103 protein-coding genes and 2 pseudogenes (1 of these 105 only partly in view) are annotated in these 113,781 nt (G+C 65.2%); 41 read left to right on the forward strand and 64 right to left on the reverse strand.

Going from position 1 to position 113,781, the window contains the following annotated elements:
* Positions 1-746: 746 nt before the first annotated feature.
* From RT614_RS29080 to RT614_RS12845, 3 genes are all read right to left on the reverse strand, one after another.
* On the reverse strand, positions 747-911 hold the full coding sequence (locus tag RT614_RS29080) for a DUF6990 domain-containing protein (RefSeq protein ID WP_409558461.1): 165 nt from the start codon (positions 909-911) through the stop codon (positions 747-749).
* Between the two features lie 280 nt (positions 912-1,191).
* Complete coding sequence (locus tag RT614_RS12840) at positions 1,192-12,519, reverse strand: hemagglutinin repeat-containing protein (protein WP_313622486.1); 11,328 nt, start codon at positions 12,517-12,519, stop codon at positions 1,192-1,194.
* A gap of 25 nt (positions 12,520-12,544) precedes the next feature.
* Positions 12,545-14,206 carry a ShlB/FhaC/HecB family hemolysin secretion/activation protein gene (locus tag RT614_RS12845; RefSeq protein ID WP_409558473.1) on the reverse strand — a complete coding sequence of 554 codons (1,662 nt, stop codon included), beginning with the start codon at positions 14,204-14,206 and terminating at the stop codon, positions 12,545-12,547.
* Positions 14,207-14,587: 381 nt separating this feature from the next.
* Here RT614_RS12845 and RT614_RS12850 point away from each other — a divergent pair, with 381 nt between their 5' ends.
* The 7 genes from RT614_RS12850 (at position 14,588) to RT614_RS12880 (ending at position 22,792) form a co-directional block, all read left to right on the forward strand.
* The gene (locus RT614_RS12850) at positions 14,588-15,100 is read left to right on the forward strand and encodes a winged helix DNA-binding protein (RefSeq protein WP_054415947.1); all 513 of its coding nucleotides are present in this window, start codon (positions 14,588-14,590) and stop codon (positions 15,098-15,100) included.
* 9 nt (positions 15,101-15,109) lie between these two features.
* Positions 15,110-16,963 (forward strand): dipeptide ABC transporter ATP-binding protein, encoded by a 1,854-nt coding sequence (locus tag RT614_RS12855; RefSeq protein WP_313622488.1) that lies wholly within the window; start codon positions 15,110-15,112, stop codon positions 16,961-16,963.
* A gap of 51 nt (positions 16,964-17,014) precedes the next feature.
* Complete coding sequence (locus RT614_RS12860; protein ID WP_313622489.1) at positions 17,015-18,547, forward strand: ABC transporter substrate-binding protein; 1,533 nt, start codon at positions 17,015-17,017, stop codon at positions 18,545-18,547.
* Positions 18,548-18,730: 183 nt separating this feature from the next.
* Positions 18,731-19,654 carry an ABC transporter permease gene (locus tag RT614_RS12865; protein WP_313622490.1) on the forward strand — a complete coding sequence of 308 codons (924 nt, stop codon included), beginning with the start codon at positions 18,731-18,733 and terminating at the stop codon, positions 19,652-19,654.
* Positions 19,655-19,659: 5 nt separating this feature from the next.
* Positions 19,660-20,526: an ABC transporter permease gene (locus tag RT614_RS12870; RefSeq protein ID WP_313622491.1), complete on the forward strand. Its 867-nt coding sequence runs from the start codon at positions 19,660-19,662 to the stop codon at positions 20,524-20,526.
* A 42-nt stretch (positions 20,527-20,568) separates the two neighbouring features.
* Positions 20,569-22,308, forward strand: a complete 1,740-nt coding sequence (locus RT614_RS12875; RefSeq protein ID WP_313622492.1) for a peptidase M14 — start codon at positions 20,569-20,571, stop codon at positions 22,306-22,308.
* Positions 22,309-22,354: 46 nt separating this feature from the next.
* Positions 22,355-22,792 carry an acetyltransferase gene (locus RT614_RS12880; RefSeq protein ID WP_313622493.1) on the forward strand — a complete coding sequence of 146 codons (438 nt, stop codon included), beginning with the start codon at positions 22,355-22,357 and terminating at the stop codon, positions 22,790-22,792.
* Positions 22,793-22,807: 15 nt separating this feature from the next.
* Here the strand turns inward: RT614_RS12880 and RT614_RS12885 are convergent, their stop codons facing one another.
* The 6 genes from RT614_RS12885 to RT614_RS12910 all read right to left on the reverse strand — a co-directional run bounded on the left by RT614_RS12885 (position 22,808) and on the right by RT614_RS12910 (position 27,959).
* Positions 22,808-23,017 carry an oxidoreductase-like domain-containing protein gene (locus RT614_RS12885; RefSeq protein ID WP_313622494.1) on the reverse strand — a complete coding sequence of 70 codons (210 nt, stop codon included), beginning with the start codon at positions 23,015-23,017 and terminating at the stop codon, positions 22,808-22,810.
* A gap of 47 nt (positions 23,018-23,064) precedes the next feature.
* Entirely contained in the window at positions 23,065-23,610 is a 546-nt protein-coding gene (locus RT614_RS12890) for a GNAT family N-acetyltransferase (RefSeq protein WP_313622495.1), read from the reverse strand.
* 148 nt (positions 23,611-23,758) lie between these two features.
* Positions 23,759-25,360 carry a lytic murein transglycosylase gene (locus RT614_RS12895; RefSeq protein ID WP_313622496.1) on the reverse strand — a complete coding sequence of 534 codons (1,602 nt, stop codon included), beginning with the start codon at positions 25,358-25,360 and terminating at the stop codon, positions 23,759-23,761.
* Between the two features lie 113 nt (positions 25,361-25,473).
* Positions 25,474-26,832, reverse strand: coding sequence for an MATE family efflux transporter (locus tag RT614_RS12900; protein ID WP_313622497.1), 1,359 nt, complete (start codon positions 26,830-26,832; stop codon positions 25,474-25,476).
* A 9-nt stretch (positions 26,833-26,841) separates the two neighbouring features.
* Positions 26,842-27,207 (reverse strand): sel1 repeat family protein, encoded by a 366-nt coding sequence (locus tag RT614_RS12905; RefSeq protein ID WP_313622498.1) that lies wholly within the window; start codon positions 27,205-27,207, stop codon positions 26,842-26,844.
* 38 nt (positions 27,208-27,245) lie between these two features.
* Positions 27,246-27,959: a hypothetical protein gene (locus RT614_RS12910; protein ID WP_313622499.1), complete on the reverse strand. Its 714-nt coding sequence runs from the start codon at positions 27,957-27,959 to the stop codon at positions 27,246-27,248.
* Between the two features lie 183 nt (positions 27,960-28,142).
* Between RT614_RS12910 and RT614_RS12915 the strand changes: the two genes are divergently transcribed.
* The 7 genes from RT614_RS12915 to RT614_RS12945 all read left to right on the forward strand — a co-directional run bounded on the left by RT614_RS12915 (position 28,143) and on the right by RT614_RS12945 (position 36,098).
* Positions 28,143-29,078: a LysR family transcriptional regulator gene (locus tag RT614_RS12915; protein ID WP_313622500.1), complete on the forward strand. Its 936-nt coding sequence runs from the start codon at positions 28,143-28,145 to the stop codon at positions 29,076-29,078.
* A gap of 47 nt (positions 29,079-29,125) precedes the next feature.
* On the forward strand, positions 29,126-30,076 hold the full coding sequence (locus tag RT614_RS12920; protein ID WP_313622502.1) for an adenosine deaminase: 951 nt from the start codon (positions 29,126-29,128) through the stop codon (positions 30,074-30,076).
* Between the two features lie 149 nt (positions 30,077-30,225).
* The gene (locus RT614_RS12925) at positions 30,226-31,494 is read left to right on the forward strand and encodes a carboxylesterase family protein (protein WP_313622503.1); all 1,269 of its coding nucleotides are present in this window, start codon (positions 30,226-30,228) and stop codon (positions 31,492-31,494) included.
* An 82-nt stretch (positions 31,495-31,576) separates the two neighbouring features.
* The gene (locus RT614_RS12930; protein WP_313622504.1) at positions 31,577-32,524 is read left to right on the forward strand and encodes a tripartite tricarboxylate transporter substrate binding protein; all 948 of its coding nucleotides are present in this window, start codon (positions 31,577-31,579) and stop codon (positions 32,522-32,524) included.
* Between the two features lie 124 nt (positions 32,525-32,648).
* Positions 32,649-34,037 (forward strand): amidohydrolase, encoded by a 1,389-nt coding sequence (locus RT614_RS12935; protein WP_313622505.1) that lies wholly within the window; start codon positions 32,649-32,651, stop codon positions 34,035-34,037.
* Between the two features lie 169 nt (positions 34,038-34,206).
* A complete protein-coding gene (locus RT614_RS12940; protein ID WP_313622506.1) occupies positions 34,207-35,187 on the forward strand; it encodes a tripartite tricarboxylate transporter substrate binding protein in 981 nt (326 codons plus the stop codon).
* Positions 35,184-36,098, forward strand: coding sequence for a BMP family ABC transporter substrate-binding protein (locus RT614_RS12945; protein ID WP_313622507.1), 915 nt, complete (start codon positions 35,184-35,186; stop codon positions 36,096-36,098). Before RT614_RS12940 ends, RT614_RS12945 begins: the two co-directional genes overlap by 4 nt.
* Here the strand turns inward: RT614_RS12945 and RT614_RS12950 are convergent.
* Positions 36,068-36,580 (reverse strand): N-acetyltransferase, encoded by a 513-nt coding sequence (locus RT614_RS12950; RefSeq protein WP_313622508.1) that lies wholly within the window; start codon positions 36,578-36,580, stop codon positions 36,068-36,070. The two genes, RT614_RS12945 and RT614_RS12950, sit on opposite strands and share 31 nt — an antisense overlap.
* A 177-nt stretch (positions 36,581-36,757) precedes the next feature.
* Between RT614_RS12950 and RT614_RS12955 the strand changes: the two genes are divergently transcribed.
* Entirely contained in the window at positions 36,758-37,561 is an 804-nt protein-coding gene (locus RT614_RS12955; protein WP_313622509.1) for an aspartate dehydrogenase, read from the forward strand.
* Positions 37,562-37,711: 150 nt separating this feature from the next.
* Here the strand turns inward: RT614_RS12955 and RT614_RS12960 are convergent, their stop codons facing one another.
* Both RT614_RS12960 and RT614_RS12965 read right to left on the reverse strand, forming a co-directional pair.
* Positions 37,712-39,547 carry an ABC transporter ATP-binding protein/permease gene (locus tag RT614_RS12960; RefSeq protein WP_313622510.1) on the reverse strand — a complete coding sequence of 612 codons (1,836 nt, stop codon included), beginning with the start codon at positions 39,545-39,547 and terminating at the stop codon, positions 37,712-37,714.
* Positions 39,548-39,680: 133 nt separating this feature from the next.
* Positions 39,681-40,568 (reverse strand): LysR family transcriptional regulator, encoded by an 888-nt coding sequence (locus RT614_RS12965; protein WP_313622511.1) that lies wholly within the window; start codon positions 40,566-40,568, stop codon positions 39,681-39,683.
* A gap of 110 nt (positions 40,569-40,678) precedes the next feature.
* Here RT614_RS12965 and RT614_RS12970 point away from each other — a divergent pair, with 110 nt between their 5' ends.
* From RT614_RS12970 to RT614_RS12990, 5 genes are all read left to right on the forward strand, one after another.
* The gene (locus RT614_RS12970; RefSeq protein ID WP_313622512.1) at positions 40,679-41,536 is read left to right on the forward strand and encodes an amidohydrolase family protein; all 858 of its coding nucleotides are present in this window, start codon (positions 40,679-40,681) and stop codon (positions 41,534-41,536) included.
* Positions 41,533-42,522: a tripartite tricarboxylate transporter substrate binding protein gene (locus tag RT614_RS12975; RefSeq protein WP_313622513.1), complete on the forward strand. Its 990-nt coding sequence runs from the start codon at positions 41,533-41,535 to the stop codon at positions 42,520-42,522. Before RT614_RS12970 ends, RT614_RS12975 begins: the two co-directional genes overlap by 4 nt.
* 206 nt (positions 42,523-42,728) lie before the next feature.
* On the forward strand, positions 42,729-43,112 hold the full coding sequence (locus RT614_RS12980) for an RNA-binding S4 domain-containing protein (RefSeq protein ID WP_313622514.1): 384 nt from the start codon (positions 42,729-42,731) through the stop codon (positions 43,110-43,112).
* Positions 43,112-43,474 carry a translation initiation factor Sui1 gene (locus RT614_RS12985; RefSeq protein WP_313622515.1) on the forward strand — a complete coding sequence of 121 codons (363 nt, stop codon included), beginning with the start codon at positions 43,112-43,114 and terminating at the stop codon, positions 43,472-43,474. The genes RT614_RS12980 and RT614_RS12985 overlap by 1 nt, the downstream gene beginning before the upstream one ends.
* A 16-nt stretch (positions 43,475-43,490) precedes the next feature.
* Entirely contained in the window at positions 43,491-43,844 is a 354-nt protein-coding gene (locus tag RT614_RS12990) for a DOPA 4,5-dioxygenase family protein (protein ID WP_313622516.1), read from the forward strand.
* Positions 43,845-43,848: 4 nt separating this feature from the next.
* On the opposite strand, the gene ppk2 is transcribed toward RT614_RS12990, so the two are convergent.
* Positions 43,849-45,042, reverse strand: coding sequence for a polyphosphate kinase 2 (gene ppk2, locus RT614_RS12995; protein WP_313622517.1), 1,194 nt, complete (start codon positions 45,040-45,042; stop codon positions 43,849-43,851).
* Between the two features lie 107 nt (positions 45,043-45,149).
* Here ppk2 and RT614_RS13000 point away from each other — a divergent pair, with 107 nt between their 5' ends.
* Complete coding sequence (locus tag RT614_RS13000; protein WP_313622518.1) at positions 45,150-45,758, forward strand: hypothetical protein; 609 nt, start codon at positions 45,150-45,152, stop codon at positions 45,756-45,758.
* Here RT614_RS13000 and RT614_RS13005 read toward each other — a convergent pair.
* Entirely contained in the window at positions 45,733-46,923 is a 1,191-nt protein-coding gene (locus RT614_RS13005) for an aminotransferase class I/II-fold pyridoxal phosphate-dependent enzyme (RefSeq protein ID WP_313622519.1), read from the reverse strand. The genes RT614_RS13000 and RT614_RS13005 overlap by 26 nt on opposite strands.
* Positions 46,924-47,062: 139 nt before the next feature.
* Between RT614_RS13005 and RT614_RS13010 the strand changes: the two genes are divergently transcribed.
* Positions 47,063-48,118: a hypothetical protein gene (locus RT614_RS13010; protein ID WP_313622520.1), complete on the forward strand. Its 1,056-nt coding sequence runs from the start codon at positions 47,063-47,065 to the stop codon at positions 48,116-48,118.
* A gap of 19 nt (positions 48,119-48,137) precedes the next feature.
* Here the strand turns inward: RT614_RS13010 and RT614_RS13015 are convergent, their stop codons facing one another.
* The 4 genes from RT614_RS13015 to RT614_RS13030 form a co-directional block, all read right to left on the reverse strand.
* On the reverse strand, positions 48,138-48,794 hold the full coding sequence (locus tag RT614_RS13015) for a methionine ABC transporter permease (RefSeq protein WP_313622521.1): 657 nt from the start codon (positions 48,792-48,794) through the stop codon (positions 48,138-48,140).
* On the reverse strand, positions 48,775-49,881 hold the full coding sequence (locus RT614_RS13020) for a methionine ABC transporter ATP-binding protein (protein ID WP_313622522.1): 1,107 nt from the start codon (positions 49,879-49,881) through the stop codon (positions 48,775-48,777). Before RT614_RS13020 ends, RT614_RS13015 begins: the two co-directional genes overlap by 20 nt.
* Before the next feature lie 6 nt (positions 49,882-49,887).
* Positions 49,888-50,775: a MetQ/NlpA family ABC transporter substrate-binding protein gene (locus RT614_RS13025; RefSeq protein WP_409558462.1), complete on the reverse strand. Its 888-nt coding sequence runs from the start codon at positions 50,773-50,775 to the stop codon at positions 49,888-49,890.
* Between the two features lie 155 nt (positions 50,776-50,930).
* Positions 50,931-51,356: a CopD family protein gene (locus tag RT614_RS13030; RefSeq protein ID WP_313622523.1), complete on the reverse strand. Its 426-nt coding sequence runs from the start codon at positions 51,354-51,356 to the stop codon at positions 50,931-50,933.
* On the opposite strand from RT614_RS13030, the gene RT614_RS29085 reads away from it, so the two are divergent.
* A complete protein-coding gene (locus tag RT614_RS29085) occupies positions 51,355-51,993 on the forward strand; it encodes a pentapeptide repeat-containing protein (protein WP_409558474.1) in 639 nt (212 codons plus the stop codon). The genes RT614_RS13030 and RT614_RS29085 overlap by 2 nt on opposite strands.
* Here RT614_RS29085 and RT614_RS29090 read toward each other — a convergent pair.
* The 5 genes and pseudogenes from RT614_RS29090 to RT614_RS13055 form a co-directional block, all read right to left on the reverse strand.
* A pseudogene (locus RT614_RS29090) lies at positions 51,932-52,438 on the reverse strand (DUF2242 domain-containing protein); the annotation flags it as partial. The gene RT614_RS29085 and the pseudogene RT614_RS29090 sit on opposite strands and share 62 nt — an antisense overlap.
* A gap of 208 nt (positions 52,439-52,646) precedes the next feature.
* Positions 52,647-53,810 carry a class C beta-lactamase gene (ampC, locus tag RT614_RS13040; RefSeq protein ID WP_313622525.1) on the reverse strand — a complete coding sequence of 388 codons (1,164 nt, stop codon included), beginning with the start codon at positions 53,808-53,810 and terminating at the stop codon, positions 52,647-52,649.
* A gap of 201 nt (positions 53,811-54,011) precedes the next feature.
* Positions 54,012-54,683: an SMI1/KNR4 family protein gene (locus RT614_RS13045; protein WP_313622527.1), complete on the reverse strand. Its 672-nt coding sequence runs from the start codon at positions 54,681-54,683 to the stop codon at positions 54,012-54,014.
* Between the two features lie 20 nt (positions 54,684-54,703).
* A complete protein-coding gene (locus RT614_RS13050) occupies positions 54,704-55,291 on the reverse strand; it encodes a hypothetical protein (RefSeq protein ID WP_313622528.1) in 588 nt (195 codons plus the stop codon).
* Between the two features lie 36 nt (positions 55,292-55,327).
* Positions 55,328-56,116: a PhzF family phenazine biosynthesis protein gene (locus RT614_RS13055; protein WP_313622529.1), complete on the reverse strand. Its 789-nt coding sequence runs from the start codon at positions 56,114-56,116 to the stop codon at positions 55,328-55,330.
* Positions 56,117-56,260: 144 nt separating this feature from the next.
* Here RT614_RS13055 and RT614_RS13060 point away from each other — a divergent pair, with 144 nt between their 5' ends.
* Positions 56,261-56,737, forward strand: a complete 477-nt coding sequence (locus RT614_RS13060; protein WP_313622530.1) for a hypothetical protein — start codon at positions 56,261-56,263, stop codon at positions 56,735-56,737.
* An 11-nt stretch (positions 56,738-56,748) separates the two neighbouring features.
* Here the strand turns inward: RT614_RS13060 and RT614_RS13065 are convergent, their stop codons facing one another.
* A complete protein-coding gene (locus RT614_RS13065) occupies positions 56,749-58,374 on the reverse strand; it encodes a methyl-accepting chemotaxis protein (protein ID WP_313622531.1) in 1,626 nt (541 codons plus the stop codon).
* 243 nt (positions 58,375-58,617) lie between these two features.
* On the opposite strand from RT614_RS13065, the gene RT614_RS13070 reads away from it, so the two are divergent.
* Entirely contained in the window at positions 58,618-59,070 is a 453-nt protein-coding gene (locus tag RT614_RS13070) for a GNAT family N-acetyltransferase (protein WP_313622532.1), read from the forward strand.
* A 15-nt stretch (positions 59,071-59,085) separates the two neighbouring features.
* Here RT614_RS13070 and RT614_RS13075 read toward each other — a convergent pair whose 3' ends face one another.
* Positions 59,086-60,060 (reverse strand): helix-turn-helix domain-containing protein, encoded by a 975-nt coding sequence (locus RT614_RS13075; RefSeq protein ID WP_313622533.1) that lies wholly within the window; start codon positions 60,058-60,060, stop codon positions 59,086-59,088.
* 170 nt (positions 60,061-60,230) lie between these two features.
* On the opposite strand from RT614_RS13075, the gene RT614_RS13080 reads away from it, so the two are divergent.
* Both RT614_RS13080 and RT614_RS13085 read left to right on the forward strand, forming a co-directional pair.
* Positions 60,231-60,587 carry a DUF1428 domain-containing protein gene (locus RT614_RS13080; protein ID WP_313622534.1) on the forward strand — a complete coding sequence of 119 codons (357 nt, stop codon included), beginning with the start codon at positions 60,231-60,233 and terminating at the stop codon, positions 60,585-60,587.
* Between the two features lie 62 nt (positions 60,588-60,649).
* Positions 60,650-61,147: a VOC family protein gene (locus tag RT614_RS13085; RefSeq protein ID WP_313622535.1), complete on the forward strand. Its 498-nt coding sequence runs from the start codon at positions 60,650-60,652 to the stop codon at positions 61,145-61,147.
* 48 nt (positions 61,148-61,195) lie between these two features.
* Here RT614_RS13085 and RT614_RS13090 read toward each other — a convergent pair whose 3' ends face one another.
* The 3 genes from RT614_RS13090 to RT614_RS13100 form a co-directional block, all read right to left on the reverse strand.
* Positions 61,196-61,708 (reverse strand): DUF1993 domain-containing protein, encoded by a 513-nt coding sequence (locus RT614_RS13090; protein ID WP_313622536.1) that lies wholly within the window; start codon positions 61,706-61,708, stop codon positions 61,196-61,198.
* Positions 61,709-61,871: 163 nt separating this feature from the next.
* Positions 61,872-62,990, reverse strand: a complete 1,119-nt coding sequence (locus RT614_RS13095; protein ID WP_313622537.1) for a PHB depolymerase family esterase — start codon at positions 62,988-62,990, stop codon at positions 61,872-61,874.
* 111 nt (positions 62,991-63,101) lie between these two features.
* Positions 63,102-63,263, reverse strand: coding sequence for a hypothetical protein (locus RT614_RS13100; protein WP_313622538.1), 162 nt, complete (start codon positions 63,261-63,263; stop codon positions 63,102-63,104).
* 303 nt (positions 63,264-63,566) lie between these two features.
* On the opposite strand from RT614_RS13100, the gene trhA reads away from it, so the two are divergent.
* A complete protein-coding gene (gene trhA / locus RT614_RS13105; RefSeq protein WP_313622539.1) occupies positions 63,567-64,211 on the forward strand; it encodes a PAQR family membrane homeostasis protein TrhA in 645 nt (214 codons plus the stop codon).
* Positions 64,212-64,235: 24 nt separating this feature from the next.
* Here trhA and RT614_RS13110 read toward each other — a convergent pair whose 3' ends face one another.
* Positions 64,236-65,009: a helix-turn-helix transcriptional regulator gene (locus RT614_RS13110; protein ID WP_313622540.1), complete on the reverse strand. Its 774-nt coding sequence runs from the start codon at positions 65,007-65,009 to the stop codon at positions 64,236-64,238.
* A 120-nt stretch (positions 65,010-65,129) separates the two neighbouring features.
* Between RT614_RS13110 and RT614_RS13115 the strand changes: the two genes are divergently transcribed.
* Both RT614_RS13115 and RT614_RS13120 read left to right on the forward strand, forming a co-directional pair.
* Positions 65,130-65,945, forward strand: a complete 816-nt coding sequence (locus RT614_RS13115; RefSeq protein WP_313622542.1) for a sulfite exporter TauE/SafE family protein — start codon at positions 65,130-65,132, stop codon at positions 65,943-65,945.
* Between the two features lie 211 nt (positions 65,946-66,156).
* The gene (locus RT614_RS13120) at positions 66,157-66,567 is read left to right on the forward strand and encodes a DUF4168 domain-containing protein (protein ID WP_313622544.1); all 411 of its coding nucleotides are present in this window, start codon (positions 66,157-66,159) and stop codon (positions 66,565-66,567) included.
* A 116-nt stretch (positions 66,568-66,683) separates the two neighbouring features.
* Here RT614_RS13120 and RT614_RS13125 read toward each other — a convergent pair whose 3' ends face one another.
* From RT614_RS13125 to RT614_RS13150, 6 genes are all read right to left on the reverse strand, one after another.
* Positions 66,684-67,445 carry an ABC transporter permease gene (locus RT614_RS13125; RefSeq protein WP_313622545.1) on the reverse strand — a complete coding sequence of 254 codons (762 nt, stop codon included), beginning with the start codon at positions 67,443-67,445 and terminating at the stop codon, positions 66,684-66,686.
* A complete protein-coding gene (locus tag RT614_RS13130; protein WP_313622546.1) occupies positions 67,442-68,365 on the reverse strand; it encodes an ABC transporter ATP-binding protein in 924 nt (307 codons plus the stop codon). Before RT614_RS13130 ends, RT614_RS13125 begins: the two co-directional genes overlap by 4 nt.
* Positions 68,366-68,460: 95 nt before the next feature.
* On the reverse strand, positions 68,461-69,390 hold the full coding sequence (locus RT614_RS13135) for a dihydrodipicolinate synthase family protein (RefSeq protein ID WP_313622547.1): 930 nt from the start codon (positions 69,388-69,390) through the stop codon (positions 68,461-68,463).
* A 7-nt stretch (positions 69,391-69,397) separates the two neighbouring features.
* The gene (locus RT614_RS13140; RefSeq protein WP_313622548.1) at positions 69,398-70,570 is read right to left on the reverse strand and encodes an L-rhamnonate dehydratase; all 1,173 of its coding nucleotides are present in this window, start codon (positions 70,568-70,570) and stop codon (positions 69,398-69,400) included.
* Positions 70,567-71,595, reverse strand: a complete 1,029-nt coding sequence (locus RT614_RS13145) for a 4-hydroxythreonine-4-phosphate dehydrogenase PdxA (protein ID WP_313622549.1) — start codon at positions 71,593-71,595, stop codon at positions 70,567-70,569. Before RT614_RS13145 ends, RT614_RS13140 begins: the two co-directional genes overlap by 4 nt.
* A 7-nt stretch (positions 71,596-71,602) precedes the next feature.
* Positions 71,603-72,586 (reverse strand): tripartite tricarboxylate transporter substrate binding protein, encoded by a 984-nt coding sequence (locus RT614_RS13150; RefSeq protein ID WP_313622550.1) that lies wholly within the window; start codon positions 72,584-72,586, stop codon positions 71,603-71,605.
* Between the two features lie 130 nt (positions 72,587-72,716).
* Here RT614_RS13150 and RT614_RS13155 point away from each other — a divergent pair, with 130 nt between their 5' ends.
* Together RT614_RS13155 and RT614_RS13160 are read left to right on the forward strand one after the other, a co-directional pair.
* On the forward strand, positions 72,717-73,646 hold the full coding sequence (locus tag RT614_RS13155; RefSeq protein ID WP_313622551.1) for a LysR family transcriptional regulator: 930 nt from the start codon (positions 72,717-72,719) through the stop codon (positions 73,644-73,646).
* Positions 73,647-73,770: 124 nt separating this feature from the next.
* Positions 73,771-74,112, forward strand: coding sequence for a zinc ribbon domain-containing protein YjdM (locus RT614_RS13160; RefSeq protein ID WP_313622552.1), 342 nt, complete (start codon positions 73,771-73,773; stop codon positions 74,110-74,112).
* A 43-nt stretch (positions 74,113-74,155) separates the two neighbouring features.
* Here the strand turns inward: RT614_RS13160 and RT614_RS13165 are convergent, their stop codons facing one another.
* The 10 genes from RT614_RS13165 to RT614_RS13210 all read right to left on the reverse strand — a co-directional run bounded on the left by RT614_RS13165 (position 74,156) and on the right by RT614_RS13210 (position 81,966).
* Complete coding sequence (locus RT614_RS13165) at positions 74,156-74,395, reverse strand: hypothetical protein (RefSeq protein ID WP_313622553.1); 240 nt, start codon at positions 74,393-74,395, stop codon at positions 74,156-74,158.
* A gap of 16 nt (positions 74,396-74,411) precedes the next feature.
* A complete protein-coding gene (locus RT614_RS13170) occupies positions 74,412-74,684 on the reverse strand; it encodes a nitrogen fixation protein FixH (protein ID WP_313622554.1) in 273 nt (90 codons plus the stop codon).
* Between the two features lie 37 nt (positions 74,685-74,721).
* The gene (ccoG, locus tag RT614_RS13175; RefSeq protein ID WP_313622555.1) at positions 74,722-76,212 is read right to left on the reverse strand and encodes a cytochrome c oxidase accessory protein CcoG; all 1,491 of its coding nucleotides are present in this window, start codon (positions 76,210-76,212) and stop codon (positions 74,722-74,724) included.
* Positions 76,213-76,287: 75 nt separating this feature from the next.
* Positions 76,288-77,250, reverse strand: a complete 963-nt coding sequence (gene ccoP / locus RT614_RS13180; protein ID WP_313622556.1) for a cytochrome-c oxidase, cbb3-type subunit III — start codon at positions 77,248-77,250, stop codon at positions 76,288-76,290.
* Positions 77,247-77,423, reverse strand: coding sequence for a CcoQ/FixQ family Cbb3-type cytochrome c oxidase assembly chaperone (locus tag RT614_RS13185; protein ID WP_313622557.1), 177 nt, complete (start codon positions 77,421-77,423; stop codon positions 77,247-77,249). The genes ccoP and RT614_RS13185 overlap by 4 nt, the downstream gene beginning before the upstream one ends.
* Positions 77,424-77,425: 2 nt before the next feature.
* Positions 77,426-78,154, reverse strand: coding sequence for a cytochrome-c oxidase, cbb3-type subunit II (gene ccoO / locus RT614_RS13190; RefSeq protein ID WP_313622558.1), 729 nt, complete (start codon positions 78,152-78,154; stop codon positions 77,426-77,428).
* 10 nt (positions 78,155-78,164) lie between these two features.
* Entirely contained in the window at positions 78,165-79,652 is a 1,488-nt protein-coding gene (gene ccoN, locus RT614_RS13195) for a cytochrome-c oxidase, cbb3-type subunit I (RefSeq protein ID WP_313622559.1), read from the reverse strand.
* 170 nt (positions 79,653-79,822) lie between these two features.
* Positions 79,823-79,984, reverse strand: a complete 162-nt coding sequence (ccoS, locus tag RT614_RS13200; protein ID WP_313622560.1) for a cbb3-type cytochrome oxidase assembly protein CcoS — start codon at positions 79,982-79,984, stop codon at positions 79,823-79,825.
* On the reverse strand, positions 79,981-80,955 hold the full coding sequence (locus RT614_RS13205) for a hypothetical protein (protein WP_313622892.1): 975 nt from the start codon (positions 80,953-80,955) through the stop codon (positions 79,981-79,983). Before RT614_RS13205 ends, ccoS begins: the two co-directional genes overlap by 4 nt.
* Before the next feature lie 126 nt (positions 80,956-81,081).
* Positions 81,082-81,966, reverse strand: coding sequence for a LysR family transcriptional regulator (locus RT614_RS13210; protein WP_313622561.1), 885 nt, complete (start codon positions 81,964-81,966; stop codon positions 81,082-81,084).
* Between the two features lie 106 nt (positions 81,967-82,072).
* On the opposite strand from RT614_RS13210, the gene RT614_RS13215 reads away from it, so the two are divergent.
* Positions 82,073-83,137 (forward strand): NAD(P)-dependent alcohol dehydrogenase, encoded by a 1,065-nt coding sequence (locus RT614_RS13215; protein ID WP_313622563.1) that lies wholly within the window; start codon positions 82,073-82,075, stop codon positions 83,135-83,137.
* Between the two features lie 63 nt (positions 83,138-83,200).
* On the opposite strand, the gene RT614_RS13220 is transcribed toward RT614_RS13215, so the two are convergent.
* Positions 83,201-84,082, reverse strand: coding sequence for a LysR family transcriptional regulator (locus RT614_RS13220; RefSeq protein WP_313622564.1), 882 nt, complete (start codon positions 84,080-84,082; stop codon positions 83,201-83,203).
* Positions 84,083-84,234: 152 nt separating this feature from the next.
* Here RT614_RS13220 and RT614_RS13225 point away from each other — a divergent pair, with 152 nt between their 5' ends.
* The 3 genes and pseudogenes from RT614_RS13225 to RT614_RS13235 all read left to right on the forward strand — a co-directional run bounded on the left by RT614_RS13225 (position 84,235) and on the right by RT614_RS13235 (position 86,984).
* Positions 84,235-84,759 carry an SRPBCC domain-containing protein gene (locus RT614_RS13225; protein ID WP_313622565.1) on the forward strand — a complete coding sequence of 175 codons (525 nt, stop codon included), beginning with the start codon at positions 84,235-84,237 and terminating at the stop codon, positions 84,757-84,759.
* 46 nt (positions 84,760-84,805) lie between these two features.
* A pseudogene (locus tag RT614_RS13230) lies at positions 84,806-85,894 on the forward strand (NADH:flavin oxidoreductase/NADH oxidase); the annotation flags it as partial.
* A 25-nt stretch (positions 85,895-85,919) separates the two neighbouring features.
* Complete coding sequence (locus tag RT614_RS13235) at positions 85,920-86,984, forward strand: YncE family protein (protein ID WP_313622566.1); 1,065 nt, start codon at positions 85,920-85,922, stop codon at positions 86,982-86,984.
* A 70-nt stretch (positions 86,985-87,054) separates the two neighbouring features.
* Here the strand turns inward: RT614_RS13235 and RT614_RS13240 are convergent, their stop codons facing one another.
* Positions 87,055-88,032 (reverse strand): LysR family transcriptional regulator, encoded by a 978-nt coding sequence (locus RT614_RS13240; protein ID WP_313622567.1) that lies wholly within the window; start codon positions 88,030-88,032, stop codon positions 87,055-87,057.
* 109 nt (positions 88,033-88,141) lie between these two features.
* Here RT614_RS13240 and RT614_RS13245 point away from each other — a divergent pair, with 109 nt between their 5' ends.
* Entirely contained in the window at positions 88,142-89,467 is a 1,326-nt protein-coding gene (locus RT614_RS13245; protein WP_313622568.1) for an MFS transporter, read from the forward strand.
* Between the two features lie 26 nt (positions 89,468-89,493).
* Positions 89,494-90,807, forward strand: coding sequence for an ArgE/DapE family deacylase (locus RT614_RS13250; RefSeq protein WP_313622569.1), 1,314 nt, complete (start codon positions 89,494-89,496; stop codon positions 90,805-90,807).
* A 110-nt stretch (positions 90,808-90,917) separates the two neighbouring features.
* Here the strand turns inward: RT614_RS13250 and RT614_RS13255 are convergent, their stop codons facing one another.
* Positions 90,918-91,796: a LysR substrate-binding domain-containing protein gene (locus tag RT614_RS13255; RefSeq protein WP_313622570.1), complete on the reverse strand. Its 879-nt coding sequence runs from the start codon at positions 91,794-91,796 to the stop codon at positions 90,918-90,920.
* A 97-nt stretch (positions 91,797-91,893) separates the two neighbouring features.
* Between RT614_RS13255 and RT614_RS13260 the strand changes: the two genes are divergently transcribed.
* Positions 91,894-92,622 carry a glutathione S-transferase family protein gene (locus RT614_RS13260; protein ID WP_313622571.1) on the forward strand — a complete coding sequence of 243 codons (729 nt, stop codon included), beginning with the start codon at positions 91,894-91,896 and terminating at the stop codon, positions 92,620-92,622.
* A gap of 231 nt (positions 92,623-92,853) precedes the next feature.
* Here RT614_RS13260 and aceA read toward each other — a convergent pair whose 3' ends face one another.
* Positions 92,854-94,173 (reverse strand): isocitrate lyase, encoded by a 1,320-nt coding sequence (gene aceA / locus RT614_RS13265; RefSeq protein ID WP_313622572.1) that lies wholly within the window; start codon positions 94,171-94,173, stop codon positions 92,854-92,856.
* Between the two features lie 321 nt (positions 94,174-94,494).
* Here aceA and queF point away from each other — a divergent pair, with 321 nt between their 5' ends.
* Positions 94,495-95,319 carry an NADPH-dependent 7-cyano-7-deazaguanine reductase QueF gene (queF, locus tag RT614_RS13270; protein WP_313622573.1) on the forward strand — a complete coding sequence of 275 codons (825 nt, stop codon included), beginning with the start codon at positions 94,495-94,497 and terminating at the stop codon, positions 95,317-95,319.
* Positions 95,320-95,353: 34 nt separating this feature from the next.
* On the opposite strand, the gene RT614_RS13275 is transcribed toward queF, so the two are convergent.
* The 13 genes from RT614_RS13275 to RT614_RS13335 all read right to left on the reverse strand — a co-directional run bounded on the left by RT614_RS13275 (position 95,354) and on the right by RT614_RS13335 (position 111,620).
* Positions 95,354-96,355, reverse strand: coding sequence for a cytochrome-c peroxidase (locus RT614_RS13275; RefSeq protein ID WP_313622574.1), 1,002 nt, complete (start codon positions 96,353-96,355; stop codon positions 95,354-95,356).
* A 170-nt stretch (positions 96,356-96,525) separates the two neighbouring features.
* Positions 96,526-97,833, reverse strand: a complete 1,308-nt coding sequence (locus RT614_RS13280) for an MFS transporter (protein WP_313622575.1) — start codon at positions 97,831-97,833, stop codon at positions 96,526-96,528.
* 241 nt (positions 97,834-98,074) lie between these two features.
* On the reverse strand, positions 98,075-98,647 hold the full coding sequence (gene pgsA / locus RT614_RS13285) for a CDP-diacylglycerol--glycerol-3-phosphate 3-phosphatidyltransferase (protein ID WP_313622576.1): 573 nt from the start codon (positions 98,645-98,647) through the stop codon (positions 98,075-98,077).
* Positions 98,648-98,874: 227 nt separating this feature from the next.
* Positions 98,875-100,701, reverse strand: coding sequence for an excinuclease ABC subunit UvrC (uvrC, locus tag RT614_RS13290; RefSeq protein WP_313622577.1), 1,827 nt, complete (start codon positions 100,699-100,701; stop codon positions 98,875-98,877).
* A complete protein-coding gene (gene nagZ / locus RT614_RS13295) occupies positions 100,664-101,722 on the reverse strand; it encodes a beta-N-acetylhexosaminidase (protein ID WP_313622579.1) in 1,059 nt (352 codons plus the stop codon). Before nagZ ends, uvrC begins: the two co-directional genes overlap by 38 nt.
* A gap of 48 nt (positions 101,723-101,770) precedes the next feature.
* On the reverse strand, positions 101,771-102,199 hold the full coding sequence (gene acpS, locus RT614_RS13300) for a holo-ACP synthase (RefSeq protein ID WP_313622580.1): 429 nt from the start codon (positions 102,197-102,199) through the stop codon (positions 101,771-101,773).
* Between the two features lie 46 nt (positions 102,200-102,245).
* Positions 102,246-102,986 (reverse strand): pyridoxine 5'-phosphate synthase, encoded by a 741-nt coding sequence (gene pdxJ, locus RT614_RS13305; protein ID WP_313622581.1) that lies wholly within the window; start codon positions 102,984-102,986, stop codon positions 102,246-102,248.
* Positions 102,983-104,476 (reverse strand): efflux transporter outer membrane subunit, encoded by a 1,494-nt coding sequence (locus RT614_RS13310; RefSeq protein ID WP_313622582.1) that lies wholly within the window; start codon positions 104,474-104,476, stop codon positions 102,983-102,985. Before RT614_RS13310 ends, pdxJ begins: the two co-directional genes overlap by 4 nt.
* A complete protein-coding gene (locus RT614_RS13315) occupies positions 104,473-107,703 on the reverse strand; it encodes an efflux RND transporter permease subunit (protein ID WP_313622583.1) in 3,231 nt (1,076 codons plus the stop codon). Before RT614_RS13315 ends, RT614_RS13310 begins: the two co-directional genes overlap by 4 nt.
* 65 nt (positions 107,704-107,768) lie before the next feature.
* Positions 107,769-109,031: an efflux RND transporter periplasmic adaptor subunit gene (locus RT614_RS13320; protein ID WP_313622584.1), complete on the reverse strand. Its 1,263-nt coding sequence runs from the start codon at positions 109,029-109,031 to the stop codon at positions 107,769-107,771.
* Positions 109,032-109,239: 208 nt separating this feature from the next.
* Positions 109,240-109,653 (reverse strand): helix-turn-helix domain-containing protein, encoded by a 414-nt coding sequence (locus RT614_RS13325; RefSeq protein WP_313622585.1) that lies wholly within the window; start codon positions 109,651-109,653, stop codon positions 109,240-109,242.
* A 164-nt stretch (positions 109,654-109,817) separates the two neighbouring features.
* On the reverse strand, positions 109,818-111,014 hold the full coding sequence (locus RT614_RS13330) for a patatin-like phospholipase family protein (protein ID WP_313622586.1): 1,197 nt from the start codon (positions 111,012-111,014) through the stop codon (positions 109,818-109,820).
* Positions 111,015-111,023: 9 nt separating this feature from the next.
* Positions 111,024-111,620 (reverse strand): DUF4136 domain-containing protein, encoded by a 597-nt coding sequence (locus RT614_RS13335; protein ID WP_313622587.1) that lies wholly within the window; start codon positions 111,618-111,620, stop codon positions 111,024-111,026.
* 206 nt (positions 111,621-111,826) lie between these two features.
* On the opposite strand from RT614_RS13335, the gene RT614_RS13340 reads away from it, so the two are divergent.
* Positions 111,827-112,621, forward strand: a complete 795-nt coding sequence (locus RT614_RS13340) for a TOBE domain-containing protein (protein WP_313622893.1) — start codon at positions 111,827-111,829, stop codon at positions 112,619-112,621.
* A gap of 97 nt (positions 112,622-112,718) precedes the next feature.
* Here RT614_RS13340 and RT614_RS13345 read toward each other — a convergent pair whose 3' ends face one another.
* Entirely contained in the window at positions 112,719-113,405 is a 687-nt protein-coding gene (locus RT614_RS13345; RefSeq protein WP_313622588.1) for an ATP-binding cassette domain-containing protein, read from the reverse strand.
* On the reverse strand, positions 113,402-113,781 hold the 3' portion of the coding sequence (modB, locus tag RT614_RS13350) for a molybdate ABC transporter permease subunit (RefSeq protein ID WP_313622589.1). 307 nt of this gene lie beyond the right edge of the window; the window shows 380 of its 687 coding nt (coding positions 308-687); the start codon falls outside the window, past its right edge; its stop codon occupies positions 113,402-113,404. The genes RT614_RS13345 and modB overlap by 4 nt, the downstream gene beginning before the upstream one ends.

Genomic DNA, 113,781 nt, shown 5'->3' on the forward strand with positions numbered 1-113,781 from the left:
TAACCTTCGCTCCGATCGTCTATCAACCAATGTCTACTTGACAGGGGTGCTTACGAATATATCCATCACCTTCTCATCTATTTTCGGCAAGAGACGACAGGCGAAGCTCATTCGCTGCGCTCTCCTGGGTCGCGCAACCCACGATACGGGAGACGAGCCGCGTTCGGAGAAGCGAGCGACTGACGGTTTAAGTTAATCGCGCCCCACTCCAGACACCTAATTTTCAGGATACTTCGTCAGTAATTCTGCGAATGGTGGTTTCTGAAGGAGCTCGCTATCTCGCTCTCGGTCATCTGGTTTGGACTTCCTGATCAAGGAACGCACCGTGTCGACGTCAACCCGCGCCAGTTCCGGCCGCTCCATCCGGTCGTAGGCCAGACTGCGATAGGCGTATGCCCATACATAGTCCTGTTGGTAATTCTGTATAAGCCATAATCGACACGGGAACCACAACCAAATAAATTATTAAACCACAAACAAAGAATGCCATGAAAAATGCCACAAGGAGAAAAACATATCTCTTTGCAAAAAGCATCAGCACGGCAATCACCCTAGCCTTTATTCGAATCATTTTTTTTAATATTCACTGCCGAGTCTGCGGCTTCAGTTCCAACACCCCTCCCGCGAGGAAGGATAAATATGGCAGATGGAGCGAAACATCCCGGCAGTCACCGACTATTATTCTCAGCCACCAACATTGCTTATCGAGCATTTTCGAATTTATGTGTAAAGCAAAGCCGAGACAATCACCTTGTGCGAAGCTCTGCCGATAAGACTCGCTTTCCCACATGCGGAACAATCTGAACTTCGCCCTGATCAATATCCGCGACACAAAAATAGTCCCCAGCCTCGTCCGTCCCACACACCCAGCCATGTGCTCTCAAAATCAACACCACGTCCTTTTCTTTCATTTCTTTGAACAGGGCAAAAACTCAACTTCGACCGGAATACCACAAGGACACCCCTGGAGTGGGACCCAGCCCCTTTCCAAATTAAGACCCCAGCCCCAACGACCGATAGAAAACTAAGCACCACCTTCTTTTCGAGTTAAACCTGACCAGCTCGCCAAGTTGAAAATCAGGGAAGCGTTTCAAGTCCGCTCACTTATTAATTAACAGGACTACAAAACATAGATAATTACCGCCCGCGAGCACATCAGTTGGCCCGGCTGTTCAACAGCACTTAATCCGGTTATAAAAATCTATACTTCCAGCAATCACTACCCTTCAGCACCCAGTATTTTTCCCCATCCGGAATCAAATGGTTGAAGTTCTCGTACTTTGCATACCAGCCTTCGTATGCCAAATCCTCATGACATCGGCCATAATCCATATGAAGGTAGATATTTCTATCAAAATTTACATAAAACAGAGGCAATCTGGAAGCAGCTGAACTTGCAAGAGAAAAATCGGTTTCGGTTAACTTTCTTCCATATAAATAGTAACTCTCCACCTTCTCATGCAACCCATGGGTCAGAACAATTCCATAGTTGAAAAGGCCCGAAAGATCCTGCTTAAACAGTACCTGGCGTCCTTTAGAGTTTAGATAAATTAAAAAATTTTCAGCTGTCAAATTGACAAGCCCCTCTCGAAAAGAGGCGCAGGCAGAATCATATTGCTCTTGGTTTATATGCCCCTTTGCCAAATACGCCCGAAACTCTTTCTCAGCATCCAAACTAAAATTAAATTTATCGTCAACCACCCAATAATACGCACCATAGTGCACGAAAAAGCAAATAGCCTTATCACCATTCCAAAGATCATCAACCAATGACTGCCAATTTTTCATTTTCCAAACTCCCTCAAGAACTGAGCCTGCGAGTATATACGAGCATTGCTTGAGTTTTTTTTCAAGCAACTCCTCCCATACCTTGGGTAATTCTAGAGCAAGCCCCGGCTGGTTTGGATCCACAATCTTAGGAGCGTCGGGATCTCGCGGAACACCGGGTATCGGCCGTTGTGGAATGGCTCTATCCATTATCTGTTGATGAAGGTCCGCATCTACTTCAAACACTATCACTGAACCATCCGGGCGTTTATTGGTTAAGAAATAGCTAGCGTGATCAGGAGATTTCACACTTACGCAGAGCTGCCCTGCACATCCTGGATTAATACTGATACTACCATCGGCATTAATTGTTATACGATTTTGACTGGTAGCAGATCCCGCCCCTCCCCCTTCGACTCTGAAATATGTTTCAGTCTTCGCACCCGCGCCTGAAGCATCCAGTGCTTTGGTAGTGGCCTCGTATTCGCCTGTAACGGGATTCTGGCGTACGAGAACTGTGACCCCATCATCCGCTAGGACCTCTCCGTTTCTAACTGTGCGAGGATCGTCAGGCGACGCGTTAGATTGAGCCGATGCTCCTCCTCGCACACCAGAAGCGGCCTCCACCCTCGCCTTTGCGATCATCGCACGGACCTGTGCAAGCGATAGCTTGCCTCCCTCCAGTCCCATCTGAAGAGCATTCCCAAGGGCCTCGCGCTGCTCCCAGGTCAAGTCCTGCAGATCGAACATGCCGCCGTTCTGCATGAGCGCGATGTTCGTCAGTTTGTCGTTAATGACACTGACGAGAATGTAGTCATGTGCTGCTTCCGCCTTTGCTTTTTCCGCCTGCAACGCTTGTGCAACCTTAACTACCTCTTCGGGATGGTGTATATAGTTCGCGATGTCCCTGCTGGCGTCAGCAAGAGCGAGATTAGATCCGCTCAGCTGCGAGACGCCCTTAATCGAATCCTGAACCCTCTTCCACGCCAAGTCATACAGTTCCGCTAATTCAGCGTTTTCCTTAATCCCCCCAGCGAACAAAATCTGGTCAAAATAGGAACCGTCTGCGTTGCCATCAAAGTAGATAAACCCAGCACCCTGCGTTCCCGTCATCTCCGCGAGAAATACACGCGCGCTCGGGTTTTCCGAATATCGAGTGGAAGCTTCCGAATCGGCCTGGCGCTCTGCTTGCGCTGTCAGTTCGGCTTGCGCTTGTTCAATGGAAATCCCTTGCTTATCAGCGTAGCGCTGTGCGTTATTCCGTATCCACAGCCCCTCATCCGGATGCAGTTGGCGGTTGTACATATCCGCGACAGACGCCCCTCCCGCCCCGCTAAGCCCGCCCACCGCTCCTCCGGCAGCACTTGCAATGACGTTCAGGATCACTTTAGTGGCTTGATCACGTGCCTCGCCGGATAAGCCCGCGACCGCGAGTTCTACCTGGTCTCGCACCAAGTTAGTGGCTAGGTCACCCGCGATGGTCCCTGCGATTGCGCCCGCGACGTTTCCTCCCCCCAATGCCGCACCAATACCCGCAATAGCGGCGTGCAGGGCAATCGCGCCGGGCTTGCCCTCTCCCCAGAGTTCCTCGTCCTTGCCCTTCAAATCCTTCAGCACATCCCCCGCAATCTGCATCCCCAACTGACCAAACGCCTGCTGGAACTCCAGTTGCTCGCGGACCTTGTCCTTGTCGAAGATTTGCCCGATGCTGCCGTTCGCCCCAGCAGTATCCCGGCTCAGGCCTGCCGTACTGTCGCGGCCAGAGTCCTTGTCCGAGCGCACTTCGATCGTGCCCGGCGCGATCGCGGCATAAGTGGTGCCGGAATCGCTGCCGCTGGTGTGGCCAAAGCTCAATCCCGAAGGGCCGAGTCCATTCGCCCCGCCCTTGTTGGCAACGTCGAACGCCCCCGACATGCCCAGATTCAGGCCAACGGTCGTGGACTTGTAGGCCGCTTTGTTTTCCAGGTCGGTAAAACCAAATGTCTCGGTAGACAGTTTGTTCTTGGCCGCGTCCGCGTCGCTGGCGATCACCGCGCCATCCAATTGCGTGTGCTTGCCAACGTAGATGTCGAAGCCGCCGGTTCCTGCATACAGGCCTGACTGCTCAATGACGCTGTCGTAGTTGGATTTGGTCTTGCCGATGCTGGCGCCGATGTAGGCGCTGCCGGTCATGGATCCAAAGCTGAAGCTGCCGCCTGCGTTGACCTGGCTTTGCTTGGCGTTGTAGCGATCCGTGTCCTGCTGGCTGGCGATAGTCAGGTTACGGCCGATGTCGGCGCGGATGCTATCGGCGCGCGCCTGCGCTCCCATCATCACGGTATCCCGGCCAGAGATCAGCGTCAGGTTGTCGCGGGCGCTGACCTGGGTCTCCTGGTAAGTCGTGCCGTTGCCATTGGCGTTGCCTTTGCCCGCGTAGCCGCTGGCGAAGATGTTGATACCCCCGCCGCTGCCGCTATCGGAGACGCCAATTCCGACACCAACCTTCCATCCGCTGTTTTTGTTGGTCGAGGTTTCGGTGGAGGTCTGCGCCTGGCTCAGAAGATAGAGATCATTGGTTGCCGCCAGCAGCACGTTCTTGCCAGTGACATCGCTCCCCACGATCGACAGGTTGCCGGAGCCGGCAACTCCCTGTTCGCCCAGCGCCACAATGGAGACGTTGCCGCCCGCCATAATGGACGATCCGAACGCAGTTTCTTGCGTACGCTTGGTCTCGCTGACGGATTTGCTGGAACTCAGACTGATCTGAATTTGGGTGCTCGCGGCTTCCTTCTGCGCTGTAGTGGCCTCGGCCCCCTTTGCCGCGTCCATCATGCGATCCGCCTGCACCGCCTGGTAGGCGGCCTGCCCCACCTTGACGGCGGCTAAGCGGCCGCTTTTGGCATCACCCGCTTGTTTCAGCGTCCCGTGGATCTGTTGAGCAGCACCTAGCATGCCCCCGGCGACGCCTATGGTGATGCCGGACTGTTTGAACTCGTGATACTCATGCTGGCGGGCTTCCCCCACGCCGGCAACGATTGCCACGTTGCGACCTGCAATCGAGATATCGCCGTCCTGGGCGAGCACATCGCTCGCAAACACGCCGACATCGCGCCCAGCGTCGATAGTTACGTTGCCACCGACGCTGCCGACCGTACTGCTGGAATAGCCTCCGCTCTCGCCCTTCCTCCAATCGGTCCGCGCCTGCTTGCTGTAGCCCACATTGAAGCCACCGCCACCGCCCAATCCCGATTTCGTGACCTTCTCGTACTGATAGTCCTTATACGATTCCGCCGCCGCCGCGATGGTGATATCCCGATTGGCCATCAGCAGCACGTCGTTGTCGCCGATGACGTTTGATCCTTGCACCGTCAAGTCGCGCCCGGCCATCAGCGCCACCGTATCGCCGGTGAAGTTGGAGCCCTTGGCCAGGGTCCAATCGCTGGCCGTCTTGGTGTGCGTCGTCTTCGACGACATAAACCCGCTGGTCTTGTAATGCACCTCGTCGTAGGCCGAGCCGGTCTGCACGCCCGCAGTGAGGTTGATGTCGCGGCCTGCGCCGACGGCGAGTTGTTCGCCGGCGGTGACGTCGGCGGCGCGGGCGTTGACGTCCTGGCCCGCAATCAGCGTGACGTTGCCGTCCGCGGCGATGGACGAACCGATTTCCGTGCTGGTGCTCAGGTCGTGACGGTTCTTCTTGTTGCGCACCAGCGATTCGCCGTGGCTTTCTTCAAGCGTGGCCAGATTTAGGTCCCGGCCCGCTTGCAGGCGAGCGTCTTCCGTGGCGGTGACTTGCGCGGCCGTCAGGTTGATGTCGCGGCCGGCTTCCATGCTGAGGTTGCCGGCGTCAACGCGCGATACGCCGGAGATGTATGAGCCCCAGGTGGCGCCGTTGTTCTCGGAGGCGGACGTGGAGATCAGCGCGATGTCGCGTCCCGCGGACAGGGCGACGTTGTCGCCCTTGATAAGCGAGACCAGGTTGGTCAGGTCTTCACGCGCGGCAAGGTCGACAATGGAGCCCTGGATCAGGCCGCCGGCCTGGTTGACGATGTTGGCGGCGGTCATGACGGTGGCGTCGCGCGCGCCGATGGTGCCGCTGTTGTTGATGTCGCCGTCGGCGGCAAGCTTGACGTCGCGGCCGGCCATTAGGGTGCCGTCGCCTTTCAGGTCGCCCTCGCGCACCAGCAGGTAGACCTGCGGGACCAACACGGCCTCGGCGGTGCCGTCCGGCAGCGTGACGGTCTGTTCGACGAGCCAGACGAGGTCGGTCGTAAGCTGGCGTTGCTGCGCGTCAGTCAGCGCGGCGCCCAGCTTGATGCCGTTGTCCAGGGCGAACTGGGCGCCGTTGGCGAGCAGTTGCTTGTACTGGCTGTCGTTGTCGCCGAAGCCTTCCAGGAAGCGCTGGCCGGTGGTGGCCAGGATCTGGTCGGCGACGAGCTTCTGTTCGTAGAATCCATCGCCCAGGCGGCGGGGCTGGCCGGATGGCGTCAGGAATTTTGCGCCGGCGGGGATCAGGGCGTTCAGGCCGCCAGGGCTGTTGCCCAGGCCGGTGTTAATGGCGCCGGATGCGCCGGCGTTGCCGACGGGCGCGCCGGGCTGTTGCAAGAGGCCCAGCAGGTAGTCGCTGGACACGGTCGGGCGGTTGCCGACGAAGCGCGGGTCAGTGGCGACGACGTAGGGTGCGTCGGGTGTGCCGTTGACGGCGAAGAGTTGGCTGTCGGGAATGGTGGCCGGGTTGGAGACGGTGCGCACGACGTTGCCGCCGGGCAGGCCCAGGCTGGCGACGAGGACCGGGCCTGTTGCGGTGGCGCCGCTGGCGCCGGGGGCTGCGCCGCTGAGGGAGACCGACACGTTGCCGCCGGACGTGCCGACGGGCAGTTCGATGGATTCGGCGGCGAGGGTGCGGTTGTAGGCTTCGGAGTATTCCTTGCGGTCGCTGTCGCGGGCCTGGGTGACGGTGGCTGTGCCAACGCGCGTGATGACTCGCTGGCCGCCTGCGCCGATGTTGTTGATGGCGGGGCCGCTGACCGACAGCGTGCCCCCAGCCGCAATCTGGCTCTTGTCGTTCGTGACAGTACCGACAAGCGTCATCGCACCGCCGGACAGGATCTTGCCGGGATCGGAGGAGACGGTGCGGGTTTCGGTGATGGTCTCTTCGACTTCGTAGTACGTGAAGGTGCCGACCAGGCGCGTGCGGAAGTCGGCGTTGAACTCGCGGACCCGCTTATCCAATTCGAGGAATGCCGCTTTATAGGCTTCATAGGCATTCTGATATGCGAGGCGCTGAGCAGCCTCCTCTGTACACCTGGGATGATCGCTGAGGCAAGGCGCGCTGGGTTCCTTCCAATCGGGAAGCGGATCAGGAGGCGTCACCCCGAAAACCGCCCAAATCGGCGCGTCGAGGCCGAACACGAATTTTTCCGGTATGTCATAGCACTCCCCGGCGTCTCCGCCGCCGCAGACATAGTTGGCGGGGACATACGGCAGGGTAATCGGCGTGCTGACTCCAGCCTGGCCTCTGCCGCCCAGCGAGTAGTAAAACGGGGGGCCGTAGCGTTCGTAGGGATACTTAGTGGAAGGCAGCAGGAACCTGCGGTTGGGGTTGTCATCCAGCCAGGCAGGCTGCTTGCCGCACAACGCGGTGACCGTGTCGCACAACCAATGCGTGTCCATGTCGTACATGTCGGTCGTGCCGGCCGGCGTCACATACAGCTTGGGGACCTTCTGAACCGGCACCACTTCGCTGGTGTAGTTTGTATTGATGTTCTGCAGCGACGCTGCCGCGATCACCGCATTTTCGGCCGCCTCGATCGTGGCCGAAGCATTGACGAGCGACGCGGCCTGCCCCACCGCCTTGCCCGCCGCATCCAGCGCGCTGCCGATGCGCAGATCCGCGCCGGCATAGATCAGCCCATGCTCACGATTGACGAGCGACCCAACGCCAATATCCAGATCACCACGAGACGCAATGACCGCCCCGCCGCCGGGGCCTGATCCGTTGACCAGTTCTCCCGCGCTGATGGCAATGGTGTTGCCATAGATGCGGCCGAAGTTGTCGACGCGGCCTGCGTTGATGTTGGTCGAGCCGCCATCGATGAGGCCCGAGTTGGTGAGGCCGTTGGCGACGGTGATGGTGTTGTTGCGTCCGGCCAGCAGTTCGCCGCTGGCTTGGTTGTTGAGCGAGTTGGCCGTGATGGACAAGTCGCGGCCGGCGCTGACGGTGGCGCTGTTGTCCATGTTGCCGCCCACCGCCATCGTCAGGTCGCGGCCCGCGGCGATGTCGCCGGTCTGGTTGAGCGAACCGGTGTAGGTGAACGAGAGATCCTGCGCGGATTGCAGCAGACCCAGGCCTTGCACCGCCTGGATCGTGACGGCTAGGCGTTCGCCCGCCAACACCTTGCCCTGGGCGTTCTTCAGCACCGCCGCCTTGACCGTCGCGTAGCGCCCGGCCGCGATTTCGCCGCCGGTGTTGTCCAGTTCGCCGGTGTCGAGGGTCAGATCCTGGGTGGCGCTGATGTCGCCGCCCTGGTTGTTGATGCCGCCGGCCACGATGGTGGCGGTTTTGGCGAGCACGCCTTTGAGCGGCGATCCGGCCGCGGTCAGCGTGGCGCGGTTGTCCAGGCTGGCGGCGTTCAGGGTCAGGGTGTCGTCGGCCTGGATCAGGCCGCCATGATTGTTGACGGCGCCGGTGGCAGCCAGCGTCACGTCCGAACCCGCCAGCGTGCCGCCGGCATTGCCGATGCGCGCGGCGGCGATGCGGGTGTCGTCCGCAGCGGCGATCAGGCCGTTGGTGTTGTCGAGTTCACCGCCCAGTTTCAGCGTGACGTCGTTCGCGGACGTCAGCTTGCCGCCTTGGTTGCGCAAGTTGGCGGCGTCGATGTCGAGACTGCCGCCGTGCAGCACCGCGTCGCGCGTGGTGATGTCTCCCGGCGACATGAGCGCGAGCTTGCCGATGGTCGACAGGTTGCCGTTGGACAGGTCCATGCCGTCTGCCGTCAGCGTCATGTCCTTGCCTGCCGCGCTGACGCCCGGATGGGTGATGAAAGTCGCGGTGAGGTTGACGCTGCCCGGCAGGCCGAGCGTGCCGTCTTCGCCGACGCCGGCGATGAAACGGCCGGAGTTGGTCAGCGTGCCCGTGGCAGTGGCGGTGACGTCGCGGCCCGCGAGCACGGAGCCAGAGTTGTTCAGACCGGTGTCTGACACCAGATTGGCAGCGCCTGCCGCTGACAGGATACCCGCGTTGTGCAGCAGACCGCCGGAATGGAGGTCGATGTTTGCGGCGGATTGGATGCGGCCGTCGGCTGTGGTTGAGAGCGCGCCGTTAGCGTCGATGATGACGTTGCCGGCCTGCGTCGCGGCGATGCCGCCGAGCGTGGCGTCGGTGCCGGCGCGCAGCGTCATGCCTTGGCCAGCTGCTGCGGAACCCATGGCTTTCAATGCGCCGCCTGCGGTGGCGGTCAATGCCGCGCCTGCCTGTTGGGTCGACGCGGAGCCCATCACGAGGTCGCCGCGCAGCGTATTCAGCGTGAGGTCGCCCTGCAATGCGGCAACGGTGCCGTCGAGGGTCATGCCATCACCGGCGGTGAGCGTCTGTGCGACACCGGCCAACATGCTGCCGGCGGCAAGCAACGTGCCTTGCGCGGTGGAGGTGAGCGTGCCGGCGGCTTGTGCCAAGCCTGCTGCGCCAACGGCGACGTTGCGGCCGGTGAGTGTGAGGTTCGCATCGCTGGCTGCCGTGCCGTCCACGCGCGCGTAGCGCGCGGCGGCCAGCATTATGTCGCCGACCGACGCCAGTGCGCCGCCAGCGGCGAGGTCGCGTTGGGCTTGCACCGTGAACGTGCCTGCGGCCTGCACCTGGCCGCCTTGCTTGACGGTCACGTCGCGGCCGGTGAGCAGCAGGTTGCCCGCGCCGGCCTCGCCCAATGCGGCGGCGGTACCGCCCAGGCGGGCATCGCCGATCGCCGCGAGCGTCAGGCCGCCGCCCGCGACAATGGCGCCGTCGGACGCCAGGTCGCCACCGGATGTCGCGGTCAAGTTCTGTGCGGCTTGCATACGGCCGTTGGCGCCGACTCGCAGTTGTCCGCCCGCGTCGGCCGTCAGGTCGCCCGCAAGCGCCGCGACCGTGCCGTCAATGCCGACATTTCGCTTGGCCGACAGGCTGGTGGGTGTACCCGCTGTGAGGAGGCCGGTCACGAAGAGATCGCGGCCCGCTTGGGCCTGCAGCAGACTGGCCGCGTCCGTTGCGGATTGCGCGGTACCGGCCGTGCCGGCGACGCGCAGGTCCTGGCCAGCGCCCAAATGCAGATTCGCGCTGCCTTGCGCCAGTCCGTCCTGGCCCACCGTCAGGTCACCGCCCGCGTCGGCGCGAAGCGTACCGTTGGCGACCGTCTTGCCGTTCAATTGGGCGTCGGTTCCAGCGGAGAGCTGGATGTCGGTTTCACCGGAAACGGTGCCGTTTGCGATCAGTTTGCCGCCAGCCTGGCCAGTGAGTTGCTGCGCGGCCTGCAAAACGCTGTCCTTGCCAAGCGTCATGTCGCCGCCACTGACGGCTTTCAACGTGCCGGCGTCGGCCAGCACGGTGCCGTCCACGCGCAGGTTGCCTTGTGTGTTGATCTGCGCGGATTGCCCCGCGATCAACGTGCCAGCGAACGATGCGTCGTCGGCAGCGATTGTGGCCGAGCCGTCCGCTTGAATGCGCGATGCGGAGGACGCCGTCAGGGTCTCGCCCGCATGCACCTGCAGATTGCCGGTGGCGAGCGCTGCACCGTCGAACTGCATATTGCGGGCCGCCTGCAGCGACAGGTCTTTCAGGGAGGTGACCTTGCCCGTGCTTTGCAGGTCGCCGCCGGCGGTCAGGCCGACGTTACCGGCCGCCGCCACCTGGGCCTCCGAACCGATGGAGACGTCGCCGCCCCCAGAGATTTTCAGTTCGCCGGACACGGCCGAGACCGTGCCGTCGACCGCCAACTTTTCACCCGCCGTGAGCGTGGTGTCGCCGTTCGCGCGAAGCGTGCCGGCCAGCGCCAGGTCGCCGCCTGCCTTCGCGGCGACCGCGCCTTCGGCGTCCCACTGCGCGGGCGCGTCGATGCGCAGGTCGCGCGTGGCATCCATGGCGACGCGGCCGGTGGAGGATCCCTTGCCCGTCACGCGTGCGTCGCGCCCTGCCATCAGGGACACGTCGCCGCGTGCGCCAACGAGTCCGCCGACGCTGAGGTCCGCCCCGGCGCGGATCTGGGTGGGGCCGCCTGATTGCAATTGCGCGGTCGCGCCCGCGGTCAGGTCGCCGGCGGCCTGCGCGTGCAATGCGCCTGCGGCGGTGATCTGGCCGGGCAGGACGGTGTCGCGGCCTGCCTTCAGTTCGATCGCGCCCTTGGCGGTGACCAGCCCGTTGGCGTTTGAGCCGGCCTGCGCTGCGCCGTTGGCGGTGTTCGACGCGCCGCCTTCCCCACCCGCACCGCCGCCACCGTTCGCACCGCCGTCCGCACCTGCATTGGAACCACCGGCATTCGAACCACCCGAGCCAGCCCCACCGGTATTGCCCGCGCCTCCCGTCTCGGATCCTCCACCGGGCGGCGTACCACCCTGCGACGTATCACCGCCAATCCGCACATTGCGCCCGGATTCAATCCGCACATCCTGTCCGCCCATCAACAGCGAACCGCCCAGCGACAAATCCTGCCCCACCGCGACACGCAGCGCACCTTGCGTCTGCAACGCGCCTTGCGCGGCCACCTTCACGTCGCCCGCCGCATTCACATCAACCGAGCCGCCTGCGCCCACCACGCCCGTGATGCCGGCGTCGCGGCCGGCCACCAGCGCCACATCGCCCGCAGCCTGCGCCGCGCCGTCCACCGCCACGTCGCGTCCCGAGGCCAGCCGCAGATCGCGCGCCGCCTGGACGGCGGCGCTGGGCGCGATGCGTACGTCGCCCGATGCGCTGACTTCCAGGTCGCCGGTCAGCGCCACCAGATTGCCGCCCACGTTGACGCCAACGCCCGCTTCGGTGCCGATCAGCCGGATGCTGTTGGCGTACATGCCGCCCAGCGCCGCGGTGTCCAGCGCAACCTCGGGCGCGGGGCCTTCACCGGCCAGGGCGGACACGGCGCCCGTCGCGTAGTCCACGCGCGCCGCGCCTGCGCTGACGTTGAGCCGGTCGGCCCAGACGCCGGCGTTGATTTCCAGGGTCCGGGCGATCAGGTCGACCTGGCTGGCGTCGGTGCCATTCAGGCCCTCGCCTTCGACGCGGATCCTGCCGCCGGCGACTTCCAGTGCAATGTTGCCATCAGGGCCGACCTGGGGCCGGCCGGTGGTCAGGGTGGCGCGGTCGGCGTTGAGAAACCCGCAGCCATTGCAGGTGATGCCCGACGGGTTGGCGACGATGACATTGGCCCGATTGCCTGCGACTTCCAGCGTGCCCATCAGCTGCGACGGGTTGGGCGCGGTGACCTGGTTCAGGATGGTGGTGGCGCGCTTGTTGCCCAGCATGACGTTGCCGGCCACCTGGCCCGCAAGCTGCGTCTGGCTGGCGCCGCCGCTGTTGTTCAGCACCACGCCCGACGGGCCCACGTTGAACTGCGTGTAGCGGTTGTTGGACACTCCGCCAGCGGACGGCGGCGCAATGTTGACGACCGGAACGCCGTTGCTGACGCCCACGACCGGCTTCGACCCGGACACGCTCTTGTCGACCGAAATCGGCAGCGTCTGCGCCAGCACGGGCGTCCAGACCTGCGTAAAGACGATGGACCAGACAATCAACGAACGAAGCTTGGACATCATGTGCACCTGATGAGGAACATCTGATTTAGAACTCGAACATCACAGCCATCGCGAAGACGGTGGATGCGGTTTTGAGCGATTCGGGTTTTTGCAACGGCCAGCCGGCGGAGAGGTCGTAGCTGGCATTGACGCAGGGCAACGAGAAGCGGCCGCGCACGCCCGCGACGGCGCCGACCAGCGTGCGTCCGGACAGGTAGGCGGCGGACGGCCCGCCCACGCGCCCGACGTCCAGGCCGGTGTAAAGCTGTTGCCCGGGCAGACCGGTCAGGCCTTCCAGGTTCAGCGACAAGTCGTTGCGCAGCGTCCAGCCGTCTTCGGCCGCCAGGGTCATCTGCCCGTCAAAGCCGCGCACGGCATAACGGTTGCCGATGGTGAAGTAGTCCGTGGGCACGATCGGCGTCTTGGCGTGCTGGATCTGCCAATTCGCCTGATAGGCGAAGGACTGTTCCGCCACCTTGAAGGGCAGGTACAGGCCGGCGTTGGCGGAAAGAATGGTGCTGCGGCCATTCCAGTCCGGGTCGCCATAGACGTAGCCGGGCTGGTCGGAAAACTGCGGCAACGTGCCCCGCACGCCGCCACCGACATCCAAAACGGCTGGCCCGACGTAGTGCCGGTGCCCGTAGCTGATTTCGTAGCCGGTGACGTCGCGGCGCTGCACGTCGATGGGCACGTCGTTCAGGGTGCTGTCGGTGCGTTTGCGCAGCAGGGATACCGACAGGCTGCCCTTGTAGGCCGTGCCGCGGTACGGCACGACCGACACGCCCGCCTGGATCTGCTTAGTGGTGCCGCCGTAGATGATGGGGTCTTCGAAACCGGCGACGGTTTGCCGGTACGTGGATTTGCTGGCGCCTGTGAAGAAGGTCCAGTAGCCGAAAGGCAGGCTGTAGTTGATGGACGCGGCGCGCGTGTTGGATTCCGAATCGCGCCAGTGCGCGTTGCTGTTCCACGAGACCGACAATTGGTCATACAGGAAAAGCGGCGAATCCAGCGTCAGGCCGGCGTTGATCTGGTATTTGCCGACCGTGTCCATGCCGCCGTTGTCCCCGCCCAGATAACCGTGCCAACGTTTGCCGGTGCCCGGCTTGATGAGGATGTCGGAATCGCCCAGTTCAGGGCCTGGCGCGATATCAATGGCGGCGTCAGACTGGCTGCCCAGGCGGCGGATGTTTTCCAGGGCTTGGTCCAGGTCGCGCTGGTTCAGTTCTCCGCCGGGCCCCGTGGGCAGCGCGGTGCGCCACCGGCCGATCGCCCCGTGGGACTTCACGGCCGAGATGCGTCCGGGCAGATAGCGCAGCGTCAGCGTCCCCGCCGCAAGCGACTGCTCGGGCACGACGACACGCGCCGTGACCTGGCCGTTGTCGATCAGTATGCCGATCAGATATTCCTGCAACGCGCGCAATCCAATGCCGCCCACGCACTTGCCGACGACGGCGGCGGCTGCCTGCGAAAGGGATGCCGGCGGATCGGCGCCATCCCACACCACTTCACGCAGCAGGAAGCATGGCGATTCATCCGGTAAAGCCAGCCCGCGTGGTTCGGCGACGGCGAGAGCAGACAGCACGTCGGGCCGTTCGGCCGCCCGGGCGCGCTGGGCGTCAACCTCTTGTTCCTGGCGACGCTGGATTTCCGTGGCGCGCAACACGGCGTCAGGCACGGACTGCGCCCACAACGGCCCGCCCCCCGCCATCGCCCCTATCAATACGGTCACCCGCAACTGCCGAAATCCGCACATACGACTGGACGCAAACGGATATCCGCGACTGCGCCGCCTCCTGTAGACGTGGTTGTTATCGATTTGTCGCGCGGACGTTGGGCCTTCACGCCCGTAGTCGACGTTGGCGGCGATTGAAGACTGCCTGCGTCGGACGGCGACGGATTTGGCGCTTCTGGCTAGCCGGGCGCCCCTCATCCGATCCGCGTTCCCCCGCTTTGTAGGACGTCTGGCTGCCTGAGGAAATCAGAACTCTCTGAAAATGAGGCCGGGTTATCCCGAATGCCCTCATAACCACAAATCATCAATAATTCGCCAACGTTTTGTCGCCGTTCCGTCCCCTTGCCTGTCTCATCCATGCCTGTATCCGTCCGGGACGCCATCGTTTCCTCTTCCCACCTGGCCTCGTCCGCCCCTGAGCTGTCCGAGGTCGAATTCGGCCTGATCATTGCGTCGCACGCGTTCAATCGCTGGATGGTGCGGTGCATGGCCTGTGCGGGGCTGCCCGAACTGACGTCGCTGGACATCCTGGTGCTCAACCACGTGTTCCACCGCGGCCGGGGCAAGAAACTGGCGGACATCTGCTTCACCCTGAATGTCGAAGACACCCACCTGGTGAACTATTCGCTGAAGAAGCTGGAACGCCTGGGCGTCGTGCAAAGCGCCAAGACCGGCAAGGAAGTGATCTACACCACGACCGACGCCGGCGCCGCCGCGATCCAGCGCTATGCCGAGGTGCGCGAGCAGTGCCTGGTCAAGCCGTTCATCGACTCCCCCGCCGCGGACGACGCCAGCCATCAACTGGCCAACACCCTGCGCGCCCTCTCGGGCCTGTACGACCAGGCCGCCCGCGCCGCCACCTCGCTGTGAGAATCCACGTTGTCTAGCACTACTGTTTCTTCTTCCGCTCCGCTGCTGTCCGTGCGGGGCGTATCGGTCGATTTCTCCACCGACACCGGCGTGTTCCGCGCCGTCGACAACCTCGACTTCGAGGTGCGGCCCGGCAGGACGCTGGCCATCGTCGGGGAGTCCGGCTCCGGCAAGTCGGTCACGTCGATGGCGATCATGCGGCTGACCGACTACAGCGGCGGCCGCATCTCAACCGGGCAGATCCTGTTCCGCGATGACGACAACCGGGAAGTCGACCTGACTGCCGCCAGCGACGAACAAATGCGGGCGATCCGGGGCAACGACATCGCGATGATCTTCCAGGAGCCGATGACGTCGCTGAACCCGGTGTTCACCATCGGCGACCAGATCGTGGAAGCGATCATGCTGCATCAGCAATTGTCGCGTTCCGCGGCGCGCCAGGCCGCGCGCAAGCTGCTGGCGAAAGTGCGCCTGCCGGACGCCGCGGACCTGCTGGACCGGTATCCGCACCAGTTGTCGGGCGGGATGCGCCAGCGCGTGATGATCGCGATGGCGCTGTCGTGCCAGCCGCGGTTGCTGATCGCGGACGAGCCCACCACGGCGCTGGACGTCACGATCCAGGCGCAGATTCTGAACACGATCCGCGAACTGCAGCGCGACCTGGGCACCGCCGTCATCTTCATCACGCACGACATGGGCGTGGTGGCCGAGATGGCCGACGACGTGGTGGTGATGCTGCGCGGCAAGAAGGTTGAACAAGGCACGGTCGAAGACATCTTCAATGCGCCCAAGCATCCGTATACGCGCGCGCTGCTGGCCGCCGTGCCCCGGCTGGGCAGCCTGACGGGCCGCGATCTGCCGCTGCGCACGCCGCAGACCGTGCTGGAAGGCGACATGCTGCGCGAAGTGGGCGAAACCCGCGAGCAGGACACGGCGCGCTACGACGACCCCGTGCTGCGCGTGGACAAGCTGACCACGCGTTTTGACGTCGGCCACAACCTGTTCGGCCGCGTCACGCACCGCGTGCATGCGGTGGAACAAGTCAGCTTCGATGTCTATCCCGGCGAAACGCTAGCGCTGGTGGGCGAATCCGGCAGCGGCAAGTCCACCATCGGCAAGACGCTGCAGCAGTTGGTGGCCCCCACGTCGGGCGCGGTGCGCTACAACGGCCAGGACATCTTCTCGATGGACAGCGCCGGCCGCCAGCGCCTGCGCCAGGAAATCCAGTACATCTTCCAGGACCCGTATGCGTCGCTGGACCCGCGCAAGACCGTGGCCTTCAGCATTGCCGAACCCATCCGCACGCACGGTCTGCTGACCGGCGAGGACGCCATTGCGCGCCGCGTGGGCGAGCTGCTGGAACAGGTGGGCCTGAAGCCGGAACACGCGCGGCGCTATCCGCACGAGTTTTCGGGCGGCCAGCGCCAGCGCGTGTGCATCGCGCGCGCCCTGGCCAGCAATCCCAAGCTGATCATCGCCGACGAATCCGTATCGGCCCTGGACGTGTCGATCCAGGCGCAGATCCTGAATCTGCTGATGGATCTGCAGAAAGACCGCGGCCTGTCCTATCTTTTCATCACGCACGACATGGCGGTGGTGGAAAAGGTCAGCCATCGCGTTGCGGTGCTGTACCTTGGGCAGATCGTCGAACTGGGCACGCGCCGCCAGATCTTCGAATCGCCGCAGCACGCCTACACGCGCAAGCTGCTGGCCGCGGTGCCCGTGGCCGAGCCCGGCCGCCACATCGACACGTCCCTGATCGAAGGCGAAATCCCCAGCCCGGTGCGCCGCGTGGGCGATGAGCCCGCCATCGTGCCCCTCTTCGAATTCGCGCCCGGCCACCAGGTGGCCCGGGCGGCCTGAACCCCTTTTCATCCGTCGGCCTGACCCGATTTCCCGTCCCTGGAGGCGAACATGCAATTCCTACGCACCACCTTCACCGCCACCGCCCTAACCTTGGCGCTTGGCGGCGCGCTGCCCGCGGTCTTCTCGACCGCGCACGCCGCCGGCACGCTCAACGTGGCCATCAACCAGGATCCGGGCAGCTGGGACCCGATCGATACCTTCGTGACCTTCTGGGGCTCGGTGGGCGGCAACCTTTACGACGGCCTCACCATGCGCGGCGCCGACCTGAAGCTGCAGCCCGGCCTGGCCACCAGCTGGGAATACCTGGACGAGAACAAGCGCCTGCGCTTCAAGCTGCGCGAAGGCGTCAAGTTCCATAACGGCGAGCCCTTCAATGCCGAGGCCGTGAAGTTCACGTTCGAGCGCCTGCTGGGCGCGGAAGGCGCCAAGGGCCCGCAAAAGTCCAACTACGACTCGATCGGCGAGGTCAAGGTGGTGGACGAATACACCGTGGACTTCATCCTGAAGCAGCCCGACCCCGTCCTGCTGACCAAGCTGGCCGGCTACGGCGCCATGATCGTGCCGCCCAAGTACATCCAGGAAAAGGGTGAAGACAACTTCAACACCCATCCGGTCGGCACCGGCCCGTTCAAGTTCGAAAGCTACCAGCCCAAGGTCAACGTCACGCTGGCTCGCAATGACGACTACTGGGGCGGCAAGCCCAAGCTGGACAAGGTGGTGTACCGCTTCATCGGCGAACCCGGCACGCAGGTCGCCGAGCTGCAGGCCGGCCGCATCGACATCGCCACGCTGATCCCATTGGGCCTGATCGAGACCGTGAAGAAGTCCGGCAACGCCGACGTCATCTCCACCGGCGGTCCCGTGGCTTTTGCGCTGCGCTACAACACCAAGAACGGCATCACGCAAAGCCGCGACGTGCGCCGCGCCCTGATCATGGCGGTCGATCGCGACGCCATCGTCAAGCAGCTGCTGCTGGGCCAGGCCAAGACCATCGCCAGCTTCCAGGGTCCGCAGTCGTTCGGCTACAACCCCGAGCAGAAGCCCCTGCCCTTCAACCCCGCCGAAGCCAAGAAGCTGCTGGCCGCCGCGGGCGTGAAGCCGGGCGCCACGGTGCAGATCGACGTGCGCGGCAGCGATTCCAACTTCCGTGAAGTGGCCCAGGCCGTGTCCGGCTACCTGCAGGCGGTAGGTGTGCGCGCCACCATCAAGCCCTACGAAACCGGCGTGCTGCTGAACGACATCATCCCCGGCGGCAAGACCGGCGAGATGTGGCAGAACCAGTGGGGCGGCTGGACGTACGACTACGACAACACCGCGTACCTGATGTACCACTCGGGCCAGAAGTGGAACCCGTACGACAACGACGCCAAGCTCAACGCCATGCTGGAAGCGCAGCGCACCGTCTATGACGTGAAGAAGCGCGAAGCCATGCTGCAGGAGATCGCCACGTACGTCGCAGACCAGGCGCTGGAGTTGCCGCTGTACAGCCTGAACACGATCGTGGGCGTGAACAAGCGCGTGAAGAACCTGGAAGTGCCGGGCGACATCCGCTTCCGTTTCGTCGAAACCGCCGTGGAGTGAAGCCCCCCCCCGATGCGCTTCGCGCTTCCCCCCAGGGGGCATGCCAGTGGACCGGCGGAGCCGGATCCACGGCATCCCTTTGGGGTCGTATTTCGCTGGATTCATTGCAGTTGAAGCGTCAACGATGCCAGTTGCAGCATTAACCCCACCGACCCGCGCCGGCGCAAGCCGGTTCGGCGCCTTATGACCGGATTTCTCATCAAACGCGTGTTGCAGGCGATCTTCGTGATCGTGGCTGTGACGCTGCTTGTCTCTTATGCCGTGCGCCTGACCGGCGATCCCGCGCTGATGCTCAGCCAGGGTTCGGGCAGCGTCACCGAACAGGACCTGGCCAACATCCGCCAGGCGCTGGGGTTGAACCGGCCGTTCCACGAGCAGTATCTGTCGTACATGCAGGGACTGCTGCATGGCGATTTCGGCCGCAGCTTCATGGGCGGCACGTCTGTGGCCAAGCTGATCGGCGACGCCCTGCCGGCCACGCTGATGCTGGCGTTCACGTCGCTGATTGCGTCCATTCTGATTTCCCTGCCCCTGGGCATCCAGGCCGCCATCAAGCGCGGCAAGCCCACGGACCAGGCCATCCGCATCCTGTCGCTGGTCGGGCTGTCGTTTCCCAACTTCTGGCTGGCGCTGATGCTGGTGCTGCTGCTGTCGATCACGTTCCCGCTGTTGCCGCCATCCGGCTGGAGCGGTCCGGCCAGCCTGGTGTTGCCGTCGCTGACGATGGCCATCATCCTCAGCGCGACCAACATCCGGCTGGTGCGCACCACGATGCTGGAGACGCTGTCGGCGCAGTACATCATGGTGGCGCGCAGCAAGGGCCTGAAGGAACGCGTCGTGCTGTACAAGCACGCGCTGCGCAATTGCGCCATTCCGCTGATCACCTACCTGGGCCTGCAGTTCGGCGGCCTGATCGGCGGCATCGTCGTGATCGAAATGGTCTTCAACTGGCCCGGGTTGGGCACGCTGGCGTTCGACGCGATTTCCGGCCGCGACTATCCGGTGCTGCAAGGCACGGTCACCGTGCTGGCCACCGTCATCGTCCTGGTCAACCTGATCGTCGACATCGCCTACGGCATCGTCGATCCCCGAATCCGCACGCGCTGAGCATTATGCAGACAACCACTTCCCCCGCGGCCCCGAAGGCAATCAAGCCCCGCAGTCGCTATCGCTCGCTGGAATTCGTGCTGGGCGCGCTGTTAACCGGCGTCATGATCCTGCTGGTGCTGGCCTCGGGCTGGCTATTTCCGGACGGCGGCGAATCCATGGACCTGGCTGCCCGGCTGATGGCGCCGTTCTCGTCGGCCGCCCACCCCTTCGGCACCGACCCGCTGGGCCGCGACGTGCTGGCGCGCGTCATCGTCGGCGGCAAGATCTCGCTGCTGGTGGGCTTTGTGTCCGTCATCGGCGGCGCGCTGCTGGGCATCGTCATGGGCCTCATCGCCGGCTACTACCGCGGCTTCTGGGACATGATCGTGATGCGCTTTGCCGACGTGCAACTGGCGCTGCCCTTCATCCTGGTGGCCATCACCTTCATCGCCATCCTGGGCGGCGGCCTGTTCAACGTCATCTTCTTCATGATCGTGTCGCAATGGGTGCAGTACGCCCGGCTGGTGCGGGCGCAGGTGCTGGCGCTGCGCGAGCGCGAGTTCGTGCTGGCCGCCCGCGCCTTCGGCGTGCGCGACCTGGCCATGATCCGCCATCACATCGTCCCGAACCTGCTGGGTCCGCTGGTGATCCTGATGACGCTGAACGTCGCCAACAACATCCTCCTGGAAAGCAGCCTGACGTTCCTGGGCCTGGGCGTGGACCCCATGATCCCGAGCTGGGGCGGTATGCTTGCCGACGGCCGCACCTATATGCAGACGGCGTGGTGGGTCAGCGTGTTTCCCGGGCTGGCCATCATGCTGACGGTGCTGGGCCTGAACCTGCTGGGCGACTGGCTGCGCGACCGCCTGGATCCGACCGGCAAGGTCTGAAGATTATCGATCCGGCCCGCCAGGCCGGAAGGAATACTGAGTATGTCGTTGCTGGATAAAACTTTCGACCGCACGCTGGACGCCTGGACGCACGCCTACATGGCGCCCGCGTGGCGCGGCGCGGTCGTGGAAGGCTGGCTGTTCGAAGGCGTGGAAGCCCGCCGCGCCGCACAGGCCCGGCTGGAACAGGCCGGCGTCAAGGCGCGCTTTCGCAGCGCCTACAAGCCGCTGTTGCACTACTTCCTGGAAGAAGTCGAACGCGACGGACTGGTTTCTGTCGTGGTGCGCTACCCGCTGCACGACAACGCCCAGGCCAAGCGCTTCACGCTGGAAGCGTATCCGCTCGTCGCCCTGCTGGAAGGCGTGTGCGTGACGATGCAGCCCGGCGCCGCCGACCTGCACTATGACGTCAGCCTGACCTACGCCGACGGCCGCAAGATCGACTCCCGCGTCTTTGCGCCGAACCAACTGGGGCACGCGCCTGACGGCACCCCGGAACTGTCGCCCACGGGCTGGCTGCGCGTGCGGGACGCCGACGGCGTCGTGCAGACCGACGCCGCGCAGGCCACCGAATACCAACTGCTGTTCCGCAGCATCCTGGACACCGTGCGCAACCACGCGTGGGGCGCGCACGAGCCCTACTTCGACCGTCTGGAGATCCGCGTCGATCTGCCGGGCATCGATTTCGCGCTGCCCGTGGACGAGGAAATCGTCAGCACCTTCGAGGCGCTGCACGAAGACATCTATTTTTCGCTGCTGGAACACTTCCAGCAGCATTCCGGCCGCCCGTCCGGCGACCGGGGCCTGCAGCCCGGCCAGATCATTCCCGATATCCGCCGCCACGATGGCGCGGCGCGGGTGCAGATCTCGGTGGAACCTTTCGCACCCGTGGCGCCCGTTGCGCCCGCGCCCGTCGCCGGCCCGCTGGCGCAGGCGCGCGAGCCGCTGTCTGCCGCGCAGATCGCCGGTTGCATGGCGGCCTTCGGCGGCGACACTTTCCAGGCGATCTCCCGCCAGGGCCGTCCGGTCTTGGGCACGTACGTGCGCGGCCCCGGCCCCGCAGTATTCATTTCCGGTGCGCAGCACGCCAACGAAACGTCCGGCGTCGTGGGCGCACTGCGCGCGGCCCAGGCGCTGGCGGCGCAGGGCGACGCGCACTTCGCGCTGATCGCCTCCGAGAACCCCGACGGCTACGCCCTGTTCAACCGGCTGCGCGAGCAACACCCGCGCCACATGCTGCATGCGTCGCGCTACAGCGCGCTGGGCGACGACATCGCCTACCGCGAGCGCGCACCGTTCTTCGAACGCGAAGGCCGCCACCAGGCGCACGCCATCAGCGGCGCGCAGCTGCACATCAACCTGCACGGCTATCCCGCCCACGAATGGACGCGGCCGCTGTCGGGCTATCTGCCGCGCCACTTCGAACTGTGGACGATCCCCAAGGGCTTCTTCCTGGTGTTGCGCCACCACCCGGGCTGGGGCGAACGCGCCCGGCGCCTGATCGAAGGCGTGACCGCGCGGCTGGCCCGCAACGTCGCCGGCCTCGTGGAATTCAACGCCCGCCAGCTCGATCTCTTTCATGCGCATGCGCTGGAAACCGGTTTCGATGTCATGAACGGCATTCCCGTCCAGATCACCGAGACCGACCGCGAAGAATTGCCGATGGCCTTGATCTCGGAGTTTCCGGATGAAACGGTCTACGGAGACCGCTTCGTTTTCGCGCATACTGTGCAAATGGAAACCGTCCTCGCCGCCACCGAACTCTATCGCGCAGGACTCTAGCGGCCCAGGACCGCCGACGGCACCCGATCTACAGAATCAATAAGAAATGAACATCCGAGAACGCAACCACGGCGACGATCTGGCCCTGGTGGACATCTGGCTCCGTTCGGTGCGCGCCACCCATACGTTCCTATCCGAAAAGGAAATCCAGGCCATGTACCCGCAGGTGCTCAACACCTACCTGCCATCGGTCAGGGTGTGGGTCTGTGAGGACGATGCCGGCGAAGTGGCCGGCTTCATGGGCCTGACCGGCAACAAGGTCGAAATGCTGTTCATAGATGCCAACAAGCGCGGCAAGGGCGCGGGCCGTCGGCTGTTGAACTTTGCGCGATCGCTGCATGGCACGCTGCTGGTGGACGTGAACGAACAGAATCCGCAAGCCCACGGCTTCTACAAGCACTACGGTTTCGAGGACGTGGGCCGTTCGGCTTACGACGACTCGGGCCGGCCCTTTCCCATCATTCACATGAAATTGCCGGGCTGAGCCGCGCTCCTGGGCTCAGGCCTTGGCGGGTGGCTCATGACGGGCGCGCCAGGCCTTCAGGGCCTCGCGATAGCGATCCATGGCTTCGTCATACATGTCGTAGACACAAGGGATGCAGCCGCTGTTGCAGCATTCGTCCGGCGCGGGGCGCTCGGGCGGAATGGGCGGCGGATCGTCGTCAGGTATGGCGCCGGACGTTGCGCCGGTCGTTTTCTTCGTGCTCATGACGCCATGTTAGCGCCGAGCAGGCACGGCCCGCGCGCGGCGCACGCCTACAGGCCTTCGCGCTTGCGCCAGTCGGTGCGGCGAATCTCGTAGCAGACTTTTGGTTCGGGCGTATCGGCCGTCATGCCGACATAGCGCAGGCCGGTCTTTTCCATGACCCGTTGCGATGCCGTGTTGGAACGCAACGCCACCGCGCCCAGCACGTCCACCGGCAGCAGGCGGAATCCCAGCGCGACCAGCGCGCGCGAGATTTCCGGCGCAAACCCCCTGCCCCAACAGTTTGGATGCAGTGCATACGCCAGTTCGACGCCCGCGCGCCCCGCGGCCCTGGACACCTTCAGGCCGGCGCGTCCGGCGGGCAGGCCGGTTTCTCGGTCTTCCAGCACATACATGCCATAACCGTGCTCGGTCCAGTGCACGATGTTCTGCGCCACATAGCGGCGGCTGGCCGCCGCGTCACGCGTTCCGCCCATGGACTGCATCAGGTCGGGGTTGGCGTGCATCTCGATCATGAACGGCAAGTGCGCCTGCGACATGCGGCGGGCGTGCAGGCGCGGGGTCAGGAAGTCGTCAGGAAACTCGGCGGACGGCATGGCGGTCGGACGTGGTGGACGGAACGATCCATGATACCGGCCGCCGCGCGCCGGCACACTCCTGCCTAACCCTCACCCGCGACGCATCAGACAGCCAGGACGGCGGCATTTTCGGCGTAGCCGACCGTCCCGGCGATGGATCACAGACTCACTGCGACGGATAGGCGCGCATGGCGTCCGGCTGATCGGCCTTCAGCGCGTCCAGAATGCGCTTGCCCACGCGGCCGTCCTGCGGCAGGTTCAGCCGCGCCTGTTCGGCGCGGACCGCATCGCGCGTCTTGCCGCCGGGAATGCCGTCGGCCTCGCCGATGTCGTAGCCGCGGCCATAAAGCTGCTTCTGCAGTTCCTTGATCTGCGCGCGCGACAGGCCCGGGTCGTCCGTAGGCCAGGCCGCCACCAAAGCGGGGCCGCCCTGCAGGCGGTTCAGCAGCAGCGACACGGCAAGACCGTAGCGACGCGACTGGTTGTAGTGCAGGATGGCGTCGAAATTCACCGTGGCCAGGAACACCGGGCCGCGCGCGCCCGTGGGTGCGAACAGATAGGCCTGCTCGTCATTGCCCAGCGGCAGCTTCAGCACGGACCCGTCGCCCTGCTTGACGCCGGCCTGCGCCCATTGGGCGATCGTGCGGCGGTCCTGCGAGCCCACGTACTCCGCGTCGGGTTCGGGCGGAATGGCGGCGGCCAGTTCCTGCGGCACGCGCACTTCCACCACCGCCGGCAAGCCGTGCGTCCATTTGGCGCGGCGCTTGCGCAAGTGATTGGCCGTGGAGGCCAGCGCGTCGGGCAGCGAGTTGTAGAGGTCGATGCGGCCATCGCCGTCGCCGTCGGCGGCCAGTTCATAGAACGACGTCGGGATGAATTGCGTCATGCCGAACGCGCCGCTCCAGGAGCCGACGAACTTGTCGGCGGGCACGGTGCCGTCGCGCAGCAGGCGCACCGAAGCGTAGGCGTTCTTTTCCCAGAGCTGCTTGTTCTCGGTGCAGGCGCGGGTCAGCCAGGCGTTGAGCACGTCCGTCTTGCCTACCTGGCGCCCGTAGTTGGTCTCGATGCCGAAGATGGCGACCAGGGTGGCGGGATCGACCTGGTACTGCTGACTGATGGTGGACAGTTGCGACCCGTACTTGCCCAGCACGGCCTTGCCGTCCTGCACGCGTTCGTCGTCGACCGTCTTGGCGATGTAGTCCCACCAGCTTTCGCGGCCTTCAGGCTGGCCCTTGGCGGACGCGACCGTCGTGGGCAGCAGCTTCGCGTTGGCCGTGTACTTGTCCCAATCCGCCACGGTCAGGCCATTGGCGGCAGCGCCTTTGCGCAGCTTGTCGATGCAGGCCTTGGTATCCAGTTCGGTGGGGATGATGACCGTGGGCGCGGCGGCGGGCGCGTTCGGGGCGGCGGCCGGCGCAGCGGCGGCCGATGCCGCGGCGGCCGGCGGGGCGACCGCAGCAGGAGCTGCGGCAGGCGCCGCGGCGGCGGGTGTAGCGGCGGCCGGCGCAGCGGTAGCCGCGGGCGCATGAGCAGCAGCGGGCGCAGCGGCGGCAGGCGCAGCAGCCGCCGGGGCCGGCGCGTCGTCGAAGCTGCGCTTGGGCGTCAGCGTGGGCGACGGCTGGGCGGGCACGGGCGTCTGGACGCGCGAGCCGGTAGCCGACCCGGGAGATTGCGCCTGCGCGGCGTTCGCGGCGGCAGCGGCCAATGCCGCGGCGACGAGCACGCGGGAGAAGCTGTCGATTCGAGGACGGGTGGGACTCTGGCGCATGGCTTTCCTGAAAAATCGAAGTCAGCCGGGATCGTACCGCGACCGGCGGCCGAAATCGAACCGCAACGCGGCGCATTCGTCACGCGCCCCGCGATAGGCGCCTGCCTGGTTCCCTACGCGGCCGTGCCGGGCGCGTAGCCTGCGGGCGGGGCTCGCAGCACGCGGCGGCACAGCACCATTGCGATCACGCTGAACAGCGCAAACCCGCCCATCTGGCCCAGCATCACTCCCTGGGGCCCGCCGAAGTGCGCCCCCACCCAGACGAACGGCAAGGTGCCCACGGTGGCGCGCAGCCACCCGATGACCGTGGAATACGTGGCGTAACCCAGGTTGTTGAACACCGAGATCGACACGAAGAAGAGACTGTTGAGCGCCCACGCGAAGCTGCCGTACCGGCAGAAGAACACGATCAGGTCGCGCCCGGGCCCGGTCACCTGGAAGATGTCGGGTATCCAGGGCGCCAGCACTGCCAGCACGATCGCCGCGCCAAACCCGTACAGCAACGCCCAACGCGTGGTCAGTCCGGCTGTGCGCTGCACGCGCTCCCAGTGGCCAGCGCCCAGGTTCTGCCCGAGTATCGGACCAATGGCGCCCGGCAGCACGAAGAAGAGCGAATACGCCAGCTGCAGCAGCCTGTCGACGACGGTGGCGCCCGCCAGGACGCTGGGACCGAAGCTGGAATAGGTCGATACGGTGAAGATGACTGCCGCGGGCGTGGCCAGCGTCGTCAACGCGGCGGGCAAGGCGATCCTGCCGATAGCCGCCAGGTGTTCGCGCAACGCGGCCCTGGCCGGCCAGGCCACCAATCGGTGCTTGCGCAGCACCAGCCAGCCGCCCAGCGCCAACGTGGCCAGGCGCCCCACCCCGCTGGCCCATGCGATCCCTTCCATGCCGCCGTCCAGCACGAAGATGACGATAGGATCCAGCACTGCGACCGTTCCGGTGCCCGCCAGCAGCACCCACATCGATTGCCGGCCGTGGCCCGCCGCGCGCAGCAAATTGGACAGCATCATGCCCATGCCCATGACCACCGCGAATGGCGTGGTGATCAGCACATACGACAGCAGGTGCTCGCGCACGTCGTCGGCCAGGCCGATGGCCGCGGTGAACGGACCGATCGCCGCCAGGAACACGGCCCCCGCCGCCATCGCAGCCATGGCCATCAGGATCAACGACGCCCCCGCCAGCGTCCGCGCGCGCGACGCGTCCTGCGCCCCCAGCGCGCGGGACACCAGCGCCGCCCCGCCCACCGTCACGCCGATGGAGACTGACGTAATGGTGAACTGCGTCATGGACCCGAAGCCCACGGCTCCCAGCACGGCTTCGTCCTTGAGCGTGCCCAGATAAAGCAGCGACAGGAATTCCACGGCGAATACCGCCAGCATGCTGACCCAGCCCGTCAGGATCATTTCCATGACGTGGCCACCCAGCGGGCCGGACACGAAGCGGGCGTGTTGCGCGGGCGCGTTCAAGGCGGGTCTTTACTGAGCCGAGGGCGGCGCCTGCCGCAACTGTTCCAGCCGCTGCGCCGCCAGTTCGTAGCCCTGCGCCGCGGCCGCCTCGTACCAGCGCAGCGCTTCTTTCATGTCGAAGTGCTCCATGACGATGGCCTGCATATATTGGGCCCCGGGATCGCCACGCTGGGCGGCAGCCAGCAGCGCCCGGTCCGCCATGCGGTCCTGCCGCGGCGATTCGCCGTAGATATGCACGTTGTCGCCCTCGATGGTGCCTCCCAGCTCACGCAGCGACGGCGGCGTCTGGTCGAACAGCTGGCGCCAGAACAGCGCCACCAGCACGACGAACAGCGCGAAGAAGAAAGTCCAGGTGAAAAGTCGCTTTGCAGTCATATAGCACTCGGTGAAGGCAGGCGTGGGCCTGCGGGAATTCAAGGGCGGCCGGCGACAGGCGCAAACCAGTATTGGAACAAATCGCTGTGGTTGGTGTACCAGGGCAACAGCATGCCGATGCTGTCGGACTCGCGCTGGACGGTCACCAGCAAGCCGCCCTCCTGCTTGCGCAGAACCGCAACGTGGCGCCGCACGCCCATGGATTCGTGTTGACGCCAATCTTGCCGCACGCTGATCCACAACCTGCCCTGCGTGCAACCGGCATTGCGCTGGATGAAGTCACGCGTGCGAAGGTCGGCACCGTCCGCGGCCGCGGGACGCGCGCCGCTTTCCTGCAAGCGCAGATGCCCCATCGCGCGCGCGCCCAGCCCGTCCGCCGCCTGCACGTCCCAGCCATCCTCGACACTCACGACGCTGACGGTCGCGGCCGGCGACGAACGCCATGCGGGCAAGGGCGCGTCGTGCATGCCGGGCAGGTCCAGCGAATACGCAAGGAAATCGTGCAGGTCCTTGAGCAGCACACCTTCCGGGTCGCCAGCACGGCGTGCCCCTTGGGCGCGGTAGGTGCCCGCAAGGTCCGGGCATTGCGCAGGATCCGACGGCAGCATCACCAGCGTGCCGTCCTTGAACGGAGGCCATTTCACCGGCACTTCGTCCACGCGGGACGTGCTGCAGGCGGCCAGCGTCGCCATCATCAACACCGCCGTCGTGTAACGGACTATGTGCCGCATGCCAGGCACCTTGGAATTCATGGCTGTCTCTCCCGTTGCAGCATCTTCTGCAGCCGCCTTTTGTTGCCGGCCCAATATGAAGACCGCCGGGGCGGCGCCCTGCTGCGCGCCGGCAGGCGACGAACTATATCTGAATCACGCCCTTGCGTTGCCAAGCGCCCGGCGCGGGAGAATAATCGGCAAATCGCTCGCATCCCCAGCACCATGACACCCTTCCGAGGCAAACTCCGCATCCGGCACCTGGAAATCGTGCTGACCGTCTCCGAATTGGGCAACCTGTCCAAGGCGGCGGCCCAACTTCACAGCACGCAGTCCGGCCTGTCCCGCGCCATCGCCGAGATCGAGGAACTGGTGGGCGCGCGACTCTTCGAGCGCACTGCCAAGGGCACAACCTGCACCCCGCTGGGCGACGCCATGTGCCGACATGCGCGTCAACTGCTGACCGGCTTTCGCAAAGCCGAGGTCGACCTGGCGGCGGTATCGCGCGGCGACGAAGGCAGCCTGACCGTGGGCTGCTTTTCGATGTTCGCGGGGTGGCCCGTGGCCGAAGCCGCGCGCGCCTATCGCCAGGCCTTTCCTCGCATTACGCTCACCATCGAGATCGGCACGCACGAACGGCTGATCGAAGACCTGGACGCCGGCGCGCTCGACGTGCTGATCAGCCGGTTTTCGTCCACCGTCAATCCGCAGATCTATCGGTCGACCACCCTGCTGGAAGACCCGGTGGTGCTGGCCTGCGCCACGCACCATCCGCTGGCCGGCCTGCCGGGCACCACGCTGGCCGACTATGTCGCCTATCCGTGGATCACCGCCCTGCCCGGCAGCCGCATTCGCGGCGAACTGGAAACGTCGCTGCGTCAGGCCGGCTTGGCGATTCCGGATATGATCGGCGTCCTGTCGCTGGAGTTCGGCCGCGAAATGCTGTTGGACGGACAATACCTGTGGATGCTGCCCGGCAGCGTCGCGGCCGTCCGGCAGGCCAGGGGCGAACTCGCCGTCCTGCCCGCCCGCCCGGCGCTGCGCAAATCACCGCTTGCCGCCATCTGGCGCCGCGACCGCCCCAGCACACGGCAGGCGCGCGACTTCGCGGCCCACCTGGAACGCATCATCCAATCCGACGGCATCGCATTGGCCGCCTAGCGCGCGCCACATTTTTGAACACGCATCACCTCAAGACCGGAGCACCCATGTACGACTGGCTCAACGCACTGCCCAAAGCGGAACTGCACCTGCACCTGGAGGGCACGCTGGAACCGGAGTTGCTGTTCCGGCTGGCGCAGCGCAACGGCGTCGCGCTGCCGTGGCCCGACGTCGAAGCCCTGCGCGGCGCTTATAACTACCAGAATCTGCAGGAATTCCTGGACCTCTACTACATGGGCGCGGACGTCCTGCGCACCGAGCAGGACTTCTATGACCTGACGTGGGCCTACCTGCTGAAATGCCACGAGCAGAACGTGGTGCACACCGAGCCCTTCTTCGATCCCCAGACGCACACCGACCGCGGCGTTCCGTTCGAGACCGTGCTGAACGGCATCAGCCAGGCGCTGGAAGATGGCCGCAAGCAGTTGGGCGTGAGCAGCGGCCTGATCCTGAGTTTCCTGCGCCATCTGCCCGAAGAACAGGCGATGCGCACACTGGACGCGGCGCTGCCCTACCGAGACGCCTTCATTGCCGTCGGCCTGGACAGCAGCGAACAGGGCTTTCCACCGCGCCTGTTCCAGCGCGTGTTCGACCGCGCGCGCGCCGAAGGCCTGCCGGCCGTAGCCCATGCCGGCGAGGAAGGTCCGCCCGAGTACATCTGGGAAGCGCTGGACCTTTTGAAGGTGCTGCGCATCGACCACGGCGTGCGCGCCGCGGAAGATCCCAAGCTGATCGCGCGCCTGATCGACGAGCAGATTCCGCTGACGGTCTGTCCGCTGTCCAACACCCGGCTGCGCGTGTTCGATCACATGCGCGACCACAACATCCTGTCGCTGCTGGACGCCGGCGTGAAAGTCACCGTCAACTCCGACGATCCGGCCTACTTCGGCGGCTACGTCACCGAGAACTTCCACGCGCTGTACGAACACCTGGGCATGTCGCAAGCCCAGGCGCAGGCGTTGGCGGACAACAGCCTGGACGCGCGCATCGCCAAATAGGCTGGCGCGCGTTTTACGCAGCCATGCGAGTTACGCATGGCATTGTTCAAAACCGGAATACCCGGCGCGGTCCTTTCCTCCCTACCATAGTCCGGCTGCCGCGGCGCTCGCCGCGGCGTGACGACAGACAACAAAACAAGGGGCAGGACATGAGTGAACGCGTAAAAGCGGCGCTGCGGGCCGGCACGCTGACCGGTGTGCGCGAGGGCGGCGTTTGCCGCTACAGCGCCATTCCATATGCACAGGCGCCCATTGGCAATCTGCGATTCGCGCCGCCGGCGCCCGCGGCATGGCGTGGCGAATTCGACGCCACCCGGCCGGGCGCGGTCTCGCCGCAGTTGCCGTCGCGCCTGCGCGGCGCCATGGGCGACTTCACCGCCGAACAATCCGAAGATTGCCTGAACCTGACCGTCTGGACGCCGGCCGCCGACAGCAAGCGTCGTCCGGTGGTCGTCTGGCTGCACGGCGGGGCCTGGCAAAGCGGCGGTGGCGCGCTCGACTGGTACGACGGCGCGCGCCTGGCGCAACGCGGCGATGTGGTGGTGGTGGCCGTCAATTACCGGCTGGCCGCCCTGGGCTGGCTGTACGTGCCCGGTCAGGCGGCCAACGCCGGCTTGCTGGACCAGGAAGCCGCGATCGACTGGGTGCTGGACAACATCCACGACCTGGGCGGCGACCCGGAAAAGATCACGGTCATGGGCCAGTCCGCGGGCGCGTCCTCGATTTGCGCCATGCTGGCGCGCCAGCCGCGGTTCTCGCGCGCCATCCTGCAAAGCGCCGCGCTGGGCCGGGGCTTTCGCACGGCGCAGCAGGCCGATACGCTGGGCAAGGCCTTTCTGCAGGCCGCCGGCGCCGATTCGCTCGACGATGCCCGCAAGCTGCCCGTCGAGGCGCTGCTGGCGGCCCAGCGAGCGCCGGACGTTGTCGAGGCGCTGCGCGCCGAGGGCAGCAGCCGCAGCCTGTTCACACCCGTGCTGGACGGCGACATCCTCCCGCACGACATCGCCCCTGCCCTTCTGAAGGCGTCGGGCCGCGCCGACGTCCTGGTCTGCTACACGCGGGACGAGATGGCCGCCTTTCCGGATCACGGCACCGACGCCGCCAGCCAGGAGCTGGGCGACTCGGTATTCGGCGCCCCGTCGCGGCTGTGGGCCCGCCAGGCCGCGGCGCAGGGGCGCGACGCGTGGCTTGCCCGCTTTGACGTGGCGCCCACCGACCGCTTCGGCGCCTGCCACTGCATCGAACTGCCGTTCGTGTTCGACACGCTTGACGCATTCGCCGACGCCCCCATGCTGGCCGGGCTGCCGCCCGCGCAAGGCGAGCAATTGGCGCGCCGCACCCAGGCGGCATGGATCGCCTTCATCCGGGGCGACGCGCCGGACTGGCCCGCGGCCCCGCATATGGAAATCCTGGCCTGAGCCCGCAATACGCGCCATCGCGCGCGCGGCGCGGGCCGGTCATGCCGTCCGCGCCCACACCTACAAACACAAGGGGAAATCGATGTTGAAGCAAACCGCAATCGCGCTGGCGCTGCTGATGCCGCTGGCCGCCACCGCCGCCTATCCCGACAAGCCGGTCAAGATCATCGTGTCGAATCCGCCGGGCGGCCCGGTCGACGTCATGCTGCGCGTACTTGCCAGCAAACTGGGCGCCGCCTGGGGCCAGCCCGTCGTCGTGGAAAACAAGCCGGGCGCCTCCGGCATCATCAGCACGGGCGCGCTGGTCAAGTCCGCACCCGATGGCTACACGCTGGGCATGGTGGTGGCATCGTCCGTCACCATCGTGCCCTTCGCGGTAGACAGCCTGCCCTTCGATACCCAGAAGGACTTGCAGCCCATATCGCTGGTGGCGCGCACGCCGTTCATTTTCATCGTGCCGAAGGACAGCCCGCTCAAGACCTGGGACGACTTCGTGCGCGAAAGCCGCGCGCGCAACCTGAGCGTGGGGTCGTTCTCGATCGGGACCGCGTTCCATCTGGTATGGGAACAGACCGCGCGCCGCGCCGGCATCAAGGCGCTGTACGTGCCGTCGTCCTCGTCCGGCAAGACGCAGAACGACCTGATCGGCGGCCAGCTCGACGTGGGCCTGGATGCGCCCTCCAGCTCCAAGGGCCTGATCGACAGCGGCCGGCTGCGCGCACTGGCGATCACCAGCCCGCAACGCTTTGGCGGTCTGCCCGACACGCCGACGCTGAAGGAGTCCGGACTGGACTATGCGCCACAACCCTGGATCGGCCTGATGGGCCCGGACGGCATACCGAAGGACCGCATCGCGCTGATCCAGAAAGCGGTCTCGGACATCCTGAAGGATCCCGCGATGAAAGCGCAGATGGAAACGCTGGGGATGATCCCGATCGGCAGCTCGCCAGAAGACCTGGCCAGCACGATCGAGAGCGATCGCGCGGAAATGGGACCGCTCATCAAGGAACTGGGGATCAAGTTGCAGTAGGAAACCGGCGCGCCATAACGCGTAAATTCCGCGCAAAGTAAGCACAGGAAACAGCGCCCCCGCGGCATAAGCGCTCAAGTAAGATCCTCTTCCATAACAAGTTAACAACCAAGAGGAGGAGAGCATGCCACAACGCAAATTCCTGTTCCGCCTGGCGCCCCTGGCGCTGGCCGCCCATCTGGTCCTTGCCGGCCCGGCTGCCGCGCAAGGCGCGCCCGGCACCCAGGGCGCCGTGCAGCCCGCCGCGGATCCGGCGCTGGCCGCGCAGATCGACCAGCGGGCCAAGGCCATCGAAGACAAGCTCATCGCGTGGCGCCGCGACATCCACCAGCACCCTGAACTTGGCAACCAGGAACATCGCACGTCCAAGCTCGTGGCCGATCATCTGCGCGCGCTGGGCATGGACGTGAAGACCGGCGTGGCCGGCACCGGCGTCGTCGCCGTCCTGAAGGGCGGCAGGCCTGGACCGGTGGTGGCGCTGCGCGCCGACATGGACGCCCTGCCCGTCAAGGAGCAGGTCGACGTGCCGTTCGCGTCCAAGGCCAAGGGCACCTATTTGGGCAAGGAAGTCGACGTCATGCACGCGTGCGGCCATGATGCCCACACCGCCATCCTGATGGCGGCCGCGGAAGTGCTGGCCGGCATGAAGGACCAGTTGCCCGGCACGGTCAAATTCATCTTCCAGCCGGCCGAGGAAAGCCCGGCCGACTTCGAGCCGGACGGCAAGAAGATCTGGGGCGCCAAGATGATGGTGCAGGAAGGCGTCCTGGACAATCCCAAGGTGGACGCCATCTTCGGCCTGCACGTGTCCAGCGCCTACCCCGCCGGCTGGCTGGCGTGGCGCGGCGGTCCGGCCATGGCCGCCGCCGACCAGTTCTGGATCGACGTCACCGGCAAGCAGACGCACGGCGCGCGGCCGTGGTCAGGCATCGACCCCATCGTGGTCAGTTCGCAGATCATCCTGGGGTTGCAGACCATTCCCAGCCGCCAGCTCAACAGCATGCTGGAACCGGCGGTGATCACCGTGGGCGCCATTCACGGCGGCAACCGCATGAACATCGTGCCGGACAGCGTGGCGATGACGGGCACCATCCGCACCTACGACGAAGGCATGAAGAAGGATATCCACCAGCGCATCGCCCGCACCGCGGACATGATCGCGCAAAGCGCGGGCGCCAAGGCGGACGTGCGCGTGGTCGAACTCTACAACGCCACCGTCAACCCGCCGGCGATGGCCGAACAGATGGGCCCCACGCTGCGCCGCGTGGCCGGCGAAGGCAACTACGGCCTGCAGCCCAAGTCCACGGCGTCCGAGGACTTTTCCTTCTACCAGGAAAAAGTGCCCGGCATGTTCTTCTACCTGGGCGTGACGCCCAAGGGCACCGACGTGGAAAAGGCCTCGCCCAACCACTCGCCGCGCTTCTTCGTGGATGAATCGGGCCTTATCAACGGCGTGCGCGCGCTGTCGAACCTGACCATCGATTACATGGCGAAGTCGCAGAAAGGCAGCTGAACCGTGTGACTGCCCCGCCGCGAAAAACGCGGCGGGCATCAACGCAGGCATGGCCGCGCTCGCGGCCGCGGGCATAAGCAAACGGCTACAAATTCTTTGTCAGCTGTAGCCCGGCTTCTTACAGTGTGGCCCTTTGCCGCAAGCGCGGCCGCACCGTAGAAGCCACGCCATGCCGATTTCCCGACGCAAGTTTTTGCTAGCCAGCACGCTGGCGCTGCCTTTGGCGCGGCCACGCATCGCGCGCGCGTCGACCGCTTGGCCTGCGCGCCCCATCCGTCTCGTCGTCACGTTTCCGCCGGGCGGCGCCAGCGATATCGCCGCGCGCCTCATCGCGCCCCTGCTTGCGGGAAGGCTGGGCCAGCCCGTCGTCATCGAGAACAAGCCGGGCGCCGGCTCGACCATCGGCGCGAGCCTCGTCGCGCAAGCCCCCGCCGACGGCTACACGTTGCTGATGTCGAACTCCGCGCCGCTGTCCATTTCGCCGGCCCTCATGCCGCAAGGCGGCTACGACGCGCTGGCCAGTTTCAGCCACGTTGCCTACATCGGCGCCGTGCCCACGGTGTTCGTCGTGCATCCCTCGGTGCCCGTGACCACCCTGGCCGAGCTGACCGCCTGGATCAAGGCGCAGGACCAGCCGGTGCAATACGGCAGCGGCGGCCTGGCGTCGGTGGGGCAGATCGTTGGCGAACTCTATTCGCGGCAGACCGGCGCGCCGCTACAGCACATCCCCTACAAGGGCTCGGGCGCCATGCGCAACGACCTCTTGGGCGGACAGATCCGCTTCGCGGTGGACGCCCTGCCGCAGAACCTGCCTTTCCTGCGCTCGGGACAGCTGCGTCTGCTGGCCGTGACGACGCAGGAACGCGTGCCGCAGGCGCCCGGCATCGCCGCGGTGGGCGAATTGGGCTATCCCGGTCTGGTGGCAGAGAATTTCATCGGACTGTCCGGCCCCGCGGGACTGCCTGACGCTGTCTCGCAACGGCTGCACGCCGACATCAGCCAGGTGCTGAACGATCCTGACATCCGCGCCAAGCTGGAAGGCCAGGGATTCGTGCTGGCGCGCAAATCCCCGACCGAATTCACGGATTTCGTCCGCCATCAGGCTGACGCCTGGGGACCGGTAGTGCGGGCAACGGGGGCCAGCCTGTGAGCGCGCGCCGCATTCTCGTGCTGTTCGGCTACCCCGGCCGGGGCGGGTTCAACGAAGCCGCCATCCAGGGCGCGGAACGCGCGGCGCGCGCGGGCCAGGCCCTGCATGCCGAATGGGTGGCCGCCGGCGATCCGGCCGCGCGCACCGAACGCCTGGCGCAACTGTGCAATGGCAATCCGGACCTGGTCATCGTGCACGGCGGCCAGGGCGACGCGCCCGTGGCGGAAGTGGCGCCGCATTTCCCGCGCACGCAGTTCGCCATCACACAGGGAAGCCACACGGCCAGCAACGTGGCGTCGTACGAAATACTGCAGGAGCATTCCGCGTTTCTGGCCGGCATCCTGGCGGGCCTGCGCGCGGCGGACGGTCGCGCGGCGCACCTGTCGGGCGAGCGCGTTCGCCCGGGTCTTAAAGGCCGAGCCGCGTTCGCCGACGGCGTGCGACGTGTTGCAGGACGGGGGCCACTGACGGGGTTCTGCGGCAACCAGCACGATCCCGATCTTGGCGAGGCGTGGACCCGCGCGCTGGCCGCGAAAGACGCGCGCGTGCTTTTCGCGATGATGGATGGCGGCCGTGATGGCGTGACGCGCGCCTGCCGCGAGGTGGGCATCTGGCAGATCGGCAATGTGCTGGACTGGGTGGCCCGTGATCCGGAGGTATATCTCGCGTCCGCGGTGGCCGATTCGGGACTGTGTGTGGAACGCGCGGCTGCCGACCACGCCGCGGGCGCGCTGGCCGTGGGGCGCATCACGCGCTTCGGCCTGGAAGCCGAAGCCTCGTTGCGGCTGGTGCTGGGCGCGCAGGTCAGCGCGGAAGAACGACGCACGCTGGACGACTGGTCGGGCCGCCTGGCATCGGGCGAAGTCCAGATCGCCGAAAGCTACGAAGGCGAGGAATTTGCGCTGGCATAGAAGGCCTGGTGGTACGCCACCTGACCGCTGGCCGCTCCCGTGAACGCCTGGGCCATGAAGTACTCCGGCGGCGGGCCGGGATACGTCAACGCGGGCGTCGCCGCGAAGCCGAAGCGCGTGTAGTAGCCCGGCTCGCCCAACACGACGCAGCCGGCCGCTCCCATGGTCTTCAGACGCGCCAAGCCTTCAGGAATCAGCGCAGCGCCAATGCCCTGGCGCTGGACTTCCGGCGACACCGACACCGGTCCCAGGCCGTACCAGCGCGACGCGCCATCGTCGATCACGACTGGAGAGAAAGCGATATGGCCCACCACGCGTCCGTCCTGTCGCGCCACCAACGACAATGCCAAGGCGCCGGCCTGGCGCAGCGCGTCGACGATATAGCCCTCGGTCTGCTGGCTATGAGGATGATTCTTGAACGCCGCCTGCGTCACCGCGAAAATGGCGTCGCGATCCTGGGGCGTTTCGTTGGAAATCTGCATGCGCGGGTCTGCTGTGTTGGGTCGACACCGCAGTGTAGCCGCGGCCTTGCGGGGATCCCGCATTGACGCGTCGCCATGCGGTGGCTACAGTGGCCGGCAGCCTTGCGGCCCGCCCTGCACCGCCGCATTTCCGAACCGCCCGCGGTCCTGCCGCGTGCCCAACCCTTCCGGATTCCCATGAACAGCTTCCGCGTCGGCATCGCCGGCTTCGGCGCCATCGGCCAGGCCGTGGCGCAATCCCTGGACGCCGGCCTGCCCGGCCTGACGCTTTCCGCTATCGCGGTGCGCGATCCCAACGCCCCGCCCGCCTTTGCCTGGAAGAACGGCGCCCCCACGTTCACCACCATCGACGCGCTGGCCCAGCATTGCGACGTGGTCGTCGAATGCGCGCCCGCCGCCGTGTTCCGCAACATCGCCGAACCCGTGCTGCGCGCCGGCAAGAAAATGGTGGTGCTCAGCTCCGGCGCGCTGCTGCGCCACGAAGACCTGATCGACATCGCCCGCCAGCACGGCGGCCAGGTCATCGTGCCGTCGGGCGCCATTCTGGGCCTGGACGCCATCACCGCCGCCGCGGAAGGCGTCATCCATTCGGTCACGATGATCACCCGCAAGCCCGTGCGCGGCCTGCTGGGCGCGCCTTACCTCATCGACAACAACATCGACATCGAAGGCATCACCGAACCGCGGCTGATTTTCCGCGGGTCCCCCCGCGAGGCCGCAGTGGGCTTTCCGGCCAACCTGAACGTGGCGGTCAGCGTGTCGCTCGCGGGCATCGGGCCTGACCGCACCACGCTGGAAATCTGGGCGGATCCTTCTCTTGAACGCAACCTGCACCGCGTCGAAGTCGTGTCCGATTCCGCCTCGTTCTCGATGGAAATCCAGAACATCCCGTCGGCCAATCCCAAGACCGGACGCATCACGGCGCAAAGCGTGGTGGCAGCATTGCGCAAACTGACCGGGCCGCTGCGCGTCGGCACCTGAAACGGCGTTGGGCGGCGGGTGCGCGGGCCCGCGCCCGGCGCGCCCCACCGTGCCCGCTCATCAAGGCTCTTGCGACGAATCGCGGGCACACGCAGCCAAATGCAGCCACAGCGTCGGCGTAGCGGCCGCGTATCGGCTACGCGTTCTTCTTCACGCCGCCGCACGCCGCAACGCGTCGGCGTTGCCGCCCGTCGCCATCGGCCCCATCCTCCATCGGCCGCCCCCCTGCAAGTCCAGGCGATGCGTATGGAAGGCGTCCAGCGTGCTGCGATGCCCCACGCTGACCAGCATGCTGTTCGGCAAGGCCTCGCGCAGCAGGCCGTACAGCATGTGTTCCAGGCCTTCGTCGGTGGCGGACGTGGCCTCGTCCAGGAACACGATCGCCGGGCGGTTGTACAGCACGCGCGCGAACGCGATGCGCTGCTGTTCGCCCAGCGACAACACGCGCGACCAGTCCTGCACTTCTTCCAGCCTGCCGGCCAGGTGTCCCAGATTCACCTTCCGCAACGCATCGGCCAGCCGCGCGTCGTCTTCCGGCTGCGCCAGCCCCGGATAGGCCACCGCACCGCGCAGGTCGCCCAGGGGCAGATAAGGACGCTGCGACAGGAACAACGCCGACTCGCCGTGCGGACGCCGCACGCTGCCCTCTGCGTACGGCCAAAGGCCGGCCAGCGCCCGCAGCAATGTCGTCTTGCCGCTGCCTGAAGGCCCTTTGATCAACAGGGCCTGGCCGGGACGCAGGCGCAAGTCCAGCTTGTCCAGCAGAGGAGCGCCGTCGGGCCGCGACACGTTCAAGCCGTCGATATCCATGCCATCGGACTGCGCGTGCGTTTCCACTTGCGGCAATGCGCGCGCGGCCTCGTTGGCATCCAGGAATCCGTTCAGGCGGTCGAGCGTGGCGCGGTACTGCGCGAACGCGTCGTAAGAACTGCGAAAGAACGACAGCGATTCCTGCACCTGGCCAAACGCCTGCGAGGTCTGCATGACGTCACCGAGCTTGATCGCGCCGCTGAAGAACCGCGGCGCCTGCAATATGAACGGGAACACCACGGCGATCTGGCTGACCGACAGGTTGAAGCCGTCGAACTTCAGCCCCCGGTACACGCGCGCCCAAAGGTTGGCGATGTACGACGTGAACCGCGTCCACAGGGTCGCGCGCTCGACCTCTTCGCCCTGGTAGAAGGCAACGTTCTCGGCGTTTTCGCGCAGGCGCACCAGCGCATAGCGGAAGTTTGCCGTCAGGCGCTCGGACAGGAAGTTCAGCTTGATCAGCGGCCGGCCGATCTTGAACGCCAGCCACGTCGCGACGATCACGTACAGGTACACCACGAACACCATGGCGCGCGGGATCTCGACGCTGCCCAGCGTCAGCGGACCCGACAGGCCCCAGAGGATCGACGTGAACGCCACCAGCGACACGATCGCGCTCAGCGCGCCGATGGCCAGCGTGCGCGAGCCCGTCACGAATTGGGAGATGTCCTGCTCGATGCGCTGGTCGGGGTTGTCGACAGGCTCGGCAAGGAAGTGGCCGCGGTAGTAGGCCCCCGCGCCCAGCCAGTCGCGCGTCAGGCGTTCGTTCAGCCAGACGCGCCAATGGATATCGAACGCCTGCCCTACGTAGCTGTCCGCGAGGGTGCGCACCACGTGCACGGTCGCCAGCACCGCGAAAATACCCAGGAAATGCCAGAACGCGGCCTGGTCCAGCGCCTGCAGCGAGCTATAGAACCCGTTGTACCAGAAGGAAAACAGCACGGTCATGCGGACCGCGAACATGGCCAGGAACAGCAGCAGGGCCAGCGTCAGCATGGGCCGCCAACTGCGCCGGGGAGTCAGGTACGGCCAGGCCAGCCTCCAGAACTTGCGTCCCCATGTCGTGGTCCGCGTCAGCACCAGGGTGACCATCGCCAGCGCCACGGCCGAAATGCCGCAGGCGCGCACAAGCCAGAGCGCGCTTTCCGCAAGTTGCTGCTGCCAATTCAGATCCATGAGCCAGGAACCCCGCAAAGACGTTCCTGGTTAGACGCGGCGACTGGGTCGAGTTCCTTCCAAATCGCGGCCTTAAGCCTCGCTTAAGCAAACTTGGCGAAATTTGGAAGCGCGATGAAAGAAGATCGCGACATTACGTTGTTCCGAGATCCAGGTTGGCGAACAGGTCGGCCAACGTAGGCACGCTACGGGCCGGCCATATTGCGCTCAAGTCAAAGCTGGGCAGGCGCTCGCCGTCGCGCACCTCGCAGAAGCGCACACCGCGGAAATCCATCGATCGGATCCAGCTTGGCAGCAGCGCCACGCCGCACCCGCCCGCCACGCACGACAGAACGGTCAGCGTGCGGTTGGCCTCTTGCGCCACGTGCGCGTCGTGCCCGCCCTTGCGCATGGCGTCCAGGATGTCCGCATAGAATGCCGGCAGTTGCGTCTGCGGGTACATCACCAGGCCGGCCTGCGCGATCTGCGCCATGGACACCTGCCCGTCTTCGCCGACCTCGAACTCATCGGGCACGGCTGCAATCAGGCGGTCCCGCAACAACTGGCGTTCGCGCATGCGCCCGCCCACCGCCACCGGCGTATGCATCAGGCCGATGTCGATTTCGCCGGTCTGAAGGGCCTCGGCCTGCTCTGCATTGCTCATTTCCCGCGGGATGATGCGCACGCCCGGCGCCTGTTTGCGCATTTCACGCAGCGCGCGCGGCAAGGTGTCGAACAGCGCCGACGACACCAGGCCAACGGTCAGTTGCCCGGCGCTGCCGCGGCCGATCTCGCGCGCGCGCCGAGCCGCCGCGTCGATGCGCGCCACGCTGGCGCGCACGTCCTCCAGGATGGCCTGCGCGGCGGGCGTGGGCGTCGTGCCCCGCCGCGAACGTTCGAAGAGCCGCACGCCCAGGTCTTTTTCCATTCGGGTCAGCGCCTGGCTCAAGGCGGGCTGGGCGATGCCGAGCCAGTCGGATGCGCGGCTGACGCTGCCGTGGTCCACCACGGCCAGAAAATATCGCAGGTGCCGGGTTTCCATATCAGTTCAATATAAATAAAGCGGTTTTCAAGAATGGAAAACTATACCCCGGCTCCCTAGAATCCCGACTTACAGAACCTTACATAAGTGCATCGGCCGGTGGACCGGCCATGCAGATCGAGGAGACAGTCTTGACCCCGCCCGCCTCAGGCGCCGCCGTCGATACCCATGCGCACGTATTCCGCCAGGGCTTGACCCTTGCCGACTCGCGCCGCCACACGCCTGATTACGACGCCACGCCGGCCGACTACCTGGCTCTGCTGGACGCACACGGGCTGACCCATGGCGTGCTGGTGCAGCCCAGCTTCCTGGGCACCGACAACAGCCACATGGTGGAAGTGCTGCGCGCCCACCCTGCGCGCCTGCGCGGGGTGGCCGTGGTGGCGCCAGAGGTCGCTGACTCTGAATTGCACGCGCTGGCCGCCGCGGGCGTCGTCGGCATCCGTCTGAATCTCATCGGCCTGGAACTGCCCGCCCTGGAGACGCCGGCCTGGCAGGCCTTGCTGGCGCGCGTCAATGCGCTGGGCTGGCACGTTGAAATTCACCTGCAGGCCGCGCGTCTGCACGCCGTGATCCCTGCGCTGCTGGCGGCCGGCTGCCGCGTCGTCGTCGACCATTTCGGCCGTCCCGATCCGGCGCTGGGCGTGTCCGATCCCGGCTTCCAGTATCTGCTGCAGCAGGCCGGCAGCGGCCAGGTGTGGGTCAAGCTGTCGGCCCCCTACCGCAATTGGGCGGCGCCCGCCTGCGCCGCTTCCGGCCGGCTTGCCGCGCAGCAGTTGCTGGACGCCTATACCCCCGACCGATTGATGTGGGGCAGCGACTGGCCTCATACCGAACACCGTCACCTGGCCTCCTACCCTGCAGCGACGCAGTGGCTGGACGCCTGGATCGACGACCCCGCGCAACGGCGCACCCTGCTTGCCGACACCCCGTTGCGGCTGTTCCAATTCCAAGGAGACATTCGATGACCCATCTGTTCAACCGCCTGGCGCGCCGCAGCGCGCTGCTCGCCGCAGCGGGCCTCCTGGCCGGTGCCGCGGGCGCCGCGCACGCCGGCTATCCCGAACGCGCCGTCACCCTGGTGGTGACCTATCCGCCCGGCGGCACCGTCGACGTGGTGGCCCGACTGATCGGCCCGAAGCTGGCCGCCGAACTGGGTCAGCCCGTCGTCATTGAAAACCGCGGCGGCGCGGGCGGCATGATCGGCGGCGCAGTGGTCGCCAAGGCCAAGCCGGACGGCTACACGCTGATGCTGGACGCCTCCAACCACGCCCAGAATCCTGCCCTGCACACCAAGATGCAGTTCGACACCCTGACCGCGTTCGCGCCGGTGTGCCTGCTGCTGCGCGTGCCCAATGTGCTGGTCGTCACGCCCTCGTATGAGGTGAAGACGGTGGCCGACCTGATCAAGCTGGGTCAGCCCGGCGCCAAGGACCACGTGTATTTCGCTTCGGCCGGCCCCGGCTCGGCCCAGCACCTGGCGGGCGAACTGTTCAACCTGCTGGCGAAGACGCAGCTGCAGCACGTCGCGTACAAGGGCGGCGGCCCGGCCATGATCGACGTGATGTCGGGCCAGGTGCCCGTCATGTTCGCCAGCATGGGCTCGGCCTGGCAGCACGTGAAGAACGGCAAGCTGCGCGCCGTGGCCGTCGGCGGCCTGGAACGCTCCAAGACCGCCCCCGAACTGCCCACCATCGCCGAGTCCGGCGTGCCGGGCTATGAAACGTACGAGTGGAATGCCGTGTTCGCCCCGGCCGGCACGCCGCCCGCCATCGTGGACCAGGTGTCGCAGGCGCTGGCCAAGGTGCTGAAGGATCCGACGATCGCCGAGCAGCTTGCCGGCATCGGCGCCGAGCCGATCGGATCGACGCCCGCCGAACTGGACACCTTCCGCCGCGCCGAGATCGAAAAGTGGCAGCGCGTCGTGAAGGAAGCGGGATTGAAGCTGGATTGAGTACTGCCGGGCCATAGCGGCCCGGACACCGCGTAGCCGGTTTGCGGCGCTCTTCGGAGCGCCGCTTTTTTTGCCTTGACCCGCCGCGCGCGCATCGGCCGCGCGCATTGCATTCGACCCTTCACAGGCGCCGCGCCAGGGCGAGCCGGCCGGCTGTGCGCGGCTATCATGATGGCTTGGACAGCTTTACCGCAGGAATCCGCAGCATGGACAAGATCCGACTCGACAAATGGCTTTGGGCCGCGCGCTTCTACAAGACGCGCAGCCTGGCCTCGCAGGAAATCGGCAAGGGACGCGTATTCGTGAATGGGCAGCCCGCCAAGCCCGCCCGAGAGGTCGCCGCCGGCGACCTGATCGCCGTGCGCAAGGAAGATCCCGCCGCGCAGGTGCGCGTCGTCGCGGTCAGCGGCGTGCGCGGCCCCGCACCTGTGGCCCGCCTGTTGTACGAAGAAACGCCGGAAAGCATCGCCGCCCGCGAACGCGCCGCCGAGATGCGCCGCCTTGCGCCGGAACCGGCGTTGGGTATCGACGCCGGACGGCCCACCAAGCGCGACCGCCGCCTGATCGACCAGATGCGGGGCAAATCCTGATGAAGCGCAGCCAGTCCGGCGGCCTGGTGTATTCGACCGAGGCCGGCCGCATGTGCCCTGAATGCCGCCAGCCCATCGCCCAATGCGTGTGCGGGCAGGCCGCGCGCATACCCCCGGCCGGCGACGGCGTCGCGCGCGTGTCGCGCGAAACCAAGGGTCGCGGCGGCAAGGCCGTGACGCTGGTTAGGGGCCTGGCGCTGGCGCCCGACGCCTTGAACGCGCTGGGCAAGCAACTGCGCACGGCCTGCGGTTCGGGCGGCACCGTCAAGGACGGCGTAATCGAGGTTCAGGGCGATCACTGCGACCGCATCATGGACGCGCTATCGAAACTAGGCCATCGCGCGAAGCGCGCGGGCGGCTGAATCGGAAAAAAAGACAATGACTGATCTCACCGTGACCGACGTCTCCAGCTGGCATGCCCACGTCTATTTCGACGCCACGAGCCGCGACGCCGCCTTTGCGCTGCGCGAGCGCGTGACGGCGCACTTTGACGGCAAGATGGAAATGGGGCGCTTCCATGAGCGCCCCGTGGGTCCGCACCCGCAATGGAGCTACCAGATTGCGTTTGCGCCCGAACACCTGGCCGAGATCGCGACGTGGCTGACACTGAACCACGGCGCGCTGGATGTATTCATGCATCCAAACACCGGCCATTCGCTGCGCGACCATCGCGATTGCGCCGTGTGGATCGGGCGCAGCCACGTGCTGAACCTGGCTGCGCTCGGCGGCTGAAGCCCTACAGCGCCCGACCCACGATCAGCGAGTCGATCGCCATCCGGGGATCGTCGCTCTTGCCGTCATAGGGAACGCGGCTTAGCACATAGCGCATGGCGTTCAGGCGGGCGCGCTTCTTGCAATTGGACTTCACGACGATCCACGGCGCATCGGCGGTGTCGGTGTGCGCGAACATGGCTTCCTTGGCGCGCGTGTAGTCGTCCCACTTGTCCAGCGACGCGAGGTCCACCGGGCTCAGCTTCCATTGCTTGAGCGGATGCACCTTGCGTTCCATGAAACGGCGGCGCTGCTCTTCCTGGCTGACCGAGAACCACAGCTTGATCAGGATGATGCCGCTGGAAACCAGATGGCGCTCGAAATCCGGCGTCTGGCGCAGGAAGGCCAGGTATTCGTCCTGCGTGCAGAATCCCATGACCCGCTCGACACCGGCGCGGTTGTACCAGGACCGGTCGAACATGACGATTTCGCCGGCGGTGGGCAAGTGTTGCACGTAACGCTGGAAGTACCACTGGCCCTTTTCGGTGTCCGACGGTTTTTCCAGGGCGACCACCCGCGCGCCGCGCGGATTCAGGTGCTCCATCATGCGCTTGATGGTGCCGCCCTTGCCCGCCGCATCGCGGCCTTCGAACAGGATGACGACGCGCTGGCCGGTGGCCTTGACCCACGCCTGGAGCTTCAGCAGTTCTACCTGAAGCTGGTATTTCTGCTTTTCGTAATTGCGGCGCAGCATGCGATGGCGGTACGGGTAGATGCCCTCGCGCCAGTCCACCGCAAGCTCGTCGTCGGGATTGCGGCGCGTGCGCGGCGCCTGCGTGTTGGCCTCGAGCAGCGCGCGGTGCACGGCCTGCGCGTCATCGGCGGACAGCTCGTCGATCACCGAGCGCAGCGCTTGATGGGCCTCGCCGGGCTCGCCGACCTTGTAGCGGCGGGCAATGTCGGCAAGCACGGCCGCGGTCTCCTGGCGGGCGGCGTCCTGGCGCGCGACGACGCGTTTGCGGATTTCGGCGCCGGGCGCGCTGGACGCTTCGGAGACGGCTTCGGCAGCGGGCGCCGGGACGGATTTGGCGGCCGGCTGGGCCAATGAGCCTGCAGCGCGCTTGGCGGTGCGTTTGGCTGCGGATTTCCTCGCGGCAGCGGGTTTCGCGACCTCGGCGACGTTGTCGGAGTCCGCGGGCTGCTGTGTCTTGTCTGTCATTGATCCTATCCTTGCTGCGCTGGCTGGCCAAGTCCGTGGCGGCCGGCCAGTCGCCGGCGACCCGTCAGGCAAAACCACAACCCTAACTTGCGACGACCAACGCAAAATTGACGTCGATCAAGCGTTGTAACATTTTTACACCGACCCGGCCCCATTACACTGGCCGTTTCGCCACGCCCCAAAATCGCGACACCATGTGGTCACTCATCAAGCGGCTGTTTGCAGGACCTCGCGCGCCCGAAGACCCACTGCAGGAAACCGTGCGTTTCGATGACGCGGGATTCACGCGTTCGAGCGAATTGGCGCGCGCCATGGGCCTGCAGGAGTTCTGGCCATGGCGCGACATCCACGAATTCGGATTCGTGTTTACCCAGGCGATCTATCCCGACCCGTGGTTCGGTGACCATATGGAAAGCCTGTGGTTTGTCCGAGTGCCCACCGACGGCGGCGGACTCATGCGGATGGATTTTGACGCACACGTGCTGGACATCGACCATCTGCCGCCCGCACTGCTGCGCAACCTGCCGGGGCTGGACATGGGCGCGCTTACGGCGGGGCTGACCACCGCCGCGCGCGGGCTGCGCCATTTCGAGGGCGAAGGAGAATGGGTCGCCTGGCGGCGCGACGCTGCCGCGCCGCCGGCCGATCAAGCCGCTACACCGAGCCCTAAACCCGGTCCTACACCCGGTCCTAAACCCGGTCCAGGCCCTGTTTGAGGTCTGCCAGGATGTCCTCCGGTGTCTCCAGGCCCACCGACAGCCGCAGCAAGCCTTCCGACAGGCCATAGCGTTCGCGGTCCTCGGCCGAATAGCTGGCATGCGTCATGGACGCCGGATGCTGGATCAGCGTTTCCGGATCGCCCAGACTGACCGCAATGCGCGCCAGCTTCAGGCTGTTGAGCAGCGTTTTGCCGGCGGCAAGCCCGCCCTTCAGTTCAAACGCCACCAGCCCCCCGCCCGCCGACTGCTGGCGCTGCGCGATATCCGCGCCGGCAGTGCCGGCCAGGCCTGGGTAGAAAACATCGGCGACCGCGGGATGTTCGCGCAGCAGTTTGGCCACTTTCAAGGCGGATTCGCTGTGGCGCTCGACGCGCAATTCCAGCGTCTTGATCCCGCGCAGCACCAGGAAAGCAGTAAAGGGCGACAGGGTCGCACCCGTGAAATACCGCAGCCCCTGGAGCCGGATGGCGTCGATATGTTCCTTGCGCCCCAGCACCGCACCGGCCAGCAGATCGCCATGCCCGCCCAGGTACTTGGTGGCCGAATGCAGCACGATGTCCGCGCCATGCGCCAGCGGACGCTGGAGCACGGGCGTGGCAAAGGTATTGTCGACGATGGTCAACAGTCCTTTGCCGCGCGCGATCGCCGATATGGCCGCGATATCCACCAGCCGCAGATTCGGGTTGGCGGGCGTCTCGAAATACACTGCGCGGGTCTTGGGGCCGATCGCCGCCGCCACGGTCTGCGGCTGCGTGAAATCGGCGAACACCGCGCGCACGCCGAACCGTGCCAGCCCCTGCGTGAACAAGGTGAATGCGGTGCCGTAGACGATCTGGTCGACGACGATCTCATCGCCGCTTTGCAGCAGCGAAAACAAGGTGGCCGAAATGGCCGCCATGCCGGACGCCGTCACCACCCCGGCCTCGGCGCCTTCCAGCGACGCCAGCCGCTCTTCCAGCAGCGCCTGCGTGGGATTGCGGGTGCGGCCATACACGTAGCCCTGGCTCTCGCCCAGCCGGATCCGGTCGAAGGCTTCGATGCTGTCCTGCGTGTAGGTGGACGTCAGGTATAGCGGCGGCGACAGTGCGCCCTGTTCATCCAGCGGCTCGTAGCCCAGGTGGATGGCGCGCGTGGCGAAGCCGTGTTGCGGAATATCGGACATCTCTGAACTCCTGTCATGGGTGAATGCAAGGGCGCAGAGCCCTTGAATTGAAACGGGAAATTGCCGCCGGGACGCGGCATTGACGAGGCTTGGTCGAGTCTTTACAGTCCGAAGCCATACCCCCGTCCTTCTGCGAGCCATGAACGACCCGCAAGCGCCCGCGCCGCCCCAGCGGGAAACGCCTCCGGCTGCCGCTGCAGCCTCCGACCCCCTGGCCCCGTCCACGACGCCCGCTCAGCCGGGCTGGATCCTGCGAGCGGCCACGGTCACGGTGTACGCCGCCATGTTGTCGTGGATCGTCTACAGTCGCCGCCCCGAAAGCCTGACCGCCACGGCGACGCTGGCCATCGGCAGCGCCGTGGTCCTCGGCGTATTCCTGCTTGTCGTGCTGGGCTGCTTTTCCCTGTCGCAGCGCTTCAGGACGCCGCGCAACCGGCTGCGCATCATGCTGGGCACCGGCGTATTCCTGCTGGCCGCCGTCGCGCCGCCCATCGCCGAGCGCAACCACGAAAATCGCCAGCGCGACATCGCCAACGTGGAAATCCGCAAGGCCGTCGACGCGTTGCGCCAGCAGGCCCTGGGCGGCAGCGGCGCGCCCGAGGACGTGCCTGCCATCGACCCCGCGCCCAAGGCGTCCGGTCCGTACGGGGAAATGGAACGCGCAATGAAAACCGTGGCCGGCGAGCGGCTGGCGCAGCACCGCGCCTATCTGCAAGAGCTGAAGATGATCGGCCTGCCGCGGCTCTTCGACGCCAGCCGCCTTGCGCGCGACTCGGGCCTGATCGAAAGCCGGCTGATTCTCGAGCAGGCCGAGCGCCTCGTGCCCGGCTACCGGCGGCAAAGCCTGGACGTGCTGAACGGAATGCCCGCGCTGGTGCGCTCGCTGTCCATCGCCGATGCCGAAAAGGCGAAGATCCTGACCGCCCTGCAGGCGTCCAACGCAGCCAGCGCCGCGAAGCTCACCCGCGTCTGGGACCTGGAAACCCAGATCCTGCACGAGTTCGGCCTGATGATCACGCTGCTCGATGACAACCGGCAATTCTGGTACGCGGACCGCGACGAACTCATGTTCGGGCGCGACGACGACCTGCGCCGGTTTCACCAGCACCAGGAAGCGGTCAACCGGATGGTCGGGGAACAGGAACGGTTGGGATCTCAATCCCTGGCCGCCGTGCCGCAAGCGCCGATGCGCTGATCGACTGCGCATCGTTTTCTTAGCGCTTGTGGTCGGCGCGGCGCGACAGCCATTCGCCGGTGAACTGCACGATCGACACCAGCGCGATCAGGATGACGATCACCTCGAACATCACCCGCGTCTCGTAGCGCTCGTAGCCGTAGCGGATAGCCAGGTCGCCAAGACCACCCGCTCCCACCGCCCCGGCCATAGCCGACGCGTTGATCATCGCGATCACGCTGACCGTCATGCCGCCGATGATGCCCGGCAGGGCCTCCGGCAGCAGGACGTGCCGCACGATATGCCAGCGGCGGCAGCCCATGGCGCGCGCGGCCTCGACCAGGCCGTGGTCCACATCGTTGAGGCTGACCTGCGCGATGCGCGCAAAGAACGGAATCAGGTTGGCCGACAGCGGCACGATCGCGGCCCACGTGCCCAGCGTCGTGCCCACCAAAAACCGCGTAAACGGCAGCATCGCCACCAGCAGAATGATGAACGGGATGGCGCGGAAGGTGTTCACGGTGACCGACAGCGCCTTGTTGAAGCGCGGCCGCGGATACAGGTTGCCGGGCGCGGTGACGGTCAGCACCACGGCCAGCGCCAGGCCCGACGCGATGGCGATGGCGGCGGATATGCTGACCATCGCAAGCGTTTGCAGGAAGGCCTGCAGGTATTTGTCAAGCATCGGCAGCGACATAGCCCAGCACCTTGATCTGATCAGCCACCAACGCGGCGCGCGCGGCCTCTTCCTGTAATGCGTCCGCTGGCACCGACACCAGCAGGCTTCCCTGCGCATGGCCGCGCAGCCGGTCCAAGCCTCCATGCAACAGCGTGGCGCCCGGCCCCATCGCGGCCAAGGCCTGCAGCGACACGCCGTCCGGACGCCCCTGCCCCGTAAATTGCAGGCGCAGCACGGCAATGCCGGAACGCCCTTGCAGATCGGGCACCAGGCGCGCAGCCAGATCGGCCGGCACGTCGTGCTGTAGTGGCCGCAGCAGTGCGCGCGTGGCGTCCGCCTGGGGATTGCCGAACACGCGCCACACCTCGCCCAGCTCGACCTTGCGGCCGCCGTCCAGCACCAGCACGTTGTGGCAGACCTCGCGGATCACGGCCATGTCGTGCGTGATCAAGACCACCGTAAGGCCCAGCTTGCGGTTGATGTCCAGCAGCAGCGCCAGGATCGACTGCGTGGTTTCGGGATCCAGCGCCGACGTGGCTTCGTCGCACAGCAGGATTTCCGGTTCGTGCACCAGCGCGCGCGCGATGCCCACACGCTGTTTCTGACCGCCGGACAGCTTGGATGGATACACGTCGGCCTTGTCGCGCAGTCCCACCATGTCCAGCAGCGCTTCCACCCGCGCCCGCGCGACGGCCGGCTTCACGCCCGCCACGCGCAGCGGCAGCGCTACGTTTTCGGCCACCGTCTTGGCGGACAGCAGGTTGAAATGCTGGAAGATCATGCCGATGCGGCGGCGCAGGCCCACCAGCGCGTCCTCATCCAGTCCGCCCACGTCCACGCCATCCACCAGCACGCGGCCCGCGCTGGGACGCTCCAGCATGTTGATCGAACGCAGCAGCGTGGATTTGCCGGCGCCGCTGCGGCCAATGATGCCGAACACCTCGCCACGGGAAATCGAGAACGACACGTCGGACAGCGCCGCGACCGGCCCCATCGGCCCCTGGTACTGCTTCTGCAGGCCCTCGAACACGATGTGCGCGTCCCGGGCCGAGGAGGTCGCCGCCGTGACGACGGCGCCCTTCGGAAGGGAAAGCTCGCGTTGCATGGCTGCCTAGAAAACCGGGATGACGGAACCTTCGTACTTGCTCAGGATGAACTGCCGCACTTCTTCGGAGTGGTACGCCTTGACCAGCGCGGGCACCCAGGGCGCATCCTTGTCCTTCTCGCGCACCGCGATGATGTTCACGTAGGGATTGTTTTCTTTCTTCTCCACCGCGATGCCGTCGCGCGTGGCGATTAGGCCGGCCTGGTAGGCGAAGCTGTTGACGATGGCGGCGGTGTCCACGTCCGGCAGCGAGCGCGCCAGCACGACCGACGCGCTTTCGACGAAGTTGAGCTTCTTGGGGTTCGAAGTCACGTCCGCCAGCGTGGCGGTGCCGGTCGCGGGGTCAAAGCCGTCCTTCAGCGTGATCAGGCCGTGGTCGCGCAGGATCACCAGCGCGCGCGTCTGGTTGCTGGGATCGTTGGGAATCCCCACCTTGGCGCCGTCCGGCAATTCCTTCAGCGACTTGTACTTGTTCGAGTAGAACGCGATGGGCGAAATCAGCGTGTTGGCCACCGACACCAGCTTGTAGCCGCGCTGCTTGATCTGATCGTTCAGGAAGGGAATGTGCTGGAAGGCGTTGGCTTCCAGATCGCCATTGTTCAACGCTTCGTTGGGACTGGCCGTGCCCGTGATGACCACCGGCTCCACGGCCAGGCCGTTCTTCTTGGCCACTTGCGTCACGACTTCCCAGATCTGTTCGTCCACGCCACCGCGCACGCCGACCTTGAGCGGCTTGGGGTCGGCCGAGAACGCCGGACCATGGAACATGGCTGCGGACGCGAGCACCGCGCCCAGCAAACCCTTGAGAACCGGCGCCCAGGCGCGCACATGACGCGTTTGCGGGGTAACGCCTTCATCCCCGGATGCCCCGGCGGCAGGAGTACGGATAGTCATGATGGAATCGCCTCTAAGTCAACGCAGTTATGAGAGAGACGATTCTAGGGAGGGCCCCTGCGCCCGCGAACGAATAGTTCGTTGAGTCGTTATTACAGGGATCTTTGGATATGGCGCGGCGGCATATGTGCGCCGTTCAGTGTCCTGCTGTCACGCTAGAACGGCTTGACCACCACCAAGGTCACGATGGCGGCGGCGGCCAGCACGGTGACCGGCGCATACAGGTCCACCATCGGCGGCCGGCGCGCGCTGCCGCCGGCCATGCGCCGCAGCGACGCGCTTTGCATGCCCAGCAAGGCGGACAGGCCCAGCGCGCAAGCCAATTTGATCCAGATCCAGCTCATCGCGAACCAGCCGAACGTCATTGCCAGATGCAGGCCGATGAGCCAGGTGATGACCATGGCGGGCGTCGTGACGAAGAGCGTCCAGCGGCGCAACGCATGGAGCATCTTGCGCTCCTTGGGCGCCTGGTCGCCTTCCTGCGGCTGCGAGGTCAGCAGAAACAGCGAGACGAAGAGCGAGCCTGCCAGCCAGGCCACGGCGGCCGCGACGTGGGCCATTTTCAGGAGTTGGTATGTCATGGCCGGCATTATCGCTGGTCGCGGCCAGCCCCATGCAGGGGCCAGCCACGGCGGTTTGCGCTACGGCAAATTCCCCCGGCGTTGTCCGCGCCGCCGTGCCGACGTCAGTTGCCGGCTGGCGGGGCGGCCGATTGGTCCGAAGGCGAGGAGGTGGATCCTGCGGCGGGCGATCCCGCGGCAGGCGAACCTGCGGCGGGCGAACCTGCGGCGGGCGAACCTGCGGCGGGCGAACCCGCGGCAGGCGATCCCGCGGCGGGCGATCCTGCGGCAGGCGATCCCGCGGCCGGCGAACCCGCGGCAGGCGCCGCAGTGGCCGGCGTCGTCGTCACAGACGTTTCAGGCGCTGCGGCCGCCGGCGCCGGTTTGGCCGCATCGTCCGATCCGGACGTGGACGGCGTCGCGGCAGGCGCCGCCTTGTCGCCCCCTGCAGCGGCGGGATTCAGCGTGTCCGCAGGCGCATTCGGCGACACGACCGGGTCCGCCGGCACGGCCGGCTTGGGCGCGGCGGTCTTGCCTCGGGCAGGCGTCGGTTCACGCGGCGCGGCCGCGGCCTGCGCGTCCGGCAAAAAGCGCTGCAACAGCTGGAAAAAGCCGTCGTAGAACTTGGGACGCGTCACCGTCTGGCTGCCGGTCTTGACCAGCGAATCGTCGCTGCCGCCAAACGGCATGGACACCTGGCCCAGCACGCTGACGCCGACGCTGGCGGAGTTGCCGGTGCGCTTGATCGAATAGCGATCCTGCACGGCATTGGCAAACACCGTCGCGCGCTCATTCGAACTGGCATCCGACGCGCATTCGATGTTGAAGCTGATCTGCGTGTGCTGCCCGTCGTCGGCCTCGAAGTTCTTGTGGCCCGTCACGCGCGATGGCTCGAACTTGTCGATGTTGTACCCCTGGCTCAGCAGGGCGCGCCGGCCCGCATCGCACGCCGCGTTGCTGGCGGCGGGAAAGGTCCTTGAGTAGGTGTCGCTCTGCGCGAAGTCCTCCCTTTCATAGGCAGGCTTGGGGGAAGAACATCCGGCCAGAACGGCCGTCAGGGTGGCGAGCAGAGGAAAAGCGATACGGCGGGTGACGCAAGGCATAAGGGGTCCGGCTTTGGGCAACGAAGTGCATTATCGGCCAAGAAGCACGGCGAGATATTGGGGACGGGCTTGAGCGGAGATATGTTGAAACAGCTTAAAGAGCAAAGCAGCCACGCGCGACATCAAGTCCCCGCGTCTCCCCATGCGCCTGCAACGAAGGCCCGAGTCGTAATTGGTATCGAATTAGCCCGGGGCCGCACCCGCCGCTTTATTTGTCCAGTTGGCCCAGGATGCCTGCCGCAAGCCTGACACGCGCCTCGTTCGGGTAGTTCCTGTTGGCCAGGATCACGATGCCCATCTTGCGCGCGGGCACGAAAGCCGCGTAGGCCCCGAAGCCGTTCGTCGAACCCGTCTTGTTGATCCAGGTGTCGGCGCGCGGGGCCAGCGGCGGCTCCAATGCGCGGGCGGCATGGCTCTGGCTGTTCAGCGTGCCCGCATTGGCCGTCAGCAGCGTGTCCAGCGTGACCGGATACGGAAACTGCTCCCAGACCATGTCCTGCGTCATTCCTCCCACCTGGTAATAGCCCACGTGCGTGTCCGCAATGGCGCGCCGGATGTCCTTGTCCAGGACGTCCATGTCCATATTGGCCTCGACGTACCGCAACATGTCGCGCGCACTCGATTTGAAGCCATAGGCCTCGGCCGCAAGCACGCCGGGATTCACGCGCACGGGCGCCCCCTGTTTGTTGTAGCCCTGTGCGTAGCGCGATGCCTTGGCGGGAGGCACGTCGATGTACGTGCTGGACAGGCCCAGCTTGGGCAGCAGCTCCTTTTCCATCGCGGCCTTGAACGGCACCTTCATGCTGGCGGCCGTCGCAACGCCCAACATCCCGATGCTGGGATTGGCGTACGTGCGTTGCGTGCCCGGAGCATGTTCGGGTTTCCAGGCTTTCAGGTAATCCATCAACTGCGCGTCATCACGCACCTCGTCCGGCACCTGCAGCGGAAAGCCGCCGGTGGTATGCGTGGCCAGATTCAGCAGCGTCAGCTTGGCGAAATCGGTGCCGGCCAGGTCGGGCAGGAATTTTGCCGGACTGTCGGTCAGCACCAGTTGGCCTTTGACCTGCGCGTAGGCGGCAAGCGTCGCCGTAAAGGTCTTGCTGATCGAGCCCAACTCAAACAGGGTGTCCCGCGTGACGGCGCGCCGTGTCTGCAGGGACTCAACGCCGTACGTATAGAACCGCTGCCTGCCCTGGTGCGTGATGGCGATCACCAAGCCAGGAATGTCATGTTCGCGCATGACCGCGCGGGCCGCCTCGTTCACGACGCTATCGATGTACGGCAGCTCGGAACGCCCAACGGCGGAGCCGGCCATGCCGGCAAACAGCCCGGCAAAAACCAGGCCGGCGCAAAGATGTCTACGGGTGGGCATGCAACGTTCCGGTGAGAAGGCGGGAACGCCGGCGAAATGCGCGGCGCAACGATGCGGCATCGTACCGCGGCGCCCGCTTCTGCACCCGCGCATTTCCCCTGCGCGCGGCCGCCGAGTCTTGTTGACCGCAGCGTCGGCCGTAATTTCAGAGGCGTCCTGCGGCAGCCGGCCTGATCGGCTATCGCAATCGGAACCTGCCAACTAGGCTTCGCCGCACTCCCACCGCGGCACTACCGCGAAGGGCGCCTCCTCGACCGCCGGCAACAACGCCAGAGCCGCATTGGCTGCATCCTGGCCGACCCGGGCTGGCGACGCCTGCGTTTCTATTTCATCCAACAGCCGGTCCAGTTCCGCCTGCATGGCCTGCGGCAGGTATCCCTTCAGAATCTGAACGTTCGCCTTCACGCATGCCGCGGCCTCGGCGGGCGTCAAGCCGTCTTCGATCAGGTGCGATGGATCCGATGCGCTTCGCACCAGCGCATCGTAGACAAAAGCGTCGAACGACGCCCATTCAACACGGGAATCGTCGCTGTCATGCCCGACCAGAGCGACACCCAGACCGCCGCTGGCCGTCGGCGTCAGGCAATAGGCGTCGCCCGCGCCGGATTCCGCGAACGGCAGGAAACGCCGGCCGTGCTGGTAGCCCGGGTTGAGCCATTCCTCGGCTGTTTCCCGCGCCTGCGCGGCGTCGATCCATTCCAGGTCGTCCATGCAGGACAGCACGGGCTGCGCCGCCAGCGTGCGGCCCTTCCAATCAGCCTGCCATGCGCGGATGTCGTCGCCGTAGCTCGTGTGGCCGGCTTCTATCAATTGGCGCAGCATGGCGGGCAAGGCTATACCGCAGTCCTCGGCCAGTTCGGCATATGTCGCCATCCGGGTTCCTTCCATCGAATTCAAAATTCCAGTATTTCCAGGAAGCACTCGGCTTCCTGCTCATCGCCCAGCACCGCGATCAGGTCTTGCAGCGCCAGCGCGCGATGCTCGGGCTTGATTTCCCAATCGTCGTTGCGCAAGTCCTCGTCGGCCTCCAGGCACACCAGGCCGACGGCGGCCAGCGCGGCGGCCCACGTGGGCAAGTCGGGCGCCACCTCGGCCGGATCCCAACTGCCCGTGCCGTGCATGGCATGCAGGATCCGACCCGTTTCGATGTCCAGGATGAAGGGATCCGCATTCTGGTCGGCCACCACCAGCCAGTTCTCTTGCCATTCCGGCACGCGTTGCCCGTTCGACGCGTCCCAGCGGTAACCGGCCTGCAGGTTCCAAAGCCGGTGCAGCGGGGGAAAGCTGATGTTCGTCTCGGAAAGCGTGATGCCGACGGGACCCACGTTCTCGTGATAAGTCGCGCCCCACGGGCCGACCTGCTCGTAGAAATCGGCCAGCACGGCCGGCAGCGGAATATCGCCGTTCCATCGATCGCGCAACTGCTCGCGCAGTTCGCCAAACCGGGCGAACTGGTCCCGGATGCGCGAAAAGGAAGTCATCGTCATAAGCGTGTGAAGAAAAGCGGTGGCAAGGGATCAGAGATAAATCGAACCGCGCAAATACAGCGCCGCCTGACCGCTGATGACCACCCGGCCATTGTCCGGAACCTCGCATCGCAGCTGGCCCTTGCGCGCCCCACCCTGCTGAGCAGTGAGCACGCGCTTGCCCAGCCGCTGCGCCCAGTACGGCGCCAGCGAGGTGTGGGCGGACCCCGTCACGGGGTCCTCGTTCACGCCCACGCGCGGGCCGAACCAGCGCGATACGAAATCGAATTTCGCGGACGGCGCCGTCACAGCCACGCCGCGCACATCGAAAGCCGCCAACGCCGCGAAATCCGGCGTCAGGCCGTCGATGAGCGCCTCGTCTTCGATCACCACCAGATAGTCGTCCGTGCGGTACAGCGCCTGCGCGCCCGGCAGGCCCAACGCCTGCAAGAGGGCCGGCGCAATCTCCTCCGCCACCGGCTGCTTGGCCGGAAAGTCCATCGCCAGCAGGCCGTCCGCGCGGCTCACCCGGAGCTCGCCGCTGCGCGTGGAGAAGCGCAGCACGTCGTCCTGCGCGCCCAGCACTTCAAACAGCACATAGGCCGACGCCAGCGTGGCGTGCCCGCACAGGTCCACTTCGACGGCGGGCGTGAACCAGCGCAGTTCGTAGCCGTCCTGCTTTCGCACGAAATAGGCGGTCTCGGACAGATTGTTTTCCTCGGCGATGCGCTGCAGCGTTTCGTCCGGAAGCCAGGCGTCCAGCGGCACGACGGCGGCGGGATTGCCGCCGAAAGGTGCGGAGGTGAAGGCGTCCACCTGGTAGAGATCGAACTGGGGCATGGGGATATCCAAAAAAGACGTGCCGCGCGCGCGGCGGCCAGACCGCATTTTGCTACATTTGAGGCCCCAACCCGGCTCGACCTTCCGCCTGGATCGATATCCGGCAGACGGTTTGGGCAACCCGCTCTCGACCACGGAACGACCATGCGCATAACGTCCGCAGTTTCCGCCCGCCCCTCCCGGATGCCGAGCCTGGCCGCCCGCTTGGTGCTAGCCGCCGCATCGGGTCTGGCCGCCGTCGCCTGCGCGCACGCGCAGCAATGGTTCGATGTCGCACCGCGCCCTGATCTCCCCAACGCCGCCATCCGGATCTCGGGTCAGCCCGACTCCCGACAGGCATCGGGCAACGCCAAGGGAAAAATGGAATTCCGATACGCCTCGCCCCAGACTATCCCGGGCGCGGACAAGGGCCGTGGACGCTACAACCGATCCGTGACGGACGTGCTGTTCAACTGCAAGCGGACGCAGGTCGGCTTTCTGCCCGCCACCAGCTACTACATGAACGACAAGCTGATCGCCGCCGTGGGCGACGAGACGCCGGACGAACGACAGGTTCAATTCGTCCGCTTCCCGGAAGGCAGCTCCCAGATGAAGGCCTTGCGCGTCGCCTGCGGCAAGTAGGAAGGCGCAGGCTACGCCAGCAACAGCCGGCCCGCCCCCTGGGCCGGCGTCTCGTCCCGCCCGCGCTCGCGGTCTTCCTGCGCCAGCCGGAACACACCCACCGCCCTGACCAGTTCGCGCGCCTGATCCTGCATGGACCCGGCTGCGGCGGCGGCTTCCTCGACCAGCGCGGCGTTCTGCTGCGTTACCTCGTCCATCTGCGCGACAGCGCGGTTCACCTGATCGATGCCGCTTGCCTGCTCGTGCGATGCAGCGGCGATTTCTCCCATGATGTCGGTCACGTGCCGCACGGCGCCCACGATCTCTTGCATGGTGGCGCCGGCGCCTTCGACCTCGCCGGCGCCTTGGCCCACCTTGGCCGCCGACTCCTCGATCAGCGTCTTGACCTCGCGGGCCGCCTGCGCGCTGCGCTGCGCCAGCGAGCGGACCTCGCCCGCGACGACGGCGAAGCCCTTGCCCTGCTCGCCCGCCCGGGCGGCCTCGACCGCCGCGTTGAGCGCCAGGATGTTGGTCTGGAATGCGATCCCGTCGATGACGGAAACGATCTCGGATATCTTGCGCGACCCTGCGGAAATCTCGCGCATGGTGTCCACCACGGCGGACACCGCGGCGCCGCCGCGCTGGGCGATCTCGGACGCGCTGGCCGCAAGATGGTTTGCCTCGCGGGCGTTGTCGGCGTTCTGCTTCACGGTGGACGCAAGCTCTTCCATCGACGCGGCCGTTTCCTCCAGCGACGCGGCCTGCTCTTCGGTCCGGCTGGACAGGTCGGCGTTGCCCGCCGTGATCTGGCCCGAGGCGGTGGAGATCGTTTCGGCCCCATGGCGGATCGCGCGCACGGCGCGCGCCAACCTTTCCTGCATGTCCTGCAAGGCATGCAAGAGGCGTCCGGTTTCGTCCCGGGACGTTGCTTCAATGTGCTGGCCGAGATCGCCCTGCGCCACGTTTTCCGCAGCCTTGACGGCCCGGGCCAGCGGACGGGTGATCGACAGCGTGACGCGCCACGCGAACAACGCGCCCAACGCCAGCGCGATGCCGGCGAGCGCGATGTTCAGGCGTTCGGCCTCCTGGATGACGGCATGGCTTGCGACGCCCGCTTCGCTCATTTCGGCGGACTGACGCTGCGAAAGCTCGATGATGTGATCCTGCAGGCTATCCAGGATGGGCAAGGTCTCTTGCAGCATGTGCTGGCGCGCCGCATCGCGCTCGCCACGCTTGAGCATCGCGCCCACCGTTTGGAATGACTTGACGTAGCGCCCGCGCACGTCCTCCAACGTCCTCAGCCTTGCGCTTGCTTCGGGGTCGGTGAACAGGGGCCGCATTGTCGCCAGCGCCTGGTCGATGCGCTTGCGGTTCGCTTCGATCTGGAGGAAAAGTTTGTCCGTGGCCGCGGGGTCGGCGTTGACGATCAGTTCCAGGTTGACGCGCGCATTGGCGCGCGTCGTCACGTCCACCGTCGATATGGCGCTGGCCTTGGTCCACGTTTCCTGCGTAATCGCGTGGTTGATGCCGCCGATACGGGTCAACTTGTATTGCGACAGGCCGGCCAGCGCCAGCAACAAGGCGAGCACCGCGCCGAAAGTCAGCGCCAGCCGGGCGCCGATGGAAAGATTGCCGAAGTGGATGCGAGGGATGTTCATGGTTTCAGGTTCAAGGATGTCGACCCGGAGCCATCGCCATGCAAGCGGACGCACTACCACACGGAAATTTCACGGAATATCGAACACGGGAAAATCCCAGTCTAAATTTCGTGACACATTTGGCAAACATTTACATCGGACTTGTTTGCGATTCGACAAAGACAGCCAACATAACGCGCCGAGCTGCCGCGTTGCTAAGATCAGTAATAGCGTTCCGCCCGCAACACTTCGTCGGAGACACGCATGAAACCCCTGGAAAACGCCGTAAGCGTCACATTGGCGACGCACACTGACGACGCCCTGGTCCACGCCTTCGCCCGGCTGCTGCCGCAGCTATCCAAAAGCGCCCCGCCGCTGTCCCAAGCCGATCTCGACGAGATCATCCATGCGCCCTGCAATCATGTATTCATCGCCACCCTGGGGTCAGACCCGCGCATCGTCGGCACGCTGACCCTGGTGCATTTCCGCATTCCTACCGGCGTGCGCGCGTGGATCGAGGACGTGGTGGTGGATCAGGAGGCGCGCGGACTGAAGGTCGGCATGGCGCTGACCCGCGCGGCCATCGCGAAAAGCCGCGAGCTGAAGGCGCGTACGCTGGACCTGACGTCCAATCCTGGCCGGCTGTCCGCCCACCATTTGTACGAATCGGCAGGCTTCGTCATGCGCGATACGCGCGTATACCGTTATGAACGCTGATCGCTGCGGCTGCTGTTACTGGTAGCGTTCGCGATATCCCACGGGCGACATGCCGCAGTACTTGTTGAAGATGTCGCGAAACGCCTTGGTGTCGTTGTAGCCGACCTCGTACATCACTTCAGCGACGCTCTTGCGCGACGTTTCCAGCCGCTGCTTGGCGGCCTCCACGCGCACGCGCTGCACGTATTCGACGATGCTGTTGCCGGTGGCCTGGCGGAATCTGCGTTCAAGGGTGCGGCGGCCCAGCGCGTGGCGGTCGGCAAGCTCTTCCACGGTGATCCTTTCGCGATAGCGGCCTTCGATGTCATCCTGCACGGCGCGCACGATGTCGTCCGCGTGCCCCTTCTGTCCCATGAAGACAGAAAAAGGCAGCTGGCTCTGCCGGCTCCAGTCCAGCTGGAAATACTTGGCGCACCAGATGGCGGTGTCGCGGTCGGTGTATTTTTCGATCAGGTGCAGCACCAGGTGCGCCGCCGAAAACGCGCCGCCGCTGGTGTAGACCCCGTTTTCCGCCATGACGACGCGGTCGCTGATCCAGCGCACGTTAGGAAACAGGCTGGCATAGAGGTTTTGCGCCACCCAATGCACGACAGCCTCCTGCCCATCCAGCAGCCCGCCCGCGGCCAGCAAAGCGGCGCCCATGCACAGGCTGGCGACCTCGCCTCCTGCGCGATGGTGGCGAGACAGCCATTCGATCAGTTCACGATTGGACAGGACGGCGTCCGACACCGACCCCAGCAGCGGCGGCGCGATGCAGATGTGGATGTCGGTGGCGTCCGCCAGCACCATGTCGGCCTGGACCTTGATGCGCCCGTCATCCAGGCTGACCTCGCGCGTGAGTCCCATTGTCCGCACCCGAAAACGGGGTTCGCGGCCGTGCGCGGCCAGGTATTCGTTAGCCACCAGGAAACCGTGGCGGGCGGTTTCCAGGGACGCGATGTTGGCCCCCTTGGGCAGCAGGAACGCGACGTTTTTCATGTTGCCAAGCATACGCCTGCGAGCTGACGCAATCCACCCGCAAGATTGTCGCAATCGCCTATCGGAAAGGCGCCAGGATCCCGATAAAGTGACACCTGCCGATCCCGAATCCGGACGGCGGCCCGGGCGGCTCGCGGACGCCCAGGGGCGGAATAGAACAACACGGACCCAAGGAGTGATCGATGGAAAAGTATCTGGATGGTTTCCTGCTGTGCGTGCCCAAGGCGAACCTGGACACGTACAAGAAAATGGCGCAGCACGCCGAAGGCATCTGGCGCGAACACGGCGCGCTGGACTACCGGGAAGGCGTCGCCGACGACATCGACGGCGAAGGCTTCGCGTCGTTCAGCGCGGCTGCCGGGGCACGCGAAGGCGAGGTCGTGGTATTCGCCTGGATCCTGTACCCCAGCAAGGAAGAACGCAACCGCATCAACGCCAAAGTCATGTCCGACCCACGGCTGGCGGACATGTGCTGCGACGGCGTATTCGACGTCAAGCGCATGTGCTGGGGCGGCTTCGCCACCCTGGTCGGCAACTAGCGCGCATAACGCGCACGGGCCGCGCCGAGCATGCGGCCCATCGAAAAACCTGGAGACGAATCATGGCCACCAACGCAGTCAAGCCCATTCCCGAAGGCATGCACACGCTGACCCCGCACATCGTGTGCGAAGGCGCTTCCGATGCCCTTGCCTTCTACAAGAAAGCCTTCAACGCCGAAGAACTCATGCGTCTGCCCGGCCCCAACGGCAAGATCATGCATGCGGCTGTACGCATCGGCGATTCGGTGCTGATGCTGATGGACGACTTTCCGGAATGGGGCACCCTGGGGCCCAAGGCGCTCAAGGGCACGCCGGCCGTCCTGCATCTTTACGTGAACGACGCGGACGCCGCGATGCAGCAGGCGGTGGCCGCGGGCGCGCAGGTGACGATGCCCGCCGCCGACATGTTCTGGGGCGATCGCTATGGGCAGGTGGTGGATCCCTTCGGCCACCGCTGGTCCATCGCCACGCACAAGCAGGACCTGACGCCCGAGGAAATCCAGCAGAACATGGCGAAGATGGGCCCGATGGAGGGCTGCGGCGACGCCACGAAGCAGTAACGGAACGGCGGCGTGCGCCACGCCGCCGCCGGAAGCGCCTGCGGACTCCTACTGGGAATAAGGCCCCAGGAAGTCCATCTTCCCGATCGGCACGCCGGCCTGGCGCAGGATGCCGTAGGCGGTCGTCACGTGGAAGTAGAAGTTGGGCAGCGCAAACGTCAGCAGGTAATCGTCGCCCTGGAACTCGGGCTTGAATTCCCCAAAGCTCAAGGTGACTTTCCGGCCTTCCGATCCGTCGATCTGGTCCGGCGTGACACTTTCCAGGTAGGCAATCGTGTTGGCGATACGTTGCTGCAGCTGCTCGAGCGTGGTTTCGTTGTCGGCGAACTTGGGCGCTTCGCCCTGGGTCAGGCGCTGCGCGGCAAACTTGGACGCATCGCTGGTGCGCTGGATCTGCCCCGACAGCGGGTACATGTCGGGCGCCAGGCGCGCGTTCACAAGTTGGGACGGATCGATACCCGTCGCCTGCGCATGCGCCGCGGCCTTTTCCAGCAGCGTCGCCAGCACGTTCAAGCCGCGAATGAAGACAGGCACGGACGCCTGATACATGGATAGGGGCATGGAGAGTCCTCTTTGGGATTTCGGCCCGGAGCACCACGCTCCGGACAAGGCGGCATCGCCGCGATGTTACGCCGGGCCGGGGCGCTGCGCGCCGACATGACCATTCCCGGCGCCCGAACAATGGGGCCGCAACGCGATCATGCCGCGTCCGCCCCCCGTTGCCTCAACCTGCGACGACTCGCCGCTGGCTCTGGAAAAACCGCCACACCAACGCGGACGCGTCCGGTCCGCAGTTTGCGTGGTACCTGACCGAGGGGTCGCCCCCGCTCCAGGCGTGCTCCAATCGCGTGATCTCGCACAGGCGAAGCACAGTCTTGCGCCCGCGCATGACGTCCACCCGACGATACGCCTTGTCCGTACCCAGGCCCAGCACGCGTTCCACCGGCAGTGCGTGCGGATCCGGCGCGTTCAAGGCACGGAACTGTTCGAACAATTGTTTCGCATTGCGCGGCGCCACGGCCGGGTCGAGCTGCCCCTGCAGGATCAGCGCTGGCATGCCCAGTTCGAAGACGGCTGGGTCCGCCACTGATTCCAGGTTCGACAGCAATGGTTTGATGCTGCCGCGCCGCATCGTATTCAGGCCGCCCGCCGCGTTGTGGGCGTCTCCCACGACCGGCCCCGAGTGCATCGCTACCGCCGCGACCAGCGTGGGGTGCCGCAAGGCGACCAGCGCCGCCATGCCCGCTCCCGCCGACAGCCCCGCCACGTACACACGTTCCGGATCCAGACCATGGCGCTCGACCTCGGCCCGGATCAACGCCGCGATGAGGTCGGCCTCGGCCCCGCCGTGAGCTGCATCCGGCTGAAACCAGCGCCAGCAGCGCTGCACCTGGCGCGCCATGGATTGCTGCGGGTACAGGACCATGAAGCCCCCGGCATCCGCCCATTGGTTCATGCGTGAACCGCGCGCGAACGCCGCCGACGTCTGCCGGCAGCCGTGCAGCATCACCACCAGCGGCATGCCGGCCACCGGGGCCGACAGCGGGGTATAGCGGGAAAAGGCCAATCGGCGGCCCACGCCGTCCGAGAACTGTCGGGACGCCTCCCAGCGCCCCGTGCCCCCTTGCGGCGCGACGGCCGCCGCCTTGGCCGCCTTGATCGCCGTTGCCGTCGCGGCTGCCTTGGCCGATTTGGCAGCCGCACTGCCCGCGGCAGCCGTCTTGCGCGTCGTCTTGACGCGTTTGCGTGCAGCCTTGGGGGCCGCAATGCGCAACGCCGCGCGCTGGAGCCGGGTGATTTTTTTAGCCGCTTTGAAAAACAGACTGCTGAAACTGCGCGCCATTGCTTGGGCCTGTTCGGTGGATCCTGTTTGCCGCGGCCGGGCTGGCCGGGTACCGCGGCGCCGATCGACGGTCGTGTCGGCGGCGCCGCCCCGCAAGGCGGATGCCTGCCGTCAGAAACGGGAGGGAGGACGTGCGGAGGCGCCTGTCAGCAGTTCCAGGCAGGAAATCAGAGCCACGGCGATCGTCAGGATCGAAAGCACCTTGACCACTTTGCTGGAATCGGGGCGGGTCAGCATCGCCGTCATGCGAGTGACGATGTATGCCCCAACCATAAGGCCAATTGCCGGAATCATCGGTGCTCCCCTTGGAGTGTCTGTCGTAGCGGCGCTGCTGCGCCGCCCACTTGCAAGCCCGGAATGAAGAATGCTGGCTGCCTCTATCGGGCAGTCTGAACAGCGCGACAAATGTATCACAGAGTAACTAATTCGGCGTCCTTTTAATGGCCCGGAATTCCCCGGCGTCTTTGCACTAAATCAAAGCCGCCCCGCATCCTGCGGCCGCGAATCAGAAGTCCGCTTGAGCCATTGCCCCAAAGCGCCTATGGTGAAAGACTTTCGCGCAGATCAGAAGCATTCATGTTTCCCAACGACCGTCCCCAGACATTGGGCGAGGAAATCGCCAACAGCATCAGCCACGGACTGGGCGCAGCCGGCGCATTGGCCGGCGCTCCGCTCCTCATCGCGGCCGCCGTGCGCCAGGGCGACGCCGCCTTCATCGCGGGCGCCGCAGTGTTCGCTGCGTCAATGTGCCTGTTGTACCTGGCATCAACGATTTATCACGCCTTGCCCCGCTGCCGCGCCAAGCAGATCTTCAATGTGCTTGACCACTCCGCCATCTACCTTCTGATCGCCGGCACCTATACGCCGTTTGCGCTGGGCGCCCTGCGCGGACCATGGGGCTGGACGCTGTTCGGATTGGTATGGGGATTGGCCCTGCTGGGCGTGGGGCTGAAAGCCAGCAAACGGCTCAACCGGCCCGCCCTTTCCACCGGCCTGTACCTGGCGATGGGCTGGATCGTCGTCATCGCCGTGAAGCCCCTGCTGGAGCTCGTGCCCACAGGCGGCCTCTGGTGGCTGGTGGCGGGGGGCCTCGCCTACACGGGCGGCGTGGTGTTCTTCGTGTTCGACAACCGCTGGCGCTACAGCCATTTCATCTGGCACCTCTTCGTGCTTGCGGGCACTGTCTGCCATTTCTTCGCGGTCTTCTGGTACGCGGCCTGACCCGGCCCCGGCCTGCCCCGGCTTTCACGCCATGGCCTGCCGCAAATACTCCGTGGGCGGTTTGCCCAGCACGCGCCGGAACATCGTCGAAAACGCCGCCGGGCTCTGGTAACCGAAATCCAGCGCGATAGCCGTTACCGGCGTGCCCGCCGCCAGGCGCGCCAGCGCGAGCACCACGCAAGCGCGCTGTCGCCATTCCGAAAACGCCATGCCCGTCTGCTGCCGGAAATACCGGCTGAACGTGCGCAGGCTCATGTGCAGGCGGTCCGCCCAGGCCTGCGGCGGCAATCGCGCGTCGGGCGCGGCGATGAACGCGCGGCACAACGGCGCCAGCCGCTTGTCGGGCGGCAATGGAATATGCAGAGGCAGCACCGGGGCACGTTCGACCTCGTGCAGCAGCAAAGCCGCCAGCGCGCCGTCGCGACCCTGGCGGTCGTACGCGGCGGGCATGTCCACCGCTTCCAGCAGCAACTGGCGCAACAGCGCAGACACCTCGATCACTTCGCAGGCATGGCTCTGCGCGCGCGCCGCTCCCGGTTCGATATAGGCGCTTCGCGTGCTGACGTCCAGCATGCGCACCTGATGCGTTACCCCTGCCGGGATCCACACGGCGCGCTGCGGGGGCACCACCCAGTTGCCGTCGCCCGTGACCACGTGCATGACGCCCGTGGCGCCATAAAGCAATTGCGCGCGTCGATGCGAATGGGGCGGCAACAGCGTGCCTGGCGGATAGTCGTTGCCGATGGCCACCACGGCGCGGTCCAGGCGGTCGTACTGATCGATGTGGCTGTTGCGCATGATGCACGCCGCCGCACTCCAGGGCGGCTTGGCCGAAACGAAAACATTATTGTCTCATCCTCGAAAGCGCGCCAACACCCGTCGCCGTAATCTGACCGCTTTCTTGGGAAGGAAAACGGCGTGGTCTATCTGGTTCTTGTCCTGTTCGGATGCCTGAGCGGCGTCACCACGGTGCTTTTTGGCTTCGGCGGCGGTTTCGTGGTGGTGCCCGTCCTGTACGGCGTGCTGACCGCCGTGCATGGCGCGCACGACGCGATAGGCCAATCGGCCATGCACATCGCGGTGGCCACCTCAACCTGCGTGATGATCGTCAATTCAATCTCCGCCACGCGCAACCACCAGCGCGCCGGCAACATCGTGCGCGCCTACGTGTGGCCGCTGGCCGGCTACATCGCAGTGGGCGCCCTAATCGGCGCGTTGGCCGCCACCCGGGCGGGCGGCGACTTCGTGCGGCTTGCCTTCATCGGCTATCTGGGCGTGACGATCCTCGATTGCCTGCTGCGCCAAGGATTTCTGTCGCAGCACGCGGATGCCCCGCCCCGTGCGCTGGGGCGGGCGGCGGCGATGGGCGGCGGCGTGGTTATCGGCGCGATCGCCGCCTTTCTGGGCGTGGGCGGCAGCGTGATGACCGTTCCGTTGCTGCGGCGGCGCGGCCTGCCCATGGCCAAGGCAGCCGCGATGGCAAACCCGCTGACGCTGCCGGTGGCCGTGGTGGCGACGCTGGCCTACATGGCCGCGGCTCGCGGACTGCCTGCGGCGCTGGCGCCATGGATCGTAGGCTATGTGGACCTGCTGGCCTTCGCCGCGCTGGCGGTGGGATCGCTGGCCGGGATCCGCCTGGCCGCCCCGCTGATTCCGCGCATTCCGGACCGGCTGCACGCGCGGGTGTACGTGCTGCTGCTGGCCATCGTGATGCTCAGCATGATCCTGCTGTAGCGCGCCTTGTCCGCGAACCTAAAGACACATCGCGGCCAGCAGCGACTACGAAATCGCGCAAAACGTTTCGACGGCGCGCCCTGGGGGCTCCCTCCCGGGCCTGGTCCGCATATCGTGCCCTGCCGACACAGGAAAACACATCGGGAAACTTGTCCCGGGCCCGGTCCGCTCGTCATCATGGTCGGACTTTCAACCGGAACAAGGAGATTTCATGCAGCGTTCCACTTACGCATTCCTATCCGCCGCCATACTGACGACGGCGCTGTCCGGTGCACCTGCCCTGGCGCAACAGGCCAGCCAGCCCCAAGCGCAGACGCAGGCACAGCCGGGCATGGCGCCCGCCGTGCAAAAGCCGACGGATCAACAATTGCAGAAGTTCGCCTCGGCATCGCAAAAGATTTCGGGCGTCGTCGACGAATACCGTCCGAAGGTCGACGCCGCGAAGACCGACGAGGCCAAGCAGAAGGTCGTTCAGGAAGCCGACGCCAAGATGGTGAAACTGGTGCGCGCCGATGGCCTGAGCGTCGAGGAATTCAACGGCATCGGCCAGGCCGTGCAGCAGGATCCGCAGCTCAAGCAGCGCCTGATGACCATGAAGCCCGGCCCCGCTGCCCCGCGCTAAGCGCATATAGCAAAGCCCCGGCGGCCCCCACGGCAAAAAAGCCACGCGCCCTTGCAGGCGCGTGGCTTTTTCATGCAGGGCCAGACGCGGCCGGGGCCTTTCGCCGGTGACCGGCTTCAGGTCTTCAAGCGGTAGCCGGTCTTGAAGATCCAGCGCACGCCCACCAGGCAGGCCACCAGGAAAGCCAGCGTCATGCCCACGCTGATTTCCATGCTGACGTCGGCGACGCCGAAGAATGCCCAGCGGAAACCGCTGACCAGGTACACGACCGGATTGAACAGCGTGACGGTCTGCCAGAAGGGAGGCAGCATGTTGATGGAATAGAACGTGCCACCCAGAAAGGTCAGCGGCGTGATGATCATCAACGGAATGATCTGCAGCTTTTCGAAGCCATCGGCCCAGATCCCGATGATGAAACCGAACAGGCTGAACGTCACGGCGGTCAGCACCAGGAAAGACAGCATCCAGAACGGGTGTGCGACGTCGAAAGACACGAACAGGCGCGCGGTGGCCAGCATGATGAGGCCCAGGATGATGGATTTGCTGGCCGCGGCGCCCACGTAGCCCATGACGATCTCCACGTAGGAGATGGGCGCCGAGTGGATCTCGTAGATGGTGCCGGAAAAGCGCGGCATGTAGATGCCGAACGAGGCATTGGCCACGCTCTGCGTCAGTAGCGACAGCATGATCATGCCCGGAACGATGAAGGCGCCGTAGCTGACGCCGTCGATCTCGACCATGTGCGAACCGATGGCCGATCCGAACACCACGAAATACAGCGACGTGGAGATCACCGGCGACAGCACGCTCTGCATCAGCGTGCGCCAGGCACGGGCCATTTCAAAGAGGTAGATGGCGCGAATGGCGTAGAAGTTCATGATTGACCGTGTACCAGGCTGACGAAGATGTCCTCGAGCGAACTTTCCGAGGAATTCAGGTCGGTGAATTCGATCTGCAACCTGTTCAGATCCTGCAGCAGCCTTGAAATATCGCCGCCCCCTTCGTTGTCGTAGGTGTAGACCAGCTTGTAGCCGTCGGCGGACAGGTCCAGCTGATATGCCTCGAGGGATGTCGGAATGCCGGGCAGCGGGGCCTTCAGCGTCAGCGCGAGCTGCCGCTTGCCCAGCTTGGACATCAGCACGTTCTTTTCCTCGACCAGGATGATTTCGCCCTTGCGGATGACGCCGACGCGATCCGCCATCTCTTGGGCTTCTTCGATGTAGTGCGTGGTCAGGATGATCGTGACGCCGCTTTCACGCAGCCGCCGCACCATTTCCCACATGCCGCGCCGCAGCTCGACGTCGACGCCCGCGGTGGGCTCGTCCAGGAACAGGATGGCGGGCTCGTGCGACAGCGCCTTGGCGATCATGACGCGCCGCTTCATGCCGCCGGACAGCGCCATGATGCGGCTGTCCTTCTTGTCCCACAGCGAAAGGTCACGCAGAACCTTTTCGATATAGGCGGGGTCGGCCGGCTTGCCGAACAGGCCACGGCTGAAGTTGACCGTGTTCCAGACGCTTTCGAAGGCGTCGGTGGAGATTTCCTGCGGCACAAGGCCGATCTTGGACCGCGCCGCGCGAAAGTCCGTGATGATGTCGTGGCCGTCGGCCAGCACCTTGCCGTCCGTGGGATTGACGATGCCGCAGATGATGCTGATCAGCGTCGTCTTGCCCGCGCCGTTTGGCCCAAGCAAAGCGAAGATCTCGCCGCGCTGGATATCCAGGCTCACGTTCTTGAGCGCCTGGAATCCCGAGGCGTATTGTTTGGATAAGCCCTGAACTGAAATGACCGGCTGCACGCGAGCCCCCAACTAAATCAATAGCCGGAGATTTTACCCGCCGCGACGTTACCGCTTGTTCAGCCTGGCAGAACGGTGTGTTTGGATTTCAGGAATTAACGGCCCCAGCGCAACACCATCGGATCCAGGCGCCGGGCAGTTTCCAGCAGGCCCTGGCGCACTTCCTCGCGCATCGGCGGGAAGGGATGCCGCGGCGCCTCGCAGGCAATGACGCCGCCCGCCTTCATCAGCGCCTTGGCGTTCAGGATGCCGCCTTGCCGATTCTCGTAGTTGATCAGCGGCAGCCAGCGCTCATAAAGCCGGTAGGCCTCGTCCCGCTGACCGGCCCGATGCGCCTCGATGATGGGACGGATGCCGTCGGCAAAGCCGCCGCCTGTCATCGACCCCGTGGCGCCCGCGTCCAGGTCCGGCAGCAGCGTGATGGCCTCCTCGCCGTCCCAGGGCCCCTCCACCGCCGCGCCGCCCAGCGCGATCAGGTCGCGCAATTTGGTGGCCGCGCCGGCGGTTTCGATCTTGAAGTACGACACATGTTCGATCTCGCCCGCCATGCGCGCCAGCAGCGCGGCCGACATCGGCGTGCCGGCCACGGGCGCGTCCTGGATCATGATGGGGATGTCAATGGCGTCCGAGACGCGCTGGTAAAAACCCATCACCTGATCTTCGGACACCCGGATCGTGGCGCCGTGATACGGCGGCATGATCATCACCATGGCCGCGCCCTGCTCCTGCGCCCGCCGGCTGCGCGCCGCGCAGACCTGGGTGCCGAAGTGCGTGGTGGTCACGATGACGGGAACGCGGCCGGCGACATGTTCCAGGATGGTCCGCGTCAGCACCTCGCGCTCATCATCCGACAGCACGAACTGTTCGGAGAAATTTGCCAGTATGCACAGGCCGTCCACGCCGGAGTCGATCATGAAATCGACTGCACGCTTCTGGCTGGGCAGGTCCAGTTCGCCGGATGCCGTGAACGGCGTGGGAACCACCGGGAATATGCCGCGGTAGCGCGGCGTGTGGGCTGTCGTCATGGCTGGCCTATTCGATGATGTTGAAGTCTTTGAGGTATTCCGTCTTGAGCGTCAGGCCCAACCCCGGCTTGCTGTCGTCCAGGTCGATGAATCCCTCTTTGGCCACCGGCTCGCCGTCGAAGATGTAGTAGAACAGCTCGTTGCCGACTTCCACGTCGAACATCGGGAAGTACTCGCTCATGGGCGAGGCCAGCGTGCTCATCGTCAGGTGATAGTTGTGCATCTGGCCTGCGTGGGGAATGACCGGCACGCTGTAGGCCTCGCACAGGGCGTTGATCTTGTGCGCCGCGGTGATGCCGCCCACCCGGTTCGTGTCGTACTGCACCACCGACACCGCCTTGCGGTCCAGCAGGTGCTTGAACCCATACAACGAGAACTCGTGTTCGCCGCCGGAAATAGGAATGGACGTAAGCTGGTTCAATTCCGCGTAGCCGTCGATGTCGTCCGCGATGACCGGCTCTTCCAGCCAGCGCGGCTCGAATTTCTCCAGCTTGGGCAAGATGCGCTTGGCGTACTCCAGGTTCCAGCCCATGTAGCATTCCAGCATCAGGTCCGTGTCATACCCGATGACCTCGCGAACCGCTTCCACGGACTTCAGGTTTTCCGACACTCCCTTCTGCAGCTGCGCCGGGCCATAGCCAAAACGCATCTTGAAGGCAGTGAAACCCTGGTCCAGATAGGTCTGCGCCTCGTCCTGCATGGCTTTCAGGTCGGTGCGATACAGCTTGGAGTAGTAGACGGGGATCTTTTCCTTCGTGCGCCCGCCCAGCAGCTTGAACACCGGCTTGTTGACGGACTTGCCCAGGATGTCCCAGATGGCCAGGTCCACAGCCGAAATCGCGGCCATCGTCACGCCTTTGCGGCCCCAGGCATGCGTGGCGCGGTACATGCGCTGCCACAGGTATTCGTAGTCCCAGGGATCCTGGCCGACGACGAGCGGCGCCAGGTACTGGTCGATGATGGCCTTGGCCACGCGCGGCGCCAGCGCCACGTTGCCCAGCCCCACGATGCCGTCGTCCGTCTCCACCTCGACGACCGTCCAGCCATGGAAGCGGAAAGTGCTCATGGTCTCCTGCTTTGAATACAGCAGGTCCATGGCGTTGGAGCAGAAGTTGCCTTGCGGCGGAACGGTCTTGCCGGTCCATTCGTAGACGCGCGCGCGGACGGATTTGATTTTCATGACGAGGTCCTGGTTGAAGGGTTTGCGCCCATGCGGCAGGCGATCTGGAATGCCTGCCAGGTAGCTTGCACGTTTGCGCGGCCCATGCCGGCGATGTCGTAGGCGGTGCCGTGCGCCGGGGTGGTGATGGGAATGGGCAGGCCTCCCTGCACCGTCACGCCGCGTGAAAAGCCCAGCAGCTTGATCGCGATCTGCCCCTGGTCGTGATACATGGTGACGATGGCCTGGAATTCGCCCGCCTGCGCCTTCAGGAAGATGGTGTCAGCGGGAAACGGGCCCTGGACGGGCAGCCCTTCCTCGTTCAGCTGCCGCACCGCGGGCTCGATGATGTCCACCTCTTCGCGGCCGCAGGTGCCGCCGTCCCCGCCATGCGGGTTGAACGCCGCCACCGCGACGCGTGGGGACTGGACCCCATTGGCCTGTAGCGAGCGGTAGATCAGGCGAGTGGCTGCCTTGATGCCGTCAATGCTTAGCGCAGCCGCGGCATCCTTGAGCGGAATATGCGACGACACACGCGCCGTCCACAGGTCGCCCAGGGTGTTGAACTCGCAGAAGTAATCCTTGACGCCCAGGTACTGCGCAATGTGGTGGAGCTCGTCGCCATGATTCAGGCCGCCCTGCTTCATTGCATATTTGTTCAGCGGCGCGAAACAGATGGCGTCGATTTGAACGGCCAAGGCCGCGTCCATGCAGGCATCAAGCACCCGCAGCACGGATGTGCCGCCCGGCGCCTGCGCCTGTCCGACTCGCACCTGGTCCTGATTGACCGTGTCCATCTCGAGCCAGGCGGGCACGCCGTCGTCCGGCCGGCCTCGCACCGCCTCGAATCCGTCAACGGGGCGCGTCGGAATGTTCACGCCCGCCACGCGCTGGCCCTCGCGCCACAGCCACGCATCGCCCACCAGCACGATGTTCGCCATGCGCGTGGCCTCCGGCATGGCAAGCAGGCGCGCGATAAGTTCGGCGCCAATTCCGGCTGGATCGCCCAGCGTCAGCGCCACAACGGGTTTGTGCTGCGTATTCATGTTGCGGTCATTCCACGGAAATATGGTTTTTCTTGATGATGGCGGCGTAGCGCTGGTTCTCGGCTGTGTGGAACTGCGCAAACTGCTCCTGGCTCATCGGATTGATGTCGGCGCCGATCGCCAGCAGGCGCGCTTGAGTGTCCGGCAGCACAAGAATGCCGTTGACCGCATCATGCACACGCTTCTGGACGGCGACGGACGTGGCGCTGGGCATGTAGATGCCATACCAGGCGCTCATTTCCACGCCGGGAACGCCCGCTTCAGCCATGGTCGGCACGTCCGGCAACTGGGCATTGCGCTTGGGGCTTAGCACCGCCAATGCGCGCACCTTGCCGCTCTTGATATGGGGAATCACGGACGATGCGGTTTCGAATGCGATCTGCACCTGTCCGCCCATCAGGTCCACCATGGCCGGCCCGCTGCCACGGTACGGGATGTGCGTCATGCGCACGCCCGTCGCGTCCTTGAACAGCTCGGCCGCGATGTGCTGCGTGCTGCCCGACCCGCTGCTGGCAAAGTTGTACTCACCCGGCTTGCTCTTGAGCAGCGCGATCAGCTCCTGCACCGAATTGGCCGGCACCTGGTTGTTCACCACCAGGATGTTCGGCACCGCGCCCACGAACACCACCGGCGTGAGGTCGCGGTCGTTGTCGTACGAAAGCTTGAGCAGGTGCGGGGCGATCGCGTGGGCGGTGGACACGCCCATCACCATGGTGTGCCCGTCGGACGACTTCGCAGCCAGATCGGCGGCCAGCGTGTTGGAAGCGCCCGGTTTGTTTTCCACCACGACGGTCTGCTTGAGCAGGGGCCCGAGCTTGTCGGCCACCGCGCGCGCCATGGCGTCGGTGCCCCCGCCCGGGGCGGAACCCACAAGCAGGCGCAAAGGCTTGGTGGGCCATTCCGCGCCCGACGCCTGTGCCTCAGCCTGAGGCGCCAGTGCCGACAGGCACACGGCGGCAGCCGCCATCGCGGCAACTACGCGAATCTTCATGGTTGTCTCCTTGATTGATCGTTCTTTTTTCCCCGCGGCGCGGGGATTTCTTATGGATCAATCTTAGAAAGAAGCTATGTTTCCGTAAAATGAAACTTTTGCACTAACCGTTCACCTGAGGCGATCAATCATGGAACGCACCCCGAACGTCCCCGCCCTGCTGTCCCGCCTGCGCATGCGGCAGATCGTCCTGCTGCTGGCCATCGAAGAACGCGGCACCCTGCGCGCGGCCGCCAATCAGCTGAACATGACCCAGTCGGCCGCCAGCAAAATGCTGCACGAACTGGAACTGGCCATCGGCCAGCCGCTATTCGAACGGGTCGGCCGCGGCCTGGCGTTGACGGCCGCCGGCGATTGCGTGATGGGATATTTCCGGGGCATGCGCGGAACGGTTTCGTCGCTGTCGCGCGAGCTCGAAGAGTTGCGCCTGGGCAGCGCGGGCAAGCTGTTCATCGGCAGCATCATGGCCGCGTCGCCAGGTCATCTCACTGACGCCCTGCTTGCGCTGAAGCAGATATACCCCCTGCTGTCCGTGGAGATTTCCACGGGCACCAGCGACCTGCTGATCGGTCGCCTGAACGAGGGCAAGCTCGATGTGGTGATCGGACGGATGCTGACGCTGTCGGACCGGCATTACCGCTTCCGCCCGATTGGCGACGAGGCCTTATCCGTGATCGCGGCGGTGGACCATCCCCTGGCGCGACGCAAGCGTGTCGATTTCAAGGCCATGCAGGCCTATCCGTGGGTGCTGCAACCGCACGGCAGCCCGATGCGCGAGGTCATCGAACAGGAATTCCATTCGCACAATGCCACGACACCCAATGGGCTGATTGAGTCGGCGTCCATCCTCACCACGACGAACCTGGCGATGAAGTCCACGATGCTGGGCGTGATTCCCGAGTCCGTGGCCGGACGGTACGCGGCGCACGGGCTGTTGGCGATCCTTCCGTATCAGATCCGGCACAGCCTGACGGCGTTCGGCAGCATCGTGCCCCGCGACCGTCCCCTCAGCGCGCCGGCGCGAGATTTCGTGCGTCTGCTGCACGGCGACGAAGCGTGACGTCAATACTTGATCAGGTCGGGGAAATAGCTCTATTTAAGGCCTTTCAGCGCATTTTCGTACTGTGCAGCGACGTATACTTGCGGGTTGCGCCACTAGCGCGCTGTTCTCTTGAGGTTTGATCTTGAGCGCCCTGCCTTCCTGCCCCCAATGCCAGTCCGCATTCACCTACGAAGACGGTTCGCTCTTCGTCTGTCCTGAATGCGCGCACGAGTGGCCGGCGCAGGCTGATGCCGCGTCCGACGACGCGGCCAAGGTCTACCGCGACGCCGCCGGCAACGTCCTGCAAGACGGCGACACCGTCACCGTCATCAAGGATCTCAAGCTCAAGGGGTCGGGCGGCGTGATCAAGATGGGAACCAAGGTCAAGGGGATCCGCCTGGTCGACAGCGACCACGACATCGATTGCAAGATCGATGGCTTCGGCCCGATGAGCCTGAAATCCGAATTCGTCAGGAAGGCCTGAGGGTTAGAAGTCGTCGTCCTCTTTCGTCATGAAGGCCTGGACGTCAGAAGTCGTCGTCGTCCTCTTCGACCTTCGGCATCAGATAGGCCGTCAGCGCGCTGGACAGGCCCGCCATTAGCCACAGCACGAAAAACGAAACCGTGTAGAAGCCCATTCGGCCCGACGGCGTGTGCCCGAAGATGACGACGTCCAGCGGATCTATCAGGGCAAAGATCAGTGCGCTTCCCGAAGCGGCCGCCAGGAACGACGGCCACAGGATCCACATCAACGATCGCAATCCCATGCGTGAACTCCCCCGGTCAAGGCTTGGCGGGCGTGGCGCCCGTGTTCAAGGGCGACGCGCCCTCCGCGGCGTTGGCCGAGGCCTGTTCAATGACGAGCCCCCGCTTGACCACGCCCTGCTGGATGGGCTGGTTGCCAAACTGTGTCATCGCAAAATAGATGGTGATGAAGCAGCCCACCATGGCGGCGAACGGCCCGGCCATCAGGATCCAGGGCCAGGGTTCGCGATACCAGGGTTTGGCAGGATGGGCCTGATCGGCCGGAGGGACTGCGATTTGCGCGGCATTCATACGGATGTCCTTGTGGTGTCCAGGGCAGGATTTCGCCCTAATCGGGCACATAGAAACTGGCAGCCTCGTCGGTTTCGACCTGGCGGTTTTCGCCGTCGTGGCCGTGCGCGCGAAGCGTGATGGGATGGGCGCCGGGCGCCGCGCCCGCCGGAGCACGGATCACCATGGGCAGCAGCTTGTTGGCGGCGGCTTCAACCTCGACCACGTCGGAGCCCTGCTGGCCCGCCAAAACGGCCAGCCCCGGCATGCCGTCGGCCGACAGGCGCAATCGCATCGGCACGTCGGACGTGTTGATGATCTGCAGGCGATAGACGTTTTCGATCAGGCCCCCGGCGACCTCCCGGCCCAGCACGCCGCGGTCGCGAATGACGTCGACACGTAGCGGGTTGCGCACCACCAGCGACACCACGAAGGCCACCGCCAACAGCATGATGAGCGTGCCGTAGATCAGCACGCGCGGGCGCAACAGATGGGATCGCGCGCTCTTGGTGGACAGGCCGTCCAACATGGCGCGTTCCGAGGTGTAGCGGATCAGGCCGGGTTCGTACTGCATCTTGTCCATGACCTGTTCACAGGCGTCGATGCAGGCGCCGCAGCCGATGCACATGTATTGCAGCCCGTCGCGGATGTCGATGCCAGTGGGGCACACCTGCACACACAGGCTGCAGTCGACGCAGTCGCCCAGGCCGGCCGCCTTGTGGTCGACCTTGCGCGACCGGCTGCCACGCGGGTCGCCTCGGCGCTTGTCGTAGGTGACCACGAAGGTGTCCGGGTCGACCATGACGCTCTGGAACCGGGCATACGGGCACATGTACTTGCACACGGATTCGCGCATGAAGCCGGCGTTGCCCCACGTGGCAAACCCGTAGAACAGCATCCAGAACCACTGCCACGGCCCCAGTTGCAGCGCGAAGAGTTCGTGGCCGAGTTCGCGGATGGGCGCGAAATAGCCGATGAACGTGGAGCCCGTCCACCAGGCCAGCGCGATCCACAGGAAATGCTTGGTGAACTTCAGGCGGAACTTGCGCCAGGTCCAGGGCGCCTCATCCAGGCGGATGCGCGCAATGCGGTCGCCTTCGACCTTGCGCTCGATCCACATGAAGATTTCGGTGTAGACGGTCTGGGGACAGGCGTAGCCGCAGAACAAGCGCCCGGCAACCGCCGTGAACAGGAACAGCGCCAGCGCCGAAATGACAAGCAGGACGGCCAGATAGACGACGTCTTGCGGCCACAGCACCAGGCCGAACAGGTAGAACTTGCGCGCGCCCAGGTCAAAGAGCACGGCCTGCCGGCCGTTCCATTGCAGCCAGGGCAAGCCGTAGAAAATGATCTGGGTGATGAAGACGAACGCGATGCGCCAGCGGGCGAAGATGCCACTGACGGATCGCGGATAGATTTTGCTGCGCACTCCCGCGAGCGTCTGTTCCAGGGTTTCCTGGCCAGGCCGCGGCGGCCGTGTATGCGGCCGCCAGGGTGGTGGGTCACCCTCAGGCGAACTCCTGACGCTTGCGGTTGACCCATCATCCATTTGCTGCTCCGTACTGTAAGTGCTAGTGGTATGGAAGGCCGCGTCGCGGCCTTCCATCTACGTCCTGCTGTCCCGCTACTTGACCGCTTCCGGCTGGGCGGGGGCCGCGGCGGCCTGCTTCTGCGCATCCGGCTTGTTCGACAGACCCCAGACCCAGGCAGTCAGGATCTTGATCTGCTCGGGGCTGAGGATGTGCTCGTGCGCCGGCATGCGGTTGTCGCGGCCTTCAAGAATCGTCTTGACGATGGTGGCTTCCGAGCTGCCGTACAGCCAGACGTCGTCCGTCAGGTTGGGTGCGCCCATGAGCTGGTTGCCCTTGCCGTCGACACCGTGACAGGCGACGCAGAAGTTGGCGAACTCGCGCTTGCCGCGGAAGACACGCACCGGATCGGCCGTCAGGCCCGACAGCGAACGCACGTATTGCGCGATGTCGCCGGCCATCTTGGGATCGATGGCATCCTTCCAGGGCGGCATCACGCCATGGCGGCCTTCCTTGATGGTCTGCATGATGGCTTCGGGCGAACCGCCGTGCAGCCAGTCGCCGTCAGCCAGGTTGGGAAAGCTGGGTGCGCCCTTGGCGTCGGAGCCGTGGCACTGCGCGCAGGTGTTCAGGAAGAGGCGCTGGCCGATTTCGCGGGCGCCCGGGTCTTGCGCGATCTGCGGCACCGTCATGGCGTCGAAGCGCGCATAGATGGGGCGAACGGCCTCGGCCATCTTGGCCTGCTGCTGCGCGACTTCTTCGGTGCTGCTGAAGCCAAGCTTGCCCTTGTACTGACCCAGGCCTGGCATCAGGAACAGGTAGCCCAGCGCAAACGCGCAGGCCAGCAGGTACATCCAGGTCCACCAGGTGGGCACGGGGTTGTTCAGTTCGGTCAGGTCGCCGTCCCAGACGTGGCCGGTGTCCTCGACCTGCCCGCTGGCGGGCTTGGCGCTAAGCCAGCGGCGCTGCGTGTACAGCAGCCACACGCACCAGAGCACCCCGCCAACCGCGACGATCGCGATGAAATACCCCCAGAAGCCATTGACGAAATCGCTCATGACCGATTCGCTCCATCTTGTTGTGCATGCCCGAATTCATCAGGCAGTGCGAACGGCAGCATTGCCGATTCGCGATTGGCGCCCTGGCGGCCGCGCGAGCAGGCCCACCAGACGATGCCGAAAAAGGTTGCCATCGAGGTGGCGGTGACGATTGCGCTGATGTAGGCCACCATGATCAGCCTCCCGTCGCCGCCGGCGCGGCGGGCTGTGCAGTGGACTGCTGGAGCTTCTTGGCTTCTTCGGCCTTCTTGGCCTCTTCAGCCTGCTTGGCCAGCTGCGCCTTGCGCACGCCGACGCCCAAGCCTTGCAGGTAGGCCACCAGCGCGTCTTCTTCCGTCTTGCCTTCGATGGCCTTGGGCGCGGCGGCGATTTCCTCGTCGGTGTACGGCACGCCGAGCGCACGCAGGGCCCGCATGCGCTGGTCCACGTTCTGGCCGGTGATGACCGTCTTTTCCAGCCACGGGTAGGCGGGCATGTTGGATTCCGGCACCACCTTGCGCGGATCGCGCAGGTGGATGCGGTGCCAGTCGTCGGAGTAGCGTTCGCCAACGCGCGCCAGGTCGGGACCCGTACGCTTGGAGCCCCACAGGAACGGGTGATCGAAGACGGACTCCGACGCGATCGAGTACGAACCGTAGCGCTGGACTTCGGCGGCCAGCACGCGGACCTGCTGCGAGTGGCAGCCCACGCAGCCTTCGCGGATGTAGACGTCGCGGCCCATCAGCCGCAGCGGGCTGTAGGGTTCGACGCCCGCCACGGGCTGGGTGGTGCTGTGCTGGAAGAACAGCGGGATGATCTGGACCAGCCCCGCGAAGGACACCACCAGGATGCTGGCGATGATCATCCAGCCGATGTTCTTCTCGAGGGTCTGGTGGGAAAAGAAGCCGTGATTCTTGTTGGCCATGATGTCCTCGTCAAACGGTAGCCGGCACGGCGGTCGCGGGGACCGACGGGCGGGCGGCATGGGGATCGTCTTGCGGAATGGCGGGGTTGATCGCCTGCGCGCCGCTCACCGTCTTCCAGACGTTCCAGGCCATGACAAACACGCCGCACAAGAACAAGGTGCCGCCCAGCAAACGAATCAGGTAGTACGGAACGCGCGTCTTCAGTTCTTCGACGAAGCTGTAGACCAGCGTGCCGTCGGGAGCGGTGTCGCGCCACATCAGGCCCTGCTGCACGCCGGCGATCCACATGGCGGCGATGTACAGCACCACGCCGATGGTGGCGATCCAGAAGTGCAGTTCGATGGCCTTGACGCTGTACATCTTTTCGCGGCCGTACAGGCGCGGGATGAGGTAGTAGAGCGAGCCGAAGGAAATCATCGCGACCCAGCCCAGCGCGCCGGAGTGCACGTGGCCGATGGTCCAGTCCGTGTAGTGCGACAGCGCGTTGACCGTGCGGATCGACATCATGGAGCCTTCGAAGGTGGACATGCCGTAGAACGACAGCGCCGTGACCATGAACTTCAGGATGGGATCGGTGCGCAGCTTGTACCAGGCGCCCTGCAGGGTCATGATGCCGTTGATCATGCCGCCCCACGAAGGCGCCAGCAGGATCAGCGAGAAGGTCATGCCCAGCGACTGGGTCCAGTCGGGCAGCGACGTGTACAGCAGGTGGTGGGGGCCCGCCCACATGTACGTGAAGGCCAGCGCCCAGAAGTGGACGATGGACAGGCGGTACGAGTAGATGGGACGGCCGGCCTGCTTGGGCACGAAGTAATACATCATGCCCAGGAAGCTGGTGGTCAGGAAGAAGCCCACTGCGTTGTGGCCGTACCACCACTGCACCATGGCGTCCTGCACGCCCGCATAAGCGGAGTAGGACTTCCACAGCGTCACCGGCATCTCGATGTTATTGAAGATGTGCAGGATGGCGATGGTGAGGATGTACGAGCCGAAGAACCAGTTGGCCACGTAGATGTGCTTGGAGCGGCGCTTGATGATCGTGCCGAAGAACACGATGGCGTAAGCGACCCAGACCAGGGTGATCAGGATGTCGATGGGCCATTCCAGTTCGGCGTATTCCTTGCTGCTGGTGAAGCCCATAGGCAAGGTGATCGCGGCGGCGACGATGACGACCTGCCAGCCCCAGAACGTGAACGCGGCCAGCTTGTCGCAGAACAGGCGCGCCTGACAGGTGCGCTGGACGACGTAGTAGGAAGTCGCGAAAAGTGCGCTGCCGCCGAAAGCGAAAATCACGGCGTTGGTGTGCAGCGGGCGCAGGCGGCCGTAGCTGAGCCATGCGGTGTCGAAATTCAACTGAGGCCAAATCAGCTGTGCGGCTAGAAAAACGCCCACAGCCATGCCGACAATGCCCCAGACTACCGTCATGAGCGCGAACTGCCTCACGACCTTGTAGTTGAAGGTATCGGCCTTGCTTGCGATTGCGGCGCAATCGTTCATCACCCTTCCCCTAAAGTAACAAAAACTCCAGGCTTCGATGATGGGACTAGTCACACGAGTCGACGTTGATTTGGATCAACCGGCCTGCGTCGGCTTAGATATCGCGGCGTAACCGCAACGGTATTAGGGGTATTCGGTCGCAGCCAGCCGTCGCCAGCCGGCCGAAGCGTTCAGCGGCGGCTTGAGGCGCCGCTGTCGTCGTCGCGCAGGATGGCCATGCCGGCGTTGTCGGTGTCGTCGTACTGGCCGTTGAAGACAGCCCACCACAGCGACACTCCGATGGCCAGGACGAACAGCAGCGAAAGCGGCAGGAGCAGATAGAGGATGGTCATGGCGCGGCTCCCAGCGCATCGCCCGGCGCCATTCCGCCCGACCAGTCCCGGCGGGACAGGCGCCAGGAGTTGTAAGCAACCGCCAGCGAGGACACCAGCATGGTGATGGCGGCCAGCCAGGGCGTGACCCACCCGACCAGCGCCAGCGGCGTCATCAGCAGGTGCCAGACCAATGAGCCGTACAGGTTTTGGCGGGCCTTGCGGCGAGCTTCCGCCAGCAAGGCATCCAGCGCCGCGTCGGGCATGTCGGGATGGGCCGCCAGCGCGGAATGCGCCGAGGCCATCGCGGTGGGCACCGCCATCGACATGGCGCAGGGACAGCTCATGACCAGCAGCGCCACCATCACGGGGATGCTGTGGGCGGGGTCGATGTAGGCCCATCCGGCGGCGGCGGCCAGCGCCAACGCGACCTGAATCATGACGAAGCGCGACGCCAGACGGTCGGCGCGCGCGCCCAGATGGAGGCGCTGGTCTTCGACCCGGGCATGGCGGCGGCCGCCGGCGGCGCCGCCATAGGATTGGCGGGCGCACAATTCCAGGTAGCGGGCGGTCAGCAGGAAGGCCACGAACATCGTGACGGAATCGAAATAGACCTCGCCCTGGCCGGTGTAGGTGGCGTGGACGCTGGGAATGAAGGCGGCGACGATGCCCAGGGCGACCGGCACATCCATGCCGGCGCGGCCGTGGCGCAGGTTGGCGCCGGCATGACGCCAGATGGGCCATGCCGAATACAGCACGACTGGTACGGTGAGCGCGAAGCTGGCCCAGTTCATCAGGACGATGGCCCAATCCAGGGTTTCAAGCGCGTCGGCGGGCATGCCCTCGTGGCGCAGGTAGCCGGGCCAGGCGAACATCATGACCTGCATCATCGCCAGCCAGGCCAGCGACAGGCGCACCAGCGCGTGGCGGCGTTGCTGGCGATCGGCGGCGGGCAGGCCGGCCGGAACGGCGAAAATGGATTTGGCTCGCATGCGGCGATGGTAATCCGGTCCGTCCCCCAGCGCCTTGATCTGAATCAAGGCGTGTTTCCCGGTTTGCCCCGCCCCCAGCCAGCCGGCAGGCCGCGTCAAGGACCGCCCTGCCCCCGCCGGCCAGCATCATTGGCGAGCCATGTCGATGAACGCCCGCAGGGCAGACGACACGCGCCGCTGCCGCGGGTAGTACAGCATGAACCCCGGTATCACCGGGCACCAGTCGTCCAGCAGCCGCACCAGGGTACCGGCGTCCAGCTGCCCGGCCACGTAGTTCTCCGGCACGTAACCGATGCCGATGCCGTCAGCGGCGGCGCGCACTTCAGCGTGGACGTCGCTCAGCGCAATACGGCCAGGCACATCGAATTCGAGGGTCTCGCCGCCCTTCTTGAATTCCCACTTGAAATAGCGGCCGCTGGGAAAGCGGTAGCGGATGCATTGGTGCTGCAACAGGTCGGCGGGATGCCGGGGCGATTCCCGGCCTTGCAGGTAGGCGGGGGACGCCACGACCACGGAACGCAGCGGGGGGCCGATGGGCACCGCCACCATGTCCTCGGGCACCGCCTCCAGCAGGCGCACTCCCGCGTCGAAGCCGGATCCGACGATGTCGACGAAGCTGTCGTCTTCGCCGATCTCCAGGCGGATGTCCGGATACGCCGCCAGGAAGCGCGCCGCCATGGGCATCAGCAGCAGGTACGAAGCCGCCCGGGAGGTATTGATGCGCAGCGTGCCCGACGCGGATCCCCGGAAATGGTTCATTTCGTCTAGCGCATCGCCCAGATCGTGCAGCACGGGCTGCAGGCGTTCGGCCAGGCGCTGGCCTGCGTCGGTAAGCGCCACGCTGCGGGTCGTGCGGTTGAACAGGTTCACGCCCAGGCGCTCTTCGAGATTGCGGATGGCGTAACTGACCGCGGAGGTGGACAGGCTCAGCTCTTCGCCGGCCTTGCGGAAGCTGGCCAGGCGTGCGACCGCGGAGAAAGCAGCAAGGTGCGACAGGTTGTCGAGTGGCATGATTATGCAAATTCATTCAATAAATCATGCCGAAATTCTAGCTTGAGCCCCTTATGTCGCCGGGACTATTGTTGGCGACTGCTCAACAAATTTGCAAGAGGCCGTCATGTTACAAGCCCGAGGCTACGCCGCTCACAGCGCCGACACTCCCCTCGTCCCCTTCAGCTTTACCCGCCGTGAACCCGGCGACGACGACGTGCTGATCGACATCCTGTACAGCGGAATCTGTCATTCCGACCTTCATCAGGCGCGCGGCGACTGGGGCAATTCCATGTACCCGATGGTGCCCGGCCACGAAATCATCGGCCGCGTCGCGCAGGTGGGCAAGAACGTCGCCAAGTTCAAGGTGGGCGACTACGCCGGCGTAGGCTGCATGGTGGACTCGTGCCGCCACTGCAAGGCCTGCCGCCTGAACCTGGAACAGTACTGCGAGGAAAACGCCACGCTGACCTACAACGACAAGGAGCGCGGCAGCGATCAACTGACGTTTGGCGGCTATTCGGACCGCATCGTCGTGCGCGAGCATTTTGTGGTGAAGGTGTCGGACAAGCTGGACCTGAAAGCCGTCGCGCCGCTGCTGTGCGCCGGCATCACGACCTATTCGCCGCTGCGCCACTGGAAGGTCGGTCCCGGCAAGAAAGTGGGCGTGATCGGGCTGGGCGGCCTGGGGCACATGGGCGTGAAGTTCGCGCATGCCCTGGGCGCGCACGTCGTGATGATCACCACATCGGCCGACAAGGCGCGCGACGCCAAGCGCCTGGGCGCGGACGAAGTGTTGGTCTCGCGCAATGGCGACGCGATGGCGGCCCATGCCGGCACGTTCGACTTCCTGTTGAACACCGTGCCGGTCAGCCACGACGTGAACCCCTACATGGCGCTGCTGACGCTGGACGGCACCATGGCGCTGGTGGGCGCGCTGACGCCGCTGGATCCGATTCCGGGCGCCAACTTGATCATGGGCCGCAAGTCCCTGGCCGGGTCGGCGATCGGCGGCATGGAAGAAACGCAGGAAATGATGGATTTCTGCGCGGAACACGGGATCGTCAGCGATGTGGAAATCGTGCCGATCCAGTCGGTGAATGAAGCCTACGAGCGGCTGGTTAAGAACGACGTCAAGTACCGCTTCGTGATCGACATGGCCTCGCTGAAAGAAGAGCGCGCCGCGGCATAGCGGATCGCGTGCGGCCCGTGGGATCCACGGGCTGCAACCCCGGGCCGGGCCAGAATGACTGCATCAGAGGACCTGAAAGGGAGACATGCTCCGAAGCTGGTCCAGGATCCAGCCTGCCCGGGCCGATAGCGGCCATTCCGACCGGTGTATCAGCCACAGCGTGTCGACCACCTGGGCTCCACATGCAATAACCTGAATGGCATCGGGTCGGGCAAACGCCTGGCGCGCATGGCGTGGGATGACGGTAAAACCCAGGCCGCGCGCGACCGGCTCCAAGATCAACGCGATCTGGTTGGTGAAACCGTGAAACGGCAATGCCCGGAGCCCCGGGTTGCCTGGAAAGCGGCGCGCCAGCAGCCGGGTCGCCATCGCCTGACCGTCCGGATGGTCTATGAAGCCCAGCCGCTCCAGATCCTCCCAACTTTCGACCTCTACGCCCGCCGGAGCCACCAGTTCCAGCGGTTCTTCAACGAACGGCGTCGCGGCAAGGCGTGCATCGTCGGGCCGCAGGGTGACCAGGCCGAGTTCGTATTGCTTGTTGAGAACGGCATCGCGCGCCTCCGGATCGGGCGCGAAACGATGGCGGATGACCAGTCCGCGATGCTGATGCTGCAAGGCCAGCAGCAAGGGATACAAGGCGAGCCCCACGCTGCCGGGCGTGATCAGGCTGATCTCGCCGCTATCGACCGTAGCGTCCGAGAGACGCAGCTTCAGGCGTTTGTCGGCCAGGTCCATCTCGTCGCAATAGTCCAGCAGCGCCTCGCCGGCCGGCGTCAGTTCCACCTGGCGAGGACGGCGGATCAGCAAGGGGCCGAATTCGTCTTCCAGATGGCCAACATGCTGGCTGACGGCGGCCTGCGTCAGTCCGAGTCGAATCGCCGCGCGCGTGAAGCTGCCTGTTTCGACCAGGGCTTTGAATGAGCGCAGCCAGTGCGGATTCGTCATAACAGATTCTTATCCGAATCATAAATATTGATTAGGATCAACATTAACCGCGCCCGCTTATGCTCGCAAGAACGCTTTCGCCACGAGACACGACATGTTGGCGGCGTATCCCCGCCGCACCGGCCTTTCTTTCTGAATCAAGGAATGACTCCATGATGAACGCCATCATTTGGCCCGACGCCTATTTACCTGGCTTCACCGAGAATTTCGCCTCAAACGAGGTCATCGTTGCGGGCCTTGCCGCCGCCGACATTTGGCCCCTGCTGAGCACCCCCTCGCGCTGGCCGACCTACTACGCCAATTCGGCCAACGTACGCATTCACGACGACAAGGGGCCGGAGCTGGCTGACGGCGTCCAATTCTATTTCGAGACCTTCGGCTTCCCCGTGGAGGCCCAGTGCAACGAGTTCGTGCCACCGACGGCCGGCGCGGCTGGACGCGTGGCGTGGCACGGCTGGGCCGGCGAGCCGGGCATGGACGACCGCCTGGACGTCCACCATGCCTGGCTGGTCGAAGACCTGGATCAGGGCCGGGTGCGCATCCTCACGCAGGAGACACAGAAGGGCAAGCCCGCCGCAGCCCTGCGCGTCGCAAGGCCCAACCCCATGGTCAATGGCCACCAAGACTGGCTGGACGGGCTGGTGGCCGCCGCCCGCGAGGCGCAGGCGCGTCAGTGACGACCACGCTCCACTTCTCATTCCCCCCGAACCACAGAGATTCACAATGTCCGCACTTTATTCGCCCTTCAAACTGAAGAGCGTCACCCTGCGCAACCGCATCGGGATTCCGCCCATGTGCCAGTACCAGGCCCATGAGGGTTATGTGAACGAATGGCACCTCGCTCATTACACGGGCATGGCCCGTGGCGGCGCGAGCCTGGTGATCGTCGAGGCCACCGGTGTCTCGCCCGAAGGCCGCATCACGCCGGGATGCACCGGTCTGTGGGAAGACGGCCAGATCGAAGGCATGGCACGCATCGCGGCAGCCATCCGCGCGGCTGGCTCCGTGCCCGGCATCCAGATCGGCCATGCGGGCCGCAAGGCCAGCGCCAACAAGCCATGGGAGGGTGACGACCACATTGCCGACGGTGACCGTCGCGGGTGGCCGACGATCGGTCCCTCGGCGATCGCATTTGGCGCAGGCCTGCCAAAGGTTCCGCGGGCCATGGACCTGGACGACATCGCCCGCGTCAAGGCCGATTTCGTGGCAGCGGCAAAGCGTGCGCTGGCCGCTGGTTTCCAGTGGCTGGAACTGCACTTCGCGCATGGCTACTTGGCGCAGAGCTTCTTCTCGCCTGTTGCCAACGTGCGCACCGACCAGTACGGGGGCAACGCCGAGAATCGCGGCCGTTTCCTGCTGGAAACGATGCAGGCCGTGCGCGAGATCTGGCCGGATCATCTGCCGCTGACCGCGCGCTTTGGCGTGGTCGAGTATGACGGCAACGACGACGCCTTCTACCCTGAAGCCGTCGAACTGGTGCGCAACATGCGCGACGGCGGCCTGGACCTGATCGACGCCAGCATCGGCTTTTCCACCCTGAACGGCAAGACGCCGTGGGGGCCGGGTTTCTTCGTGCCAGTGGCTGGCCGCGTCAAGCAAGACACGCAGATGCCCGTGGCCGCGAGCTGGTGCATCGACGACCCGCACATGGCCGAACGCGCGGTGGCTGAAGGTCAGCTGGATCTGGTGCTGATCGCCCGCGCACATCTTGCGAATCCGCACTACGCCTACCAGATGGCGGTGGCGCTGGGCAAGGACAGGCCTAGCCAGGTGCTGCCCCCGTCCTATGACTATTGGCTGTCGCGCTACCGGGGTCCGGGCAAAAGGGGGCCGCGCAGTGAGCAGCGCCCTTGCGGGGCAAGGCCAGATGCCGCGCTGGCGGCGTCTGCTGCGGCGAGTCGCGGCACTGTTGTTTGCGTGCCTGCCCTCGCTGACCATGGGCGCCCCGCTGCCGCCTCAGCTGCTGCTGGTGATTTCCAAGACCGACCATGCGCTGCAGCTGCGCGACCCGGTCAGTTTCGCACTGCTCGGCACCGCCCCGCTCGGTCCCGATCCGCACGAAATCCAGGTATCTCCGGACGGCCGCACCGCCTACGTATCCAATCCTGGCTATGGCGCCTTCCACCGCATCGACGTGATCGACCTGGAATCCGGCCAAGCAAAAACGCCAATCGACACCGCGCCGCTGCTGGGACCACACGGACTGGCTTTCATCAAGAACCGCCTGTGGTTCACCGTCCAGGGTTCCAAGGCGATCGCCCGCCTCGATCCTCAGAAGCGCGCTATCGATTGGGTCATGGGCACCGGCCAGGACACGACGCACCTTCTGCACGTGGCGCCCGACGGCCAGCGCGCCTATGCGGCCAATTCCGGGTCAGGCTCGATCAGCCTTTTCGAACGGCGCCTGGTGCAGCCCGCGATTCCCCCCACCGGCGTTCTTCCCGCCGGAGCCAGGCCAAGGCTGGACTGGGTGCACACCATCGTGCCGACCGGACCGGGAACCGAAGGCATTGATGTCTCGCCCGACGAACGGGAACTATGGACGGTGGCGCCGGATGGCACCGTTTACGTTATCGACCTGGACGCGCATCGCGTCGTCGCGACTTTCGCGAGCGGGCTGGAAGGCGCGCACCGCCTTGCCTTCACGCCAGACGGTCGGCAGGTTTGGGTAGTCAGCGTCAAGACCGGTGAACTGGCCGTTATCGATGCAACCACCCACACGGTCGTCAAGCGCTTTCAGACCGGACGCGCGGCCGGCATCCGCATGGACCCGCGCCGCAACCGGGCCTTTGTCTCGTGCACGCCCGACGGCTTCGTCGCGGTCATCGACCTGAGCACCCTGCGAGAGACGGCTCGGATCGCAGTCGCACGACCCGACGGCGTGGCATTGGCCACGCATTGAAACGACTTTCGTACCGGAGTCGAGACCTGTGCCACGCACACTGACAATGTGGACGTGCTCTGTATCTTTATCAGGCCCCTCCGTCTCGGGAAGCCAGCCGCTCGGTCATCGAGTAGCCGTCGATGAAATCCCGGAAGTGCTTCAGGAATGCCATTTCGGCCGGCGTTCGCTGCGCATCGCGATGCCACAACAGGTGTAGCTCTACCGCGCACACGCCCTCGCCGGGCGGAAGCCGCCACAGGCGGCCCTGTTCGATGTCGGCGCGGACGCTGTGCTCCGGCAGGCATCCGATTCCGAATCCCGCGATCAACAGGCGCTTGACCTCATCGTGCTGGGAGGAAGCCGCCACGATTCGGCCGTTGAAGCCGCGCTGGTCGCGGAAGATGGTCAGGGGCGAAAGGCTGTCGCCCAGCGCGTCGCTGGCGAAGGACACGAAATTTTCGCCCAGCAGCTCGTCCATGCGAACGTCGTGGCGACCGAAGAGGGCGTGGTTGCGGCCGCAGAACAGCGCGTAGCGCTGTTGCAGAAACACCTTGTTCTCCAGGCGTTTGGGAATCTGCCGGCACAGCGCGATGCCCGCGGTGGCGGCACGCTGCTGCACAAGCGTGACGATTTCACTGCTGGGCAGGACGTCCAGTTGCACTTCTATGCGCGGATATTCGCGATGAAAGTCCGCCCAGAATTCGTCATAGACCGCTGAATGAATCCGGCTGGCCACCAGCAAGTGCACGCGTCCTACCGCTTCGGCTTCGGTTTGCGACACATCGGTCAGAAGCTGGGACACGTTCCCATGGATAGCTTCGGCGGCGCGGCGCACTTCCTCGCCGGCAGCGGTGATGGTGAAGGCCGAGTTGTGGCGTTCGATCAGGCGCCGCTCCAACTGATCTTCGAGGCGCTTGAGCGCCTGGCTGACGGCCGATTGGGTCAGGTGCAGCTTGGCGGCGGCGGCGCTGATGCTGCGTTCCTGCACGATGACCAGAAAGGTGCGCAGCAGATTCCAATCAAAGCGTCCACCGCTGCGAGCGTCGGGAAGGGCTGGTTTGCTCATGGGACATTATTCTAATTTAAGTCGATTATTAACAAACATAAATTGACGTTATATCCCTGTGGGAGCGATAAAGCGGCTTCGAACATCAAGTCCATTCAAGGAGAAATCCATGGCCGCTCCCGCCAGCGCTGCTGTGGCCCGCCAGCCCGTCCGCGCCGCAGCCGCCGCATTCGTCGGAACCACCATCGAGTGGTATGACTTCTACATCTACGCCACCGCCGCGGCGCTCGTCTTCGGCAAGGTCTTTTTCCCGAATACCGATCCCTTCATCAGCACGATGGCGTCGTTCGGCACGTTCGCTGCCGGTTTCCTGGCGCGGCCGCTGGGCGGCGTCATCTTCGGCCACCTGGGCGACCGGGTCGGACGCAAGAACGCGCTGATGGCGACGCTGGTCATCATGGGCGTGGCCACGGTCGGCATCGGCCTGCTGCCCAGCTATGCCGCCGCCGGTCTGTGGGCTCCCGCCCTGTTGCTGCTCCTGCGCCTGGCCCAGGGTCTGGCCGTGGGCGGCGAATGGGGCGGCGCCGTGTTGATGGCAGGCGAACATGCTTCGCAACGCCGCCGCACGTTCGCCGCATCGTTCGCCCAGTTGGGCAGCCCGGCGGGCCTGATCCTGTCGCTCCTGGCCTTCCGCCTGCTAACCGAGTTGGACGAGCAGGATTTCGTCAGCTGGGGCTGGCGCGTGCCCTTCCTGGTCAGCGCCGTGCTGTTGCTGGTGGGATATTTCATCCGCATCGGCGTCAATGAGTCGCCCGACTTCGCGCAGGTGCTCCAGCGCCAGGAACGCGCCGAAGTGCCGGCCAAGGAAGTGCTACGCACGGCCTGGCGCACTGTGCTGCTGTGCATGGGCGTCTGCACCGTCGCCATCGGCGGCATCTACTTCACCAACACCTTCATGCTGTCGTACACCACGCAGACCCTGGGGCTGAGCCGCACGCTGATCCTCGATTGCCTGTTCGTGGTGGCGATCATCCAGTTCCTGGTCCAGCCGCTGGCCGCATGGCTGGCGGATGCGCTGGGCCCGGTCCGCGTGCTGATCACCGCCGCATTCTGCTCGGTGCTGGCGCCCTACCCGATGTTCATGCTGGTCACGCGCGGCGATGCCGTCAGCATCGTCGCGGGGATTTCCATCGTGCTGGTGTTCATGGCGGCGATCTATTCGGCAATGGCCGGCTACATCAGCTCGGCGTTCGCCACGCACGTGCGCTACTCCGGAATTTCGCTCTCTTACCAGCTCTGCGGCGCGGTGGCCGGCGGCCTCACGCCCTTGGTCGGCACCTGGCTGACCTATCACTACCCGGGCCAATGGTTGCCCCTGGCGATCTTCTATTCCACTTTGTCGGCGATCACGCTGGTCTCGATCTGGGCCCTGGCCGGCCACAAGCGCCGCCTTGGCCTGGGCGTGCAGCACGCCGCCAGCGCTTCCGCCGCCTGACCGCACTCAATCATTAAGGAAACACGATGACTCAAGCCGCTTTGCCGTCCGCGCTTACCGAGGAACAGACCCGTCGCATCCTGCAGGCGGTGGACGAACAGTTCGACGCGCAACTGGCGTTCACCCAGGACTTCGTTCGCTTTCCTTCGCTGCGGGAACAGGAACACACCGCCCAGGACTTTTTGTTCGAAGCCATGCGCAAGCGTGGCTTCGGGATGGACCGCTGGAAGATCGACGTCAAGGACATCGAATCGCATCCGGGCTTTGGCCCGGTCACCGTCTCTTATGAGAATGCCTTCAACGTCGTAGGCACCTACCGTCCCGAGCAGCAGACCGGCCGCTCGCTCATTCTCAACGGCCATATCGACGTCGTGCCGACCGGGCCCGTGGAGATGTGGAGTCGTTCGCCCTGGGACCCCGCCATCGTCGATGGCTGGATGTACGGCCGCGGGGCCGCCGACATGAAGGCCGGGCTGGCCGCCAATCTGTTTGCCTACGACGCCGTCCGCGCCGCTGGCTACGCGCCGGCGGCGCCGATCTACTTCCAATCGGTGGTGGAGGAAGAATGCACCGGCAACGGCGCTTTGGCGGCTCTGCTGCGGGGCTATCAGGCCGACGCGGTGATCATTCCCGAGCCGGAAGAGAACATGCTGGTGCGCGCCAACGTCGGCGTGCTGTGGTTCAAGGTGCGCGTGCAGGGCCACCCGACGCACACCCGCGAGATGGCCAATGGCTTCAACGCCATCGACGCCGCCTACGCCACGATCGAGGCCCTGCGCCGCATCGAGGCCAAGTGGAATGGACAGCACCATTGCCACCGTCATTTCGAACATCTGGAACACCCCATCAACTTCAATATCGGCAAGATTGAAGGCGGAGATTGGCCCTCGACCGTGCCGCCCTGGTGCGAGTTCGATGTGCGCGCGGCCATCTACCCCGGCACGACGGCCGACGAGGCTCGCGCGGAAATCGACGCGTGCCTGCGCGAGGCGGTCTCCGATCCCCGGCTGGGTGGCACGCCACCGAAGGTGACCTACACCGGTTTCTACGCCGAAGGCTACGTGCTGGAAGAAGGCAGCGACGCGGAGAACACACTGCGTGAGTGCCATAAGCAGGCGTTCCAGAGCGACCTCGAAAGCTTCACTACCCCGGGCTATCTGGACGCCCGCGTCTTCGTGATCTACGGCAACATGCCCACGCTCGTCTATGGCCCCAGGTCTCTCGACATACACGGATTCGACGAGCGGGTGCACCTGGAATCGGTGCGCCTCATCACCAAGACCATCGCCCTGTTCATTGCGCAGTGGTGCGGCGTCAGCGACGAACGGGCTTTGCGTTAAAACGCGGCGGGCCGTCGAGCCGGTGGCGCTGGCGCCGGCGGCCCGATGTTCCGCCTCTTCGGGGGCATAACCAAAGTCCGGCATCAGGGCGCAGCAATATTGCTCGCAGGCTATTTCAGCATCAGAAAATCGATCACCGCGCGTACGGCAGGAAGCTGGGCACGTTTCTGCGGCGTCAGGATCGTTGTCATCACGCGGCCGGCGGTCCAGGCCGGCAGCACCCGTGCGAGCCTTCCCTCCCGGACTGCCTGTGCGGTGATCGTTTCCGGCAGGCAGACAATGCCCAACCCCATCTCGGCCGCCTTCATCAACGACACGGATTCATCGGCATAGAACTGCGGCCGCGGCTCGACTTCCACGATGCGTCCATTCGCATCGGCCAATCGCCATGACTTCATCGTCGTGGTGGTCATCAGTCCGTCGTGACTGGTCAACGACTCTGGCCCTTGCGGCGCGCCGCGCTGAGCGACGTAAGATGGCGCAGCCACCAGCGTAATCGGCTCCTCGCTCATGCGCCGCTGTACAAGATCGGAGTCCGGCAGCGGGGCGAAATGGCTGCGGATCGCGATGTCGAAGCCATCCTGCACCAGATCGATGAAGCGGTCGGTGACGTGCAACTGGATGCGCAATTTCGGATGCTGGCGCGCCAGGATGGGAAAGCGATCCGCGAGCTGGAATTGCGCCACGGGAACCGACGCCGTGATCCGCACGGCGCCGCTCGGTTCCGCCAAACGCCGATGAACAACCGTTTCGGCGGCCTCCGCCTCGATCATCACCGCACGAGCGTGGTCGTACACGTCCCGACCCACATCGGTCAGGGTGAAGCTGCGCGACGTGCGGTAAAGCAACTGCACGCCCAGCGTGGCTTCCAGCGTTGCAACCCGCTTGCTGACCGTCGATTTTGGACAACCAAGCCGCCGAGCGGCCGCTGCAAAACCGCCGCTGTCGACGGCCTGAGCGAAAAAATGCAGATCATTGAGGTTGAGCATGTTGGTCTACATATGTGGACATTGAGTCGCAATTTACCCATCTGCCCAAACAATGTCCACGTACGTATATTTCCGGCATCAACAACGGAGAAACGACATGAATCCTGCATCTGAACCGATCCTCATCGCCGGCTTTCCTCTGGGCAGCTCGGCTGGGCTCGTCACCGCATTCGAATGGCTTGGTCAGCCCTATCGCATCACCCGGGTGGACATGCTGGGAGAGATGCGCACCGACGCCTACCAACGGCTTAACGGCAGGGTGGAAACCCCGGTGCTGATCACCGAAGAAGGCCACGTTGTCACCGAGACGATGGCGATCGCCCTGTGGCTGGAGGCGCGGGACGCCGATCGCCGCATCAGCTTCAAGCCCGGCACACCTGAAGCGGACCGGCTGCACCAGTACCTGGCTTTCCTCAACACCAGCTTTACCGGCGCCTTCTATCCCTTGTGGGTCGCGCTGGAAGCGCAGGACGCGAGCGACGTCGAGAAGGAAACCCTGCGCAAGTTTGGCCGTGACGCCGTTGCGCTTCGGCATCGGCAGCTTGAAGCGATGCTGGGCGGTAGCGAGTACCTGTTGGGCAACACGCCGACGCTGGCGGACGCGGTATTCGTCGGTGTGGCGCGCTGGGCGGATTTCCATCAGGCGATCGAGCCGCGTGACTATCCGCGCATCCTGGCGCTGCGCCAGCGGCTTGAATCCGATCCGGCGTTTCGCTTCGCATCCGCGATCGAGGACGGCAAGGCGGCGATCGGCAGCGGCGCCATGAAAGGACTGGTCCCGCTCGACGAGTTGCTGCGCAATACAAGCGGCGTCGTAATGGCTTGAGAGGCCGGGGATGGTGGGTCCAGGCGTCACTCGAAGGCGACGCGCGGCCTGCATCTCCGGATTTTCACGCGAACGATGGAACGTTAAATCCAAAAAAAAGGGTGCCCGCAGGCACCCCGAATCCACCCTACAACAGCACCTTCAACTACAACTGCAAAATCTCAAGCGGTGTCAGACGCTCAGGCACACCAGACACATGGACCGGAAGGCGCCTGACACCTGTGGCTGCGCTTACGCCGCCTTCTGCGTCTTGCCGTGTTCGAACTGCGCCTCTTCCGTGGAACCGGTCAGCGCGGTAGTCGACGACTTGCCGCCTTCAATCGTCTGGGTCACGGCGTCGAAGTAGCCGGTGCCCACTTCGCGCTGGTGCTTGACCGCCGTGAAGCCCAACTCGGCAGCGGCGAATTCCTTCTGCTGCAGTTCCACGAAAGCGCTCATCTGGCGACGAGCGTAGCCATGGGCCAGTTCGAACATGCCGTAGTTCAAGGCGTGGAAGCCAGCCAGCGTGATGAACTGGAACTTGTAGCCCATGGCCCCCAGCTCGCGCTGGAACTTGGCGATGGTGCCGTCGTCCAGGTTCTTCTTCCAGTTGAACGACGGCGAGCAGTTGTAGGCCAACAGCTTGCCCGGGAACTGGCGATGGATGGCGTCCGCGAACTTGCGGGCGTACTCCAGGTTGGGCGTGGACGTTTCGCACCAGATCAGGTCGGCGTACGGCGCGTAGGCCAGGCCGCGCGAGATGGCCTGGTCAATGCCGGCACGGGTGCGGAAGAAGCCTTCCACGGTGCGGTCGCCGGTAATGAACGGACGGTCGTTTTCGTCGACGTCGCTGGTCACCAGGTCGGCGGCGTCGGCGTCGGTGCGGGCCAGCAGCAGCGTGGGGGTGCCCATCGTGTCGGCCGCCAGGCGGGCCGACACGAGCTTGGCCACGGCCTCGCGGGTGGGAACCAGCACCTTGCCGCCCATGTGGCCGCACTTCTTCACCGAGGCAAGCTGGTCTTCGAAGTGAACGCCCGAGGCGCCGGCCTCGATCATGGCCTTCATCAGTTCATACGCGTTGAGCACGCCGCCGAAGCCGGCTTCGGCGTCCGCCACGATGGGAGCGAAGAAGTCGATGTAGCCTTCGTCGCCCGGGTTCTTGCCTTCCATCCACTGGATCTGGTCGCAGCGGGTCAGCGAATTATTGATGCGGCGGACCACTTGCGGCACCGAGTTGGCGGGATAGAGCGACTGGTCGGGGTACATCTCGCCGGCCAGGTTGGCGTCGCCGGCAACCTGCCAGCCCGACAGGTAGATGGCCTTCAGGCCGGCCTTGACCTGCTGCATGGCCTGGTTGCCGGTCAGGGCGCCCAGGGAATTGACGAACGGCTCGCTGTGCAGGAGCTCCCACAGACGGGTGGCGCCGCGGGTGGCCAGCGTGTGTTCGACGCTGATCGAGCCGCGCAGGCGGATGACGTCCTCGGCGCTATAGTCGCGCTTGATGCCTTGCCAGCGGGCGTTTTCAGCCCAGTCCTTTTGCAGGTTACGGATTTCGGTTTCGCGATTGCTCATTGTGATGCTCCTGGTCAGTGATAGAGAGAACTTCAAAGGATTCGCGTCTTGCGTTGCGTGAATCGTTGGAGAAAGTCTATGCCTGTGCTGCGGAGCAATGTGAACGCATGTCTTATACAAGACGAAAAATATTAGCCACGAAAATCAATAAGTTACGCGCGGCATTTTGTATAATGAAACGCGATTGTCGTTTGTGAAATGCCGCCCCGCTGCTGCGCAGCACCGACTTTCACATGACGAGAGTTACATTTCACATGGCGGAAAATCAGGCCTTTTTCGAGCCCCTACAATGCCGTCATCCCCGTTCCCAATGTCTTCGCTATGACCCTGTCTCACGGCCCGCTTGGGCAGAGCGTGGCCTATGCCTCGCAATACGACCCCTCGCTGCTCTTTCCCATCGCGCGCGCGCACAACCGCGCGGCGCTGAATCTGCACGCCGACAACCTGCCCTTTCAGGGGGTGGATCTATGGAACGCCTACGAGCTGTCCTGGCTGGACGCCAAGGGCAAGCCGCGCGTCGCCATGGCGACCTTCTCGGTGCCGGCCGACAGCCCCAACATCATCGAATCCAAGTCGTTCAAGCTTTACCTGAATTCGTTCAACCAGACGCGCCTGGTGAACTCGGCCGCGCTGCGCGGCCGCCTGGAACGCGACCTGAGCGCCGCCGCGGGCGCGCCAGTGGGACTGGATTTCTTCCTGCCGCAGCGATTTTCTGAATTGCAGATGGGCGAGCTCGAAGGCATCTATATCGACAAGCTGGATATCGAGATCGACACCTACGAGCCGGCGCCGGAGCTGCTGCGCACGCGTCCGGGAGACGTCGTCGAGGAAACCCTGGCGTCGCGCCTGTTGAAATCGAACTGCCCGGTGACGGGACAACCGGACTGGGCCACGGTGCAGATCCGCTACCGCGGCGCGCCGATAGACCGGGAATCGCTGCTGCGCTACGTGGTGTCGTTCCGCCAGCACGCGGAATTCCATGAGCACTGCGTCGAACGCATCTTCAGCGACATCATGCAGGCCTGCGGGCCCCAGCACCTGACGGTGTACGCGCGCTACACGCGGCGCGGCGGGCTGGACATCAATCCGTGGCGCAGCAACTTCGAGACCGCGCCGCCGACGGACATGCGCACCGTCCGGCAATAACGTAAACGGCCGCCCCAGGGGCGGCCGCTTTGTTTTACTTCACGAACGGTTCAGGACGCGGCGTGTCGTCTTCCGACGGCGGCAGCACGGGATACTGGATCACCGGCTGGTCGCCGGTAAGTGTCTTCAGGAAGGCCACGATCTGCGCATTTTCGTCCGCCGTGAACGTGCGGCCCAATTGCAGGCGGCCCATCACATCCACCGCCTGCGTCAGCGTGGCGGCCTCGCCGTCGTGGAAGTAGGGATACGTCAACGCCACGTTGCGCAATGTCGGCACCTTGAAGTTGAAGCGGTCGGCATCCTTGCCCGTGACTGCGGCACGCCCTTCGGCCTTGTTTTCGGTGACGTAGGGCGTAACCAGCCCCATCTTCTGGAACGAGTTCCCGCCCACGGCCACCCCGTTGTGACAGGCCACGCAGCCGCTGTTCTTGAAGAGTTCATAACCGCCCAGTTCACGCACCGTGAGCGCCTTCTTGTCGCCCTTGAGCCACTGGTCGAAGCGCGAGTTGGGCGTAACCAGCGTTTCCTCAAATGCCGCCAGCGCGCTGGTGACTTCGTTGATGGTGATCTTGTCGTTGCCGAAAACCTGCTTGAACTCCGCGCGATAGCCCGGAATGGAGTTCAGCACCTGCACGGCCAGTTCATGCGACGAGGCCATTTCCATGGGGTTTTCGATGGGTCCGCCCGCCTGTTCACGCAGGTCTTTGGCGCGACCGTCCCAGAACTGGGCGATGTTGAGGCTGGAATTGAGCACCGTGGGCGAGTTGATGCCGCCCTGCTGCCATTTGTGGCCGATGGAGGACTTCAGGTTGTCCGACCCGCCCATGGCCAGGTTGTGACAGGAATTGCATGAAATCGCGCCGGAGCGCGACAGCCGGGGATCGAAGAAGAGCTTCTTGCCAAGCTCCACTTTTGCCGGCTCTTTGATCGCGGCGGGCTCGATCGGCTGGATGGGTTCCTGGGTGGAGCTCCAGGCTTGTCCCGCCCACAATCCCAGTACGATCCCCACGGCCAGCAGCGTACTTTGCTTTCTCATTTGCTTCTCCTGTGAATAACCTGTGCAACTACGTGGTTATTACAGCGAGCAAGAGACCGGGCGGCCTTGCGGGGCGTCAACCCTCGCGAGCCGCCGTGTGGAGGAGAGCCGGGAGTTTGACGGTGCTCAATGAAACCGGGGACGCCGCCCTTCTGCGAGCCGGCGCCCCGTCAGGAGCGCGCCGCGACGGCAGCCGCGGGCGGTTCGGCGCGCCGTGCCTGCACGGCGATCCATTGCGCCAGGAAGGCGGCGGCCGTGAACGCCACGCCGGCGCCCACCCACGGGCCCTGGCGCAATCCGGCGTCAAGCAGCAGACCGAAGGCCAGCGGGCCAAGAGCCGAGCCCACGTCCATGCCGGAATACACCAGGCCGTAGACCGAGCCGGTGGAACCCTTGGGCGTCACGCGGCGGATCAGCATGTCGCGCGACGGCGCGGCCACGCCGGAGCAGAACCCGGCCAGGGCGACCACCGGCGCGGCCAACACCGCGGGCACCAGGCCCAGAGCCAGCACCACCAGCGTCAGCCCCGCCAGGATCAGCGCAACCATCACGGTGCGCTCGGTGCGAGGATTGGCCGATACGAGGAAGCCGCCGGCCGCCATGCCCACCGCCGAGGCCACCATGTAGCCGGACAACGCCGAGCTGGCGGTGACCTTGGACAGGTCATAGAGCTGGCCCAGCAGCGGAATCGTGTAGTTCTGCACCGACGACAGCGCGATGGAGGTGCAGGCAAAGAACAGGAATGCGCCCCACAGCGCCGGTTTGGCCAGCAGCGCGGTCAGGGTGGCCAGCACGCCCTCTTGGGGCTGCGCCGCCTGTTTTACGGCCGGGCTGCCGTCCTTGTCCTCGCCGCGCGCGTCCAGCGGCGACGGGCCGCCAAGCAGGTCGCGGCCCAGCACCGTCAAGAGCAGCACCACCGCCACCAGGCCGGCGGCGCTATAGGCCGCCACGCGCCAGTTGGCCAGCAGCGTGATGGTCGTGATGAACACGGGCGTGAGCGCCCAGCCCAGGTTGCCGGTCAGCCCGTGCGTCGAGAACGCGTGGCCCAGGCGGGGCGCGGTGATGCGATGGTTGATGATGGAATAGTCGGCGGGATGGAAAACCGAATTCCCGATGCCGCCGACGATGGCCGCCGCCATCAGCATGGCGTAGCCCGTGGCCGAACCGATCAGCACGCCCGACAGCACGAAGCAGGCCAGCCCGAACCACAGCACGGGACGCGCGCCGATCCGGTCGACCACGAAGCCCGATGAGGCCTGGCCGACTCCGGACACCACGTAAAAGGTGGACACCAGCAAGCCGAGCCGCGCAAAGTCCAGGCCGAATTCCAGCCCCAGGGCGCCATAGAGCGACGGCAGGACAAGCTGGAAAAAGTGGGACGAGGCGTGCGCCACGCCGATGAGCAGGATGATTTTCCAGTCGCGCCGACGTACGGCGGCGTCCGAGAGCAAGGTATTGGCGGCGGTGGCGGTGTTCATTGCGAAAGGCCGCGGGGCGGCGGCAGGGGTGCGTCCGCGCCAGGCGGTTCGCAGGTTGTCTCCGGCGACGACCGGCCATTCGACCGGGCGTCGTGTTCTCGGCGATTGCGGCGCGGGGCCGTGCCGGATCGAGCCGGCAAATCGCTCTTGAAGTGATACGGCGGCCGTCTTGCGCGAGCCGGGCCGCCGTGGGTCATGCTTGCTGGCCCCGGCGGATGCGGCCGGCGCCGTCACATCGAAACTACATGGCCTTTTCGCGAATGGCAGGCCATGCGCGTTGCAGGTAATACAGCATCGACCATACCGTCAGCACCGCCGCGACGATGATGAGCACATCGCCCAGCAACCGCGTGCTGACGCCGTGAATCGGCTGGTTGTACAGCAGGCAGGGAATGGCCACCATCTGCGCGGCGGTCTTGAACTTGCCCAATCGGTGCACCGCCACGCTGGCGCTGGCGCCAATCTTGGCCATCCATTCACGCAGGGCGGAAATCGTGATTTCGCGACCGATGATGATCAGCGAGATGAAGGCGTCGACCCGGCTGAGGTCCAGCAGGACGATCAGGGCGGCGCAGACCATCAGCTTGTCGGCCACGGGGTCCAGGAAGGCGCCAAATGCCGAAGTCTGGTTCCAGCGCCGGGCGAGCCAGCCGTCAAACCAGTCGGTCAGCGCGGCAATGATGAAGGCCCAAGCGGCGAAGGTGTCGCGCATGGGTACAGACATCCAGCTCTCGGGCAGATAGAACAGCCCGACCACCAGCGGGATCATGGCGATACGCAGCCACGTCAGGATAATGGGAACATTAATTGGCATAGTGTCCGTATGCTAACAGTAAGAGGCTCCCCCCGAAGCGCCTGCGGCGCCTCCCCCCAGGGGGCGCCGCAGCGGACCGGCGGAGCCGGATCCGCGCGGCCCGGACGGTTCGTGGGTGCGACGGGGATGTACCGCAGCGCCTAATTTTGGTTTCGCGGTGCCCTTGAAACCGCCGTTTGGCGCGTCGGAGTTGGTGTGAAAAGCCGGATACATTTCGCGAGCCATCTTCAGCGTAGCGCCTCGTAGATGCGGATGGCCAGGTCTTGGGAGATGCCGTCCACCGATGCCAGGTCTTCGATGCTGGCGCGGGCGACGCCCGAGAATCCGCCGAAGCGGGCGAGCAGGCGTTGGCGGCGGCGGGCGCCGACGCCTTCGATTTCCTCCAGTCGGGAGACGTTGCGCGTCTTGGCGCGGCGGGCGCGCATGCCGGTGATGGCGAAACGGTGGGCCTCGTCGCGCACCTGGGCGATCAGCATCAGCGCGGCGGATTCGCCGCCCAGCGCGACCGGCGGCCGCTCGTCCGCGAAGACCAGGGTTTCAAGGCCGACCTTGCGCCCTTCTCCCTTGGCCACGCCCACCAGCGTCTGGATGTCCAGGCCCAGTTCCGCGAACACCTTGCGCGCGACCTCGACCTGGCCCTTGCCGCCGTCGATCAGGACCAGCCCCGGCATCTGCGCTTCGCCGTCCGCCACCTTGGCGAAACGACGGGTCAGCACCTGGCGCATTGCGGCATAGTCGTCGCCGGGCGTGATGCCGGCGATGTTGTAGCGGCGGTAAAGCGACGGTTGCATGTCGTGGTGTTCGAATACCACGCAGGAGGCCTGGGTTGCTTCGCCGGCCGTGTGGCTGATGTCGAAGCATTCGATGCGCAAGGCGTCCAGCGCGGCCTCGTCCGTGTCCATGTCCAGCGTTTCCGCCAGCGCCAGGGTGCGGGCGGCCCGGGCGCCCGATTCGGTGAGCGCGCGAGCCAGCGCCATTTCGGCATTTTTCGTCGCCTGCTCCAGCCAGGACCGGCGGGTGCCCTGCGGGCGCGTCAGCACGCGCGACGGGCGGCCGCCCGCCTGTTCCACCAGCAACGAGATCAGTTCCGGGTCGGGCAACGAGTGGCTACAGACCAGCACGGGCGGCATCGCGTTTTCGGTGTAGTGCTGCGCCACGAAGGCTTCCAGCACCTGCGGCGCCGCCTCGCCCTCGGCGTGCGTGGGAAAGAACGGCTTGTCACCCAGATGACGGCCGCCGCGCACCATGGCCAGGTTCACGCACACCTTGCCGCCAGCCACCGCCACCGCGATGATGTCTGTGTCCTCGCCGCTGACGTTCTCCATGGTCTGCTGGTGCAACACGCGCGCCAGCGAGCCCATCTGGTCGCGCAGCGAAGCGGCTTCCTCGAAGCGCAGTTCGGTTGAGGCCTGCAGCATGCGGGCCTCGATCTCGCCCATGACGTCCTTGGCTTCGCCGTTCAGGAAGCGCACGGCGCGCTGGACGTCGCGGCCGTATTCGGCGGCCTCGATCGCGCCGACGCAGGGCGCCGAGCAGCGGCCGATCTGATGCAGCAGACAGGGGCGCGAGCGATTGGCGAAGACGCTGTCTTCACAGGTGCGCAGGCGAAAGACCTTCTGCAGGATCTGGATGGTTTCACGCACCGCCCACGCGTTGGGGAACGGGCCGAAAAACTGCCCGCGTTTGTTGGTGGCGCCGCGGTAGTAGGCGATGCGCGGCCAGTCGTGGCCGGTGATGTGCAGGTAGGGATAAGACTTGTCGTCGCGGAACAGGATGTTGTAGCGCGGCTTCAGGCTCTTGATGAGGTTGTTTTCAAGGATCAGCGCCTCGGCCTCGGAGCGCGTCACCGTCACCTCCAGCCGCGCGACCTTCGACACCATCTGGGCGATGCGCGGGCTGGCAAGGTTCTTCTGGAAATACGACGAGACGCGCTTCTTCAGGTCGCGCGCCTTGCCGACATACATGACCTCGCCTGCTGCATCCAGGTGCCGGTACACGCCCGGCAGATGCGGCAGGTCAGCCAGGAACGATTTGAGATTGAAGTCGTCGGGCATTCTGATAACGGCTTTCGGCCTGCAAGGTGTCCCAATCCGGCGCGTCGAAACGCGGCATCAGGCGGCGGATACGGGCCACGGATTCGGGCGCATGGTCGAACTCAAGGCGCGACAGCAGTTCGTCGGCCAGGTCCGGGCGGTTGCACACCAGCACCATGTCGCAGCCGGCGCGCAGCGCGGCGTTGGCGCGGTCAAGGATGTCGCCCGCGACGGACGCGCCTTCCATGGTGAGATCGTCCGAGAACACGACGCCGTCGTAGCCCAGGCGCTTGCGCAGGATGTCCTGCACCCAGCGCTTGGAAAAGCCGGCCGGATGCTTGTCGACCTTCGGATAGATGACATGCGCGGGCATGACGGACGGCAGCACGGCGTCTCCCAGCCAGGCGTAGGGCGCACCGTCGTCCTTCAGGATGTCGTCGAGCGTGCGCGGGTCGACGGGAATCTCGTGGTGCGAGTCCGCCCCCACGAAGCCGTGGCCCGGGAAGTGCTTGCCGCAGGCGGACATGCCGGCCAGCGCCAGGCCTTGCACCAGCGCGCGCGACAGCATGGTCACCACGCGCGGATCATGGTGGAAGGCGCGATTGCCGATCACCTTGCTGACGCCGTAGTCCAGGTCGAGCACGGGCGTGAAGCTCATGTCGACGCCGCAGGCGCGCAGTTCGGCCGCCAGCACGTAGCCCGCTTCCGTCGCGAGCCGCGTCGCGTGCAGGGGATCACGGTCCCACAGCACGCCCAGTTCGCGCATCGGCGGCAAGGCGGTGAAGCCGTCTTCGCGGAAGCGCTGCACGCGCCCGCCTTCGTGGTCCACCAGGATAAGCAGCCGCTCTTTGCGGGCCTTGTGGATCTGGCGCGTCAGCTCGGTGAGCTGGGCGCGGTTTTGGAAATTGCGGGCAAAGAGAATGACGCCGCCCACGAGGGGGTGGCGCAGGCGCTTCTTTTCCGCCTTCGTCAGGGTGTATCCCGCCACATCGACCATCACGGGGCCGGGAGGCAGGACCGCCTTGGATTTCTTCTTGGCCATAGGAGTGTCCTTGTATCTGTGTGCCGCAAGCCAGCCGCTTGAAGGGGCTCAGGGCTTGCGCTCGACCACCACGTATGCGGCGGCCATGTCGGATTCGTCGGTGATGGAAACGTGGGCTGCTCCGAACCGCTGCGTGTACCAATCCAGCAATTCGGGGGCGATTACCAGCACGGGCCGCCCACCGGGCGCATTCAGCGTCTGCACGCGGCGCCACGTCATGGGCATGCGCATGCCCAAGCCGATTGCCTTGGAGAACGCTTCCTTGGCCGCGAAGCGGGTGGCCAGGAAGCGCAGGCCGCGCACGGGATCGCGCGCGCGGCGGGCTTGAAATTTAAGCAGTTCCTCGGCGCCCAGGATCTTTTCCGCGAAGCGGTCGCCGTGGCGCGCCAGGGCGCGTTCGATGCGGTCGATCCGCAGCAGGTCCATGCCGATGCCGGCGATGGCGCCGGCGGGAGTGGCGGAGGAAGTATCGGGCATGGGCGTCTGCGCAGGAGTAACGGGGGATTGCGTCATCGGCCCGCGTTCAGGCGCCGCGCAGGGCTTGCAGGCGGGCCTGCACCATCAGCGCCTTCATGTCGCGCACGGCCTTTTCCCAGCCGTCGAAGATCGATTGCGCCACGATGGCGTGGCCGATATTCAGTTCGGAGATGCCGTCCAGCGCCGCGACCGGTTTGACGTTGCCGTAATGCAGCCCGTGTCCAGCATTGACGCGCATGCCGTGGCGCAGGCCTTCGGCCACCGCCACGCGGATGCGCTGCAGTTCCGCCAGGGCAGCGTCGCCTTCGGCTTCGGCATAGGCGCCGGTGTGAAGTTCGATCACAGGCGCGCCGGCCTTGGCGGCCGCGGCGATTTGAATGGGATCCGGATCGATGAAGAGCGACACGCGGATGCCGGCTTCGGCCAACAGGGCCACGGCATCCGACACCGGACCCATGGCGCCCGCGACTTCCAGCCCGCCTTCCGTGGTGAGTTCGGTGCGCTTTTCAGGCACCAGGCAGACGTCGCTGGGCTTGACCGCGCAGGCGATCTCGAGCATTTCCGGGGTGACGGCGCATTCCAGGTTCATGCGCGTGCGCAACTGCGGGCGGATCGCATAGACGTCGGCGTCCTGGATGTGGCGCCGGTCTTCGCGCAAATGCAGCGTGATCAGGTCTGCCCCGGCGTCCTCGGCGCGCAGCGCGGCGGCGATCGGGTCGGGATACGCCGTGTGGCGCTGCTGCCGCAGCGTGGCGACGTGATCGATGTTTACACCAAGTTCTATCATTGCACTTTCGTTGTTTCTTCCCAGCCGCCGCCCAGCGCCTTGTACAGTTCCACGCGATTGATCAGCGCGGCCAGGCCGGTTTGCACCAGCGACAACTGGGCGTTGAAAAAGTCCACTTGCGCGGTCTGCACCTGCAAGTAGCTGTCGATCCCATTGGTATAACGCAAATTCGACAGCTCCAGCGTGCGCGCCGAGGAATCCTGCAGCGCGCGCTGGGCGTCAAGTTGCGCGCCATACGTGGCCTCGCCTGCCAGGGCGTCCGACACTTCGCGGAACGCCTGCTGGATAGTCTGCTCGTACTGCGCCACCGCGATATTGTCTCGCGCCTTGGCCAGGTTCAGGTTTTCGCGAATGCTACCGCCGGCAAACAAAGGCGTCGTGATCGACGGCGAGAAGCTCCAGTAGCCCTGCCCGCCCTTGAACAGATCGCCCAGCGACGGGCTGGCCACACCCAGCAGGCCCGTCAGCGAGATGGTCGGGAAGAATGCCGCGCGCGCCGCGCCGATATTCGCGTTGGCGGAAAGCAGCTGGTTTTCGGCTGCGGCGATGTCTGGCCGGCGTTCGAGCAAGTCGGACGGCAGGCCGGACGGCACCGTGGCAAGGAGCTGATCGCGACCGAACTGCGCGGGCGCGGGCAGCGTATCCGGCAGCGGAGTTCCCACCACCAGCACCAGGGCATTCATGGCTTGCGCACGCGCGCGCGCCAGTTGCGCCAGGTCGGCCGAGGCCGTATCCAGCAGCGACTTGGATTGGTTCAGATCCAGTTCCGAGGCCACGCCGCCGTCGAACCGGCGTTTGACCAGGTCGTAGGATTCCTGGCGTGACGCCAGGGTTTGCTTCGTCAGTTCCAGCTGGACTTCGGCGGCGCGCAGATTGAAGTACGACTGCGCCACCGAACCCACCAGGGTGATATGCACGGACTTTTGCGCCTGCTCGGTCGACAGGTATTGCTGGTAAGCAGCCTCGGACAGGTTGCGCAGGCGGCCGAAGAGGTCGATCTCGAACGTCGTCAGACCGATGCCGGCCTGGTACGAGCTGCTGATCGAACTGGAATCGGGACCGCCGGCCCGCATGTTGGCCGGCAGATGCTGGCGCTGGCCCTGGATGCCGGCGCCGATGCTGGGCCATTGTTCGCCGCGCTGGATGCCGTACTGCGCCCTGGCCTCTTCCACGCGCTGCACCGCAACGCGCAGGTCGCGGTTGTTGACCAGAGACAGCTCGATCAAGGCTTGCAGGCGCGGATCGCGGAAGAATTCACGCCAGCCCAGGTCGGCGGCCGGCGTGCCTTGTTCGGGCATCACGTCCGAGGACGGCTGCATGCCCAGGGTGGTGGAGCGCGTGTACGCGCCGTATTGCACCTTGGGCTGGTCGGGCCACGCGCCGCTGACGGGCGCATCGGGACGTTTGTAGTCGGGCGCCAGCGAGCAGCCGGCCAACGCCACCGCCACGAAGGCGGACAAGGCGGTCTGTCTGAACATCAGGGCTTTCATTCCTTGCCCTCCTGGCCACCAGTGGGTTGTGCGGTTTGCGGCGTCGCCGGTGCAGCGGCCTGCTGGGCCGCCGCCTTCTTGGCGGCCTGCTCTTCCTCGAAGGCGCGCAGTTCCGCGCCGAGCAGACGCGGACGGGTCTTGAACAGGCCCAGCACCACGACGAAGAAGGTCGGCACGAAGATCACCGCGAACGGCGTGGCGGCCAGCATGCCGCCCAACACACCCAGACCGACCGCGCGCTGGCTGGCCGCACCTGCGCCGGTCGCCATCGCCAGCGGGATCACGCCCAGGATGAATGCAAGCGAGGTCATCAGGATGGGGCGGAACCGCAGGCGCGCGGCCTCGACCGCGGACTCGTACAGACCCATGCCGCGCGCGTATTGGTCTTTGGCGAATTCCACGATCAGAATGGCGTTCTTGGCCGCCAACCCGATCACGGTCACCATCCCCACCTGGAAGTACACGTCGTTGGACATGCCCAGCGCGCTGACCAGCGCCACCGCGCCCAGCATGCCCAGCGGCACCACCAGCATGACGGAAATCGGGATGGCCCAGCTTTCGTACAGCGCGGCCAGCACCAGGAACACGACCAGCAGCGACAGGCCCATCAGGATCGGCGCCTGGTTGCCCGCCTGGCGTTCCTGGTAGGACAGCCCAGTCCATTCGTAGCCGAAGCCCTGCGGCAACTGTCCGACCAGGCGCTCCATTTCGGCCATGGCCTCGCCCGTGGTGTAGCCGGCCGCCGAGCTGCCGCCGATGCGCATGGATTCGTAGCTGTTGTAACGAACCACCTGCACCGGACCCTGCACCCATTCCGCCGTCACGAACGTGGACAGCGGCACCATCCCGCCCTGCGTGTTGCGGGCGTTCAGCTTGAGCACGTCGGAAAGCTGCATGCGGTACGGCGCGTCGGCCTGGACCCAGATGTTCTGCATCCGCCCCATGTTGGGGAACTTGCTCAGGTAGGCCGAGCCGACCGCCGTGGAAATCAGCGATGCGGCTTCGTTGAAGTCCACGCCCAGGGCGGCCGCCTTATCGCGGTCGATGTTCAGGCTGAGCTGCGTACCCGCCGCCAGGCCGGTGATGCGGACCTGCGACAGCACGGGGCTTTTCATGGCTTCGCCCATCAACTGGGCCGTGGCCGCGGCCAGGGCGTCAGAGCCGGCCGAGCCGCGGTCCTGCAGGCGCAGGTCGAAACCGGTGGCGTTGCCCAGGGACGAAATGGCGGGCGGCACCAGGGTGAACACCTGCGCGTCGTGAATGCCCATCAGCTGCTTTTCGAAGGCGACGAACGCAATCGCGCCTGCGGAGTCCTTGCGCTCTTTGCGGTCCTTGAAGTCCTTGAGCGTGGTGAACGCGATGGCGGCGTTCAGGCCGTTGCCGTTGAAGCTGTAGCCCTGCACGGCAATGATGTTTTCCACGGCCGGGAGGCTGCTGAAGTACTTTTCGACCTGCTCGATGACCTCGACGGTGCGATTGGCGCTGGCGCCGGTGGGCAGCTCGATGTTGCTGACCACGTAGCCCTGGTCTTCCTCGGGCAGGAACGACGACGGCAGGCGCAGGTACAGCCAGCCCAGCAGCAACACCAGCACCAGGAAGATCAGCATCATCCGACCGCCCTTGTGCAGGATGCGCGACACCCAGTTCTGGTAACCGTGCGTGGTGGCGTCGAACTTGCGGTTGAACCAGCCGAAAAAGCCCTTCTTGTCCTCGTGGTGACCCTTGGGCACCGGCTTGAGGATCGTGGCGCACAAAGCCGGCGTGAAGGTCAGGGCCAGCAGCGCCGAGAAGAAGATCGAGACCGCCATGGCCACCGAGAACTGCCGGTAGATCACGCCCACCGATCCGCTCATGAAGGCCAGCGGCAGGAACACCGTCACCAGCACCAGCGTGATCCCGATGATGGCGCCGCTGATCTGCGGCATCGCCTTCTTGGTGGCCTCTTTGGGCGGCAGGCCCTCCGTCGCCATGATGCGCTCGACGTTTTCGACCACCACGATGGCGTCGTCCACCAGAATGCCGATGGCAAGCACCATCGCGAACATGGTGAGCACGTTGATCGAGAACCCCAGCGCCAGCATCACCGCGAACGACCCCAGCATGGCCACCGGGACGACCAGCGCCGGAATCAGCGTGTAGCGCACGTTCTGCAGGAACAGGTACATCACCAGGAACACCAGCACCATGGCTTCGGCCAGGGTATGGAGCACCTGCTCGATGGACACCTTGACGTAGGGCGCGGTGTCGTAGGGAATGGAGTACTGGATGTTGCCCGGGAAGTACTTGGACAGTTCCTGCATCTGCTGGCGCACGCCCTGCGCCGTGGCAAGCGCGTTGGCGTTGGGCGACAGCACGATGGCGAAGGCGGCGGTGGGCTTGCCGTTCAGGCGGGCCCCGAACTGGTAGTTGTCGGCGCCGACTTCGATGCGGGCGACGTCACGCAACAGCACCTTGGAACCATCGGTGTTGGCGCGCAGGACGATCCTGCCGAAACCGTCCACCGTGCTGAGCTGGCCGTTGGCCGTGACCGTGGCGGTGATGCGCTGAGATTCGGGGTTGGGCGGCGCGCCGACGCTGCCGCCTGAAATCAGCACGTTCTGGCCCGCGATCGCGTTGTTGACTTCGGTCATGCTGAGGTTGAAGCCCACCAGCTTGGCGGGGTCTACCCAGACACGCATGGCGCGCGGTGCCGCGAAGAGTTGGAACTGCCCCACGCCCGGCACCCGCGACACCGGGTTCTGCACGTTGCGGGTGATGTAGTCAGCCAGCGCGGTCTGGTCCAGCGAGCCGTCTGCCGACGACAGCGCAACGATCATCAGGAAGCCCGTGCTGGTCTGCTCGTACTGCAGACCTTGCTGCTGCACGGCGGCGGGCAACTGCGCGATCACGTTGGACACGCGGTTCTGGACGTCCACCTGGGCCAGGTCTGGATTCGTGCCCGGCTGGAAGGTGGCGGTGATGGTCGAGGTGCCGTAGGAATCGCTGACCGACTCGTAATAGATCAGGCCTTTGGCGCCGTTGAGTTGGTCTTCGATGATACTGGTGACCGATTCAGCCACTTCCTTGGACGACGCGCCGGGGTAGGTGGCGGTGATCGTGATGGCTGGAGGGGCTACGTCCGGGTACTGCGCGACCGGCATGTTCGGGATGGCCAACACCCCCGCCAGCAGAATGAAAAGGGCAACTACCCAGGCGAAAATTGGTCGATCGATAAAAAATTGCGGCATGTGGGCTGACTCTGAAAGCGATGCTCACCAAAGGGGAACGCGGCGCTTGCTGCGCCGCGTGCCGCTTACGATTTCTGGCCTGCGGCCTTGTCCTGCGGGGCAGGCTCGGCCGGCTTGGCGCCGGGCTGCGGGGCGGATTCGGCTGGCTTGGCTCCCGGCTGCGCCGCCGGTTTGCCGCCCTGAGCGGGCGCACCGCGGTTCCATTCGCTGACCTGCACCGGCGCGCCGGGACGGATCTTCTGGAAGCCTTCCACGACGACGACGTCACCGGCCTTCAGGCCGCTGGTAATCAGCCAGTTGTTCTGGTGCGCGCCGCCGGTGGTGACGGACGCCTGCGCGATGTGGTTGTCGCGCACGAGCATCAGGCTCTGCGTGCCATCGGCCGTACGCTGCAGCGCCTGCTGCGGCACCATCAGCGCGCTGTCGTCGAAGCCTTGCTCCAGCCGCACCCGCACATACATGCCCGGCAGCAGGATGCCATCGGGATTGGGCACTTCGGCGCGCAGGTTCACCTGACCCGTGGACGGGTCCACGGTGATGCCTGTGAAAAGCAACTTGCCGGGGTGTTCGTATTCCGAGCCGTCCTCGAGCACCACGGTGGCGCGGGCGGCGTCCTGGCCCACCTTTTGCAGCCTGCCGCTGGCGAAGGCGCGGCGCAATGCGGCCAGGTCGGTGGTGGACTGCGTGAAGTCGACGTAGATGGGATCCAGCTGCTGCACGGTGGCCATCTGCGTGGCGGACGTGGATTCGACCAACGCGCCTTCGGTCACCAGCGGCTTGCCGATGCGTCCGGTGATGGGCGACGTGACATCGGTATAGCTGAGATTGATGGCCGCATTGTCCTGGGCGGCCTTTGCAGCGGCGACGGAGGCGTCGGCCTGGCGATACGACGCCACGGCGTTGTCATATTCCTGCTTGCTGACGGCGTTGGCCTTGACCAGCGGCGCGTAGCGGTCGGCGAGCAGCTTGGCGCTGAAGAGGTTGGCCTGCGCCTGCTTGAGCTGCGCCGTCGCTTGATCGAAAGCGGCCTTGTAAGGGGCGGGATCGATCTTGAACAGCAGCTGGTTTTCCTTGACGTCGCCGCCCTGTTCAAAGGTGATGCGCTGGACGATGCCGGTGACTCGGGCGCGGATCTGGGCGTCGCGAACGGCGTCCACGCGGCCCGGGAGTTCGGAGACGATGGGAGCGCGCTGCGGCTGCACGGTGATGACGCTGACCTGCGGCATGCCGGGATTCATCTGTGGCTTTTCACCGCAGCCTGTCAATATCAGCGCGAGGACGCCGCCGGAAAAAGCCAGACCCGAAATACGTTTAGGCGAAAACCGCATTGAAACCCCCGCGTAGCGTAATGAACCGCGTCGTGAAATCGCGTCAAGTTACCGCGCTATTCCGAACGTACCGATTAGCAGCGTTCAAAATATGACCATGCGTCACTAACGACACGTGAATAGCCCGTTAATGTAACTCAGATATTGGGGAAATCACGTACTTTTGGGGGTAACGGGGGAACTTCCGGGAGTTATTGCGCAACAGTTTTCAACTGGCTGAGAGTTCGCGCAGGTTGCCGAGGAATGCATAGCCAACGCCATGCACGGTGTGCAGCGGCAGCCGTCCGCCTGTCTTCTGGACCTTGCCGCGCAGGCGGCAGATGGCGACGTTCAAGGAGCGCATGCTGAGCCCGCTGCGCACGGCCAGGAGTTCGTCGCGGACAAGTTCGTGACGCGGGTTTTTCAACAGACAGGCAAAGCACGCGCGCTCGATTTCGGTAAGGTCCAGGCGCGCGCCACCCGGCATCTGCAGCGTCCAACCCCAATACAGCAGGCTCCACCAGCCATCTGCCGCTTGCCCGCCGGCCGACACGGGGGGATTTTGTTCCCGCATGGGCTTTGCGATACGGGGGGTGCGCGCGGGCGCCAGGGCCTGCCGGGCGGGCGGATGCAAAGCATTCACGGCGATCTCCTGCAGGACGGCCTTTGGCGGAAAGGTGAAGGCCGGCCCGGAACAAGGTTGCGGATTGTCCCGGGAGACTACCGCCCCGCCCCGCGCCTGCGGCCGCTATGAGGCGCCTTTCAGACCAATCCGAGATCTGCGGCGCGACGTCGCGCGCCGTGCGATCAGGAATGCCTGGTGCCGTTGCGGTGGATGTCGTGCGTGACGAAGCAACTGTCCTGCGTGGGGCGGGCCAGGATGCCCGGCTTTTGCAGTGTGCGGCGGATGTCCGCAAGGCCGGATTCCCAGTGTTCGCGCATGGCCTCGGTGCCGAACTCGTAATCCTTGGAGTAGCGCTCCAGGTGCTTGGCTTCGTAGATGAGGTTGATGATGTTGGTGGCGGGCGTGTGCGACAGCTTGCGGATATCCGCCAGGTCAGGCGCATCGCGTTCCGCTTCAGGCAGGCGCTGCAGCAGGCGTTGCAAGCCGTGGCGCAACTTCAGCACGCGCCGCAACTGGTCGGTGACGAGGCGCGTGCGGCTGGAATACTGGATGTCCTTCTGGCGCTCGGCCACCTCTTCCAGCGACGAGGGCAGCGGCCCGCGCGCGGGCCAGAGGTCCACCTGGAAGGCCAGCGTGTCGCGCATGTTGTCGGTGGTGAGCACTTGCGCCAGCGGCGTGTTGGAGACCACGCCGCCGTCCCAGTAGTGTTCGCCGTCGATCTCCACTGAAGGAAAGCCGGGCGGCAGCGCCCCCGACGCCATGATGTGTTCCGGCCCGAGCGTATCGGTCAGACTGTCGAAATACGCAAAATTGCCGGAGCGCACGTTCACGACGCCGAAGCTGGCCCGAACCGCGCCGCTATTGAGCAGGTCGAAATCCACATACTGACGCAGGGTGGCGGCAAGGGGCCCGGTGTCGTAGAAACTGGTGGAGGCGGCCCCGCGGCCCTGAACCATGTACGGCGGCGGGATGCGCGGCTTGAAAAAGCCGGGCTGCCCGGAGAACAGGGCCTGCAGGGCCGAGACCTGCCCATTCATGGCCGGCGAACCAAAGCCGAAAGGGATGCCTTCGAACATCCGGGCCAGCGCGTCCCCCCAGGGCACCGAGGAAAAGCCCGCGGGCCGGCAAATGCTTTCCCAGAAGCCGCGCAGGCGCGCGACGCGCTCGTCCTCCGGGGATCCGGCGATGATGGCCGCATTGATGGACCCGATGGAGATGCCCGAGATCCAGTTGGGCCGGATGCCGGCTTCGTGCAGGCCCTGGTACACGCCCGCCTGGTAGGAGCCGAGCGCCCCGCCTCCCTGCAGGACGAGCGCGACGGTGTCGTAAGGCGGCGTGTCGCCGGTGTCTTCGGCCAGGGCCTGGCGGCGCGCAGTCATTCGGCTTCCTCAGCGCTTGGTTTTGTCGGGCACTTGCGGCGTGCCGACGCCCGCGCGGAACGGATACTTGGCGAAGATCTCCGCGACCACCTTGTCCACGTTCTGGGATGAACCGGCGCTCTCGGGGTTCTGGATCTCGCCCACGGCGACACCCTCCCAGACCAGTTGCCGCCGGCGCGCGTCCACGAGATCGATGCTGAGCGTGCCCTCGGTGTATTGATACACGTCGTCGCCCCACCCGTAGCCGGGCCAGCCGCCATAGAACCCGCCGCGGTAGCCGTAGTACGGCCCCATGGGCGCGAACCCCGGCGTGACTTCGGTCTGCTGCTGCAGTTTGGCGCCGAAGTTAAGGAGCAGATCGGGATTGGAAGCGCTGTACGTGTAGCCACGCATCTCCATCTGACCGCGGGCCGAGCTCTTGAGCCGTTCGGTCAGCAGGGTGTTGTATCCCGCCTTGTCCGTACCCAGGGGGTTCAGGAAACCGAAGGTCCGATACTGCGCGAAATCAACCTGGTGGTCGTAATCGCTCTTGACCGTGGGGCCTGAAGCGCAGGCCGCCAACAATGCCGTCATGGAACCCGCCGTCAGCAATTTGAGTGCTTTCATGTCGATCTCTCCGTGAGCACAGGGGCGTGAACATAGTGCCGCGAAGCTTCCAAAGTTTCAACAGAATCTCATTCGCAACCACGAAACTAGTCCGCCCGGCCCGGTGCGACGATAAACCCCGATTTCGTCAATAAGCCGCCGAGCCGCAGCGCGGCTCGGTCCATTACACTCGCCCTTGCTCCCGGCAACTGATGAAGACACCCTACATGCTCGAACTCGACGGATCCATTTGGTTTCGCTCTGGCGCCCAGACGTGGGGCGGAAAGAACCGCATCGACCTCCTGGCGCAGATCGACGCCACCGGTTCGATCACGGCGGCGGCGCGGGCCGTCGGGATGAGCTACAAGGGCGCATGGGACGCCATCGACGCCATGAACAACCTGGCCGGCGAACCCCTGGTGCTGCGGGCGGCAGGCGGCAAAGGCGGTGGGGGCACCCGGCTCACGGACCGGGCGCGCGGCCTTATCGCGACCTTCCGGGCGCTCGAGGCCGAGCACCGCAAGTTCATGGACAATCTGACGCGCGCTGGGCTGGACGCCAGCGGCGACATCGACCTGATGAGGCGATTTATGCTCAAGACCAGCGCACGCAACAAATTCATGGGCACCGTCATCGAAATCCGGCCGGGCGCGGTCAACGACGAAGTGCTGCTGCGTATCGCCGGCGGCCATACCGTCACGGCGACCATCACCCGGGAAAGCACGAAGGAACTGGATCTGGCGCCCGGCAAGGAAGCCATCGCCCTGGTCAAGGCGTCGTCCGTGATAGTCGGCGCGCCCGGCCCCGGCCTGCGGCTGTCGGCCCGCAATCAGTTGCAGGGCAAGATCACCGACCTGCGCGCTGGCGCGGTCAATACGGAAATCCGGATCGGCCTTGAGGGCGGCGCCACGATGGCGGCCATCGTCACCAATGAAAGCGCGGCGGACTTGAATCTGGGCGTGGGCGCGGATGCCGTGGCCATCTTCAAGGCGTCCAGCGTGATCCTCGGCGTGCTGGACTAGCGCTCGTCCCCATGCGGACGGCTGACCTTGCGGGCCAGGCGGCCGTCATCGCCCGTCATGACGCAGCACGGCCTACGCCGGCCACGCAAACCGACTCTTAAAGTCCCACGCGTTCCTCGCGCCGGCCCACCCTGCCATCGCGCACCTCGAACACCTCGTCGGCAAGCGCTTCGACGTCGGCCGGATCATGGGTGATCAGCAACATCGGCACATCCAACTGCTGCTGCAGGGCGTTCAGCTCCTGGCGCATCTTGCCTCGCAGCTGCGAATCCAGCGCCGAAAACGGTTCGTCCAGCAGCAGGATGTCGGGCTGTAACATCAGGGCGCGGGCCAAGGCCACGCGCTGCTTCTGGCCGCCCGAGATTTCGTGCGGATAGCTGCCGACGATGGAGCCCAGCTCGAACGCATCCACCCAGCGCCGAGCCTCGGGCCCGACCTGGCGCCGGGGCGGATTCAGCCAGCCCGGTCGCAGGCCGAAGGCGATGTTCTGCGCCACGGTCAGGTGCGGAAACAAGGCATAGTCCTGGAACAGGTAAGCGACCCGACGCGATCGCGCGGGCGTGCAGATGCCTGCCTGACTGTCGAACAGCACCCGACCGTTGATCTCGATGCGCCCCGCGTCCGGACGCAACAGGCCGGCGACCGCCCGCAGTGTCAGGCTTTTACCGGCGCCCGAGGGTCCGAACAGGGCGATGCGCTTGGCCGACGACGCGAATTCGACGTCCAGTTCGAATTGCCGGTCGCCGGACACCATCCGTTTGCGAACCTGGATGCCGATGCTCATCGCCCTCCCCCGTTGCGCTGGCCCGCGCCGATGGGCACCAGCTTGCCGGCGGCCAGCAGCACGACAATGCACGTGACCGACGTGACCAGCACCAGCATGTTGGCGGTGGCGTCGTCGCCCGCCTGCACGGCTTCGTAGATAGCGACAGACAGGGTCTGCGTGCGGCCCGGCAGGTTGCCGGCGATCATCAGCGTGGCGCCGAACTCGCCCAGGGCCCGCGCAAAGGCCAGCAGGACGCCGGCCGCAATGCCGCGGGCGGCCAACGGCAGCGTGACGCGGAAGAACACCCCGGCCTCGCCCACGCCCAGCACACGCGCCGCGTTTTCCAGCTGGCTGTCCACGTTTTCGAAGGCCGCGCGCGCCGATTTGAAAACGA

This window comes from Achromobacter sp., assembly GCF_032102605.1.
In the GTDB taxonomy this organism is placed as follows: Bacteria; Pseudomonadota; Gammaproteobacteria; order Burkholderiales; family Burkholderiaceae_B; genus Achromobacter.

Bases quoted from the DNA above. Each gene is read 5' to 3' on its own strand.
- RT614_RS29080 (WP_409558461.1), bottom strand. From the start codon at position 911: ATGAAAGAAAAGGACGTGGTGTTGATTTTGAGAGCACATGGCTGGGTG.
- RT614_RS12840 (WP_313622486.1), bottom strand. From the start codon at position 12,519: ATGATGTCCAAGCTTCGTTCGTTGATTGTCTGGTCCATCGTCTTTACG.
- RT614_RS12845 (WP_409558473.1), bottom strand. From the start codon at position 14,206: ATGGCGGGGGGCGGGCCGTTGTGGGCGCAGTCCGTGCCTGACGCCGTG.
- RT614_RS12850 (WP_054415947.1), top strand. From the start codon at position 14,588: ATGCCTGTATCCGTCCGGGACGCCATCGTTTCCTCTTCCCACCTGGCC.
- RT614_RS12860 (WP_313622489.1), top strand. From the start codon at position 17,015: ATGCAATTCCTACGCACCACCTTCACCGCCACCGCCCTAACCTTGGCG.
- RT614_RS12865 (WP_313622490.1), top strand. From the start codon at position 18,731: ATGACCGGATTTCTCATCAAACGCGTGTTGCAGGCGATCTTCGTGATC.
- RT614_RS12870 (WP_313622491.1), top strand. From the start codon at position 19,660: ATGCAGACAACCACTTCCCCCGCGGCCCCGAAGGCAATCAAGCCCCGC.
- RT614_RS12875 (WP_313622492.1), top strand. From the start codon at position 20,569: ATGTCGTTGCTGGATAAAACTTTCGACCGCACGCTGGACGCCTGGACG.
- RT614_RS12880 (WP_313622493.1), top strand. From the start codon at position 22,355: ATGAACATCCGAGAACGCAACCACGGCGACGATCTGGCCCTGGTGGAC.
- RT614_RS12885 (WP_313622494.1), bottom strand. From the start codon at position 23,017: ATGAGCACGAAGAAAACGACCGGCGCAACGTCCGGCGCCATACCTGAC.
- RT614_RS12890 (WP_313622495.1), bottom strand. From the start codon at position 23,610: ATGCCGTCCGCCGAGTTTCCTGACGACTTCCTGACCCCGCGCCTGCAC.
- RT614_RS12895 (WP_313622496.1), bottom strand. From the start codon at position 25,360: ATGCGCCAGAGTCCCACCCGTCCTCGAATCGACAGCTTCTCCCGCGTG.
- RT614_RS12905 (WP_313622498.1), bottom strand. From the start codon at position 27,207: ATGACTGCAAAGCGACTTTTCACCTGGACTTTCTTCTTCGCGCTGTTC.
- RT614_RS12910 (WP_313622499.1), bottom strand. From the start codon at position 27,959: ATGAATTCCAAGGTGCCTGGCATGCGGCACATAGTCCGTTACACGACG.
- RT614_RS12915 (WP_313622500.1), top strand. From the start codon at position 28,143: ATGACACCCTTCCGAGGCAAACTCCGCATCCGGCACCTGGAAATCGTG.
- RT614_RS12920 (WP_313622502.1), top strand. From the start codon at position 29,126: ATGTACGACTGGCTCAACGCACTGCCCAAAGCGGAACTGCACCTGCAC.
- RT614_RS12925 (WP_313622503.1), top strand. From the start codon at position 30,226: ATGAGTGAACGCGTAAAAGCGGCGCTGCGGGCCGGCACGCTGACCGGT.
- RT614_RS12930 (WP_313622504.1), top strand. From the start codon at position 31,577: ATGTTGAAGCAAACCGCAATCGCGCTGGCGCTGCTGATGCCGCTGGCC.
- RT614_RS12935 (WP_313622505.1), top strand. From the start codon at position 32,649: ATGCCACAACGCAAATTCCTGTTCCGCCTGGCGCCCCTGGCGCTGGCC.
- RT614_RS12940 (WP_313622506.1), top strand. From the start codon at position 34,207: ATGCCGATTTCCCGACGCAAGTTTTTGCTAGCCAGCACGCTGGCGCTG.
- RT614_RS12950 (WP_313622508.1), bottom strand. From the start codon at position 36,580: ATGCAGATTTCCAACGAAACGCCCCAGGATCGCGACGCCATTTTCGCG.
- RT614_RS12955 (WP_313622509.1), top strand. From the start codon at position 36,758: ATGAACAGCTTCCGCGTCGGCATCGCCGGCTTCGGCGCCATCGGCCAG.
- RT614_RS12960 (WP_313622510.1), bottom strand. From the start codon at position 39,547: ATGGATCTGAATTGGCAGCAGCAACTTGCGGAAAGCGCGCTCTGGCTT.
- RT614_RS12965 (WP_313622511.1), bottom strand. From the start codon at position 40,568: ATGGAAACCCGGCACCTGCGATATTTTCTGGCCGTGGTGGACCACGGC.
- RT614_RS12970 (WP_313622512.1), top strand. From the start codon at position 40,679: ATGCAGATCGAGGAGACAGTCTTGACCCCGCCCGCCTCAGGCGCCGCC.
- RT614_RS12975 (WP_313622513.1), top strand. From the start codon at position 41,533: ATGACCCATCTGTTCAACCGCCTGGCGCGCCGCAGCGCGCTGCTCGCC.
- RT614_RS12980 (WP_313622514.1), top strand. From the start codon at position 42,729: ATGGACAAGATCCGACTCGACAAATGGCTTTGGGCCGCGCGCTTCTAC.
- RT614_RS12985 (WP_313622515.1), top strand. From the start codon at position 43,112: ATGAAGCGCAGCCAGTCCGGCGGCCTGGTGTATTCGACCGAGGCCGGC.
- RT614_RS12990 (WP_313622516.1), top strand. From the start codon at position 43,491: ATGACTGATCTCACCGTGACCGACGTCTCCAGCTGGCATGCCCACGTC.
- ppk2 (WP_313622517.1), bottom strand. From the start codon at position 45,042: ATGACAGACAAGACACAGCAGCCCGCGGACTCCGACAACGTCGCCGAG.
- RT614_RS13005 (WP_313622519.1), bottom strand. From the start codon at position 46,923: ATGTCCGATATTCCGCAACACGGCTTCGCCACGCGCGCCATCCACCTG.
- RT614_RS13010 (WP_313622520.1), top strand. From the start codon at position 47,063: ATGAACGACCCGCAAGCGCCCGCGCCGCCCCAGCGGGAAACGCCTCCG.
- RT614_RS13015 (WP_313622521.1), bottom strand. From the start codon at position 48,794: ATGTCGCTGCCGATGCTTGACAAATACCTGCAGGCCTTCCTGCAAACG.
- RT614_RS13020 (WP_313622522.1), bottom strand. From the start codon at position 49,881: ATGCAACGCGAGCTTTCCCTTCCGAAGGGCGCCGTCGTCACGGCGGCG.
- RT614_RS13025 (WP_409558462.1), bottom strand. From the start codon at position 50,775: ATGACTATCCGTACTCCTGCCGCCGGGGCATCCGGGGATGAAGGCGTT.
- RT614_RS29085 (WP_409558474.1), top strand. From the start codon at position 51,355: ATGGCCGGCATTATCGCTGGTCGCGGCCAGCCCCATGCAGGGGCCAGC.
- RT614_RS13030 (WP_313622523.1), bottom strand. From the start codon at position 51,356: ATGACATACCAACTCCTGAAAATGGCCCACGTCGCGGCCGCCGTGGCC.
- ampC (WP_313622525.1), bottom strand. From the start codon at position 53,810: ATGCCCACCCGTAGACATCTTTGCGCCGGCCTGGTTTTTGCCGGGCTG.
- RT614_RS13045 (WP_313622527.1), bottom strand. From the start codon at position 54,683: ATGGCGACATATGCCGAACTGGCCGAGGACTGCGGTATAGCCTTGCCC.
- RT614_RS13050 (WP_313622528.1), bottom strand. From the start codon at position 55,291: ATGACTTCCTTTTCGCGCATCCGGGACCAGTTCGCCCGGTTTGGCGAA.
- RT614_RS13055 (WP_313622529.1), bottom strand. From the start codon at position 56,116: ATGCCCCAGTTCGATCTCTACCAGGTGGACGCCTTCACCTCCGCACCT.
- RT614_RS13060 (WP_313622530.1), top strand. From the start codon at position 56,261: ATGCGCATAACGTCCGCAGTTTCCGCCCGCCCCTCCCGGATGCCGAGC.
- RT614_RS13065 (WP_313622531.1), bottom strand. From the start codon at position 58,374: ATGAACATCCCTCGCATCCACTTCGGCAATCTTTCCATCGGCGCCCGG.
- RT614_RS13070 (WP_313622532.1), top strand. From the start codon at position 58,618: ATGAAACCCCTGGAAAACGCCGTAAGCGTCACATTGGCGACGCACACT.
- RT614_RS13075 (WP_313622533.1), bottom strand. From the start codon at position 60,060: ATGCTTGGCAACATGAAAAACGTCGCGTTCCTGCTGCCCAAGGGGGCC.
- RT614_RS13080 (WP_313622534.1), top strand. From the start codon at position 60,231: ATGGAAAAGTATCTGGATGGTTTCCTGCTGTGCGTGCCCAAGGCGAAC.
- RT614_RS13085 (WP_313622535.1), top strand. From the start codon at position 60,650: ATGGCCACCAACGCAGTCAAGCCCATTCCCGAAGGCATGCACACGCTG.
- RT614_RS13090 (WP_313622536.1), bottom strand. From the start codon at position 61,708: ATGCCCCTATCCATGTATCAGGCGTCCGTGCCTGTCTTCATTCGCGGC.
- RT614_RS13095 (WP_313622537.1), bottom strand. From the start codon at position 62,990: ATGGCGCGCAGTTTCAGCAGTCTGTTTTTCAAAGCGGCTAAAAAAATC.
- RT614_RS13100 (WP_313622538.1), bottom strand. From the start codon at position 63,263: ATGGTTGGGGCATACATCGTCACTCGCATGACGGCGATGCTGACCCGC.
- trhA (WP_313622539.1), top strand. From the start codon at position 63,567: ATGTTTCCCAACGACCGTCCCCAGACATTGGGCGAGGAAATCGCCAAC.
- RT614_RS13110 (WP_313622540.1), bottom strand. From the start codon at position 65,009: ATGCGCAACAGCCACATCGATCAGTACGACCGCCTGGACCGCGCCGTG.
- RT614_RS13120 (WP_313622544.1), top strand. From the start codon at position 66,157: ATGCAGCGTTCCACTTACGCATTCCTATCCGCCGCCATACTGACGACG.
- RT614_RS13125 (WP_313622545.1), bottom strand. From the start codon at position 67,445: ATGAACTTCTACGCCATTCGCGCCATCTACCTCTTTGAAATGGCCCGT.
- RT614_RS13135 (WP_313622547.1), bottom strand. From the start codon at position 69,390: ATGACGACAGCCCACACGCCGCGCTACCGCGGCATATTCCCGGTGGTT.
- RT614_RS13140 (WP_313622548.1), bottom strand. From the start codon at position 70,570: ATGAAAATCAAATCCGTCCGCGCGCGCGTCTACGAATGGACCGGCAAG.
- RT614_RS13145 (WP_313622549.1), bottom strand. From the start codon at position 71,595: ATGAATACGCAGCACAAACCCGTTGTGGCGCTGACGCTGGGCGATCCA.
- RT614_RS13150 (WP_313622550.1), bottom strand. From the start codon at position 72,586: ATGAAGATTCGCGTAGTTGCCGCGATGGCGGCTGCCGCCGTGTGCCTG.
- RT614_RS13155 (WP_313622551.1), top strand. From the start codon at position 72,717: ATGGAACGCACCCCGAACGTCCCCGCCCTGCTGTCCCGCCTGCGCATG.
- RT614_RS13165 (WP_313622553.1), bottom strand. From the start codon at position 74,395: ATGGGATTGCGATCGTTGATGTGGATCCTGTGGCCGTCGTTCCTGGCG.
- RT614_RS13170 (WP_313622554.1), bottom strand. From the start codon at position 74,684: ATGAATGCCGCGCAAATCGCAGTCCCTCCGGCCGATCAGGCCCATCCT.
- ccoG (WP_313622555.1), bottom strand. From the start codon at position 76,212: ATGGATGATGGGTCAACCGCAAGCGTCAGGAGTTCGCCTGAGGGTGAC.
- ccoP (WP_313622556.1), bottom strand. From the start codon at position 77,250: ATGAGCGATTTCGTCAATGGCTTCTGGGGGTATTTCATCGCGATCGTC.
- RT614_RS13185 (WP_313622557.1), bottom strand. From the start codon at position 77,423: ATGGTGGCCTACATCAGCGCAATCGTCACCGCCACCTCGATGGCAACC.
- ccoO (WP_313622558.1), bottom strand. From the start codon at position 78,154: ATGGCCAACAAGAATCACGGCTTCTTTTCCCACCAGACCCTCGAGAAG.
- ccoN (WP_313622559.1), bottom strand. From the start codon at position 79,652: ATGAACGATTGCGCCGCAATCGCAAGCAAGGCCGATACCTTCAACTAC.
- ccoS (WP_313622560.1), bottom strand. From the start codon at position 79,984: ATGACCATCCTCTATCTGCTCCTGCCGCTTTCGCTGCTGTTCGTCCTG.
- RT614_RS13205 (WP_313622892.1), bottom strand. From the start codon at position 80,955: ATGCGAGCCAAATCCATTTTCGCCGTTCCGGCCGGCCTGCCCGCCGCC.
- RT614_RS13210 (WP_313622561.1), bottom strand. From the start codon at position 81,966: ATGCCACTCGACAACCTGTCGCACCTTGCTGCTTTCTCCGCGGTCGCA.
- RT614_RS13215 (WP_313622563.1), top strand. From the start codon at position 82,073: ATGTTACAAGCCCGAGGCTACGCCGCTCACAGCGCCGACACTCCCCTC.
- RT614_RS13220 (WP_313622564.1), bottom strand. From the start codon at position 84,082: ATGACGAATCCGCACTGGCTGCGCTCATTCAAAGCCCTGGTCGAAACA.
- RT614_RS13225 (WP_313622565.1), top strand. From the start codon at position 84,235: ATGATGAACGCCATCATTTGGCCCGACGCCTATTTACCTGGCTTCACC.
- RT614_RS13240 (WP_313622567.1), bottom strand. From the start codon at position 88,032: ATGAGCAAACCAGCCCTTCCCGACGCTCGCAGCGGTGGACGCTTTGAT.
- RT614_RS13245 (WP_313622568.1), top strand. From the start codon at position 88,142: ATGGCCGCTCCCGCCAGCGCTGCTGTGGCCCGCCAGCCCGTCCGCGCC.
- RT614_RS13250 (WP_313622569.1), top strand. From the start codon at position 89,494: ATGACTCAAGCCGCTTTGCCGTCCGCGCTTACCGAGGAACAGACCCGT.
- RT614_RS13255 (WP_313622570.1), bottom strand. From the start codon at position 91,796: ATGCTCAACCTCAATGATCTGCATTTTTTCGCTCAGGCCGTCGACAGC.
- RT614_RS13260 (WP_313622571.1), top strand. From the start codon at position 91,894: ATGAATCCTGCATCTGAACCGATCCTCATCGCCGGCTTTCCTCTGGGC.
- aceA (WP_313622572.1), bottom strand. From the start codon at position 94,173: ATGAGCAATCGCGAAACCGAAATCCGTAACCTGCAAAAGGACTGGGCT.
- queF (WP_313622573.1), top strand. From the start codon at position 94,495: ATGACCCTGTCTCACGGCCCGCTTGGGCAGAGCGTGGCCTATGCCTCG.
- RT614_RS13275 (WP_313622574.1), bottom strand. From the start codon at position 96,355: ATGAGAAAGCAAAGTACGCTGCTGGCCGTGGGGATCGTACTGGGATTG.
- RT614_RS13280 (WP_313622575.1), bottom strand. From the start codon at position 97,833: ATGAACACCGCCACCGCCGCCAATACCTTGCTCTCGGACGCCGCCGTA.
- pgsA (WP_313622576.1), bottom strand. From the start codon at position 98,647: ATGCCAATTAATGTTCCCATTATCCTGACGTGGCTGCGTATCGCCATG.
- uvrC (WP_313622577.1), bottom strand. From the start codon at position 100,701: ATGCCCGACGACTTCAATCTCAAATCGTTCCTGGCTGACCTGCCGCAT.
- nagZ (WP_313622579.1), bottom strand. From the start codon at position 101,722: ATGGCCAAGAAGAAATCCAAGGCGGTCCTGCCTCCCGGCCCCGTGATG.
- acpS (WP_313622580.1), bottom strand. From the start codon at position 102,199: ATGCCCGATACTTCCTCCGCCACTCCCGCCGGCGCCATCGCCGGCATC.
- pdxJ (WP_313622581.1), bottom strand. From the start codon at position 102,986: ATGATAGAACTTGGTGTAAACATCGATCACGTCGCCACGCTGCGGCAG.
- RT614_RS13310 (WP_313622582.1), bottom strand. From the start codon at position 104,476: ATGAAAGCCCTGATGTTCAGACAGACCGCCTTGTCCGCCTTCGTGGCG.
- RT614_RS13315 (WP_313622583.1), bottom strand. From the start codon at position 107,703: ATGCCGCAATTTTTTATCGATCGACCAATTTTCGCCTGGGTAGTTGCC.
- RT614_RS13320 (WP_313622584.1), bottom strand. From the start codon at position 109,031: ATGCGGTTTTCGCCTAAACGTATTTCGGGTCTGGCTTTTTCCGGCGGC.
- RT614_RS13330 (WP_313622586.1), bottom strand. From the start codon at position 111,014: ATGACTGCGCGCCGCCAGGCCCTGGCCGAAGACACCGGCGACACGCCG.
- RT614_RS13335 (WP_313622587.1), bottom strand. From the start codon at position 111,620: ATGAAAGCACTCAAATTGCTGACGGCGGGTTCCATGACGGCATTGTTG.
- RT614_RS13340 (WP_313622893.1), top strand. From the start codon at position 111,827: ATGCTCGAACTCGACGGATCCATTTGGTTTCGCTCTGGCGCCCAGACG.
- RT614_RS13345 (WP_313622588.1), bottom strand. From the start codon at position 113,405: ATGAGCATCGGCATCCAGGTTCGCAAACGGATGGTGTCCGGCGACCGG.